Origin of the sequence: Streptococcus sp. FSL L8-0526 (assembly GCF_038007145.1) — a bacterium.
GTDB lineage: Bacteria > Bacillota > Bacilli > Lactobacillales > Streptococcaceae > Streptococcus > Streptococcus thermophilus.
The window spans coordinates 57,672-173,014 of the sequence record NZ_JBBOWP010000002.1; the positions used below are offsets into that span (position 1 = coordinate 57,672).

100 protein-coding genes, 6 tRNA genes, 3 rRNA genes, 22 pseudogenes and 1 other annotated feature (1 of these 132 only partly in view) are annotated in these 115,343 nt (G+C 39.3%); of the genes and pseudogenes, 101 read left to right on the forward strand and 30 right to left on the reverse strand.

The window, feature by feature from the left end; all coding sequences use genetic code 11:
• Positions 1–9 precede the first annotated feature (9 nt).
• Together tkt and NSQ85_RS07510 are read left to right on the forward strand one after the other, a co-directional pair.
• Positions 10–1,986 (forward strand): transketolase, encoded by a 1,977-nt coding sequence (tkt, locus tag NSQ85_RS07505; protein ID WP_340781604.1) that lies wholly within the window; start codon positions 10–12, stop codon positions 1,984–1,986.
• A 61-nt stretch (positions 1,987–2,047) separates the two neighbouring features.
• Positions 2,048–2,220, forward strand: a pseudogene (locus NSQ85_RS07510) (ascorbate 6-phosphate lactonase); the annotation flags it as partial.
• Positions 2,221–2,236: 16 nt separating this feature from the next.
• Here NSQ85_RS07510 and NSQ85_RS07515 read toward each other — a convergent pair.
• The 3 genes from NSQ85_RS07515 to rsmG all read right to left on the reverse strand — a co-directional run bounded on the left by NSQ85_RS07515 (position 2,237) and on the right by rsmG (position 5,095).
• Positions 2,237–2,908 carry a potassium channel family protein gene (locus NSQ85_RS07515; RefSeq protein ID WP_100284858.1) on the reverse strand — a complete coding sequence of 224 codons (672 nt, stop codon included), beginning with the start codon at positions 2,906–2,908 and terminating at the stop codon, positions 2,237–2,239.
• A 39-nt stretch (positions 2,909–2,947) separates the two neighbouring features.
• On the reverse strand, positions 2,948–4,312 hold the full coding sequence (locus tag NSQ85_RS07520; protein ID WP_100284859.1) for a TrkH family potassium uptake protein: 1,365 nt from the start codon (positions 4,310–4,312) through the stop codon (positions 2,948–2,950).
• Between the two features lie 69 nt (positions 4,313–4,381).
• Entirely contained in the window at positions 4,382–5,095 is a 714-nt protein-coding gene (gene rsmG / locus NSQ85_RS07525) for a 16S rRNA (guanine(527)-N(7))-methyltransferase RsmG (protein ID WP_100284860.1), read from the reverse strand.
• 296 nt (positions 5,096–5,391) lie between these two features.
• On the opposite strand from rsmG, the gene NSQ85_RS07530 reads away from it, so the two are divergent.
• From NSQ85_RS07530 to NSQ85_RS07575, 10 genes and pseudogenes are all read left to right on the forward strand, one after another.
• Positions 5,392–5,928 carry a DUF177 domain-containing protein gene (locus tag NSQ85_RS07530; protein ID WP_179974237.1) on the forward strand — a complete coding sequence of 179 codons (537 nt, stop codon included), beginning with the start codon at positions 5,392–5,394 and terminating at the stop codon, positions 5,926–5,928.
• Positions 5,929–6,083: 155 nt separating this feature from the next.
• The gene (locus NSQ85_RS07535) at positions 6,084–6,773 is read left to right on the forward strand and encodes a response regulator transcription factor (RefSeq protein WP_179974238.1); all 690 of its coding nucleotides are present in this window, start codon (positions 6,084–6,086) and stop codon (positions 6,771–6,773) included.
• Positions 6,770–8,287: pseudogene (locus tag NSQ85_RS07540) on the forward strand (HAMP domain-containing sensor histidine kinase). Before NSQ85_RS07535 ends, NSQ85_RS07540 begins: the two are co-directional and overlap by 4 nt.
• 121 nt (positions 8,288–8,408) lie before the next feature.
• A complete protein-coding gene (gene nrdR / locus NSQ85_RS07545) occupies positions 8,409–8,888 on the forward strand; it encodes a transcriptional regulator NrdR (protein WP_179972620.1) in 480 nt (159 codons plus the stop codon).
• Positions 8,885–10,060, forward strand: a complete 1,176-nt coding sequence (locus NSQ85_RS07550; protein WP_179972621.1) for a DnaD domain protein — start codon at positions 8,885–8,887, stop codon at positions 10,058–10,060. Before nrdR ends, NSQ85_RS07550 begins: the two co-directional genes overlap by 4 nt.
• A gap of 3 nt (positions 10,061–10,063) precedes the next feature.
• A complete protein-coding gene (gene dnaI, locus NSQ85_RS07555; protein ID WP_100284865.1) occupies positions 10,064–10,966 on the forward strand; it encodes a primosomal protein DnaI in 903 nt (300 codons plus the stop codon).
• A 105-nt stretch (positions 10,967–11,071) separates the two neighbouring features.
• On the forward strand, positions 11,072–12,382 hold the full coding sequence (gene der, locus NSQ85_RS07560) for a ribosome biogenesis GTPase Der (RefSeq protein ID WP_100284866.1): 1,311 nt from the start codon (positions 11,072–11,074) through the stop codon (positions 12,380–12,382).
• Between the two features lie 63 nt (positions 12,383–12,445).
• Positions 12,446–13,114, forward strand: a pseudogene (locus NSQ85_RS07565) (HI_0552 family protein).
• Between the two features lie 169 nt (positions 13,115–13,283).
• Positions 13,284–13,553: pseudogene (locus tag NSQ85_RS07570) on the forward strand (isochorismatase family protein); the annotation flags it as partial.
• A gap of 269 nt (positions 13,554–13,822) precedes the next feature.
• Positions 13,823–13,997, forward strand: a pseudogene (locus NSQ85_RS07575) (HlyD family efflux transporter periplasmic adaptor subunit); the annotation flags it as partial.
• Between the two features lie 223 nt (positions 13,998–14,220).
• Here NSQ85_RS07575 and NSQ85_RS07580 read toward each other — a convergent pair.
• Positions 14,221–15,396, reverse strand: a complete 1,176-nt coding sequence (locus NSQ85_RS07580) for an IS256-like element IS1191 family transposase (RefSeq protein ID WP_179972202.1) — start codon at positions 15,394–15,396, stop codon at positions 14,221–14,223.
• 190 nt (positions 15,397–15,586) lie between these two features.
• Between NSQ85_RS07580 and NSQ85_RS07585 the strand changes: the two genes are divergently transcribed.
• A protein-coding gene (locus tag NSQ85_RS07585; RefSeq protein WP_179970608.1) for an IS3 family transposase occupies positions 15,587–16,731 on the forward strand; the annotation gives its coding sequence in 2 pieces (ribosomal slippage) (positions 15,587–15,848 and positions 15,848–16,731; 1,146 coding nt in all).
• A gap of 359 nt (positions 16,732–17,090) precedes the next feature.
• Here the strand turns inward: NSQ85_RS07585 and serS are convergent.
• The 5 genes from serS to NSQ85_RS07610 all read right to left on the reverse strand — a co-directional run bounded on the left by serS (position 17,091) and on the right by NSQ85_RS07610 (position 21,835).
• On the reverse strand, positions 17,091–18,368 hold the full coding sequence (gene serS / locus NSQ85_RS07590) for a serine--tRNA ligase (protein ID WP_179974239.1): 1,278 nt from the start codon (positions 18,366–18,368) through the stop codon (positions 17,091–17,093).
• A gap of 209 nt (positions 18,369–18,577) precedes the next feature.
• Positions 18,578–18,952, reverse strand: a complete 375-nt coding sequence (locus NSQ85_RS07595) for a DUF956 family protein (protein WP_002946516.1) — start codon at positions 18,950–18,952, stop codon at positions 18,578–18,580.
• A 78-nt stretch (positions 18,953–19,030) separates the two neighbouring features.
• Entirely contained in the window at positions 19,031–19,945 is a 915-nt protein-coding gene (locus tag NSQ85_RS07600; RefSeq protein WP_179974240.1) for a PTS system mannose/fructose/sorbose family transporter subunit IID, read from the reverse strand.
• 14 nt (positions 19,946–19,959) lie between these two features.
• Positions 19,960–20,775 carry a PTS mannose/fructose/sorbose transporter subunit IIC gene (locus NSQ85_RS07605; protein ID WP_179974241.1) on the reverse strand — a complete coding sequence of 272 codons (816 nt, stop codon included), beginning with the start codon at positions 20,773–20,775 and terminating at the stop codon, positions 19,960–19,962.
• 67 nt (positions 20,776–20,842) lie between these two features.
• On the reverse strand, positions 20,843–21,835 hold the full coding sequence (locus NSQ85_RS07610; RefSeq protein ID WP_179974242.1) for a PTS sugar transporter subunit IIB: 993 nt from the start codon (positions 21,833–21,835) through the stop codon (positions 20,843–20,845).
• A 284-nt stretch (positions 21,836–22,119) separates the two neighbouring features.
• Here NSQ85_RS07610 and NSQ85_RS07615 point away from each other — a divergent pair.
• Positions 22,120–23,196, forward strand: a pseudogene (locus NSQ85_RS07615) (IS3 family transposase); the annotation flags it as partial.
• 395 nt (positions 23,197–23,591) lie between these two features.
• Complete coding sequence (locus NSQ85_RS07620) at positions 23,592–24,323, forward strand: cyclase family protein (RefSeq protein ID WP_011225491.1); 732 nt, start codon at positions 23,592–23,594, stop codon at positions 24,321–24,323.
• Between the two features lie 44 nt (positions 24,324–24,367).
• Here NSQ85_RS07620 and NSQ85_RS07625 read toward each other — a convergent pair whose 3' ends face one another.
• Positions 24,368–25,180, reverse strand: a complete 813-nt coding sequence (locus NSQ85_RS07625) for a Cof-type HAD-IIB family hydrolase (RefSeq protein WP_179972626.1) — start codon at positions 25,178–25,180, stop codon at positions 24,368–24,370.
• A 171-nt stretch (positions 25,181–25,351) separates the two neighbouring features.
• Between NSQ85_RS07625 and NSQ85_RS07630 the strand changes: the two are divergent.
• The 13 genes and pseudogenes from NSQ85_RS07630 to NSQ85_RS07685 form a co-directional block, all read left to right on the forward strand.
• Positions 25,352–26,575 (forward strand): annotated as a pseudogene (locus NSQ85_RS07630) (NCS2 family permease); the annotation flags it as partial.
• Positions 26,576–26,899: 324 nt separating this feature from the next.
• Complete coding sequence (gene tsaE, locus NSQ85_RS07635) at positions 26,900–27,343, forward strand: tRNA (adenosine(37)-N6)-threonylcarbamoyltransferase complex ATPase subunit type 1 TsaE (RefSeq protein WP_002949675.1); 444 nt, start codon at positions 26,900–26,902, stop codon at positions 27,341–27,343.
• Positions 27,336–27,857: a GNAT family N-acetyltransferase gene (locus NSQ85_RS07640; protein ID WP_179974244.1), complete on the forward strand. Its 522-nt coding sequence runs from the start codon at positions 27,336–27,338 to the stop codon at positions 27,855–27,857. Before tsaE ends, NSQ85_RS07640 begins: the two co-directional genes overlap by 8 nt.
• A gap of 8 nt (positions 27,858–27,865) precedes the next feature.
• Positions 27,866–29,095, forward strand: coding sequence for a glycopolymer--peptidoglycan transferase LytR (lytR, locus tag NSQ85_RS07645; protein WP_179974245.1), 1,230 nt, complete (start codon positions 27,866–27,868; stop codon positions 29,093–29,095).
• Between the two features lie 142 nt (positions 29,096–29,237).
• Positions 29,238–29,711 (forward strand): ribosome maturation factor RimP, encoded by a 474-nt coding sequence (rimP, locus tag NSQ85_RS07650; RefSeq protein ID WP_179972630.1) that lies wholly within the window; start codon positions 29,238–29,240, stop codon positions 29,709–29,711.
• A 65-nt stretch (positions 29,712–29,776) separates the two neighbouring features.
• Positions 29,777–30,964 carry a transcription termination factor NusA gene (gene nusA / locus NSQ85_RS07655; protein WP_179972980.1) on the forward strand — a complete coding sequence of 396 codons (1,188 nt, stop codon included), beginning with the start codon at positions 29,777–29,779 and terminating at the stop codon, positions 30,962–30,964.
• Between the two features lie 20 nt (positions 30,965–30,984).
• Positions 30,985–31,281: an RNase P modulator RnpM gene (rnpM, locus tag NSQ85_RS07660; RefSeq protein WP_179974246.1), complete on the forward strand. Its 297-nt coding sequence runs from the start codon at positions 30,985–30,987 to the stop codon at positions 31,279–31,281.
• Positions 31,274–31,576, forward strand: coding sequence for a YlxQ-related RNA-binding protein (locus NSQ85_RS07665; RefSeq protein WP_002947460.1), 303 nt, complete (start codon positions 31,274–31,276; stop codon positions 31,574–31,576). Before rnpM ends, NSQ85_RS07665 begins: the two co-directional genes overlap by 8 nt.
• An 18-nt stretch (positions 31,577–31,594) precedes the next feature.
• A pseudogene (locus NSQ85_RS10730) lies at positions 31,595–31,687 on the forward strand (translation initiation factor IF-2 N-terminal domain-containing protein); the annotation flags it as partial.
• Between the two features lie 507 nt (positions 31,688–32,194).
• A pseudogene (infB, locus tag NSQ85_RS07670) lies at positions 32,195–34,426 on the forward strand (translation initiation factor IF-2); the annotation flags it as partial.
• Between the two features lie 93 nt (positions 34,427–34,519).
• Positions 34,520–34,873 carry a 30S ribosome-binding factor RbfA gene (rbfA, locus tag NSQ85_RS07675; protein ID WP_100262551.1) on the forward strand — a complete coding sequence of 118 codons (354 nt, stop codon included), beginning with the start codon at positions 34,520–34,522 and terminating at the stop codon, positions 34,871–34,873.
• A gap of 94 nt (positions 34,874–34,967) precedes the next feature.
• A pseudogene (locus NSQ85_RS07680) lies at positions 34,968–35,453 on the forward strand (LOG family protein).
• Between the two features lie 350 nt (positions 35,454–35,803).
• Positions 35,804–37,036 (forward strand): lipid II:glycine glycyltransferase FemX, encoded by a 1,233-nt coding sequence (locus NSQ85_RS07685; protein WP_179974517.1) that lies wholly within the window; start codon positions 35,804–35,806, stop codon positions 37,034–37,036.
• Positions 37,037–37,105: 69 nt separating this feature from the next.
• Here NSQ85_RS07685 and NSQ85_RS07690 read toward each other — a convergent pair whose 3' ends face one another.
• On the reverse strand, positions 37,106–38,551 hold the full coding sequence (locus NSQ85_RS07690; RefSeq protein ID WP_084828498.1) for a UDP-N-acetylmuramoyl-L-alanyl-D-glutamate--L-lysine ligase: 1,446 nt from the start codon (positions 38,549–38,551) through the stop codon (positions 37,106–37,108).
• A 94-nt stretch (positions 38,552–38,645) separates the two neighbouring features.
• Between NSQ85_RS07690 and NSQ85_RS07695 the strand changes: the two genes are divergently transcribed.
• The 16 genes and pseudogenes from NSQ85_RS07695 (at position 38,646) to NSQ85_RS07770 (ending at position 51,810) form a co-directional block, all read left to right on the forward strand.
• The gene (locus NSQ85_RS07695) at positions 38,646–40,277 is read left to right on the forward strand and encodes a putative polysaccharide biosynthesis protein (RefSeq protein WP_179974248.1); all 1,632 of its coding nucleotides are present in this window, start codon (positions 38,646–38,648) and stop codon (positions 40,275–40,277) included.
• A 41-nt stretch (positions 40,278–40,318) separates the two neighbouring features.
• Positions 40,319–40,961: pseudogene (locus NSQ85_RS07700) on the forward strand (cation transporting ATPase C-terminal domain-containing protein); the annotation flags it as partial.
• Positions 40,962–41,226: 265 nt separating this feature from the next.
• On the forward strand, positions 41,227–42,321 hold the full coding sequence (locus tag NSQ85_RS07705) for a cystathionine gamma-synthase (protein WP_179974249.1): 1,095 nt from the start codon (positions 41,227–41,229) through the stop codon (positions 42,319–42,321).
• Between the two features lie 10 nt (positions 42,322–42,331).
• Complete coding sequence (locus NSQ85_RS07710) at positions 42,332–43,495, forward strand: MalY/PatB family protein (RefSeq protein ID WP_179974250.1); 1,164 nt, start codon at positions 42,332–42,334, stop codon at positions 43,493–43,495.
• Positions 43,496–43,570: 75 nt separating this feature from the next.
• Complete coding sequence (locus NSQ85_RS07715) at positions 43,571–43,738, forward strand: levansucrase (protein WP_179972636.1); 168 nt, start codon at positions 43,571–43,573, stop codon at positions 43,736–43,738.
• Positions 43,739–43,779: 41 nt separating this feature from the next.
• Positions 43,780–44,055 (forward strand): hypothetical protein, encoded by a 276-nt coding sequence (locus NSQ85_RS07720; protein ID WP_179972637.1) that lies wholly within the window; start codon positions 43,780–43,782, stop codon positions 44,053–44,055.
• Positions 44,056–44,186: 131 nt separating this feature from the next.
• Positions 44,187–44,816 carry a uracil phosphoribosyltransferase gene (gene upp, locus NSQ85_RS07725; protein WP_179972638.1) on the forward strand — a complete coding sequence of 210 codons (630 nt, stop codon included), beginning with the start codon at positions 44,187–44,189 and terminating at the stop codon, positions 44,814–44,816.
• 140 nt (positions 44,817–44,956) lie between these two features.
• Entirely contained in the window at positions 44,957–45,547 is a 591-nt protein-coding gene (locus tag NSQ85_RS07730) for an ATP-dependent Clp protease proteolytic subunit (protein ID WP_179972639.1), read from the forward strand.
• Between the two features lie 86 nt (positions 45,548–45,633).
• The gene (locus NSQ85_RS07735; protein WP_179974251.1) at positions 45,634–46,083 is read left to right on the forward strand and encodes a YlbF family regulator; all 450 of its coding nucleotides are present in this window, start codon (positions 45,634–45,636) and stop codon (positions 46,081–46,083) included.
• The gene (locus tag NSQ85_RS07740) at positions 46,076–46,360 is read left to right on the forward strand and encodes a YlbG family protein (RefSeq protein WP_179972641.1); all 285 of its coding nucleotides are present in this window, start codon (positions 46,076–46,078) and stop codon (positions 46,358–46,360) included. The genes NSQ85_RS07735 and NSQ85_RS07740 overlap by 8 nt, the downstream gene beginning before the upstream one ends.
• Before the next feature lie 149 nt (positions 46,361–46,509).
• Complete coding sequence (locus NSQ85_RS07745; RefSeq protein ID WP_179972642.1) at positions 46,510–47,685, forward strand: ABC transporter substrate-binding protein; 1,176 nt, start codon at positions 46,510–46,512, stop codon at positions 47,683–47,685.
• A 43-nt stretch (positions 47,686–47,728) separates the two neighbouring features.
• A complete protein-coding gene (locus NSQ85_RS07750; protein ID WP_100285109.1) occupies positions 47,729–48,613 on the forward strand; it encodes a branched-chain amino acid ABC transporter permease in 885 nt (294 codons plus the stop codon).
• 3 nt (positions 48,614–48,616) lie between these two features.
• Positions 48,617–49,567, forward strand: coding sequence for a branched-chain amino acid ABC transporter permease (locus NSQ85_RS07755; RefSeq protein ID WP_340781622.1), 951 nt, complete (start codon positions 48,617–48,619; stop codon positions 49,565–49,567).
• Positions 49,568–49,569: 2 nt separating this feature from the next.
• The gene (locus NSQ85_RS07760) at positions 49,570–50,334 is read left to right on the forward strand and encodes an ABC transporter ATP-binding protein (RefSeq protein ID WP_002949740.1); all 765 of its coding nucleotides are present in this window, start codon (positions 49,570–49,572) and stop codon (positions 50,332–50,334) included.
• Entirely contained in the window at positions 50,334–51,044 is a 711-nt protein-coding gene (locus tag NSQ85_RS07765) for an ABC transporter ATP-binding protein (protein ID WP_014607989.1), read from the forward strand. Before NSQ85_RS07760 ends, NSQ85_RS07765 begins: the two co-directional genes overlap by 1 nt.
• Positions 51,045–51,179: 135 nt before the next feature.
• A pseudogene (locus NSQ85_RS07770) lies at positions 51,180–51,810 on the forward strand (CBS domain-containing protein).
• A 117-nt stretch (positions 51,811–51,927) separates the two neighbouring features.
• Here the strand turns inward: NSQ85_RS07770 and cysK are convergent.
• A complete protein-coding gene (gene cysK, locus NSQ85_RS07775; RefSeq protein WP_179974252.1) occupies positions 51,928–52,854 on the reverse strand; it encodes a cysteine synthase A in 927 nt (308 codons plus the stop codon).
• Positions 52,855–52,955: 101 nt separating this feature from the next.
• Positions 52,956–53,582 carry a YigZ family protein gene (locus NSQ85_RS07780; protein WP_002949745.1) on the reverse strand — a complete coding sequence of 209 codons (627 nt, stop codon included), beginning with the start codon at positions 53,580–53,582 and terminating at the stop codon, positions 52,956–52,958.
• A gap of 54 nt (positions 53,583–53,636) precedes the next feature.
• Here NSQ85_RS07780 and NSQ85_RS07785 point away from each other — a divergent pair.
• The 14 genes and pseudogenes from NSQ85_RS07785 (at position 53,637) to NSQ85_RS07850 (ending at position 63,845) form a co-directional block, all read left to right on the forward strand.
• Positions 53,637–55,006 (forward strand): annotated as a pseudogene (locus NSQ85_RS07785) (DEAD/DEAH box helicase).
• Positions 54,987–55,649: a ComF family protein gene (locus NSQ85_RS07790; RefSeq protein ID WP_179974254.1), complete on the forward strand. Its 663-nt coding sequence runs from the start codon at positions 54,987–54,989 to the stop codon at positions 55,647–55,649. Before NSQ85_RS07785 ends, NSQ85_RS07790 begins: the two are co-directional and overlap by 20 nt.
• A gap of 78 nt (positions 55,650–55,727) precedes the next feature.
• On the forward strand, positions 55,728–56,285 hold the full coding sequence (gene hpf, locus NSQ85_RS07795) for a ribosome hibernation-promoting factor, HPF/YfiA family (protein ID WP_179974255.1): 558 nt from the start codon (positions 55,728–55,730) through the stop codon (positions 56,283–56,285).
• A gap of 404 nt (positions 56,286–56,689) precedes the next feature.
• Positions 56,690–58,237, forward strand: a 16S ribosomal RNA gene (locus NSQ85_RS07800).
• A 54-nt stretch (positions 58,238–58,291) separates the two neighbouring features.
• A tRNA-Ala gene (locus NSQ85_RS07805) sits at positions 58,292–58,364 on the forward strand.
• A 147-nt stretch (positions 58,365–58,511) separates the two neighbouring features.
• Positions 58,512–61,411 (forward strand): 23S ribosomal RNA (locus NSQ85_RS07810).
• An 83-nt stretch (positions 61,412–61,494) separates the two neighbouring features.
• A 5S ribosomal RNA gene (gene rrf / locus NSQ85_RS07815) occupies positions 61,495–61,610 on the forward strand.
• Together the 16S, 23S and 5S rRNA genes with 6 tRNA genes alongside form the textbook arrangement of a ribosomal RNA operon.
• A gap of 5 nt (positions 61,611–61,615) precedes the next feature.
• Positions 61,616–61,688, forward strand: a tRNA-Val gene (locus tag NSQ85_RS07820).
• A 2-nt stretch (positions 61,689–61,690) separates the two neighbouring features.
• Positions 61,691–61,763: transfer RNA gene (locus NSQ85_RS07825), tRNA-Asp, on the forward strand.
• A 19-nt stretch (positions 61,764–61,782) separates the two neighbouring features.
• Positions 61,783–61,855, forward strand: a tRNA-Lys gene (locus NSQ85_RS07830).
• A gap of 101 nt (positions 61,856–61,956) precedes the next feature.
• Positions 61,957–62,029, forward strand: a tRNA-Thr gene (locus tag NSQ85_RS07835).
• 7 nt (positions 62,030–62,036) lie between these two features.
• Positions 62,037–62,108 (forward strand) — tRNA-Glu (locus NSQ85_RS07840).
• Between the two features lie 90 nt (positions 62,109–62,198).
• A complete protein-coding gene (locus tag NSQ85_RS07845; protein WP_179972647.1) occupies positions 62,199–63,131 on the forward strand; it encodes a manganese-dependent inorganic pyrophosphatase in 933 nt (310 codons plus the stop codon).
• Positions 63,132–63,185: 54 nt separating this feature from the next.
• Positions 63,186–63,845 (forward strand): DUF1803 domain-containing protein, encoded by a 660-nt coding sequence (locus NSQ85_RS07850; protein ID WP_179972981.1) that lies wholly within the window; start codon positions 63,186–63,188, stop codon positions 63,843–63,845.
• A 29-nt stretch (positions 63,846–63,874) separates the two neighbouring features.
• Here the strand turns inward: NSQ85_RS07850 and ntdP are convergent, their stop codons facing one another.
• A complete protein-coding gene (ntdP, locus tag NSQ85_RS07855; RefSeq protein ID WP_002949762.1) occupies positions 63,875–64,408 on the reverse strand; it encodes a nucleoside tri-diphosphate phosphatase in 534 nt (177 codons plus the stop codon).
• Between the two features lie 72 nt (positions 64,409–64,480).
• A complete protein-coding gene (gene recX, locus NSQ85_RS07860; protein ID WP_179974256.1) occupies positions 64,481–65,257 on the reverse strand; it encodes a recombination regulator RecX in 777 nt (258 codons plus the stop codon).
• A gap of 34 nt (positions 65,258–65,291) precedes the next feature.
• Here recX and rlmD point away from each other — a divergent pair, with 34 nt between their 5' ends.
• Both rlmD and asnA read left to right on the forward strand, forming a co-directional pair.
• Positions 65,292–66,656 carry a 23S rRNA (uracil(1939)-C(5))-methyltransferase RlmD gene (gene rlmD, locus NSQ85_RS07865; protein ID WP_179974257.1) on the forward strand — a complete coding sequence of 455 codons (1,365 nt, stop codon included), beginning with the start codon at positions 65,292–65,294 and terminating at the stop codon, positions 66,654–66,656.
• A gap of 99 nt (positions 66,657–66,755) precedes the next feature.
• A complete protein-coding gene (gene asnA / locus NSQ85_RS07870; protein WP_179974258.1) occupies positions 66,756–67,748 on the forward strand; it encodes an aspartate--ammonia ligase in 993 nt (330 codons plus the stop codon).
• Between the two features lie 153 nt (positions 67,749–67,901).
• Here asnA and NSQ85_RS07875 read toward each other — a convergent pair whose 3' ends face one another.
• Complete coding sequence (locus tag NSQ85_RS07875; RefSeq protein ID WP_179974259.1) at positions 67,902–69,260, reverse strand: aspartate kinase; 1,359 nt, start codon at positions 69,258–69,260, stop codon at positions 67,902–67,904.
• Positions 69,261–69,391: 131 nt separating this feature from the next.
• Here NSQ85_RS07875 and NSQ85_RS07880 point away from each other — a divergent pair, with 131 nt between their 5' ends.
• From NSQ85_RS07880 to NSQ85_RS07945, 14 genes are all read left to right on the forward strand, one after another.
• Positions 69,392–70,030, forward strand: coding sequence for an HAD family hydrolase (locus NSQ85_RS07880; protein WP_179972652.1), 639 nt, complete (start codon positions 69,392–69,394; stop codon positions 70,028–70,030).
• A 212-nt stretch (positions 70,031–70,242) separates the two neighbouring features.
• Positions 70,243–71,034, forward strand: coding sequence for an enoyl-CoA hydratase (locus tag NSQ85_RS07885; protein WP_179974260.1), 792 nt, complete (start codon positions 70,243–70,245; stop codon positions 71,032–71,034).
• A gap of 103 nt (positions 71,035–71,137) precedes the next feature.
• Positions 71,138–71,572: a fatty acid biosynthesis transcriptional regulator FabT gene (gene fabT / locus NSQ85_RS07890; RefSeq protein WP_014727328.1), complete on the forward strand. Its 435-nt coding sequence runs from the start codon at positions 71,138–71,140 to the stop codon at positions 71,570–71,572.
• Positions 71,572–72,534, forward strand: coding sequence for a beta-ketoacyl-ACP synthase III (locus NSQ85_RS07895; protein ID WP_002949773.1), 963 nt, complete (start codon positions 71,572–71,574; stop codon positions 72,532–72,534). The genes fabT and NSQ85_RS07895 overlap by 1 nt, the downstream gene beginning before the upstream one ends.
• A gap of 63 nt (positions 72,535–72,597) precedes the next feature.
• On the forward strand, positions 72,598–72,822 hold the full coding sequence (locus NSQ85_RS07900; RefSeq protein ID WP_002949775.1) for an acyl carrier protein: 225 nt from the start codon (positions 72,598–72,600) through the stop codon (positions 72,820–72,822).
• A gap of 106 nt (positions 72,823–72,928) precedes the next feature.
• The gene (gene fabK, locus NSQ85_RS07905; protein ID WP_179972654.1) at positions 72,929–73,894 is read left to right on the forward strand and encodes an enoyl-[acyl-carrier-protein] reductase FabK; all 966 of its coding nucleotides are present in this window, start codon (positions 72,929–72,931) and stop codon (positions 73,892–73,894) included.
• 22 nt (positions 73,895–73,916) lie between these two features.
• The gene (gene fabD / locus NSQ85_RS07910) at positions 73,917–74,837 is read left to right on the forward strand and encodes an ACP S-malonyltransferase (RefSeq protein ID WP_179972655.1); all 921 of its coding nucleotides are present in this window, start codon (positions 73,917–73,919) and stop codon (positions 74,835–74,837) included.
• Between the two features lie 12 nt (positions 74,838–74,849).
• A complete protein-coding gene (gene fabG / locus NSQ85_RS07915) occupies positions 74,850–75,584 on the forward strand; it encodes a 3-oxoacyl-[acyl-carrier-protein] reductase (protein WP_179972656.1) in 735 nt (244 codons plus the stop codon).
• Between the two features lie 60 nt (positions 75,585–75,644).
• Positions 75,645–76,877: a beta-ketoacyl-ACP synthase II gene (fabF, locus tag NSQ85_RS07920; protein WP_179974261.1), complete on the forward strand. Its 1,233-nt coding sequence runs from the start codon at positions 75,645–75,647 to the stop codon at positions 76,875–76,877.
• Positions 76,878–76,880: 3 nt separating this feature from the next.
• Positions 76,881–77,366 (forward strand): acetyl-CoA carboxylase biotin carboxyl carrier protein, encoded by a 486-nt coding sequence (gene accB / locus NSQ85_RS07925; protein WP_179974262.1) that lies wholly within the window; start codon positions 76,881–76,883, stop codon positions 77,364–77,366.
• Positions 77,363–77,788, forward strand: coding sequence for a 3-hydroxyacyl-ACP dehydratase FabZ (fabZ, locus tag NSQ85_RS07930; RefSeq protein ID WP_179972659.1), 426 nt, complete (start codon positions 77,363–77,365; stop codon positions 77,786–77,788). Before accB ends, fabZ begins: the two co-directional genes overlap by 4 nt.
• 119 nt (positions 77,789–77,907) lie before the next feature.
• A complete protein-coding gene (locus tag NSQ85_RS07935; protein WP_179974263.1) occupies positions 77,908–79,278 on the forward strand; it encodes an acetyl-CoA carboxylase biotin carboxylase subunit in 1,371 nt (456 codons plus the stop codon).
• 5 nt (positions 79,279–79,283) lie between these two features.
• Positions 79,284–80,150, forward strand: a complete 867-nt coding sequence (gene accD, locus NSQ85_RS07940) for an acetyl-CoA carboxylase, carboxyltransferase subunit beta (protein WP_179972661.1) — start codon at positions 79,284–79,286, stop codon at positions 80,148–80,150.
• Positions 80,147–80,917: an acetyl-CoA carboxylase carboxyl transferase subunit alpha gene (locus NSQ85_RS07945; protein ID WP_340781633.1), complete on the forward strand. Its 771-nt coding sequence runs from the start codon at positions 80,147–80,149 to the stop codon at positions 80,915–80,917. The genes accD and NSQ85_RS07945 overlap by 4 nt, the downstream gene beginning before the upstream one ends.
• A gap of 30 nt (positions 80,918–80,947) precedes the next feature.
• On the opposite strand, the gene NSQ85_RS07950 is transcribed toward NSQ85_RS07945, so the two are convergent.
• On the reverse strand, positions 80,948–81,430 hold the full coding sequence (locus tag NSQ85_RS07950; RefSeq protein ID WP_002885585.1) for an S-ribosylhomocysteine lyase: 483 nt from the start codon (positions 81,428–81,430) through the stop codon (positions 80,948–80,950).
• A 61-nt stretch (positions 81,431–81,491) separates the two neighbouring features.
• Between NSQ85_RS07950 and NSQ85_RS07955 the strand changes: the two are divergent.
• Together NSQ85_RS07955 and NSQ85_RS07960 are read left to right on the forward strand one after the other, a co-directional pair.
• Positions 81,492–81,881: pseudogene (locus tag NSQ85_RS07955) on the forward strand (restriction endonuclease subunit S); the annotation flags it as partial.
• Positions 81,882–81,957: 76 nt separating this feature from the next.
• A pseudogene (locus NSQ85_RS07960) lies at positions 81,958–82,637 on the forward strand (IS6 family transposase).
• A gap of 336 nt (positions 82,638–82,973) precedes the next feature.
• Here NSQ85_RS07960 and NSQ85_RS07965 read toward each other — a convergent pair.
• The 5 genes from NSQ85_RS07965 to NSQ85_RS07985 all read right to left on the reverse strand — a co-directional run bounded on the left by NSQ85_RS07965 (position 82,974) and on the right by NSQ85_RS07985 (position 86,381).
• Complete coding sequence (locus NSQ85_RS07965) at positions 82,974–83,348, reverse strand: PH domain-containing protein (protein ID WP_101415541.1); 375 nt, start codon at positions 83,346–83,348, stop codon at positions 82,974–82,976.
• Between the two features lie 41 nt (positions 83,349–83,389).
• Positions 83,390–84,457, reverse strand: a complete 1,068-nt coding sequence (locus NSQ85_RS07970) for a hypothetical protein (protein ID WP_179974264.1) — start codon at positions 84,455–84,457, stop codon at positions 83,390–83,392.
• Positions 84,458–84,505: 48 nt separating this feature from the next.
• A complete protein-coding gene (locus tag NSQ85_RS07975) occupies positions 84,506–84,751 on the reverse strand; it encodes a hypothetical protein (RefSeq protein ID WP_101415543.1) in 246 nt (81 codons plus the stop codon).
• Between the two features lie 187 nt (positions 84,752–84,938).
• Complete coding sequence (locus tag NSQ85_RS07980; protein WP_101415544.1) at positions 84,939–85,160, reverse strand: AbrB/MazE/SpoVT family DNA-binding domain-containing protein; 222 nt, start codon at positions 85,158–85,160, stop codon at positions 84,939–84,941.
• Positions 85,161–85,269: 109 nt separating this feature from the next.
• A protein-coding gene (locus NSQ85_RS07985; protein WP_179974266.1) for an IS3 family transposase occupies positions 85,270–86,381 on the reverse strand; the annotation gives its coding sequence in 2 pieces (ribosomal slippage) (positions 85,270–86,165 and positions 86,165–86,381; 1,113 coding nt in all).
• A gap of 71 nt (positions 86,382–86,452) precedes the next feature.
• Here NSQ85_RS07985 and NSQ85_RS10735 point away from each other — a divergent pair.
• Together NSQ85_RS10735 and NSQ85_RS07990 are read left to right on the forward strand one after the other, a co-directional pair.
• Positions 86,453–86,596, forward strand: coding sequence for a competence regulator inhibitor paratox (locus NSQ85_RS10735; RefSeq protein ID WP_445009713.1), 144 nt, complete (start codon positions 86,453–86,455; stop codon positions 86,594–86,596).
• 279 nt (positions 86,597–86,875) lie between these two features.
• Entirely contained in the window at positions 86,876–88,483 is a 1,608-nt protein-coding gene (locus NSQ85_RS07990; RefSeq protein WP_179974267.1) for a ribonuclease Y, read from the forward strand.
• 33 nt (positions 88,484–88,516) lie between these two features.
• Here NSQ85_RS07990 and NSQ85_RS10740 read toward each other — a convergent pair.
• Positions 88,517–88,645 (reverse strand): annotated as a pseudogene (locus NSQ85_RS10740) (ISL3 family transposase); the annotation flags it as partial.
• Between NSQ85_RS10740 and NSQ85_RS10745 the strand changes: the two are divergent.
• Positions 88,631–88,735: pseudogene (locus tag NSQ85_RS10745) on the forward strand (YiiX/YebB-like N1pC/P60 family cysteine hydrolase); the annotation flags it as partial. The pseudogenes NSQ85_RS10740 and NSQ85_RS10745 overlap by 15 nt on opposite strands.
• Positions 88,728–89,385, forward strand: a pseudogene (locus NSQ85_RS07995) (DUF1803 domain-containing protein). The pseudogenes NSQ85_RS10745 and NSQ85_RS07995, both read left to right, overlap by 8 nt.
• Before the next feature lie 74 nt (positions 89,386–89,459).
• Here the strand turns inward: NSQ85_RS07995 and NSQ85_RS08000 are convergent.
• From NSQ85_RS08000 to NSQ85_RS08020, 5 genes and pseudogenes are all read right to left on the reverse strand, one after another.
• On the reverse strand, positions 89,460–90,461 hold the full coding sequence (locus NSQ85_RS08000) for a FecCD family ABC transporter permease (RefSeq protein ID WP_179972663.1): 1,002 nt from the start codon (positions 90,459–90,461) through the stop codon (positions 89,460–89,462).
• Positions 90,458–91,480 carry a FecCD family ABC transporter permease gene (locus tag NSQ85_RS08005; protein ID WP_179972664.1) on the reverse strand — a complete coding sequence of 341 codons (1,023 nt, stop codon included), beginning with the start codon at positions 91,478–91,480 and terminating at the stop codon, positions 90,458–90,460. Before NSQ85_RS08005 ends, NSQ85_RS08000 begins: the two co-directional genes overlap by 4 nt.
• Positions 91,481–91,557: 77 nt before the next feature.
• Positions 91,558–92,490 carry an ABC transporter substrate-binding protein gene (locus NSQ85_RS08010; protein WP_179974268.1) on the reverse strand — a complete coding sequence of 311 codons (933 nt, stop codon included), beginning with the start codon at positions 92,488–92,490 and terminating at the stop codon, positions 91,558–91,560.
• A 21-nt stretch (positions 92,491–92,511) separates the two neighbouring features.
• Positions 92,512–93,294 (reverse strand): ABC transporter ATP-binding protein, encoded by a 783-nt coding sequence (locus NSQ85_RS08015; protein WP_179974269.1) that lies wholly within the window; start codon positions 93,292–93,294, stop codon positions 92,512–92,514.
• A 191-nt stretch (positions 93,295–93,485) separates the two neighbouring features.
• Positions 93,486–93,623, reverse strand: a pseudogene (locus NSQ85_RS08020) (UDP-N-acetylmuramoyl-L-alanyl-D-glutamate--lysine ligase); the annotation flags it as partial.
• Positions 93,624–93,658: 35 nt separating this feature from the next.
• On the opposite strand from NSQ85_RS08020, the pseudogene gshAB reads away from it, so the two are divergent.
• From gshAB to gorA, 9 genes and pseudogenes are all read left to right on the forward strand, one after another.
• Positions 93,659–94,903, forward strand: a pseudogene (gene gshAB / locus NSQ85_RS08025) (bifunctional glutamate--cysteine ligase GshA/glutathione synthetase GshB); the annotation flags it as partial.
• Between the two features lie 185 nt (positions 94,904–95,088).
• Positions 95,089–95,919: a hypothetical protein gene (locus tag NSQ85_RS08030; RefSeq protein WP_179974270.1), complete on the forward strand. Its 831-nt coding sequence runs from the start codon at positions 95,089–95,091 to the stop codon at positions 95,917–95,919.
• Positions 95,920–95,948: 29 nt separating this feature from the next.
• Positions 95,949–97,226, forward strand: a complete 1,278-nt coding sequence (locus NSQ85_RS08035) for a toxic anion resistance protein (RefSeq protein WP_340781639.1) — start codon at positions 95,949–95,951, stop codon at positions 97,224–97,226.
• A 214-nt stretch (positions 97,227–97,440) separates the two neighbouring features.
• Positions 97,441–98,166 (forward strand): annotated as a pseudogene (gene hslO / locus NSQ85_RS08040) (Hsp33 family molecular chaperone HslO).
• A pseudogene (locus tag NSQ85_RS08045) lies at positions 98,159–98,809 on the forward strand (tRNA dihydrouridine synthase); the annotation flags it as partial. The pseudogenes hslO and NSQ85_RS08045, both read left to right, overlap by 8 nt.
• 256 nt (positions 98,810–99,065) lie before the next feature.
• The gene (locus tag NSQ85_RS08050; protein WP_179974272.1) at positions 99,066–99,812 is read left to right on the forward strand and encodes a DeoR/GlpR family DNA-binding transcription regulator; all 747 of its coding nucleotides are present in this window, start codon (positions 99,066–99,068) and stop codon (positions 99,810–99,812) included.
• Complete coding sequence (gene pfkB, locus NSQ85_RS08055) at positions 99,809–100,720, forward strand: 1-phosphofructokinase (protein WP_179972669.1); 912 nt, start codon at positions 99,809–99,811, stop codon at positions 100,718–100,720. Before NSQ85_RS08050 ends, pfkB begins: the two co-directional genes overlap by 4 nt.
• On the forward strand, positions 100,717–102,693 hold the full coding sequence (locus tag NSQ85_RS08060) for a PTS fructose transporter subunit IIABC (protein WP_179974273.1): 1,977 nt from the start codon (positions 100,717–100,719) through the stop codon (positions 102,691–102,693). The genes pfkB and NSQ85_RS08060 overlap by 4 nt, the downstream gene beginning before the upstream one ends.
• A gap of 148 nt (positions 102,694–102,841) precedes the next feature.
• Positions 102,842–104,194: a glutathione-disulfide reductase gene (gorA, locus tag NSQ85_RS08065; RefSeq protein ID WP_179974274.1), complete on the forward strand. Its 1,353-nt coding sequence runs from the start codon at positions 102,842–102,844 to the stop codon at positions 104,192–104,194.
• A gap of 139 nt (positions 104,195–104,333) precedes the next feature.
• On the opposite strand, the gene NSQ85_RS08070 is transcribed toward gorA, so the two are convergent.
• Both NSQ85_RS08070 and NSQ85_RS08075 read right to left on the reverse strand, forming a co-directional pair.
• Positions 104,334–105,578, reverse strand: a complete 1,245-nt coding sequence (locus NSQ85_RS08070) for a bifunctional folylpolyglutamate synthase/dihydrofolate synthase (RefSeq protein ID WP_179973209.1) — start codon at positions 105,576–105,578, stop codon at positions 104,334–104,336.
• Between the two features lie 45 nt (positions 105,579–105,623).
• Positions 105,624–106,196 carry a DUF6556 family protein gene (locus NSQ85_RS08075; protein WP_179974275.1) on the reverse strand — a complete coding sequence of 191 codons (573 nt, stop codon included), beginning with the start codon at positions 106,194–106,196 and terminating at the stop codon, positions 105,624–105,626.
• A 108-nt stretch (positions 106,197–106,304) separates the two neighbouring features.
• Here NSQ85_RS08075 and NSQ85_RS08080 point away from each other — a divergent pair, with 108 nt between their 5' ends.
• The 12 genes from NSQ85_RS08080 to dapB all read left to right on the forward strand — a co-directional run.
• Positions 106,305–107,450, forward strand: coding sequence for a cysteine desulfurase family protein (locus NSQ85_RS08080; RefSeq protein ID WP_179974276.1), 1,146 nt, complete (start codon positions 106,305–106,307; stop codon positions 107,448–107,450).
• A gap of 54 nt (positions 107,451–107,504) precedes the next feature.
• A complete protein-coding gene (thiI, locus tag NSQ85_RS08085) occupies positions 107,505–108,728 on the forward strand; it encodes a tRNA uracil 4-sulfurtransferase ThiI (RefSeq protein ID WP_111679271.1) in 1,224 nt (407 codons plus the stop codon).
• 105 nt (positions 108,729–108,833) lie between these two features.
• On the forward strand, positions 108,834–110,345 hold the full coding sequence (gene gtfA, locus NSQ85_RS08090) for an accessory Sec system glycosyltransferase GtfA (RefSeq protein WP_179974277.1): 1,512 nt from the start codon (positions 108,834–108,836) through the stop codon (positions 110,343–110,345).
• Positions 110,338–111,657 (forward strand): accessory Sec system glycosylation chaperone GtfB, encoded by a 1,320-nt coding sequence (gene gtfB, locus NSQ85_RS08095; RefSeq protein WP_179974278.1) that lies wholly within the window; start codon positions 110,338–110,340, stop codon positions 111,655–111,657. Before gtfA ends, gtfB begins: the two co-directional genes overlap by 8 nt.
• A gap of 4 nt (positions 111,658–111,661) precedes the next feature.
• The gene (locus NSQ85_RS08100; protein WP_232086207.1) at positions 111,662–112,027 is read left to right on the forward strand and encodes a GNAT family N-acetyltransferase; all 366 of its coding nucleotides are present in this window, start codon (positions 111,662–111,664) and stop codon (positions 112,025–112,027) included.
• Positions 111,988–112,197 (forward strand): hypothetical protein, encoded by a 210-nt coding sequence (locus NSQ85_RS08105; protein ID WP_232086206.1) that lies wholly within the window; start codon positions 111,988–111,990, stop codon positions 112,195–112,197. The genes NSQ85_RS08100 and NSQ85_RS08105 overlap by 40 nt, the downstream gene beginning before the upstream one ends.
• 112 nt (positions 112,198–112,309) lie before the next feature.
• Positions 112,310–112,385: a sequence feature (ribosomal protein L21 leader region), on the forward strand.
• Between the two features lie 40 nt (positions 112,386–112,425).
• Positions 112,426–112,740, forward strand: a complete 315-nt coding sequence (rplU, locus tag NSQ85_RS08110) for a 50S ribosomal protein L21 (RefSeq protein ID WP_179974279.1) — start codon at positions 112,426–112,428, stop codon at positions 112,738–112,740.
• 36 nt (positions 112,741–112,776) lie between these two features.
• Entirely contained in the window at positions 112,777–113,067 is a 291-nt protein-coding gene (rpmA, locus tag NSQ85_RS08115; protein ID WP_179974280.1) for a 50S ribosomal protein L27, read from the forward strand.
• 58 nt (positions 113,068–113,125) lie between these two features.
• Positions 113,126–113,821: a GNAT family N-acetyltransferase gene (locus tag NSQ85_RS08120; protein WP_179974281.1), complete on the forward strand. Its 696-nt coding sequence runs from the start codon at positions 113,126–113,128 to the stop codon at positions 113,819–113,821.
• A gap of 199 nt (positions 113,822–114,020) precedes the next feature.
• On the forward strand, positions 114,021–114,395 hold the full coding sequence (locus tag NSQ85_RS08125) for a DUF1149 family protein (RefSeq protein ID WP_179974282.1): 375 nt from the start codon (positions 114,021–114,023) through the stop codon (positions 114,393–114,395).
• Between the two features lies 1 nt (position 114,396).
• Complete coding sequence (locus NSQ85_RS08130) at positions 114,397–115,239, forward strand: DegV family protein (protein ID WP_179973207.1); 843 nt, start codon at positions 114,397–114,399, stop codon at positions 115,237–115,239.
• Between the two features lie 60 nt (positions 115,240–115,299).
• On the forward strand, positions 115,300–115,343 hold the 5' portion of the coding sequence (dapB, locus tag NSQ85_RS08135) for a 4-hydroxy-tetrahydrodipicolinate reductase (RefSeq protein ID WP_179972680.1). Its footprint extends 724 nt past the window's final position; the window shows 44 of its 768 coding nt (coding positions 1–44); the start codon lies at positions 115,300–115,302; the stop codon falls past the right edge of the window.

Here is a 115,343-nt window from a genome sequence, read left to right on the forward strand (position 1 = left end):
GAGGAAATTATGTCTAACCTTTCAGTAAATGCTATCCGTTTTCTAGGGGTAGATGCGATTAACCAAGCTAACTCTGGCCACCCTGGTGTGGTAATGGGTGCAGCACCAATGGGTTACACTTTGTTTACTAAGCAAATGCATGTCAATCCTGAAGTTCCAAATTGGATTAATCGTGACCGTTTTGTTTTGTCAGCAGGTCATGGTTCAATGCTTCTTTATGCGCTCCTCCATTTGTCAGGATTTAAAGATTTGAGTATTGAAGAGCTTAAACAATTCCGTCAATGGGGTTCTAAGACACCTGGTCACCCAGAATTTGGTCATACAGTTGGTGTAGATGCTACGTCAGGTCCACTTGGGCAAGGTATTGCTATGGCTGTTGGTATGGCACAAGCTGAACGTTTCTTGGCTTCTCGATACAACAAGGAAGGCTTCCCAATCTTTGACCATTATACTTATGTTATTGCGGGGGATGGTTGCTTTATGGAAGGCGTTTCGGCCGAAGCATCATCTTACGCTGGTCTTCAAAAATTGGATAAATTGATTGTATTGTACGATTCAAATGATATCAATCTTGACGGTGAAACTAAAGATTCATTTACTGAAGATGTACGTGCACGTTATGAAGCTTATGGTTGGAACACTGAATTTGTTCAAAATGGAACAGATATTGAAGCTATCAACGCTGCTATTGAAAGTGCAAAAGCAAGTGGTAAACCATCTTTGATTGAGGTTAAGACTGTCATTGGTCATGGTGCTCCTAATAAACAAGGAACTAACGGTGTTCACGGTGCTCCTCTTGGACCAGATGAAACAGCAGCTGCAAGAGAAAACTTGGGTTGGAACTATGCTCCATTTGAAATTCCAAAAGAAGTTTATGCTGATTTCAAGGAAAATACAGTTGATCGTGGTCGTCAGGCCTATGACACTTGGGTTGCTTTGGTAGATGAGTACAAACAATCTTACCCAGAACTTGGTTCTGAACTTGCACGCATTATTGAAGGTAAGGATGCAGTTGAATTCCAATCTTCAGACTTCCCAGCTGTTGAAAATGGTTATTCACAAGCAACTCGTAATTCAAGTCAAGATGCTTTGAATGTTATTGCTGATAAAGTGCCAACATTCCTAGGTGGTTCTGCGGATTTGGCCCACTCAAATATGACTTACATTAAATCTGAAGGTCTACAAGATGATGCACATCGTCTTAACCGTAACATTCAATTTGGTGTACGTGAGTTTGCGATGGGAGCAATCTTGAATGGTATGTCTCTCCATGGTGGACTTCGTGTTTACGGTGGTACCTTCTTCGTATTCTCAGACTATGTAAAAGCAGCAGTTCGTTTGTCTGCACTTCAAGGACTTCCAGTTACTTATGTCTTTACTCACGACTCTATTGCAGTCGGTGAAGATGGACCGACCCATGAACCAATCGAACATTTAGCTGGACTTCGTGCTATTCCAAACCTTAATGTTTATCGTCCAGCAGACGCGCGTGAGACACAAGCTGCATGGTATCAAGCTGTAACTTCTAAATCAACACCTACGGCGCTTGTTTTGACACGTCAAAACTTGACTGTTGAAGAAGGAACAGATTTTGATAAAGTTTCAAGAGGTGCTTATGTTGTTCATGAAACAGCAGCAGATTTTGATACTATTCTCCTTGCTTCTGGTTCAGAAGTAAATCTTGCGGTAGCATCAGCAAAAGCTTTGGAATCAGAAGGTTACAAAGTTCGTGTTGTGAGTGTTCCATCAACAGATGTCTTTGATGCACAAGATCAAGCCTACAAAGAGGAAGTTCTTCCAAATGCAGTTCGTCGTCGTGTAGCAATCGAAATGGCAGCAAGTCTACCATGGTATAAATATGTTGGTTTAGACGGTGCTGTGATTGGAATTGATACATTTGGTGCCTCAGCTCCAGCTGCTAAAATTATTGAAGAATATGGCTTTACAGTAGAAAATATCGTTGAAACAGTAAAAGGTATGAACTAAGATAGTTTGAATTCTTAGAAACATTAAAAAACATTGGTTATAAGGACCAATGTTTTTTTACGTGTCTAATGAAGAAAGGGCACCTAGGGCTGTTAAGGATGTACTTGAGACACTGGGTGGCCTAATCTATCATGGTGAAGACTGTCTCATTTCTCTAACTGCTTTGCAAAACATGGTAAGGACTTTGATATTGAAGTAGCTATCAATAACTATCTAGGTATTCAAGAAATGTTAGTCTATCTAAGTCAATTTATTTCAAATATCCTAAATAATCGAATTTTTCTAGTGTTCGATTGTCGGAGACTACTAGAATAGTTCCTTCGTTAGGGAGTCTATCCATTGGGTCAAAGTAAGTGTTTAACCTACCATTTTCCTCATTTCTAAAACCAATAACATTGATGTTATAAGTTTGTCTTAGATTTAAAGTATGCAACGACTTTCCAGCCCATTCATTAGGAATTTTCAACTCAATTAAAGCCACGTCATCCTCTAAATGAAAAATTCTTGAAATGTTACAGCGGAGTATATTTGAAGCCAAGTCTTTTGCTGTGCTACGCTCAGGAGTGATGACCAAATTGGCCCCCATTCCGTAAAGGACTTCCTCATAATTGTTATTTGTAGCTTTGGCGATAATATTTGTAATGCCGAGTTTTTTACAATGTAGGAGCGCCAGTGCAGAAGACTCTAAGTGTTCTCCAGTTGCAATAATGACTGTATCGCAAGTATCGATACCAGCGGAACGTAGAAAGTCAATGTCAGTAATGTCACCAACAGCGGCCTTAGTTACTTGATCAGCAAGGGATTCAATTGTTCTAGAGTTGTTGTCCAAGGCAATCACATCTTGTCCAAAAGAGGAGAGTTCTGTTGCAAGTGTTTGTCCAAAGATTCCCAAACCAAGGACACCAATAATTTGTGTTTTCATATAAAATCCTTTCAGAGTATTGTCAATTAATAAAATAGTTTAGCCGATTGAAATATCAGTAGGGGCATAAGAGACATGTTTTTCTTTTTTTGTCATCAAGCTCAAGAGAACAGTAATAGGTCCGACACGGCCAATGAACATCAGAGCCATGATAACAAGACGTCCCATGGTGTTAAGACTAGAAGTCAGATCCATAGACACCCCAACGGTAGCAATAGCTGACACACTCTCAAAAAGTAGAGCTAGTGGTGACAGAGTAGGGTTAGTCTGAAGCAAAATAACATAGCCGACTAAGAGCATGATTAGGTAAAATAGGATAACAGTGAATGCTTGCATAACAGTTTTATTAGAGATAATACGATTTCGGAAAACAACTCTGGAGTTACCAGAAAGCACCGACTTGAAAAGAAGAAACATGATGGAGGCGGTGGTTACCTTGATACCACCGGCAGTTCCTCCAGGACCACCTCCAATAAACATCTGAATCATAAAAAGAAGGTTTGAAGTAAAATTAGCATTGGTGTAGGAAATAGTCGCAAAACCGGCGGTACGCATGGTTACAGTCTGAAAGAAACTTACCAAAAGTTGCTGCCAGACATTGAGAGTACCGATAGTTTTAGAGTTATCCATTTCCAGAAACCAAGCAAGTAGGGTTCCGCCTAAGAGGAGACAGCTTGTACTTATAAGCACAAGACGACTTTGATTACTGAAAGGTCTACTTGCTAATTTCCAGTTTCTAGGGCGATCTTTAATATAGCGTCTAATCATTTGAATTAAATCAATCCAAACTGCAAAACCTAAGCCTCCAGACATAATAAGAAAAGCCACAGAGAGGTTGATAGTTGGATTGGTCGCATAATCTTGTAAACTGTTAGTTCCTAGGTTATCAAAGCCAGCGTTACAAAAAGCAGAGACAGCTAGAAAGAGACTGTTAAAAATGCCATGACCAAGTCCAAAGCGAGGAATAAAATCAGTCATAATTACTAGTGCCGCTAAAGCTTCAATAGAAAAAGTTATTTTATATACATTGAAAAGATAAGCTTTCAAATCTTTTTGGTTATCCCTACTAAGTGCGGATTGAAGGAGATCTTGATCACTTAATCCTAATTTATTTTTAAGAGTATAGGTACTAAAGGCTATAAGAGAGACTAGTCCAAGTCCTCCCGTCTGTATAAGGAGAATAGAGATAATCTGACCAAAGCCATTGTAAGCCTTGCTGACAGGAACAACCGAAAGCCCAGTTACACAGACCATTGACACAGCATTGAAGAGATGATCTAGGTAGCTTGTTTCTGGACTATTAGCATAATGGCTTATGGGAAGACTAAGTAAAATACTCCCCACTATAATGACAAAGGCAAAGCTGAGTACAAGCTTTTGCGTGACTGAAAGACGATTTATCAATGAGAACCTCCGAGTTATCATAAGGAGAAATAAGAATCCAAGGAGTAAGAAAGCATTCTTGGATAAACGTTATAGTGGTTTCTTATTAGGAATCCCAGCACGACGTGGGTACTTGTTTGGGGTTTCTTTTTTCTTATCGACAATAGTAATATTACGACCATCACCATTTGGCAGCTTGTAGTTTTCGTTGAGAGTAGGTTTAGCAAAAAGAACGTTCAAAGCATTTCTAGCATCGACTAGCTCTTGGTCAGCTGCGGCAGCCTTAAGTGCAATAAGTTGACCTCCGACCTTTAAGAAAGGAATAGTTAATTCTGAGAGAACTTGCATACGTGCAACGGCACGGGCAGTAACAATATCAAATTGAGCACGGAAGGTCTTATCTTGTCCAAAATCTTCAGCACGTCCGTGATAGAAGTGGACACCGCTAAGTTCAAGTTCATCAGACAAGAAGTTAAGGAAAGTGATGCGTTTATTAAGAGAATCAATGATTGTCACATCAAGATTAGGACAAAGAATTTTAATAGGGAGACTTGGAAATCCAGCTCCAGCACCGATATCCAGAAGTCGAATACTTTGATTTTTAATATGCCCTTGAAGAACAGGAGCCAAAGAATCATAGAAATGTTTGAGGAAAACCTCATCTTTGTCTGTAATTGCAGTAAGGTTAATTTTCTCATTCCATTCTACCAAAAGCTCAAAGTAGCGTTGGAATTGGTCTTTTTGTTTTTGGCTAAGATCGAACCCTAGTTCTTTCAAAGCCATGTAAAAATCTTCAGGTGTCATTTTACAATCCTTTTATCTAGTTTCAATGCCCCTATTTTACCATAATTAATCTCTTTCATCTAATGGGAAAGATTGTTTAAGATTAGGTAAGAACCAGTTTTTAATAAGCTACTAAAAACCTCCTAAGTTTAAAATTATGTAATATTAAAGCTGTTATTTTTTTTTAAAAATCTGATATAATGTTAATTAAGTCTAAAATCATAATTACTCGCTTTAATGAAAAGTGAATATAGGGGATTATGGTCTTATGGATTGAAAATAGATTCCTATGGGAAAATTTAATTTGAGGATTGAAAATGATTTATCTTTCAGAAGTTAGAAAGTCTCCAGAAGGGCTAGCCTTTAATGAAGCACCTTCTTTGTTGGAGTCAATTAAAGAACGCTATGACCAAGTTTTAAATCTTGAACACCTTCAAGCAAGTGGTCAAGTAGTCTATGATAATGGCTTATATCTCTTAGATTATCAACTTAGCTATGATATTACTTTGCCATCTAGTCGTTCACTTGAGCCTGCGACACTTGAGTTTAATTACCTAGTCTCGGAAACCTTTATAAAAGAGGCAGATGCTGCTCTTCAAAAGGAATTAGTCGAGGAAAATCTAGTTCTTATCTTGAATGACGATACTATTGACCTTAATGAGAGTATTTTAGATAATATTCTTCTTAATATTCCTTTGAGAGTGCTGACACCTGAAGAGGAATCAGGACAAATTTCGCTCTCAGGTAATGACTGGGAAGTCTTGTCAGAAGAGGATTTTGCAGCTCTTAAACAAGAGAAGGAAGAGGCAAGTAATCCTTTTGCTCGATTGAATGGACTATTTGATGACAATTAATTCAAAAACAAACTAAAAATGTTTGACAATTTTAAAAATCTGTATTATTCTGTCATTATAAGCTAATTTTCGGATGTATTCATTGGCTAAACCTAAATACTTTTTGAGGAAATGGAAGCCAAAAAATTTTTTATAAAAGAGGGTAAATACTTATTATGAGCAAACGCATTTTGATTGTTGAAGATGAGAGAAACCTTGCTCGTTTTGTCTCTCTTGAACTTCAACACGAAGGATACGACGTTGTGACAGCGGACAACGGACGCGAAGGACTTGAAATGGCACTTGAGAAAGATTTCGATCTTATTCTCTTGGACCTTATGTTGCCTGAGATGGACGGTTTCGAAGTGACACGTCGTCTCCAACAAGAAAAAGATACTTATATTATGATGATGACAGCTCGCGACTCAATCATGGATATTGTTGCTGGTTTGGATCGTGGAGCTGATGACTATATTATAAAACCATTTGCGATTGAAGAACTGTTGGCACGTATTCGTGCAACCTTCCGTCGCCAAGATATTGAAGCTACTAAGAAGGCACCAGCTAAAGCGTCAACCTATCGCGATTTAAAATTGGATGTTCAAAACCGTGCAGTTGTTCGCGGTGATGAGGTAATTCCATTGACAAAACGTGAGTTTGATTTGTTGAACACACTTTTAAATAATATGAACCAAGTAATGACCCGTGAGGAACTCTTGCTTCAAGTCTGGAAATATGATGATGTAATTGAAACAAACGTTGTAGATGTTTATATTCGTTACTTACGTGGGAAAATCGACATTCCAGGTAAGGAATCATACATTCAAACAGTACGAGGGATGGGTTACGTTATCCGTGAAAAATGAGTAAATTATTTGGTAAAGTAACCATTAGAAAAAAGTTGACCATGACAATTGCTGTGGTCTTCTTTCTTGTATTGTCGATGTTCACTCTGGTTGTTGTATTTTAAGCCAATACGCTTCTTTTGCAACGTGAACGTCAAAATGTAAATAATACAATCTCAAAAGTTGTTACTTATATCGAAAAGGACTGGGACTCTGATGAAGAGTTGAGTCCAGAACCGCTTTTAGCGGCCCTCTATTCACCGAAAAATATCTATTCATCAATCATTAATGGAGTGCTTTCTGAAAAGCGTTCCTTAGATGGTCAAGTTGCGGTTTCTAATAAATTATATTCTAACCAGTCTGTCTATGTTTATGACAAAAAGGGAACTTTTATCTTTACTTCTGAGGAGGATACAGACTCACCTCCAGGCATGTCTGAGGTCAATAAACTGAAGTTGGTTTCCTATAAAGGTAAACGTGGTTTCTTACTACAAGTTCCAATCTATGGCAAGGATAAGAATACCATTGTTGGGTATGCTCAAGTTTTCCATGATTTGGAATTCTACTATGCGTTAAAAGAGCGTCTAATTTTCCTATTGATATTCCTTGAAGTAGGAATGACGGTCTTAGTTATTGCAGTAACTATAGTTGTTTTGACATCTATTCTTCGTCCGATGAGGCAGTTACACGAAACGATGGGTATTATTATCGATTCGCCAAGTGATTTGGAGCTTCGATCTAAGATTGGGAGTCATGATGAGATTGGTGCTTTGGCGCTTAACTTTAACTGTATGATGGATAAAATTCAAGAAAATAATCAGATGCAGATGCGTTTCTTGAGTGACGTCAGTCACGAATTACGTACTCCTATTGCAGTTATTAAGGGACATATGGACCTCTTGCAACGTTGGGGTAAAAATGATCCTGAAATCCTTGAAGAAAGTCTTGAAGCTGCAAGTCACGAAGCCAACCGTATGACGATTATGATTAACGATATGTTGGATTCTATTCGTGTTAAAGGGTCATTTGACAATCATAGAAATGATACATGTGATTTGAATTCTTCAATCCGTACGGTTATTGGGAATTTCCGTGTCCTACATGACGACTACCAATTCTACCTCAATGATTCTGAGAGTTTAGATCGTCCAGCACAGATTTACAGCCAGCACTTTGAACAGGTTATTACTATTTTGATTGATAATGCGGTCAAGTATTCGCCTGTTAATAAGGAAATCCAGATTACTATCAAGGCTCTGGAAGATGAGATGCTGGTACAGGTACAGGATAATGGTGAGGGTATCTCTAAAGAAGATATTGAACATATCTTTGAACGCTTCTATCGTTCAGATAAGGCGCGTAATCGTACGACAACCCAATCTGGTGTGGGTATTGGTTTATCAATCCTCTATCAAATTGTGGAAGCTTATCGATGCCATATCGATGTCAGTTCAGAACTTGGTGTGGGTACACGTTTTGACCTCTACATTCCTTTTGCAGACTCAGAAACTACGACACCTCAACTTGAAGGTTAAGTCAATTTACAAGAGATTTATACTAACGCTCAATCATGAGCACGTCTCCTTAAGGGCGTGCTTTTTATGTGTTTTTATGGTAAAATAGAGTACTGAATTTCGAAGATTGGTGGTGAAGTGCATGCGTTGTCCAAAATGTCAACATAATAAATCTAATGTTATCGATAGCCGTCAGGCAGAGGATGGAAATACTATTCGTCGTCGTCGAGAGTGTGATGCTTGTCATACCCGTTTTACTACATTTGAGCGTGTGGAAGAAGTTCCACTTTTAGTTGTCAAAAAAGACGGTACTCGTGAACAATTCTCTCGCGATAAGATTTTCAACGGTATCTTGATGAGTGCTCAGAAGCGTCCAGTTTCAAGTGAGGATATTGAAAATGCCATCACCCGTATAGAGCAAAACATTCGCCGTAACCATGATGGAGAGGTTGATAGTGAGATCATTGGGAATTTAGTCATGAAAGAACTAGCAGATCTTGATGAAATTACCTATGTCCGTTTTGCTAGTGTCTACCGTTCTTTCAAAGATGTTGATGAGATTGAAGAATTGCTTCAAGAAATCACCAAGACTGTCCGTGCGAAAAAAGAGTCTAAAAAATGAGACCTATTGAAGAATTTGTCTATGTTGGCAATCAGGTTATCGTTCCCGATCAGGCAAGTTTGATGCGTTGTTATTATCCCATTATTGGGGGTGAGGGATACGCACTCTATCAGTATTTTATGGCTTTCTATGATAATGGTAATCATCGTCATAAATTTGCTACTATTCTGAATCATCTTAACTTTGGTATGCAGCCTCTTCAGGAATCCCTGGCGGTCCTGACAGCGGTAGACTTGTTGGCTTTCTATAATTCTCCTCAGGGAATTTATGTTGTGGAGCTTAAGTCTCCCCTATCTATCGAGCAGTTTCTAAAACATGCGGTTTATAGTTCACTTCTAGAGCAAAAAATTGGTGAGCCAGCAGTGGATGCTTTAAAACCGAAGAGTTTACATGGTTTACAAGACTTATCTAAACGTTTTTCGGATGTTTTTACTGATGAGCGTTTGGCTCAAAAGTCTGTTTCTGAAATTAAGCCTAAAAATTCATTTGATTTAATCAGTTTCAGGAATCGTATGCAGGCTGATGGACTTGTATTTACAGATGAAAAGACAGATGTTCCAGAAATTTATAAATTGTCTGAAACCTATGACATGAATTGGTATGATACCTATCTCTTGTCAAAAAAGACAGCCGTGAACCACCAGATTATTGTTAAGCGTATGAAAGTGCAATTAGAGCAAGATCAAGCTCAAAAATTGGGTGGTGATTCTGCATTGACGGAGACAGAGAAAAAGATTCTTAAAGCTGTTAAATCTGGAAAACCTGTTGATTACTTACAGAGTGCTAAGGGTCCAGGCGGGACTGTGACTAATTCTGAGAAAAAAATTCTCACAGACTTGGCACAAAGAGGCTTTATGGATGAGGTCATTAATCTCATGGTTGCCTACAGTTTGGGACGGACACGTTCAACAAATGTGCATCGAGAGTATATCTCTAAACTTGCCAACGATTTTGCCTTTAAGAAGATTGTTACTGCTGAACAAGGGCTTTTGGCTTTGCGTAGTGGTTACGACAAAAAATCACAGCGGGCAAAAGATGATTCTAAGAAGAAAACAAATGTACCTAGCTGGAGTGATCCTGATTACGATAATCAAACCAGTCAGGCCGACCAAGCCAAGTTAGACGAAATTAGACACCGTGCTTTGGCTAAACTAGAAAAAGGAAAGGAGTAGCCTATGGAAAGAGTTGGACAAACCTTGAACCGAACAGGACATCATGGGTCTGGTAATGCAACAGATCTGACCAAGCAAATCTTGGCGGATCCAAGAGTGGCTGGCTTTATTCAAGAACATGGCTTAAGCCAGGACGAAATCAAGCGTAGTCTTTCAAAGTTTAATCAATTCTTGGTGGAATGCCGTAAGGTCAAAGAAGGTGATGCCAGCTACATTGCCAAAGGGTATGAGCCGATTCTGACCATGAATGAAGGCTACGCTGACGTAACCTATAAGGAAACGCGTCAGCTTAAGGAGCAACAAGAACAACAGGCTATTTCTAAGCGGATTAACTTGGTGAGTTTGCCTCAGTCCTATCGCAAGATTACCTTTGCTGATATTGCACTAGATGATGTAGCTCGTGTTGATACCTTTGAGACACTTGTTGATTTTGTAGCTAATTACCCTAGTCCAGACCAGAAAGGCCTCTATATCTACGGAGATATGGGGGTTGGGAAATCATTCATGTTGGCTGCTATGGCCCATGAACTTTCAGAGACCAAGAAGGTTGCTACGACCATTATTCATTATCCATCTTTTACTATCGATGTTAAAAATGGGATCAAGGACGGCTCTGTGAAGGAACAAATTGATGCTGTCAAAGAAGCAGAAGTTCTAGTTTTAGATGATATTGGTGCAGAGCAATTCTCTTCTTGGATTAGGGACGATGTTTTGCAAGTCATTCTCCAGTATCGCATGATTGAGGAGCTGCCGACCTTCTTCACATCCAACTATAGTTTTGCAGACTTAGAAGCTAAGCTATCAAATGGACGTCAGGGAGACGAGACTTGGCAGGCCAAACGTGTGATGGAACGTATTCGTTTTCTAGCTAAAGAGGTTCACTTGAAAGGTGTTAATCGCCGTTAAGGTGATTCTAATAATGATAAAGAACAAGCGTGTTTGCTTTCCTTGGTGGAAGTTAGATTGCTAAATGAAGAAAGGAATCCCTAATTTAATCAGGGACTTAAATATATGACATTACCTACAGTTGCTATCGTGGGTCGCCCAAATGTTGGGAAGTCGACCCTATTTAACCGAATTGCGGGTGAACGTATCTCTATCGTCGAAGACGTTGAAGGGGTAACACGTGACCGTATTTATACCTCTGCTGAGTGGCTTAATCGTCAGTTTAGCTTGATTGATACAGGTGGTATCGATGATATCGATGCCCCATTCATGGAACAGATTAAGCACCAAGCTGGCATTGCCATGGCTGAAGCAGATGTTATTGTCTTTGTCGTTTCAGGTAAGGAAGGTGTGACAGATGCGGATGAGTACGTTGCCCGTATTCTCTATAAGACCAACAAGCCAGTTATCTTGGCGGTAAATAAAGTGGATAATCCTGAAATGCGTGCAGATATTTATGATTTCTATTCTCTTGGGCTTGGTGATCCATATCCAGTTTCATCTGTTCATGGTATTGGTACGGGGGACGTTCTCGATGCTATCGTTGAAAATCTTCCAACAGAAGTCGAAGAAGAAAATCCAGATATCATCCGTTTTAGTTTGATTGGGCGTCCAAACGTCGGAAAATCAAGTTTGATTAACGCCATTTTAGGCGAGGACCGAGTGATTACGAGTCCTATTGCTGGTACGACTCGTGATGCTATTGACACAAACTTTGTGGACAGTGAAGGTCAAGAGTATACTATGATTGACACCGCTGGTATGCGTAAATCTGGTAAGATATATGAAAATACAGAAAAATACTCTGTTATGCGTTCTATGCGTGCCATTGGTCGTTCTGATGTTGTCCTTATGGTTATCAATGCCGAAGAAGGTATCCGTGAGTATGACAAGCGTATTGCTGGTTTTGCCCATGAAGCTGGTAAAGGGATTATCATCGTAGTTAACAAATGGGATACGATAAAGAAGGACAACCACACCGTTGCCAACTGGGAAGCGGATATCCGTGATCAGTTCCAATTCTTGAGCTATGCCCCAATTATCTTTGTATCGGCTGAGACGAAACAACGTCTTAACAAGTTACCAGAGATGATCAAACGCATCAGTGAGAGTCAAAACCGTCGTATTTCATCGGCTGTCTTGAATGATGTTATCATGGATGCCATCGCCATCAACCCAACACCAACTGACAAAGGGAAACGCCTTAAGATTTTCTACGGGACGCAAGTTTCGGTTAAACCACCAACATTTGTTATCTTTGTCAATGAAGAAGAGCTTATGCACTTCTCATATATGCGTTTCTTGGAAAATCAAATTCGTCAGGCCTTTGGTTTTGAGGGAACACCAATCCACTTAATTGCTCGTAAACGTAAATAAAAAAGAGACCAACCAGAATAGAATCTTTACGGGTTGGTCTTTTAGTATTGTAAGGAGAAAACGATGTTAGAAAATGTTCAAACTTATTTATCCAAACAAGGAGTTAAGTATATCAAACCTGAAAAGGCGGAGCCACATCAGGTTTGATATGGAAGCTCTCAACACTTTGGGACAAGCTGCTCGTAAGGAAATACAGTTCTTATCAAAAGTTCTAGAGGAGCGTCTAGACCCCATGAAAATGGATCGTGTCAGCAATTGGGCTAATCGAGCACAAGTATGCCGTCCACATTTATGGTGCTATTACAGAGCTCCTGAGGATCAGTTTAGATGATGTTGCTATGGTGATTCGACTATACGGTCAAGCTGAAGATTGGGGAATATCAGTTGAAGTGAGTTTTGTCGAACGGAAAAAATCTGATACTACTCTAGCGAAGCAATATAAGGTCCTAGACTTACCGATTACTTTTCCACTTTACTATCTTGCTCAAGAAGATGGTGTCAGTCATCGTGTGGAAGGGACTTGAAGCGAATCGTCAGATGCTTAAAGAAGCAGTCAAAGCTGGTCGTGTTTGAAAGGTCTTGGTTAAATATGATGTCCCTGTGATGGATAGCTTGACTAGGGATGACTTACTAGATCAACTAATGTTAGGCTTTCAACTGATAACTCCTTATTATGATAGTTGTCAGGATGCAAATAAGTTGTTGGAAGATTGGTGTAAAAGAGGAGAGTAAAAATGCAAGGATTATTAATGATTGATGTGCAAAGGGCCTTTGATAATAGTTCATGGGGAGAACGTAATAACCCTTAGCTTGAATTGAATTCCCAAAGATTACTTAATTTTTTAGAGAAAGGGGATGGCCAGTACTTCATGTTCAACATGTATCCACGAATACTCAATCACATTTTCACGAATCTCAAGGTCAAGATTTTAAAGATGGCTTTCAACCATACCCAAGTGAACCTGTTTTCCAAAAGATAGTTAATAGTGCTTTCATTGGGACGAATTTAGAGAGCTATTTAAGAGATAAAAGAATTGATAAGTTAGTTATTGCAGGCTTACCCTTGCCACACTGTGTATCTACCACAACTCGCATGGCGGCTAATTTAGGGTTTAAGACGTCACTTATCTTATTTCAGATGCAACGTCCAGTTTTGTCCTACCCAATTTAAAAGTTGGTTGAAGGTTTGACCTTACTTTCTCAATTCATATATTTGAACTTTATCTTCATAACTTAATTTCATAATAAAAACACCCCAAAAGTTAGATTTTTTCTGTCTAACTTTTGGGGTGCAGTTCATACGGTTCATTACTTTTTTAGGTATCCCAGAAAAATTTTATTACATTTCCATTTTTTTCAAAGAATTTATGCTTGTGGTAAAATCTTTGAAAAAGTTTGAAAGAATGAATTGTAAGTGCTGAAATATTACTGTTCGAAAGAATAAAAGGAAAAATTACTACCGTAAGATCTTCATCAACCGCAACTAAAAAAGGAAGTCTTTATAAAAGCACAACTTGTAAAATTAGGTATGATGAGCAAAACTGTAACAGTTGTTGCTGAAAAAACTTATTTTAACTATTTTAAAGATAAGCTGTTATATAAGATGACACCTTGATTAGTAAAAATGTAAATAATTAGCGGTGGCGGTCCATTTTGGAACTCCTAATAAGTATATTTATAGGAATTAAAATAAGAGGGGGAAATAATATATCAGTTAGGTTACTATGCATTCTTCTTTATGCTAATACTACCGATTATAGCTATAAAGAGTAAAAGTGGTGAGATAAAGAGATACTGTCAATAATTATGTGTAAACACTCAAGTAGAGTTGAAGAATGTTAATCAAATAAGCTTTCAAGTGTGTCAGCACATTGGCCAAACCCTTTATGGATGCGTTGATTTTGCTTGAAATTATAATCTTCAAACAGGGTAACTAAATAACGTCCCAGAGCCTCCTCGTTAGGAAAAAGAATCTTCTTTTTCGTTTGACGTTTGATCTCTTTGTTAAGAGACTCAATGAGGTTTGTCGAATAAATGCTATGCCAAATCTGGTAGGGAAACTGATAAAAAGTTAAAAGATTATCCGTATTCTCCAGACTTTCCATGACTTTCCTATACTTTGGTTTCCATTCGGAGATAAAGTTCTCTAAAGCTTGCACTGCCATTTCTAAATTTTCAGCACGATAAATCGTTTTAAATTGCTCCAGAATAACCGCTCTATCTGCTCGTTTCACTTTACTAGCTAGATTTCGACTAATATGAATTAAGCAACGTTGTTGTTTAGCTAATGGGTAAGCCTGATTGATAATCTCTTCAAGCCCCTTGAAGCCATCGGTCACTACAAGAGAAACCTGTTGGATTCCTTGGTTTTGAAGCTTGTCTAACAGGGTGGACCAAGAAGCATTGTTTTCATTTGGGGCGATTTCATATCCAAGAACAGCCTTCTGTCCTTCTGGTGTAATGCCAAGTGCGATATGAATACATTCTTTACTAACGGTTCCACGTCTTAATGGAAGATAGGTTCCGTCAAGAAATAAAACAGAGTAATTGGCTTCTAAGCTTCGCTCATGAAAAGTAGCGACATTCTCCTGAGTTGCTTTTGAGATATTAGAAATTGTGGCAGGACTATAGTGATGACCATACATTCGCTCGATGATATCACTAATTTCTCGAGTCGTTACACCGGTTTGATAGAGTTTGATAACCATCTCTTCCAAGTGGTCATCTCGACGTCCATAAGCGGGAAGCAAAGCTGGACTAAAGTTCCCATTACGATCTCTAGGAATACTCAACTGAACAGTCCCATATTTGGTTTCGAATTTCCGTGCATAGCTTCCGTTACGACTATTCCCAGAATTATAGCCTAATTTATCGTAAGGTTCATACCCTAAAAAGGCTGATAACTCTGCTTGAAGCAGATCATTCATAGCTGTTTCAAGAGAAGTACGGAAAAATTCATCAATATCTTGCTTTTGGGCTAGGAAGTTAAGTAGTTCTGTGGTAAACTGAGTCATAGGAATAAATCTCTTTCTAGTAATGTTTTGCAACTCTACTATAACGGATTTATTCCTTTTTGTGTTTACACAACTTATTTTACACTACCCTTCTATTTTCTAAATGATAATGATATGACCTGATATAATTAAGTTGTAACACCTGTGTATAGTTTGGTAAAATACATACATAATCCAAGGAGATGTTACAATGACAAACAATCGTTACGAGCCTGAGCTCAAACAAAAGGTTCTTCGCCTCTATCTGGAAGAGGGACGAACCAAGAAAAGCCTGACCGAAGAATATAATCTTGGACAAGGCACGCTGACATACTGGTTACAGCAATACCGCAAAGAATGCGATAACAGCCCAACAAAACGGGAAGAATCTGATTCATACGAAGTTGCAAAAAAGCTACGCAAAGAAATTGAAGAACTCAAAAAGGAAAATGATTTTTTAAAAAAAGCGGCAGCATTCTTTGCGAAGGAAATCGATTAGCTCAGTACCAGTTCATCCAGAAATATCAACAGACATTTGGGGTCAGATGGCTTCTTAGAAGAATGAACATCTGTCCAAATGCTTACTATAATTATCTTAAAAACAAAAAACATGCTTATCGTCAGGAAAAGGCAGAGATTCAACGTAAAATTGTTGAAATCTACCACCGCGAAAATGGAGTTCCTGGATACCGAATGATGAACGATTATCTTAAGGGTATCGGAAGCATTCGTTCAGATCTAACAATACATCATTTTATGAATGAATTGGGCTTACGTTCCATCACACGTCGAAAGAAACCAAACTATGTAAAAGGAACTGCCAATAAAATCTTTCCAAACCTTCTGAATAGGGAATTTGATGTAAAAGAACCCAATAAAATATGGTGTACTGATTTTACATATTTAACTCGTCCAGATGGAACAATGCGTTACAATTGCACGATTATAGACCTTTGCGGTCGTGAAGTGGTTGCATCATTAAACAGCAGTCATATCGATACTGAATTGGCAAAGGAAACCTTGAAAATCGCACTAGAACGTCGAAAACCAGCAAAAGGAATTATCCTGCATTCTGATCAAGGGCGTCAATTTACTGCAAAAGAATTCAATAAATTTTGTGATAAAAACTATGTCCAACAAAGTATGAGCAAAGCAGGCTGTCCATATGACAATGCCGTTATGGAAAGATTCTACAATACGCTCAAACACGAATTCTATTATCTCTACATGTTTGATTCAAATGACATTCTTGACCAAAAGCTCTATGAATTCGTTTATGGGAAATATAATCACGTAAGACCACATCGTGCAAACGGTGGACTTACACCTTATGCTGCACGATGTCGTGCAGCGTAAGAAATTTTATACACTAGTGTTACAAAAATGCTTGACTAGGTCAATACATAAGTAGTAAAACTATATAAGTTTATATTTGTTTTACTAGCGTTTTTATCAGATATAATAATCTGAAATGTAAAGGGTTATATCTCCAAAAATATACGAGGAACTTGACTAATCATATTAGAGTCAGGTTCTTTTTTGAATGAGAACTTTAAATTAGCACCCAAAGGTATCCCTTTTGTAATATCAGCACCACAAGGTTAACTTGGTCTCTCCTGAGCTAGAAAGTGGACGAAAAGTTCAGTTTACTACTGCATCATTGGTATAAAGTAAAATAAAAATGAGGTTGGAACAATTGTCTCAACCTCATTTATTTATTTTGGTGAAATCACTTTAGCACCACCCATGTAAGGACGAAGAACTTCAGGGATAGTTACTGAACCATCTTCGTTTTGGTAGTTTTCAAGGATAGCGGCTACTGTGCGTCCAACAGCAAGTCCTGAACCGTTGAGAGTGTGAAGAAGTTTTACTTTGTCATCAGCTTCGTCACGGTAACGGATTTGTGCACGACGAGCTTGGAAATCTTCTGTATTTGAACATGAGGAAATTTCGCGGTAAGTGTTTTGTGCTGGAATCCAAACTTCTAAGTCGTAAGTTTTCGCAGCTGAGAATCCCATGTCGCCAGTACACAAAGTGATGACACGGTATGGCAAGTTAAGTTTTTGAAGGATGTTTTCAGCATTAACTACCATTTTTTCCAATTCATCATAAGAGTCTTCAGGTTTTGAGAATTTGACCATTTCGACCTTGTGGAATTGGTGAAGACGAATCAAACCACGTGTGTCACGACCTGCTGAACCAGCTTCTGAACGGAATGAAGGGCTCATGGCTGTGAAGTAGATTGGCAATTCTTTACCGTCAAGGATCTCACCTCGGTAGTAGTTGGTCAAAGGAACTTCGGCTGTTGGGATAAGGACGTAGTCAGTGCCATCAAGTTCGAAAGTGTCTTCTTTGAATTTTGGATATTGACCAGTACCAAACATAGAGTCGTGGTTAACCATGTAAGGTGTGATCATTTCAGTGTAACCTTCTTTAGCGTGCTCATCCAACATGAAGTTGTAGATTGCACGTTCCAATCTTGCTCCTAGACCTTTGTAGAAAAGGAAACGAGAACCTGTAACTTTTGCACCACGTTCCCAGTCAAGAATACCAAGATCTTCCCCTAAATCCCAGTGAGCTTTAACTTCAAAATCAAAGTCACGAGGTGTTCCCCAACGACGAACTTCTACGTTTTCATCTTCGTCAGCACCTACTGGAACAGAATCATGTGGTGTGTTTGGAAGTGTCACAATGATAGCGTTAAGCTTTTCATCAATAGCAGCAAGTTCGGCATCAATTTCCTTAATCTCTGCAGAAACTTTTTGCATGGCTTCAATTTGTTCTGAAGCATCTTCTTTGTTACGCTTAGCTTGAGCAATATCATCTGAAGCGATATTACGTTGAGCTTTGAGTTCTTCAGATTTGATAAGAAGCTCACGGCGTTTAACATCAAGCTCTTTTAGTTCATTTAAAGTCTCAGCAACGACACCACGTGTAGCCAATTTTTCGGAAAGGGCATTAAAGTCGTTACGAATACGTTTTACATCTAACATAAGTTCCTCCAAAAAAATAAAACACCCATTAAAAGTGTTGGAGTGACATGGGCCACGGTTCCATCCAACTTCACAGGAGTGCACTTGTTTATGTTTTTAATTATTAGAAACGGTAGAATTTCGTAGGTCAACCCTACCTGCTCACAGCAACCGCAGGCTTTCTGGAAAGGTCTAGCTATTACTTATCCGTCCTTTACATTATACAAAAATTATGATTTTTTGGCAAATAAACCTTTGATACGAGCACCTATGGTTTGGATGAGAGTAGGTAGTTTAACAACTTTTTCATTGCCAAGATGTTCCCTAGCAATCTTTAGAATCTTCCCAGAATCTTTTGAGGCAAAGAGGAATTTGCTCTTGTCTGTTAGAATCTCAAAGTGACGACTAACCCTCTTTCCTGATACGTTTGCACCAATTTGAGTGATGCTGGTCCAAGGGATTTGAATATATTGCTCGACATTGACATCTGGGTAGAATTCAAGAGCCATATCTCCGATTAGAAATTTACCGACCTTTCCTCCGATAGCCATGTAGGAAACACCCGTTGTATGTAATTCAACTGTTTTGTTCAATGATTGTGCCATATCTATCTTTCTTTTTGATTGTAGTATTTTTATTATAACATAAGAAAAGAGTTCAGCTTTGCTAAACTCTTGCTCTTTTTACATGATTCCGAAGAAGCTTGCAACAATACCAACTATAAAGAGTCCGATGATGATTGTGATTGGTGAAACTTTCTTCTTGAGCAACCACATACATGCAAAAGTAAGGAGAAGTCCCGTCAAACCTGGAATTAATGAATCCAATTGTTTTTGTAGGGTATCAACTTGAATCTTATCAAAGCTAAGCTTATCGTTGACTACTTGACTAAGGATAGTTTTTAGTTGGTCACCAGTAACATATCCTTTTGGCCATTCAATATAAGCACCTTTAGGCAAAACTTTACCTGGAAGCTTTACAGTGAAGACGACAGATACCGAACGTTCAACGAGGACGGCCAAGATGAACATACTAAGTATTGATGCCCCTTTAGTAATATCTTTCAAGATACCACCAGACATGTCTTTAGTGATTTCTGAACCTGCTTTGTAACCAAGTTCTTGAGTGTACCACAAGAAGGCCATGCGGATAAGGTTCCAACCAATGAAGAAGATAAGTGGACCAGCAATGTTACCAGCTTGTGCCAATGATGCACCAAGGGCAGCAAGAATTGGACGAATTGTGAACCAGAAGACAGGGTCACCGATACCGGCAAGTGGACCCATCATACCGATTTTAACCCCTTGGATAGCCGCATCTTCGATTTCAGTACCATTAGCCTTTTCTTCTTCAAGAGCTAAGGTAACCCCCATGATAGGAGCAGCTACGTAAGGGTGAGTGTTGAAGAATTCCAAGTGACGTTTAAGAGCTGCGGCTTGGTCCTCTTTGTTAGTATAAAGTTTTTTGATAGCAGGAATGAGTGAGTAAGCCCAACCCAAGTTTTGCATACGTTCATAGTTCCATGAACCTTGCAAGAATTGTGAGCGCCACCAAACCTTTTTACGATCCGTTTGAGATAATTGAATTTTTTCAGCCATGAGAGCACCCCTTCCTAGTAGTCTTCCAAGATATCGCCGATTGGGTCGCCTGAACCAGATGAAGTTCCGCCACCATTTCCGCCACCTTGTTTAGAAAGGTTGAGGTAGATGAAGACGATGGCAACACCAATGGCACCAAGAGCGATAAGTGTCAATTGGCTAATTGCTGCCAAAGCAAAACCGATGGCGAAGAATGGCCAAACTTCACGAGTAGCCATCATATTGATAATCATGGCATAACCAACGGCTACGACCATACCATCACCGACGACCATACCATGGGTAAGCCAGTCAGGCATCAAGCCAAGGGCATGTTGAACAGATTGGGCTGGGATGGCAAGAAGAAGGGCTGCTGGCACAGCAATACGCAAACCTTGAAGAAGGAGAGCGAGGTAGTGTGCACGTTCAACACCAGCGATGTTTCCGTGTTCTGCAGCTTTATCTGCAGCATGAACAAAGGCAATAGATGCTGTACGAACAGGCATAGTTAGGAAGAGACCTGCAACTGCAAGCAGGATAGCTATTGCAATCGCAACACCGATACCTTCAGCTGTAAATTTACCACCTTTAACCAAAATGATGGCAGCGGCAACAGATGCAAGGGCAACGTCAGGAGCTACGGCAGCACCGATGTTTGCCCAAGCAAGGGTAATCATTTGAAGAGAACCACCAAGCATGATACCTGCAGTGAGGTTACCTGTGGCAGCACCGATGAGGGTACATGCAACAAGTGGTTGGTGGAATTGGAATTGGTCAAGGATACCTTCAAGACCAGCAAGGAAGGCAACAGCTACGACCAAAATCGCAGAAATAATTGACATATCTGACATGGTTATAATTCCTTTTCTATTGAGTTGTCGTTAGTTGAGTTTACCAACTAATTTATCCGAATGAAGATTATTGAATGTTAGCTTTCTTGATAAGTTCAAACAAGTCTTTCTTAGAATCGTTTGGAACCTTACGGACGTCAAATTCAACGCCAAGGTCACGTAATTTTTCAAAACAAGCAACATCATCTTTATCCATAGACAAAACGTTGTTAACCATTGTTTTACCAGTTGAGTGAGCCATAGAACCAACGTTAAGTACTTTTATTGGCACGCCACCTTCGACAGCACGAAGTACGTCTTGAACAGTTTCGAACAAGACAAGCGCATGTGTATTTCCAAAACGTGGGTCTTTAGAAGCATCAATTAATTTTTGAATCGGAACAACGTTTACTTTAATACCATTTGGTGCAGCCTGTTTGATCAATTCCTTACGAAGCTCATCTTTGGCAACGTTATCCGAAGCAACAATAATACGGTCTGCTTTAGAATAAGGTACCCAGCTAGTTACTACTTGACCGTGCAAGAGACGGGAGTCCAAACGTGCCAAGTTAATCTTGAGTTTACCATCTCCGATGACTGTTCCTTCAGGGATAGCTCCTTGAGGTGCTGCAGCTTCTACAGGAGCTGCAGTTGTTTCCTCAGCAGGATTTAGCTCCTCTGGAAGTGCCTTGATACCACCCTTAGCTTCCTTGATGATATTAGCAGCAACTTGCTCTACAGTAGCGTTAGCATCCATCATACGTTCAGTGTATGCTTGGATTAGCATTGGCAAGTTAAGTCCGGTGATGATAGCAATCTTGCGATCTGGATTTTCCTTAGCGATTCGACTAGCTTGGTTAAATGGTGAACCACTCCAAAGGTCAGCCAAAACAAGAATTTCATCATCAACATCGAATTGTGCAATGGCGTTGTTGAAGTGAGCGTACAAATCATCAGGACCTTCACTTGGCATGAAAGTCACAACTTGAACTTTCTCTTGGTCCCCAAAAATCATAGAGCCTGATTGGTGGATTCCTTCAGCGAACTTACCATGGCTGGCAATAATAATACCGATACCCATTCATGTTCTCCTCCTTATAAATTATTTTTTCTTAAGCTTAAAAAGACTATCTCCGATTTTTTTAAGACGCTAAAAAAGCGTCTTAAAATCTTTTTAAACATAAAAAATCAAGAACGATTATATTATAAAACGCTTTCAATAAAATGTCAATAGCTAGTGAAATAAAAAATCAAAATAAGTCATTTTCTACCAAAAAATGAATTTAATATTATAAAAAAAGATTGCCTAATGAACTGCACCCCAAAAGTTAGACAGAAAAATCTAACTTTTGGGGTGTTTTTATTATGAAATTAACTTATGAAGATAAAGTTCAAATATATGAATTGAGAAAGCAAGGAGAAAGCTTTATACGACTTTCAAATCAATTTGGGGTGAACATTTCTGGTCTAAAATATATGGTGAAATTAATTGACCGTTATGGAATAAACATCATCAAAAAGGGAAAGAATCGTTACAATTCACCAGAATAAAAACAAGAAATGATTGATAAAGTTCTACTTGAAGGTCGTTCTCAACAAAGTGTTTACCTGGACTAGGTCTTCTCAAATCAAGGATTGCTTAACAATTGAATAGCACAATACGAGAAAAAATGGGTATACTCTTCTTTAGAAAACAAGAGGGAGACCGCCTAAAATGGGACGTAAACTAAAGAAGAAATCCTAAGAGATGATAGAGTTAGAACGTCTTCAAGCAGACAATGAGTACCTGAGAGCGGAGAATGCTATTCTAAAAAAGTTGAGAGAACTCCGATTGAGGGACGAAAAGGAGCAAGAAGAAAAACAGAAATTGTTCAAGGATTGGTAACAGAGTTTCCTTTAGATATCCTTCTAAACATTATCAAACTTGCTCGTTCAACCTATTATTACCACTTAAAGCAACTGAGTCAAGTAGATAAAAATCAAGCTATCAAAGTGGAAATACAAGCCATTTATGATGAACATAAGGGAAATTACGGATATCGTCGAATTCATTTGGAATTAAGAAATCGTGGTTATGTAGTGAACCAGAAGAAGGTCCAACGTCTGATGAAGCTCCTTGGTTTAAGTTCCCAAATTCGTCGTAAACGCAAGTATTCTTCATACCGAGGAGAAGTTGTCAAGAAAGTAGATAACCTTATTCAACGTCAATTTGAAAGCTCTAAACCAATGGAAAAGTGCTACACAGATGTGACATAGTTTGCAATTCCAGCAAGCAGCCAAAAGCTCTATTTATCACCAGCATTAGATGGCTTCAATAGTGAAATCGTCGCTTATAATCTTTCTAGGTCGCCGAATTTAGTACAAGTGAAAGCTATTCTAGAACAAGCCTTTACAGAGGAGTATTACGAAAACACAATTTTCCATAGTGACCATGGCTGGCAATAATAATACCGATACCCATTCGTGTTCTCCTCCTTTTATATATTTCTTCTTAGGAATAGAAAAATGATTATTGATATTATCATTCATGACATGAAAATGACAACAATATTTTTTTAGCCCCTCGAAAATTAGAACAATCTAATTATAAAGCGTTATCATTGGTTTGTCAATAGTTTCGTAACAAAAGTATCATAAAATTGAAAAAAACATCAAATTCTTGCAAATATACTTTCTTTTCAGATAAAAGAATTTAGATATAGCTTAAAGCTATATCTAAATAGAGAAAATGGGATTAAGGGGAAATCAGATAAATGCTTGTAATGCGTAGTTACAACTGCTATAATTGCTTCAATTAACTATTTAAGGTTAAATCTATAAGAAAAGAGGGCTTCCTTATGTCAGATTTACTAAGTATTTATAATGAATTGCAATCCAAAAAATGGGTCGACTTGACCCACAAAATTAATGCGGAAAGTCCACATTTTCCAGCCCTCCCTGCTTTGAAACAAGAAGACCTTTTTACCTTAAAAGATGGTTTCCATGTTCAAAAATTTACAGTGGTTGGTCAATACGGAACTCATATTGATGCACCTATTCACTTTGTCGAAGGAGGTCGCTGGCTAGATGAGATTGCCCTCAAGGATCTCCTTTTGCCACTCTATGTTATCGACAAGTCTAAAGAAGTCTCTGAGAATCCAAACTTTATCTTGAGCAAACAAGATATCTTAGACTTTGAAGCAGAGCATGGAAAAATTACAGAAGGAGCCTTTGTTGCTTTTCGTAGTGATTGGTCGAAGCGTTGGCCAGATCAAGATGCCATGCGCAACCTTGATGAGAATGGTGTTCAGCAAAGTCCTGGTTGGAGCCACGAAGCTTTGGAATTCTTAATCCATGAGCGTCATGTCAAGGCAGTGGGGCATGAGACTTTTGACACAGATGCCGGTATTCCAGCAGCAGAACATGGTTTGGTTAACGAATACTACCTCTTGGAACAAGACATTTATCAGGTAGAAGTCTTGAATCAATTGGATCAAGTTCCAGCTGTTGGTGCTTTGATTTCAATTGCATTTCCACACTGGGATAAGGCGACAGGTTCCCCAGTGCGTGCAGTGGCTATTTTACCTTAATCAGAAGAAAAGACACCGAAGAAATTTTCGGTGTCTTTTTCTGTTTATAAAAGTAGTTCCTGAAGTTTGCGAGCAACGCCGTCTTCCTCATTAGTCCATTCAATTTGTTCGTTAGCATGGGGGAGAAGGACAGAGCTAGCATTCTTCATGGCATAACCAGTCTTGGCAAGTTCCAACATCTCTGTATCATTGTGTTCGTCCCCAAAGGCAATCAAATCATCTGGAGATTTCCTAAAGACTTTGAGTAGGTAGTTCAGGGCGTAGGCCTTGTTAATACCTTTATGTGAAAACTCCAAGATATTAAGTGGCCCACCCCAAGAATCAACCTCAATTTCTTCTTTGAAATCTTTCTTAATATCGCTGGCTAGTTGGTACTTGTCCTCATGATGGGTCTGCATAAGGAGAGCGTTAGGATTGCGTGTGATTTTATCTGGCTCTAAACGCATAGCCTCATTGATTTTATCAACTCCAAAGAGTTGTGGTTGAATACGCTCTGGGTGCTCCATAGTGATATAAAAGTTCTTGCGGTATTGACTAGCAAGAAAATCCATCTCTAACTCATCGTGTCGTTGTAAGAGGCTAACTAGGTATTTTTTGTCCAATTTGACCGAGTGCTCGTAAGCCCATTCTCGGTCTGGGAGATTAGTCAAGGAGCCATTAAAGGTAATTAGCGGTGTCTCTAAGCCTAATGTTTTGTAATGATCAATAGCCATACTGTATGGACGACCGGTAGCGATAACGACTTGATGACCTTTGTTTTGTACATCTTCAATAATTGTTTTTGTAAATTCTGAAATAGTTCCATCTGGTCGCAAAAGCGTTCCATCGAGATCTAGTGCAATCAATTTTTTTGTCATGTTTCTATTATAACAGAAATCAGTTCTTTGTTGGGGTTTGGCCTATATCTATGGTAGAATGTTCGGTTTTTAGTGATAAAACTATCAAAAAATAAACCTTGCACCATAAAATGATTTCATGTAGAATAGAGATGTTGCATTCTACGTGAGAATGTTCCGATATCATTCGGATACGCTAACCTACCTTATGCTCAAGCACCTGGTATGGGACTAAACGCCTTCTTTACCTATACAGTAGTCTTCTCACTAGGCTACACTTGGCAAGAGGCTTTGGCTATGGTCTTCCTATGTGGGGTTATTTCTTTGATTATCACAGTAACTAGAGTACGTAAGATGATCATTGAATCTATTCCGACAGCGCTCAAGTCTGCCATTTCAGCAGGTATTGGTATTTTCCTTGCCTATGTAGGGATTAAAAATGCAGGTTTCTTGAAATTCTCAATTAACCCTCATACTTACACGGTTGCTGGTAAAGGTGCTGATATGGCCAATGCTTCCATTACAGCTTCATCGGCTGCTACACCAGGTTTGGTAGCCTTCAATAATCCTACGGTTATTGTAGGTTTGATTGGTCTTGTGATTGCTATTATCTTTATTGTTAAAGGTATTCGTGGGGGTGTTCTTCTTTCAATCCTCGCAACAACAATCATTGCTATTTTTGCAGGTATTGTTGATCTTGGTGCAATCGACTGGCATGCAGCTAGCTTGTCATCGTCATTTAAAGACCTTGGTAAGGTCTTTGGTGCAGCACTTGGCTCTAAGGGCTTAGGATCACTTTTCTCAGATATTTCTCGTTTGCCAGGTGTCTTTATGGCTATTCTTGCCTTCTCATTGACTGATATCTTCGATACTATCGGTACTTTGATTGGTACTGGTGAGAAGGTTGGTATCATCGCTTCAACAGGTGATAACAATGAATCAAAAGCTCTTGACCGCGCTCTTTACTCTGACCTTGTTGGTACAAGTATCGGTGCTATTGCCGGGACTTCCAACGTTACGACTTACGTTGAATCTGCAGCAGGTATCGGTGCTGGTGGACGTACTGGTTTGACAGCTCTTGTGGTTGCAGTACTCTTTGCCATTTCAAGTTTCTTTAGCCCACTTGTGTCAATCGTTCCTAGTGCAGCAACAGCACCTATCCTTATCATTGTAGGTATCATGATGCTGTCTAACCTTAAGGCTGTGGATTGGGAAGACTTGTCTGAAGCAATTCCTGCCTTTTTCACTTCTATTTTTATGGGATTCTCATATAGCATTACCTACGGTATTGCAGCTGGTTTCCTTACTTACACTTTGGTCAAAATTATCAAAGGTCAAGCAAAAGATGTTCATCTTGTCATGTGGATTTTGGATATCTTGTTTATCCTTAACTTCATTAACATGGCTGTGATCTAATTATTTATAAGCAAAAAAGTCTGTCCTTTTGTCAGGCTTTTTTAGTTTTTTACGAGTGATGATTTGAGGTTTACTTTCATGACTGTTTTAAGTTAATATTTAAATTTTGTTAGAAATATTAACTTTATGGAGGTTTAATTTAATGTAAGAAAGTATTAAATTAAGACAGGGTGTTATATCTAAATTATTCTTGATGTAAGAAAGTATTAAATTAAGACAGGGTGTTATATCTAAATTATTCTTGCTATCTTGGTATTTATAAGCTTTTATGGATTTTTACAGTAGACTATAGTCCAGATTTTTATTTTTTGATATAATGAAAACATGATTTACAGTCAAAATGAAGAGGAATTGATTAGTATAGGCCAAAAGTTAGGTCGATTGCTCAATTCTGGAGATATAATTGTTCTATCAGGTGATCTGGGAGCTGGTAAAACCACTTTAACTAAGGGAATTGCTAAAGGTTTGGATGTTTCACAGATGATCAAGAGCCCAACCTACACTATTGTTAGAGAATATGAGGGGCGTTTGCCGCTATATCATTTAGATGTCTATCGTATTGGTGATGATCCAGATTCTATTGACTTAGATGATTTTCTATACGGTGACGGTGTGACGATTATCGAGTGGGGAGAACTCTTAGATGAAAGTCTCCTGGGAGACTATCTCTTGATTTCGATAACTCATCATGGTGATGGACGTCAGCTGCTTCTGGAATCTTTTGGTCCTAGAAGTAAAGAAATCCAGGAGGAGATGGTAAATGGCTGAGTACGAATTAGTCATTGAGGAAGCTCAGAGAGAGGATTCCGTATCCTTAGCACATTTACTAGAGACGGTAACTCTAGAGTCGGATTTTTTGGCTCAGGATGATAGGAGCTCTGTACTGAATGGCGAACAGTTAGCCTCTTATATTGATAGCCGTCAGAGTGTCCCAAATGAGATTTGCTTAGTCGCAAAATTGGGTCATGAGGTTATTGGTGTTTGTAATGTTACTTCTAATCAAAACACGAAGACCAGTCACATCGGTGATGTTTTCATTGCGGTTGTTAAACCCTATTGGGGCAATGGTATTGGTCAGTTTCTTATGGGAACAATGATTGACTGGGCAGTCAATACACCTGCTATCCGTCGCTTAGAGTTGACTGTTCAAGCACGTAATGAACGGGCGGTACATCTCTATCAAAAATTTGGATTTGATATTGAAGGCACTAAGAAACGTGGTGCCAGAACTAAAAATGGAGAATTTCTAGATGTTTACATGATGGCTAAACTCATAGATTAGGAAAAAACATGAAACTTGGACGAAAAATTTTATTGATGTTGTCGGCAATTCTTGCAACCACAGTAGTAGCTGCTGGTATTTATCTAACGACAACTTATAATTATGCTACAGGAGAATTGTCAAAAACCTTTAGAGCTTCAAAGGTAACGTCAGGGAATAGTAAGGCTATTCAACAGACAAAGCCTATAACTATTCTTTTGATGGGGGTGGATACAGGATCCGAAGGACGTAAGGAAACCTGGGAAGGAAATTCTGATACTATGATTTTGGTAACAGTGAATCCTAAAACTAAGAGAACCACCATGACCAGTTTGGAACGTGACCTTTTGACAGATGTTGAGGGATTGGGTGAAGCAAAACTAAACTCAGCCTATGCTGAGGGTGGGGCTGACTTAGCTATTTCAACCATTCAAAAGGTTTTAGATATTGATATTGACTACTATGCGCTGATTAATATGCAGGGTATGATTGATTTGGTGGATGCCGTTGGTGGTATCGAGGTAACGAACCATTTTGATTTCCCAATTTCGATTGCAGAAAACGAACCAGAATTTCAGGCGAAAGTAGAGCCTGGAACCCATAAAATCAATGGAGAACAGGCCTTAGTGTATTCACGTATGCGTTATGATGATCCCGAAGGTGATTACGGTCGTCAAAAACGTCAACGTGAGGTTATTCAAAAGATTGTGGCTAAGCTCTTGAAGATGGACTCGATAGGTTCTTATAAGAAAATTTTGTCTGCTGTCAGTTCGAATGTACAAACCAGTATCAATCTTGGTGATAGCACAACTCTGCTTGGTTTGATGGGTTATAGTGAGGCTCTTAAAAATATCAAGTCTTACCAGTTGGCTGGTTCGGATGCAATGATCAATGGTGGAAGCTACCAAGTAGCCTCAACTGAGGATATTCTTAAGGTCCAAAACCGTATTAAGAAGGAAGTTGGCAAGAAGGGAGTTTCTGAATCTAAACTTAAGACTAGTCTGGTACTCAATGATTTTGGGACTTCTAGCTATGCTTCAGATGATTTCGTTAACGAAGTATCTGGAGGTTATGAGGCTGGATCATATGAGGCAACAGGTGGTGGATCAGTAAGTACCTACTATGGAGATACTACCTACAGCAACAGCTACACTGAGAATACTGGTAATTATGTTCAGGACCAAACCACAACAGCCCCCACAATTAATTATAATGGTTCAGGTGTAACTACTTATAGTTTGGTTCCAGCAGCACAATAGAACTGTTGAGAGATTCCCAGCCTTTTGGCTGTCATATGATTTTATTACTTGCAATAGTTTTTAAGCTATGTTATAATGTGAGGAAATAACGAAAGAGAGGCGGAGTAGAAACTTCGTCTCTTGTGTATGTAAGGAGGTCATAATGTCGCAAAAAATTATTGATCTCGTGACGGCTGTCGTAGCTCCAGCAATTCCTGAACCCTACGAATTGGTCGATATCGAGTATGAAAAGATTGGCAGTGACTATATTTTGTCCGTTTTGATTGATAAGCCAGGTGGAATTACTGTAGAAGATACTGCAGACCTGACTGAAATTATCAGCCCTCTCTTGGATACTATTCAGCCTGACCCTTTCCCGGATCAATACATGTTGGAAGTGTCTAGCCCTGGATTAGAGCGTCCCTTGAAGACTAAAGAAGCTTTGAAGAATGCTGTTGGTCAGTATATTAATGTTAGTCTTTACAAGGCTATTGATAAAATCAAGATTTTCCAAGGCGACTTGTTGGCCTTCGATGGCGAAACTCTAACAATTGATCATCTTGATAAGACTCGCCATAAGACTGTTGAGATTCCCTATCAAACAGTTGCTAAAGCTCGTTTGGCAGTCAAACTCTAAAACTCTTAGTGTAAATAAAGAAAGGATGCCAGTTTTGGCCCTTAATGGCTAAAACAACAAAGAATATGAGCAAAGAAATGCTAGAAGCCTTCCGTGTCTTGGAAGAAGAGAAACACATTAACAAGGAAGACATCATCGATGCTGTGGTTGAATCACTTAAATCAGCTTACAAGCGTCGTTATGGTCAGTCTGAATCAGCAGTTGTTGAATTCAATGAAAAAACAGGTGATTTTCAAGTTTTTACCGTTCGTGAAGTTGTAGACGAAGTCTTCGATAGTCGTTTGGAAATCAGCTTGAAGGATGCGCTTGCTATTAGTTCAGCTTACGAACTTGGTGACAAGATTCGCTTTGAAGAGTCAGTCGACGAATTTGGTCGTGTCGCAGCTCAATCTGCTAAACAAACGATTATGGAAAAAATGCGTAAGCAAATGCGTGAGATTACTTATAATGAGTATAAGCAACATGAAGGTGAAATCATGCAAGGAACAGTTGAACGCTTTGATCAACGTTTCATTTATGTTAATCTTGGAACGCTCGAAGCTCAATTATCACGTCAAGACCAAATTCCTGGTGAAAGTTTTAAGTCACACGACGTCATCGATGTTTATGTTTATAAAGTTGAAAACAATCCTAAAGGTGTTAACGTCTTTGTGAGCCGTAGCCATCCAGAATTCATCAAACGCATCATGGAACAAGAAATTCCGGAAGTATTTGATGGAACTGTAGAAATCATGAGCGTTTCCCGTGAAGCAGGTGATCGTACTAAGATTGCTGTTCGCAGCCATAATCCGAATGTTGATGCTATTGGTACTATCGTCGGTCGTGGTGGAAGCAACATCAAGAAAGTTGTCAGCCGTTTCCACCCAACACGTTTGGATCCTAAGACAGGTATTGAGGTTCCTGTTGAGGAAAATATTGATGTTATTCAATGGGTGGAAGATCCAGCTGAATTTATCTACAATGCTATTGCACCAGCTGAAGTGGATTATGTTCTCTTCGACGAAGATGATAGCAAACGTGCGACAGTAGTTGTACCAGATAACAAATTGTCTCTTGCAATTGGTCGTCGTGGACAAAACGTTCGTTTGGCAGCGCATTTGACTGGCTACCGTATTGATATCAAGTCAGCTTCTGAATATGAAGCACTAGAAGCTGAAAAAGCTGAGGCTGAAGTAGATGAAGTTGTCGAAAAAATCGTTGCAGAAGCTACACCTGTAGATGTAACAACGGAAGAAGCACCAGAAGCAGAATAAGAAGAAAATAGAGGTGTTTGATGGCTAAAACACGAAAAATACCTTTACGAAAATCAGTTGTCTCAGGAGAAATCATCGATAAACGTGATTTGCTCCGCATTGTGAAAACTAAAGATGGTGAAATTTTCATCGATTCAACAGGAAAGAAAAATGGGCGAGGCGCCTACATTAAATTGGATAATGAGGAAGCCCTACAAGCTAAAAAGAAACAAGTTTTCAACCATAGTTTTTCCATGGATGTTCCCGAAAGTTTTTACGATGAACTCATTGCTTATGTGGATCACAAGGTCAAAAGAAGAGAATTAGGTCTTGAATAACACAGAAAAATTGTCAAATATGTTGGGACTAGCACAAAGAGCTGGGAAGCTTATTTCTGGTGAAGAACTTGTTATCAAGGCAGTTCAATCAGGGCAGGCGAGACTAGTTTTTCTTGCCAATGATGCTGGTAGTAACGTGACTAAAAAGACGACTGATAAATGTAACTACTATAATATAGAAGTCTCCACAGTGTTTAACGCACTGGAATTAAGCATGGCTATTGGTAAACCAAGAAAAACGGTTGCTGTAGTAGATGCTGGATTTTCAAAGAAAATGAGGACTCTTATGGAATAAAGAATAGGAGGACATCACGTGTCAAAGAAACGATTATATGAAATTGCAAAAGAGGTTGGTGTAGAAAGCAAGGTTATTGTTGCGAAAGCTCAGGAACTAGGCCTTTCTGTTAAGAGCCACTCCTCATCAGTTGAAGAAGCAGATGCTAATCGTATTACTTCAAGTTTAAAAGTGGGTACAGCCAAGGCTGAAAGTAAGCCAGCACCTAAAGCGACACCAACCCCTAAAGTGGAGAAGGTAGAGCCTAAGGTTGATAAGGCATCTGTTGCAAAATCAGCTCCTGCTAAAGAAACATCAAAGGCTGAAGTCAAAGAAGCCTCTGTGGCTCTGAAAAAACCGAAAAGCCGTAATTTTAAGGCCGAACGAGAAGCACGTGCCAAGGCAGAAGCAGAACGTCGTAAAAACGGTGGGGGACGAGATAACCGTAACCGAAATCAACAAGGAAACGATCAAGGTAAGCGTCACAATAATGATCGTCGCAATCAAAAAGGAAATGGTCAAGGGGACCATAACAAAGGAAATCGCGATAACAGTACTAATCATGACCGTAATTTCCAAGGGAAGCTGCGTAATGATCAGAATCAAAATAACCGTAGAGATAATGCTCGAAATAATCAGGCAGGTCCGCGCATTGACTTAAAAGCGCGTGCAGCAGCCTTGAAGGCAGAGCAAAACGCAGAGTATTCACGTCAAAGTGAAACACGTTTCCGTGAAGAAAAAGCTGCAGAGCAACGTCGTGCAAAAGAACAGGAAAAGGCAAGAAAAGAAAAACAACAAGCTGAAGTAGCTGTTCAAAAGACCGGTCCTGAAACTAAGCCAGCTCCAAAATCAGCACCAGTGGCTCCCCAATCAGCTCCAACTGCACAAGCACAAGATACACGTCGTAAAAAAGCACGTCCAGATAAATCACGTGATAATCGTCGCGTGAGTGAAGATGGACCAAAGCAAACTAGAAATAATAAGTGGAATAATCAAAACCAAGTGAGAAATCAACGAAATAGTAACTGGAATAAAAACAAAAATAAAAAAGGTAAAAATAACCGTGGTAATTCAGCTCCGAAACCAGTAACAGAGCGTAAATTCCATGAATTACCAAAAGAATTTGAATACACAGAAGGTATGACGGTTGCAGAAATCGCAAAACGTATTAAACGTGAGCCAGCTGAAATCGTTAAGAAACTCTTCATGATGGGTGTTATGGCAACTCAAAACCAATCTCTTGACGGCGATACAATTGAGTTGTTGATGGTTGGCTATGGTATTGAGGCAACCAAAAAAGAAGAGGTCGATAATGCTGATATCGAACGTTTCTTTGTTGATGAAGATTACCTCAATAAAGATGCTATGGTAGAGCGCGCACCAGTTGTTACTATCATGGGACACGTTGACCACGGTAAAACAACCCTTCTTGATACTCTTCGTAATTCTCGTGTTGCTACAGGTGAAGCAGGTGGTATCACACAGCACATTGGTGCCTACCAAATTGAAGAGGGTGGTAAAAAGATTACCTTCCTTGATACCCCTGGACACGCGGCCTTTACATCTATGCGTGCTCGCGGTGCCTCTGTTACAGATATTACTGTCTTGATTGTAGCTGCGGATGATGGTGTTATGCCACAAACGATTGAAGCCATCAACCACTCTAAAGCTGCGGGTGTTCCAATCATTGTTGCGATTAACAAGATTGATAAACCAGATGCGAACCCAGAACGTGTTATCGGTGAATTAGCAGAGCATGGCGTTATCTCAACAGCTTGGGGTGGTGATAGCGAATTCGTTGAGATTTCAGCGAAATATGGCCAAAATATTGAAGAATTACTTGAAACTATTCTTCTTGTAGCAGAAGTTGAAGAACTTAAGGCTGATCCTACAGTTCGTGCCATCGGCACTGTTATCGAAGCTCGCTTGGATAAAGGTAAAGGTGCGGTTGCTACCCTTCTTGTACAACAAGGTACTTTGAATGTTCAAGATCCAATCGTTGTTGGTAACACCTTCGGACGTGTTCGTGCTATGACCAATGACCTTGGTCGTCGCATTAAGACTGCAGGACCGTCAGCACCAGTTTCAATTACTGGTTTGAATGAAGCACCAATGGCTGGCGACCATTTTGCGGTTTATGAAGATGAAAAGGCAGCTCGTGCTGCAGGCGAAGAGCGCGCAAAACGTGCTCTTATGAAACAACGTCAACAAACACACCGTGTTAGTCTTGATAACCTCTTTGATACTCTTAAAGCTGGTGAAATGAAAACTGTTAATGTTATTATCAAGGCTGACGTACAAGGTTCAGTTGAAGCCTTGGCATCATCTCTTCTTAAGATTGATGTTGAGGGGGTTCGTGTAAATGTTGTTCACTCAGCAGTAGGTGCTATTAACGAATCTGATATTACGCTTGCCGAAGCCTCAGATGCTGTTGTTATCGGATTTAACGTTCGTCCTACACCACAGGCGCGTCAACAAGCGGAAACTGATGAAGTTGAAATTCGCCTTCATAGCATCATCTATAAGGTTATCGAAGAAATCGAAGATGCCATGAAAGGGATGCTTGATCCTGAATTTGAAGAAAAAATCATTGGTGAAGCAGTTATCCGTGAAACCTTCAAAGTTTCTAAAGTCGGAACAATTGGTGGATTCACGGTTACTAATGGTAAAATCACTCGTGATTCAAGTGCCCGTGTCATTCGTGATGGTGTCGTTATTTTTGATGGTAAATTGGCAAGCTTGAAACACTATAAAGATGACGTTAAAGAAGTCGGAAACGCTCAAGAGGGTGGTTTGACGATTGAAAACTATAACGATATTAAAGTTGATGACGTTATCGAAGCTTACATCATGGAAGAAATCAAACGGTAATCACGTCATATTTCTAAGGAAGCTTATTTAGGGGACAAAGCTGGGTCATCTGGCCTGGCTTTTGTTCCATTATAAAAAAGAAAGGATAAGATTATGGGAAATTCATTTCGTGTAGATCGTGTTGGAATGGAAATCAAACGTGAAGTCAACGAAATTCTTCAAAAGAAGGTTCGTGATCCACGTGTTCAAAATGTAACCATCACGGATGTTCAAATGCTTGGTGACTTGTCGGCGGCTAAGGTTTTCTATACCATTCACTCTACTTTAGCGTCAGACAACCAAAAAGCGCAAACTGGTCTTGAAAAAGCGACAGGTACCATTAAGCGAGAACTTGGTAAAAATCTGACTATGTATAAGATTCCAGATTTGACCTTTATAAAGGATGAGTCTATCGAATACGGTAATAAAATTGATGAGATGCTTCGTAATTTGGAGCGTAAAGACTAAGCGAAAACTCCTGTCAGTTAAGGCAGGAATTTTTGCGTTATAATAGAATAAGAAGAGAACTTCGATGAAAGTAACAGTCTATTTGGGAGCTAATATGGGTGACAATTATAGCTTTAAAGAAGCAACGATTGCCTTGGGGAGATGGATTGCTAAAAATGGTCATATCCTAGTTTATGGTGGCAGTAAGATGGGACTTATGGGAGTTCTGGGTGATACGGTTTTGGAATATGGAAGTCAGGCTCACGGTATCATGCCACAGTTTCTCAAAGATAGGGAAATTGCTTATGAGGGATTGACCTCAATGACTATAGTAGAAACGATGGCAGAGCGCAAGACTGCCATGTTAGAGCAAGGTGAGCTATTTATCGCCCTTCCAGGAAGTCTTGGAACCCTTGAAGAAACCTCATAAGCTTTTGCTGCTGCTTGTGTGGGTATGCTGGATAAACCCTGTGTTTTCTTTAATCTCAACGGCTATTACGATGCCATGAAGGCCATGTTAGATACCATGGTTTCTCATGATTTTTTAGAGGCTGAAACGGCTGCAAAATTTCTCTTTACGGATGATTTTTCTGAAATTTAGGCCTTTGTTCATTCTTATACCTCACCTCAATTGCGACGTTATAGGTAAGTATCAATGAAGAAAGGTTCTTCCACATTCAAGTGGAAGGACTTTTTATAATCAAATGAAAAGTCGTGTAGGTTTCAGAAAATATCGCAAAATTCTTAACAAAAGTGGTAATTTTGTATATAATGATGTTTATATTTTTAATAATTCAACTAGATAATTCAACTAGTTTTCCTCATCATCTGTGAGTAATGTTCATGATCAACCAATACCCCTCTTGGTTTGGAAAAAATTTCCATCATTAAAAGTATTTAATGATTTAGGGAAATGCGGGATATAGGATGAAACAGAAAGGGATGATAGTAATGTCTATTTTGGTTAAAAGTGTTAGTTTTGATGATTATCGAAACACACAGCTAAATGAAAAGTGTGCTAATTTTCTGCAGTCTGCTGAGATGGCTAAGCTTCAGGAAAGTCAAGACCATATAGAAAAGGTAGAAGCTCTGGTTTTTGAAAGAGATGGCTTAAGGGTAGCACAAGCAATAGTCGTTTATAAGAAAAGCTTTCGTGTATTTAAAAAGGCCCTCTTGTTACATGGGCCCCTGTTAGATTACCACTCTCTTGCTGGTTTGACAGAGCTACTCGAAGCTTTAATACTTTATTTAAGAAAGAAAAGTATTGCCACACTTTCTATACACCCTTATCTGACAAATCTTATTAGAAATGAAAAACTTGAAAATATTGAAGTAGATAAGGCCAGTGATGTGCTAGAGGTATTTGAAACATTAGGTTTTGAACACTCTCTAGATTCGGAACAATCTCTTGTGGTTAACCAGATGTTCGTGAAATCAATAGAAAGTTTTGCTAGTTCTGATGAAATCCTTGCTGGCTTTTCTCCATCATTGAAGCGAGACCTCAAAAAATTCACTGCTCTGAATGTCAAGACTGAAGAACTTGATGAGCATCAACTTGACCAGTTCTACGATATTTTAAGTCGAACAGCAGAGCGAAAGGGATTTTCTGTTCATCCGCTAGTTTATTTTCAAAATCTAAAAAAATGTTTTGGCAAATCTGCCAAGTTTATGTTAGCTTATTTGGATTGTCCAGCTTATCTAGCTTATCTTGATGAGAATATTCAGTCTTTTGAAGCCAAAATTCAGGATTTAAAAGAAGGTCCTCAGAAAAAACGTACCAAGGGTCAAATAGCAGATGCGGAGGATCAATTGAGAAGCTACTATAAGCGGTTAGAACAATTCAAGTCTTACCAAATCAAGACTGACAAATTACCGCTTTCAGCTTATCTTTTCATGGATTATGGTCCAGAAATTGTCAGCTTTTACGGGGGTAATGATGAAGCCTACCTTAATTTCGGTGGAGCGGTTTTGCTTCATTGGGAGATGCTAAAATATGCTAAAAGTAAGTCTAAAAAGCGTTTTAACTTTTACGGTACTATTGAAACTGAGGCAGCTAGTTCTGGCAAAGGAAACTTTAATTTTAAGCGTCAGTTTGGCGGACAATTAGAGACGCTTGTTGGTTCATTTGATAAGACCCTCAATCCCTTCTATGATGTTTTTAAGAAGATACTAGGTAAAGACTAGTGTTTCGATAGCAAAAAAAGCCAATTGAGATGAAAATCATCATCTCAATTGGCTTTTTGAGTTATTTGTTTACAAATATTTCTTAGCGACTTCAATATCACCAGCATAATCAGTGCGTTTACCATTCACAATTTGAAAGGCATCAGCTCCCTTACCGGCGATAACAAGGGCATCGCTTGATCCTGTGGTTTCAGACATGGCTGTTTTGATGGCTTCCTCTCGATCGACAATGATACGAATCTTACGATTGATATGACTAGCAATTTCTTGACAGATGGTAAGGGGGTCTTCCTTGTTAGGGTCATCAGTAGACAAGATAACATTTATTTCGGGGTAAGTGTTGAGGACGTGACCAAAGTCTTGACGACGGCTCTCGCCCTTATTCCCAGGAGCTCCTAGAATTAAAGTAATCTTACCTTTTTGGTGGTCAGTTACGACTTGCAAGAGCTTGTCTAGGCTGTCACCATTGTGAGCATAGTCGACGAATACCTTAGCACCATTTGCCTGAGTGAGAATTTCCATACGGCCTGGAACAGAGGTTTGAGCAATTCCTTTTTTAATATCTTCAAGACTGGCTCCAAGACGTAGGCAGGCTAAACCAGCAGCCATGGCGTTATCCTGATTAAAGTCACCAATGAGTTGGATATCGTAATCACCAGCTAGTTTACCTTTGGCTTTAAAGCTAAAACCTGAGCTATGTTTAACGGTATTTTCAGAGTTCTTACCATAGAAGTCGTGGTCTTTATCAGCGACTTCTTCAGCAACAAAATCGAAGTGATTCATACCACTATTGACAATAACTGCTTGACTATTTTTCAAGAGGAGACGCTTGTGGTAGAAGTAGTCTTCAAAGGTTGGGTGTTCAATAGGTCCGATGTGGTCTGGACTGATGTTAAGAAAGACACCTACATCAAAGGTCAAACCATAGACACGCTTGGTTAGATAGGCCTGACTTGAAACTTCCATAATCAGGTGGGTCATGCCGTTAGATACAGCTTCAGCCATCATATGGAAAAGGTCCAAACTTTCAGGTGTAGTTAAGTTAGATTTGAAGAAGGTTTTTCCGTCCAGTGTCGTGTTCATGGTTGAGAGCAAGGCGGGCTTATGACTTTGCTTAAGTATGTTAAAGGCAAAGTAAGACGCTGTTGTCTTCCCTTTTGTACCAGTAAAGGCTAGTAGTTTTAGTTTGTCTTGAGGGTATTGGTAGAAGGCCTGAGCAACGAGACTCATGGCTTGCTTGATATCTGAAACGAGAATTGCAGGGATTCCTACTTGGTAATCTTTTTCAGCCACGTAGAAGCCTAATCCAGCCTGGACAGCACTCTCCAAAAACTCAAGTTTGAAGCCAGCTCCCTTGGCAAAAAATAGGGTAGATGGTGTGATATCACGACTGTCGTAAGAAAGGTGATCAAAAGTCACCCCAGTCCATGAATAGTAGTAGTGCTCTTGGTTGATAATATCTCTAAAATTATGGTCCTTTTTGAGAACCTCTAGAACTTGTTCAATAGTAATCATAGTTCCTATTTTAGCCTTAATGTTCTTGTTTTACAAGTCAAAGCCAAAAGTTTATAATTAACTAGATTGTATTTTATTATCTAGAAAGAGAATTATGACTGAAACTAAAACTGACACGCAGCAGCAGCAAATGCTAAGAGGGACGGCATGGATGACAGCATCCAATATTATCAGTCGTCTCTTAGGGGCACTCTATATTATTCCTTGGTATGCTTGGATGGGCAAACAGGGTGACCAAGCCAACGCTCTCTTTGGTCAGGGGTATAATATTTATGCCCTTTTCCTTTTGATTTCGACAGCAGGGATTCCAGTCGCCATTGCCAAGCAGGTATCAAAATATAACACACTTGGAAAGATGGAAACGAGTTTCTTCTTACTCAAACGTATTTTGTATTATATGATTGGGCTTGGACTAATTTTTGGTGTTTTCATGTATTTTGCTTCTCCGTGGATGTCATATCTTTCTGGGGGAGACGAAGACCTAGTTCGAGTAATGCGCAGCCTTTCTTGGGCGGTTGTCATTTTTCCATCGATGTCTGTTTTACGAGGCTTTTTCCAGGGCTTTAACAACATGAAGCCTTATGCCCTAAGTCAGATTGCGGAGCAGATTATCCGTGTCATTTGGATGCTGTTGGCGACTTTCTTCATCATGAAAATTGGTACAGGTGACTATGTGACTGCAGTTGTCCAATCGACTTTTGCCGCTTTCATCGGTATGTTAGCTAGTTATGGGGTACTTTTCTTCTATCTTTGGAAAGAAGGCAAGCTCAAGAGCCTTTTTGGTAAGCAGGCCGTTCGTCCTGATATCAATCCAACTGCAATTGTTATTGAGACATTTAAGGAAGCCATTCCCTTCATTATTACTGGATCAGCGGTTCAACTTTTCCAGTTGATTGATCAATGGACTTTTATCCGTACTATGGAGAAGTTTACAAGCTATAGTAATAGTCAGCTTCAGGTTATCTATGCTTATTTGTCTTCAAACCCAAGTAAGATTACTATGATTTTGATTGCTGTTGCTATTTCTATTGCTGGGGTAGGCATCCCACTTCTGACAGAAAATATGGTTAAAAAGGACCTTGAGGGAGCAGCCAAACTCATTATTAATAATCTCCAGTTACTTTTGCTCTTTATTGTACCAGCCATTGCGGGTTCTGTGATTTTGGCCAAACCATTATACACTATCTTTTATGGAGCACCAGACAGTCAGGCTCTTTTGCTCTTTGTAGCTAGTTTGATTCAAGTAATTTTCTTAGCTTTGTATAGTGTTTTAGCACCAATGCTTCAGGCTATCTTTGAGACCCGTAAAGCTATCAATTATTTTGCGATTGGGGTGCTGATTAAGGCCATTCTACAGCTACCGTTGATTATTTTCTTAGGAGCCCTCGGTCCGGTTATTTCAACAGCCATCGGGTTAGGAGTTCCTATTGCTTTGATGTATAATCGCCTTCACACAGTTACTCACTTTAGTCGTAAGACAGTCTTTAGAAAAGCTCTACTCATTTGTATTCTTACAATGCTCATGGTTATTCCAGTTGCTGTTTTCTATTGGTTATTCCAATTTGTCCTATCTCCAACAAGTCGTATGGGTAGTGTGATTTACCTACTTATTGGAGGAGGTCTAGGCGTTTTGGTCTATGGAGTGCTTGCTCTTGTGACACATATGGCTGATCAATTGATTGGGGCACGAGCAGATAGATTACGAGATAAATTACATATTAAATAGTATTTGAAACCAAGTCATGTGGCTTGGTTTTTCTTTTCAACTTCTTGTTCTCTTTGGGGCGTATTCCTCTTCCTTTAACCGTTATTCAATCCTAGCTATTGACTTAGGAACAGATATGGTACCTGCTTTGGGATTGGGGGTTGAACCACCTGAAGAAGGAGTGATGGACAAGCAACCAAGACGTTTATCGGACCACTTACTCAATCGCCAAGGCTGCTTAAATCTTTTGTCTGGTATGGATTGATTGAAGCAGCCTTGGCTATGGGTGCTTTCTTCCTTAATTATTGGGTAAATTAAGGAAATTTGAACCATCTGGCTATCTAAGGGCCCCTCTACCGGGAGGAGACCACCATGACTTTTGGAGTTATTATTTTTACTCAGATTGGTATGGTTATGAATAGTCGTAAGGGCAGGGGCTCTATATTCCAAGTTAAACATTTTGCTAATAGGATTATTAGCCTAGGGATTGTTCTAGAAATTGTTCTCTTTATTATCCTGTCCTATGTACCTCTTTTCCACACGCTATTTAACACAGCCCCAATTGGCCTTGATGATTGGCTCTATTTACTTGCTTGTCCATTTGTTATTATGACTTTGGAAGAAATCAGATATCGCTTATCAGATATCGCTTATTTGATAAAAAGTAAGTCAGTGGTTTACCTTAGATTGAAGAAAAAATTTTGATCTATGTCTTTCTTAGGAGAGTAAGGACATTAGTCATCTCAAAAATCCTGGAACTTTTAAATTTCAGGCTTTTTCGGTGTCTGAAAAGTCACTTTTAATCATCTCAGAAAGTTTGTCTGTTCAATATTTTGAGGTTATAGTAATAAACTATATCTAACTATCAAGAATTCGTATGATGAACTTTCCATTCTTTTCAGAAAATAGTGATAAAATAGAGGGCATAGATATGGAGAATATCCATTTTATCATGTAGAGAGGGTGCAATATGACACAAGATTATCAATTAGAAACTATTCTGGCACATGTAGGAATCAATTCTGATGAAGCAACAGGAGCTTTAGTTTCACCGATTCATTTTTCAACAACTTACCAACATCCAGAATTCGGACAGTCTACTGGTTTTGACTATACACGAACTAAAAATCCAACGCGTGCAACAGTGGAAAAAACGCTAGCAGCTATTGAAAAAGCGGATTATGCTATTGCGACAAGTTCAGGGATGAGCGCTATTGTTTTGGCCTTTGAAATTTTCCCTGTAGGTAGCAAGGTTGTCGCTGCCCGTGACCTTTATGGAGGTTCTTTCCGTTGGTTCAACGATAAAGAAAAAGAAGGACGTTTCTTCTTTGAATACACCAATACAGAAGATGAGATGATTGCGGCTATTGCAGAAGATACTGATATTGTCTACATTGAAACACCGACAAACCCACTTATGATTGAGTTTGATATTGAGAAAGTAGCTCAGACTGCCCATGAAAAGGGTGCGGTGGTTATTGTTGATAATACTTTCTATAGCCCAATCTACCAAACCCCGATTACTCAAGGTGCTGATATCGTTGTACATTCAGCTACTAAATACCTATCAGGGCATAATGATGTTTTAGCTGGTGTTGTTGTGACTAGCAATCCAGAATTCTACGATAAACTTTATTATAACCTCAATACGACTGGCCCAAACTTGTCCCCATTTGATAGCTATATGCTCATGCGTGGACTTAAGACCCTAAAACTTCGTATGGAGGCATCAACGGCTAATGCTAAAGAAGTTGTGGCGTTCTTAGAAAAGTCCCCAGCTGTTAAAGAGGTTCTCTACCCAGGTAAGGGTGGGATGATTTCCTTCAAAGTGGCTAACCAAGATAAGATTCCAACTATTATCAATATTCTTAAGGTCTTTACCTTTGCGGAGAGTCTGGGTGGTGTTGAAAGTTTGATTACTTACCCAACAACACAAACTCACGCAGATATTCCAAGTGAAGTACGTGCTTCGTATGGATTAACGGATGACTTGCTTCGTCTTTCAATTGGTATTGAAGCAGCTGAGGATTTGATTGCTGACTTGGAAAATGCCCTCAGTCTTTAAGGAGTTATCTATGACACGTTATGATTTTACAACACAACCAAATCGCTTAAATCAAAACACTATGAAATGGCACGAAGCTGAAAGTGATCCTGAACTACTTGAGTTTTGGATTGCTGATATGGACTTCTTACCTGTTCCTGAAATTAGAGATGCGGTGATTAACTATGCTGAAACGCATATCTTTGGTTACCCTTATCCAAGTGATGAGCTCTACCAATCCATCATAGATTGGGAAAAAAATCAACATGGCTATTCAGTTGATAAGGCGAGTATTGTCCTTATTGAAGGGGTTGTCCCAGCTATTTCAACAGCTATTCAGGCCTTTACCAAAGAAGACGATGCTGTTCTTATCAACACACCAGTTTATCCGCCTTTTGCTCGTTCTGTTCGCTTGAATAATCGCAAGTTGATTGAGAATAGTCTTGTTAATGCTAACGGGCATTTTGAAATTGATTTTGAGCAATTGGAATGTGATATCGTAGACAATGATGTAAAACTCTATGTCTTCTGTAGTCCACATAATCCAGGTGGTCGTGTCTGGACTAAGGAAGAATTGACCAAGGTAGCAGAACTTTGCCAGAAACATGGTGTTCTCTTGGTATCTGATGAAATCCATCAAGACTTGGCCTTATATGGGAATAAGCATATCTCTCTAAATACTATTTCAAACGCTTATAAGGATTTTACCTTGGTGCTTAGTTCGGCGACTAAAACCTTTAATATTGCTGGTACCAAAAACAGTTTCACCATTATTGAAAATGAAGACTTGCGTAAATCCTTTAAACAAAAACAATTGGCTAATAATCAACACGAAATTCCAACTATTGGTTTGCTTACAACACAAGCTGCCTTTACCTACGGTCAACCTTGGTTAGAGGAATTGAAGACAGTTTTTGAAACTAATATTGACCTTTTAACTAAGGAACTTAGTGAAAAGACTAATATCGAAGTTATGAAACCTGAGGGTACTTATTTGGTCTGGCTTGATTTTTCAGCCTATGATCAAGATCACAATGAACTTGGACGTTTGCTTAAAGAAGAAGCGAAGGTAGTGCTAAATAACGGTATTACTTTTGGTTCCGAAGGAGAAAAACATTTCCGATTTAACGTAGCTACGCCAACTAAAGTTGTTGCTGAAGGTGTGAAACGTTTGGTTTCTGTCTTTGGAAAATAAGAAAAGTGATGCAAATGGCATCACTTTAAATTTGAGGCAGACTCTTCTTTTGAGAATTTACTTAGACGATATCAGATGTCTGAGACCTTCTTCGAAGTTCCAGTAAATCCAACAGATGGAAACCATTCTACTGATGATAAGACTTCTAAATCAGCAGATAATAATCAGCCATCACCTGATAAAGAAGATAGAGCAGAAACACCGACGAATACAGGTCTTCCAATTCGTAGATCGCTCAGCTAATGATAATAAATCAGCAGATGATTAATCAGGTAAAGGTTCCTGTGAAACCTTCAACAGAGGGTTCTGTCGGTGACCGTCGTCAAGTATCTCAATCTACAGAGATTGCGACAACAGTACCAGAAGCTATTGTTTCAATTGGACCATCTATTCTAGTGAATGCTATTGAAGAAAAGGTAGTTACTGATACAGAAACTCCAAAATCAGCTAAGTCTGATGAGACAAGTAAAGATAATCACATTAAAGTTGCTGTCAACTGTCAATCTTGGCAGCCATCTTTGCGGCTATTGGTAGCTAAGCACTTCTTGGCTATGCTTTAGTAACAGGTAAGATTCATCTGTCTAAAAAAAATAAAATTGGATCCTTTCCAAAAACGTTTGCAAGTAAAGCAAGCGTTTTTCTTGTGTTTTTGATATAATAGAGTGAATATAAAGCAAAGGAAGAAACTATTATGGGTAAATTTCAAGTTATTTCACATCCATTGATTCAACATAAACTCTCAATCTTACGCCGTGAGGATACGTCTACCAAGGACTTCCGTGAGTTGGTTAATGAAATCGCTATGCTTATGGGTTATGAAGTATCGCGTGATCTTCCTCTTGAAGAGGTTGAAATTCAAACACCAATTATAAAAACAGTTCAAAAACAACTTTCTGGTAAAAAATTGGCAATTATTCCAATCCTTCGTGCGGGTATTGGTATGGTAGATGGTTTCCTTAGCCTCGTACCTGCAGCAAAAGTTGGTCATATTGGTATATACCGTGATGAAGAAACACTTGAGCCAGTTGAGTACTTGGTTAAATTGCCAGAAGATATTGATCAACGTCAGATTTTTGTAATGGATCCAATGCTTGCAACTGGTGGTTCAGCAATTTTGGCGGTGGATTCACTTAAAAAACGTGGAGCAGCTAATATCAAATTTGTATGTTTAGTTGCCGCACCAGAAGGTGTAAAAAAATTGCAAGATGCTCATCCAGATATTGATATATACACAGCATCTTTGGATGAGAGACTTAATGAGAATGGTTATATTGTTCCAGGTCTTGGAGATGCAGGTGACCGTCTGTTTGGTACAAAATAAGTTGAAAAGGGGAATTTTCCTTTTTTTTTTGCTTGTTTAGCACTCTTTTTAAATGAGTGCTAAGGAATATGCTTTTTATTTGACCTAATTTGACTAAAATCATATAATAACATCAAGACAATATTAAAAGGAGAATTCATATGATTCCGGTAGTTATTGAACAAACATCACGTGGTGAACGTTCTTATGACATTTACTCACGTTTGCTCAAGGATCGTATTATCATGTTAACAGGTCCTATAGAAGATAATATGGCAAACTCAATTATCGCTCAACTCTTGTTCTTGGATGCTCAAGACAATACAAAAGATATCTATCTGTATGTTAATACACCTGGTGGGTCAGTTTCAGCAGGCCTTGCCATTGTTGATACAATGAACTTCATCAAGTCTGATGTTCAAACCATCGTTATGGGGATGGCAGCATCAATGGGTACAATTATCGCTTCAAGCGGTACCAAAGGTAAACGTTTCATGTTGCCAAATGCAGAATACATGATTCACCAACCAATGGGTGGTACTGGTGGTGGTACTCAACAAACAGATTTGGCTATCGCTGCTGAACACTTGCTCAAGACTCGTAATAACTTGGAGCAAATCTTGGCTGATAATTCTGGTCAGCCTATTGAAAAGGTTCATGTTGATGCTGAACGTGATAATTGGATGAGTGCCCAAGAAACACTTGAATATGGCTTCATTGATGAAATCATGACCAACAACCAATTAAAATAAGTCTAGCTTATCTAAGATAAAAGTCAGATGCTAATCGGTTTATATAAGAACCGTTTCATCTGACTTTTTGTGTTATAATAGGAAACATGTTAATAATCAATGAGGAGCTACTTGCTATTGATCAAGCAATAGACAGTCTTATTTTACATTTTTTAAGATTGCCAGAAGTAGAGAATTACCGTTTAAAACAGCAGGGATTTAAAAATGCCAGAAAACTTCAAGAGCTACTCTTGGAGTTTCAGGAATTAAAGGAAAGTTATGATAAAGCTAAGGGGTATGAGGCTTTTAGAGCAGATGTGAGAGACTTGAAACGTCAGGTTTTACGAATGAAGCGCCAAATTGATCTAAACGAGGTGGTTATAGGCTATCGTCAGGCGGAGTTCGATTTGCAGATAATACTAGCTTCACTTGGAGAGGAGGTTGCTCAAGCTATTTCAAATCAGATTTTCATTGATACCGGCCTACCTCTTGCCCCTCATAAACCTCATCATAAAAAGGGTGGCATTAACATAAAGGAGGAGATGGGTCGTGATTAAGCGCCAAGGTATTATTGTTTATTTATACTATAATAGAGACTTACGTAAAATTGCCAAGTTTGGTGATGTTGTCTATCATTCTTATAAGATGCGTTATGTGCACCTTTATGTAGATCAAGACAGGGTTGAGGATATCTTGACAGAGCTTGAGGAAATGAAGGCAGTCAAAAAAGTTCTCCCTTCTTATTATTCTGATATTGATATGGATTTTGTAGGTAGCCTGGAACGTTACGACACCTCGGTCCCTGAACATTTAAAAAACTTTTCTCCTAGCTAAAGAGAAAAGTTTTTTTTTAAAACGTTAGTTTAAAAGCAATGTAATCGATTACCAGGGATAGAACATAGTTGTATATGATTGACAATTTTCTGATAATTCTGTAACCTATAAGGTGGACTTTTTTTAAGAAAATATTAAGGAGAAATCTTATGTATAAAAAGATCACACTTATTGTGCTAGCCTTTTTTGCCTCCATTTTTTTGGTTGCCTGTGGCAAGTCACCTGATGTGACTGCTAATGCCAAAGGTACTAAGATTGGGGATACAATCAAAATTGGTGTTAACATGGAGTTGACAGGTGCTGTTGCGGCCTATGGTAAGTCAGAGCAGAATGGTATTAAGTTGGCTGTTGATGAAATTAACAAAGCAGGTGGCGTTGACGGCAAAAAGCTAGAGCTCGTCACAAAAGATAATAAATCTGAAAATGCTGAGGCTTCAACATCTTCAACGAACTTGGCTATTCAGAGTAATGTAAATGCTATCGTTGGTCCAGCGACATCAGGTGCTGTTGCTGCTGCTAGCCTCGTGTCACAAAAAACAGGGGTTCCTTTGATCACACCTTCTGGTACACAGGATGACCTTACGGTAGATGCTAACGGAGTTAAGAAATTTGTTTTTCGTGCAAGCTTTAAAGATAGCTACCAAGGTGAAGTTTTGGCGGCTTATTCTTACAATAATTTGAATGCTAAGAAAGTAGTTCTCTACTATGATAATGCTTCGGATTATGCCAAGGGAATTGCGGATGAATTCAAGCGTAAATATAAAGGTCAAATCGTTACTGAAGCTACCTTTACTTCAGGTGACAAGGACTATCAGTCAGCTTTGACTAAATTTAAAGACCTAGATTATGATGCGGTTGTAATGCCTGGTTACTATACTGAGACTGGTATTATTACAAAACAAGCACGTGACCTTGGAATTGATAAACCAATTTTAGGACCTGACGGATTCAGTGATGAGAAATTTACTGAGCTTGCAGGTAAAAAGAATGCTTCAAATGTCTACTATGTATCAGGATATTCAACAAATGTTGCTCTTTCTGACAAGGCATCTGGTTTCATTAAAGAATATGAGAAAGCTTACAAAATTGAACCAAATATGTTTGCGGCTCTAGCCTACGATTCTGTTTATATGATTGCAGAATCATCGAAAGGTGCAAAAACATCAGTAGATATTGCTGATAACTTAGCAAATCTGAAAAACTTTGTTGGGGTTACTGGTAAAATGACAATTGACAAGGATCATAACCCTATTAAAACAGCTCTTATGGTTAAAAGAGATAATGGTGAAGAGGTTTCAGCGGAAGCCGTTGAAATTGAAAAATAAGCTCTTATCTTTACTAAAAATAAACTAGAAAGTTTGGTTATATATGTTTTTTGAACAACTTCCCCAACAACTAGTCAATGGTATCATCTTGGGTAGTATCTATGCACTACTTGCCCTTGGTTATACTATGGTTTATGGGATTATCAAATTGATTAACTTTGCCCATGGAGACATCTACATGATGGGTGCCTTCGTTGGTTACTATGCGATTAACAGCTTGAAGATGAATTTCTGGATTGCCCTTATGTTTTCCATGATTGTATGTGCCATTTTAGGGGTTGTTATCGAGTTCTTGGCTTATCGCCCACTCCGTAATTCGACACGTATTTCTGCCTTGATTACGGCCATTGGTGTGTCATTCTTTCTTGAGTACATCATGGTTTACTTTGTAGGTGCAGATACACGCTCATTCCCACAATCAATCAAGGTGCATACTTATCATCTTGGTTCAATCTCTGTTACAAATGTGCAATTGCTCATTTTGGTAGTTGCTCTTGTGCTTATGGTTGCTCTTCAATTGATTGTTAAGAAGACTAAGATGGGTAAAGCTATGCGTGCTGTGTCTGTTGATAGCGATGCAGCGGAGTTGATGGGTATTAGTGTTAATAATACGATTAGCTTCACTTTTGCTCTTGGATCATCACTTGCAGGGGCAGCCGGTGTCCTCATTGGTCTTTACTATAACTCAATTGAACCTTTTATGGGATTGACTCCAGGTATTAAAGCTTTTGTTGCCGCTGTTCTTGGTGGTATCGGTATTATTCCTGGTGCAGCACTCGGTGGTTTTGTTATTGGTATTTTGGAAACTTTGTCAACTGCAATTGGTTTATCAAGCTACCGTGATGCCATCGTTTATGGTGTCTTGATAGTTATCCTCTTGCTTCGTCCGGCGGGTATTCTAGGTAAAAATGTGAAAGAGAAGGTGTAAGACATGAAGAAAAATCTAAAAGTAAACCTTATTTGGTTTGGTCTTATCATTGGACTCTTCCTTATCTTGAAAGGTCTTGAACTTTCAGGTATCATGAATCTTTACTACATCCAAATCTTGATGGGGATTGGGATTTCAATCCTTATGGGACTTGGTACTAACTTAGTTCTTGGTTTCTCCGGACAATTTACACTTGGACAAGCCGGTTTCATGGCAATCGGTGCGTACTCATCAGCTATCATCACTGGCATGATGCCAACTTATGATGGTTTCTATCTCTCCATGGTTGTAGGTGTCATCATCGCAGCTGTCGTTGCCCTTATTTTTGGTATACCTACCCTTCGTTTGAAAGGTGACTATCTTGCCATTGCAACTCTTGGTATGGCTGAAATCATCCGTATCATTATCATTAATGGTGGTGAATTGACCAATGGTGCCGCTGGTTTGACTGGAATTCTTCCTTATACAAGCTGGCCTGTCATCTATTTCTTTGTGGTTATTATTACAATCTTGGTACTCAATTTCTTGCGTTCAGCAACTGGTCGCCAAGCAATCACTCTTCGTGAAGATGAAATTGCTGCAGAGTCAATAGGTGTCAATGTTACAAAACTGAAAGTTATTATATTCGTTATCGGTGCCATGATTTCAGCGATTGCTGGTTCACTTTATGTCAGCTATATCGGGACTGTTGTGCCAAAAGACTTCACAATCATGAAATCAATTGATTACCTTATCATTGCCGTTCTTGGAGGTCTTGGATCAATTACAGGTACTATCATTGCTGCTGTTGTTCTTGGTATTATCAATATGTTCCTCCAAAACGTTTCAAACCTTCGTATGATTATTTACGCATTGGCTTTGATTCTTGTAATGCTCTTCCGTCCAGGTGGGCTTCTTGGAACAAAAGAACTCTATCTCTCAAAATTCTTCAATAAATCTAAGGAGGGCAAATAAAAATGGCACTTCTTGAAGTTAAAAATTTAACTAAAAACTTTGGTGGTTTGACTGCTGTTGGTGATGTTTCAATGGAACTCAATGAAGGTGAGTTGGTTGGGCTAATAGGGCCAAACGGTGCTGGTAAAACAACCTTGTTCAACCTTTTGACTGGTGTCTATGAGCCGAGTGAAGGGACTGTAACGCTTGATGGTATAGTTCTCAACGGTAAAGCACCTTACAAGATTGCGTCACTCGGTTTGTCACGTACTTTCCAAAATATCCGCCTTTTCAAAGACATGACTGTACTTGAAAATGTTCTTGTTGGTTTATCAAATAAGCAACCTTCAAATTTCTTTGCATCTCTTTTGCGTTTGCCTAAGTACTATTCAAGTGAGGAAGAGTTGAAAGACAAAGCTATGAAGCTCTTGGCTATCTTTAACTTGGATGGTGAGGCAGATACGCTTGCGAAAAACTTGGCTTATGGACAACAACGTCACTTGGAGATTGTTCGTGCGCTTGCAACGGAACCTAAAATTCTTTTCCTTGATGAACCAGCTGCGGGTATGAACCCACAAGAAACAGCTGAGTTGACTGCTCATATTCGTCAAATTCAAAAAGATTTCGGTATTACAATTATCTTGATTGAGCACGATATGAGTTTGGTCATGGATGTCACTGAGCGTATCTATGTTTTAGAATATGGACGCTTGATTGCAGAAGGAACCCCTGATGAAATTAAGAATAACAAGCGTGTTATCGAAGCTTACTTGGGAGGTGAAGCATAATGGCTATGTTAAAAGTTGAAAATCTCTCAATTAAATATGGATCTATCGAAGCTGTTAAAAATGTTAGCTTTGAAGTTAATGAAGGTGAAGTTGTAACTCTTATCGGAGCCAATGGAGCAGGTAAAACATCTATTCTTCGTACAATCTCGGGTCTTGTTCGTCCAACTGAAGGAACGATTTCTTACCTTGGAAATGAAATTCACAAAACACCAGCTCGAAAGATTGTTGCAGAAGGTTTGGCTCAAGTGCCTGAAGGACGTCACGTCTTTGCAGGATTAACTGTAATGGAAAATCTTGAAATGGGCGCTTTCCTTCATACAAATAAAGAAGAAAATGCAGCTCTATTGAAAAAAGTCTTCCAACGTTTCCCACGTCTAGAAGAACGTAAGAATCAAGACGCTGCAACACTTTCTGGTGGTGAGCAACAGATGCTAGCGATGGGTCGTGCCCTAATGAGTCGTCCGAAACTTTTGCTTTTGGATGAACCTTCAATGGGGCTTGCTCCAATCTTTATTCAAGAAATCTTTGATATTATTGAAGACATCAAGGCGCAAGGAACTACAGTTCTTTTGATTGAACAAAATGCCAATAAGGCATTATCAATTGCGGATCGTGGTTACGTTCTTGAAACTGGAAAAGTGGTTCTTTCAGGTACTGGTAAAGAACTTCTTGCATCAGACGAAGTTCGTAAAGCCTATCTTGGAGGATAAGAAAAAGCGCCCAAGGGCGTTTTTTCTATAGTCTCAGACTGATTGTAAGGTACTAATTTTTCAGCAAAATAATGTAATCGGTTACAACTAGTGTGGTATAATACAAGTAAGAGATCATTCGGATGAAAATGAAACATAGCAGTAAAAGATTTTATGACAAAACGTGTGGTTTACGTCTCACCAGAAACAACAGTTGTAACAGCTGCAGACATTATACGTGACAAAGGTTTGCGTCGTTTGCCAGTAATTGAACACGACAAACTGGTTGGTCTTATTACAGAAGGTACAATGGCGGAGGCTTCACCATCAAAAGCAACAAGTTTATCAATTTATGAAATGAACTATCTCCTTAACAAGACAAAAGTCGGAGATATCATGATTAAAAATGTCCTTACTGTTTCCAAATATGCTAACCTTGAGGACGCTACCTACATCATGCTTCAAAACAAGGTTGGAGTTCTTCCAGTGGTAGATAATGACCAAATTTCTGGAATTATTACAGATAAAGATGTATTCCGTGCTTTTTTGAAAATCTCAGGATATGGTCAAGCCGGAATCCGTATTGGACTTGAAGTGCCAGATAATCCACGTGTTTTGGAAAAAAATTGCTAACCTCATTTCTAGTGAAAATCTCAACATTGAACGTACAATTGTTGCATCAAAAACTGATACCATGCTTTGCGTCGAACTACAAGTTGAAGGGGATGTAGAACCAGGGTTTACAGTTGCTGAAATTGCTGAAACAGAAGCAAAAGAATTAGACTAATAAGAAAAGGAGTCAAGACTAAACGAGTTTATTTCGGTGTTCTACTCCCATAGATCAGTATATTAGCAACGGGTTGTTTTTCTATTGGAACGATCAGAAGCTGGCTATAAGTTTTTGTTAGTTTTGGAAATCATAAAGTGTTGTAGAAAGGTAACGTTCACCATTATCAGGCAAAAGTGTCAATACTTTTTTACCTTCGCCGAGTTCAGCAGCAACTTTAAGAGCAGCAGCAATAGCAGCACCTGATGAGATACCAGCTAGGAAACCTTCCTCGCTACCTAATGTACGTGATGTTGAGATAGCCTCATCAGAGGGAATACGTATAACGCTATCATATGATTTTGTATTCAATGTGTCAGGGATAAAGCCAGTTGAGATACCTTGAATTTTGTGTGGTCCTGGTTTATCACCGTTCAAGACAGCAGATTCGTCAGCTTCAATACCATAAACTTTGATGTTTGGATTAGCAGCTTTCAGAGTTTTAGAAACACCCGAAATAGTACCACCGGTACCGATACCAGCTACGAATGCATCCAAACCATCTGCCCCAAAGTCTTCAAGAATCTCTTGACCAGTTGTATCAGCATGGGCAGCTGGATTTGAAGGGTTAGCAAATTGGAGTGGCACCCAACCATCGCGCTCAGCAGCAACTTCTTTAGCCTTAGCGATAGCACCTTTCATTCCTTCGCTACCAGGAGTCAAAACAAGTTCAGCACCGTAGGCTTGGATGATTTTACGACGTTCAACACTCATTGTGTCAGGCATTACGATGACTACCTTGTAACCTTTAGCAGCGCCAACCCAAGCAAGACCGATACCTGTATTACCAGAAGTTGGTTCAATAATAGTATTACCAGGTTTAATTATTCCAGCTTTTTCAGCATCTTCAATCATACGAAGAGCAATACGGTCTTTAACTGAAGAACCAGGATTAAATGCTTCGAGTTTAACATAAACATCTGCTGATCCTTCTGGGACAATAGAATTAAGTTTAATAATTGGTGTTCTTCCAACAAGTTCGGTAATTGAATTGTAAATTGTCATATTCAAAATCCTCTTAATCTTTAATTGATGGTTTTAAGTATACGACGGTAGACCTAACTTGTAAAATACATCTTCTTTATCACTGTGATAATGTTTGACTATCAGATAGGAATCTCAACAATTTTCTTACCGGATTTTTTATAATTTACTTTTCCTTGATAGAATTCAGTAAGCTCTTGACCAAGTCTTTCAATCTCAGACTCTTCAACAAACAAGGTTGTAGAAACATCGGATAGGAAAGTTGTATCAAATTCTTGTATCCCTTCTTTTTCAAGGAAATTGGAGAAGACTTGATATTGAGAGTAGGTCAACTCTACGGTTAGCCCAGTTAATTCCTTGACATCAACTCGACCAATTTCTTCGATTGCATGGGCAACACTACCTGAGTAAGCGCGAATAAGGCCACCAGCACCTAACTTGATCCCACCAAAATAGCGAGTCACAACTGCTACGACATTGGTAAGTCCTTGTTTTTCTAGAACGGTGAGCATGGGCACCCCAGCAGTTCCAGAAGGTTCACCGTCATCACTAGAACGCTTAATTTGACCATCTTCTCCGACAATCATTGCAGAGCAAGAGTGATTGGCCTTGTGATGCTCTTTCTTAATCTGAGCGATATATTCCCTTCCTTCTTCTTCATTGCTAATGCGTTTCAAGTGACAAATAAAACGAGATTTTTTAATTTCTTCTTCAATGATTCCATCGTTGGCAATTGTTTTGTAATCCATAAAAAAATTTTATCATAAAAAGGTGAATTCAAACATATTTTCGAATAGAAAGATATGATACCTAAAGAATATTATGGACGACTATTTACGAAAGAACAGTTACCAGTGGATTATCTCTCAGAGGCTGTAAAATTAGAAAGTATGATAAAGGTTGATAAAAAACTTAGATGTAAAAGATGTTATAGTCGAATAGAGGAAGATTGGCAATTACCGAATGGTCAGTATTATTGTAGAGCGTGTATTGTCTTTGGTCGAAACCAAGAAGGAAAAGAACTCTATTACTTTCCCTCAGAAAAATCAGAAGTAGATTTTCCTGTCTTGAAATGGTCAGGAAAACTGACTCCTTATCAAAATGAGGTCTCGGAGAAGCTTTTAAAGACTTATAAAAATCAAAAAAACAGTCTTGTTCATGCAGTGACTGGTGCTGGTAAGACAGAGATGATTTATAATATTGTTGCCTATGTTCTTGAAAATAAAAATCATGTCGTCATCGCAAGTCCCCGAATTGATGTTTGTCGAGAATTGTTTCTACGCATGCAAAAAGATTTTACTTGTAGTATTTCTCTGCTTCATGCAGATAGTAAACCATATGATGGTAGTCCGCTCGTTATAGCTACCACTCATCAATTACTAAAATTTTATCATAGCTTTGACTTGATTATTGTTGACGAAGTTGATGCCTTTCCCTTTGTAGGGAATGTCATGTATTATTGTTGACGAAGTTGATGCCTTTCCCTTTGTAGGGAATGTCATGTTAAATCATGCTGTTAAACAGGCAACGACGGAAACAGGCCGGTATATTTACTTAACAGCAACTTCTACATTAGCTTTAGAAGAGCAAGTGCGCCTTGGAGCTATAGAAAAGCATCACCTTACTAGACGTTTCCACGGAAATCCTTTAGTCCTTCCTCGTTTCTTTTGGCAAGGAAGGTTACAAAAGTCGTTGACGAGCGAGAAACTTCCAAGCCCTCTAATTCACCAGATTAAGAAGCAGCGTAAATCAAATTTTCCTCTATTAATATTTTTTCCCAATATAGCATTAGGTGAAAAGTTTAGTATTACCCTAAAAAAATATCTCCCTACTGAAAACATAGCCTTTGTTTCATCAAAAAGCGAGGAGCGTTCAACCATCGTAGAGAAATTCCGAAAAAAAGAACTGTCAATCTTAGTGACGACAACTATTCTCGAACGTGGTGTTACCTTTCCACAAGTAGATGTTTTTGTTTGTATGGCAAATCATCACTTATATACTAGTTCGAGTCTTATTCAGATTGGTGGTAGGGTGGGGCGTTCGCCCGAGAGACCTACAGGGAAACTCTATTTCTTTCATGAAGGATTATCTAAGTCAATGTTGCAATGTCGGAAAGAAATAAAAGCAATGAATAAAAAAAGGAGGGTTTGAAAATGAAGTGTCTACTATGTAATGAATGGATTGAACCAGTAGCTCAATTAAATGATTTAATTATGTTTAAACAAAGAAGAGAGTATTCTTGTGAAAATTGTAAAGCTCAATTTAAAAAACTTGGGAAGGCGAGATGTTCAAATTGTTATAAAATAATAGATGGAAATAGTTGCTTTGATTGCAAAATTTGGACGAAAAAAGGCTATATTCCAAAACATTTTGCCATTTATCGTTATGAAGAAAACATGAAAGAGTATTTTAGTCGCTATAAATTTATGGGAGACTATTGTCTTAGAAAAATATTTCAACAAGAAATTAAAGCCAATTTAAAGTCTTTTTTAAAGAAAGGATATATCTTAGTACCTGTCCCCTTGTCGGAAGAACGCCAGGAAGAGAGAGGATTCAATCAAGTTAAAGGATTACTAGAGGGAATCCCCTATAAAAACATTTTTGAAAAAAGAGAGATCGAGAAGCAATCCTCGAGAACACGCGAAAAGCGGTTAGGTCAAGATAATCCTTTCAGTTTGAAGAAAGGTATTAAGCTACCAAGTAAGATCATCATAATCGATGATATTTACACAACAGGATCTACCCTGTATCAAATGGTCAAACTATTAGATGATTTAGATGTCAAAGAAGTTTTGACATTTTCCTTAGCAAGATAATAAAAAACCTTGCAAATTTTCATGAAAAGAATATAATAAAGATGAAGAAAACGCTAACAAGCGAGAAAGAGGTCTTCTATGATTAAATATAGTATCCGTGGCGAAAACATCGAAGTAACTGAAGCACTTCGTGACTATGTTGAAAGTAAACTTAGCAAAATTGAAAAATACTTCCACGAAGAACAAGAACTACATGCACGTGTAAATCTTAAGGTTTATCGCGAAAAGACAGCTAAAACAGCTAAAGTAGAAGTTACTATCCCTACAGGTTCTGTAATACTACGTGCAGAAGATGTTTCACAAGATATGTATGGTTCTATTGACTTAGTGGTCGATAAGATTGCAAGACAAATCCGTAAAAATAAAACAAAAATTGCACGTAAGCATCGTGAGAAAGTTGCAACCGGTGAAATGTTCTCGACTAAATTCAATAAAGAAGAAGCTGAAGAAGCACCAGCTGTTGAAGTTGTGAGAACTAAAAATATTGAGTTGAAACCAATGGATGTTGAAGAAGCAATTCTACAAATGGAGTTGTTGGGACACGATTTCTTTATCTATACTGATAGCGAAGATCATACAACTAACGTACTATATAAGCGTGAAGATGGTAACTATGGTTTGATTGAGGCAAAATAATAAGCAGGTTTATACCCTGCTTATTATTTTTTTAAAACCTCTTGACAGCTATCCAAAAGGGTGCTAAGATATAAAAGTTGTCTTAAGTGATTTGTCTCTAACTCGTAAAAGTTCTAAAACTTTTAAAAAAGCTATTGACAAGTTTAAGAAGGGATGATAATATAAAAAAGCTGTTTCGCGAGAGACGGCCAGCACGAAGAAGAGAAAAAAACTTCAAAAAAAGTGTTGACAAGCTATTCTATCTTTGCTAGAATATAGAAGTTGTCTCAAGAGAGGCAAAGACCTTTGAGAACTGAATAAGAAACCAAGTGCAGGGTTATGATAGAAGAATTATAACCTGTCAATTTACAAGAATAAATCGTCAGACGACGGTAATGAGTTAACGCTCGAACAATTATTAAAGTATTAATGAGAGTTTGATCCTGGCTCAGGACGAACGCTGGCGGCGTGCCTAATACATGCAAGTAGAACGCTGAAGAGAGGAGCTTGCTCTTCTTGGATGAGTTGCGAACGGGTGAGTAACGCGTAGGTAACCTGCCTTGTAGCGGGGGATAACTATTGGAAACGATAGCTAATACCGCATAACAATGGATGACACATGTCATTTATTTGAAAGGGGCAATTGCTCCACTACAAGATGGACCTGCGTTGTATTAGCTAGTAGGTGAGGTAATGGCTCACCTAGGCGACGATACATAGCCGACCTGAGAGGGTGATCGGCCACACTGGGACTGAGACACGGCCCAGACTCCTACGGGAGGCAGCAGTAGGGAATCTTCGGCAATGGGGGCAACCCTGACCGAGCAACGCCGCGTGAGTGAAGAAGGTTTTCGGATCGTAAAGCTCTGTTGTAAGTCAAGAACGGGTGTGAGAGTGGAAAGTTCACACTGTGACGGTAGCTTACCAGAAAGGGACGGCTAACTACGTGCCAGCAGCCGCGGTAATACGTAGGTCCCGAGCGTTGTCCGGATTTATTGGGCGTAAAGCGAGCGCAGGCGGTTTGATAAGTCTGAAGTTAAAGGCTGTGGCTCAACCATAGTTCGCTTTGGAAACTGTCAAACTTGAGTGCAGAAGGGGAGAGTGGAATTCCATGTGTAGCGGTGAAATGCGTAGATATATGGAGGAACACCGGTGGCGAAAGCGGCTCTCTGGTCTGTAACTGACGCTGAGGCTCGAAAGCGTGGGGAGCGAACAGGATTAGATACCCTGGTAGTCCACGCCGTAAACGATGAGTGCTAGGTGTTGGATCCTTTCCGGGATTCAGTGCCGTAGCTAACGCATTAAGCACTCCGCCTGGGGAGTACGACCGCAAGGTTGAAACTCAAAGGAATTGACGGGGGCCCGCACAAGCGGTGGAGCATGTGGTTTAATTCGAAGCAACGCGAAGAACCTTACCAGGTCTTGACATCCCGATGCTATTTCTAGAGATAGAAAGTTACTTCGGTACATCGGTGACAGGTGGTGCATGGTTGTCGTCAGCTCGTGTCGTGAGATGTTGGGTTAAGTCCCGCAACGAGCGCAACCCTTATTGTTAGTTGCCATCATTCAGTTGGGCACTCTAGCGAGACTGCCGGTAATAAACCGGAGGAAGGTGGGGATGACGTCAAATCATCATGCCCCTTATGACCTGGGCTACACACGTGCTACAATGGTTGGTACAACGAGTTGCGAGTCGGTGACGGCGAGCTAATCTCTTAAAGCCAATCTCAGTTCGGATTGTAGGCTGCAACTCGCCTACATGAAGTCGGAATCGCTAGTAATCGCGGATCAGCACGCCGCGGTGAATACGTTCCCGGGCCTTGTACACACCGCCCGTCACACCACGAGAGTTTGTAACACCCGAAGTCGGTGAGGTAACCTTTTGGAGCCAGCCGCCTAAGGTGGGACAGATGATTGGGGTGAAGTCGTAACAAGGTAGCCGTATCGGAAGGTGCGGCTGGATCACCTCCTTTCTAAGGAAAAACGGAATGTACTTGAGTTTCTTATTTAGTTTTGAGAGGTCTTGTGGGGCCTTAGCTCAGCTGGGAGAGCGCCTGCTTTGCACGCAGGAGGTCAGCGGTTCGATCCCGCTAGGCTCCATTGAATCGAAAGATTCAAGTATTGTCCATTGAAAATTGAATATCTATATCAAATTCCATATGTAAGTAATTACATATAGATAGTAACAAGAAAATAAACCGAAACGCTGTGAATATTTAATGAGTTAGGTCGAAAGGCCAAAAATAAGGTTAAGTTAATAAGGGCGCACGGTGGATGCCTTGGCACTAGAAGCCGATGAAGGACGTGACTAACGACGAAATGCTTTGGGGAGCTGTAAGTGAGCAATGATCCAGAGATGTCCGAATGGGGAAACCCGGCAGGTAATGCCTGTCACTCATTACTGTTAAGGTAATGTAGAGGAAGACGCAGTGAACTGAAACATCTAAGTAGCTGTAGGAAGAGAAAGCAAAAGCGATTGCCTTAGTAGCGGCGAGCGAAACGGCAAGAGGGCAAACCGAAGAGTTTACTCTTCGGGGTTGTAGGACTGCAACGTGGACTTAAAGATTATAGAAGAACTACCTGGGAAGGTAGGCCAAAGAGAGTAATAGCCTCGTATTCGAAATAGTCTTTATACCTAGCAGTATCCTGAGTACGGCGAGACACGAGAAATCTCGTTGGAATCTGGGAGGACCATCTCCCAACCCTAAATACTCTCTAGTGACCGATAGTGAACCAGTACCGTGAGGGAAAGGTGAAAAGCACCCCGGGAGGGGAGTGAAATAGAACCTGAAACCGTGTGCCTACAACAAGTTCGAGCCCGTTAATGGGTGAGAGCGTGCCTTTTGTAGAATGAACCGGCGAGTTACGATATGATGCGAGGTTAAGTTGAAGAGACGGAGCCGTAGGGAAACCGAGTCTTAATAGGGCGCATTAGTATCATGTCGTAGACCCGAAACCATGTGACCTACCCATGAGCAGGTTGAAGGTGAGGTAAAACTCACTGGAGGACCGAACCAGTGCACGTTGAAAAGTGCTTGGATGACTTGTGGGTAGCGGAGAAATTCCAAACGAACTTGGAGATAGCTGGTTCTCTCCGAAATAGCTTTAGGGCTAGCGTCGATGTTAAGTCTCTTGGAGGTAGAGCACTGTTTGGGTGAGGGGTCCATCCCGGATTACCAATCTCAGATAAACTCCGAATGCCAATGAGATATAATCGGCAGTCAGACTGCGAGTGCTAAGATCCGTAGTCGAAAGGGAAACAGCCCAGACCACCAGCTAAGGTCCCAAAATATATGTTAAGTGGAAAAGGATGTGGGGTTGCACAGACAACTAGGATGTTAGCTTAGAAGCAGCTATTCATTCAAAGAGTGCGTAATAGCTCACTAGTCGAGTGACCCTGCGCCGAAAATGTACCGGGGCTAAAACATATTACCGAAGCTGTGGATACCTTTATAGGTATGGTAGGAGAGCGTTCTATGTGCGAAGAAGGTGTACCGTGAGGAGTGCTGGAGCGCATAGAAGTGAGAATGCCGGTATGAGTAGCGAAAGACAGGTGAGAATCCTGTCCACCGTAAGACTAAGGTTTCCAGGGGAAGGCTCGTCCGCCCTGGGTTAGTCGGGACCTAAGGAGAGACCGAAAGGTGTATCCGATGGACAACAGGTTGATATTCCTGTACTAGAGTATATAGTGATGGAGGGACGCAGTAGGCTAACTAAACCAGACGATTGGAAGTGTCTGGCCAAGCAGTGAGGTGTGATATGAGTCAAATGCTTATATCTTTAACATTGAGCTGTGATGGGGAGCGAAGTTTAGTAGCGAAGTTAGTGATGTCACACTGCCGAGAAAAGCTTCTAGCGTTAATTATACTCTACCCGTACCGCAAACCGACACAGGTAGTCGAGGCGAGTAGCCTCAGGTGAGCGAGAGAACTCTCGTTAAGGAACTCGGCAAAATGGCCCCGTAACTTCGGGAGAAGGGGCGCTGACTGATGGTCAGCCGCAGTGAAAAGGCCCAAGCAACTGTTTATCAAAAACACAGCTCTCTGCTAAATCGTAAGATGATGTATAGGGGGTGACGCCTGCCCGGTGCTGGAAGGTTAAGAGGAGTGCTTAGCGTAAGCGAAGGCATGAATTGAAGCCCCAGTAAACGGCGGCCGTAACTATAACGGTCCTAAGGTAGCGAAATTCCTTGTCGGGTAAGTTCCGACCCGCACGAAAGGCGTAATGATTTGGGCACTGTCTCAACGAGAGACTCGGTGAAATTTTAGTACCTGTGAAGATGCAGGTTACCCGCGACAGGACGGAAAGACCCCATGGAGCTTTACTGCAGTTTGATATTGAGTATCTGTACCACATGTACAGGATAGGTAGGAGCCTATGACCTCGGGACGCCAGTTTCGAGTGAGGCGTTGTTGGGATACTACCCTTGTGTTATGGCTACTCTAACCCAGATAGGTTATCCCTATCGGGGACAGTGTCTGACGGGCAGTTTGACTGGGGCGGTCGCCTCCTAAAAGGTAACGGAGGCGCCCAAAGGTTCCCTCAGAATGGTTGGAAATCATTCGCAGAGTGTAAAGGTATAAGGGAGCTTGACTGCGAGAGCTACAACTCGAGCAGGGACGAAAGTCGGGCTTAGTGATCCGGTGGTTCCGTATGGAAGGGCCATCGCTCAACGGATAAAAGCTACCCTGGGGATAACAGGCTTATCTCCCCCAAGAGTTCACATCGACGGGGAGGTTTGGCACCTCGATGTCGGCTCGTCGCATCCTGGGGCTGTAGTCGGTCCCAAGGGTTGGGCTGTTCGCCCATTAAAGCGGCACGCGAGCTGGGTTCAGAACGTCGTGAGACAGTTCGGTCCCTATCCGTCGCGGGCGTAGGAAATTTGAGAGGATCTGCTCCTAGTACGAGAGGACCGGAGTGGACTTACCGCTGGTGTACCAGTTGTTCTGCCAAGAGCATCGCTGGGTAGCTATGTAGGGAAGGGATAAACGCTGAAAGCATCTAAGTGTGAAGCCCACCTCAAGATGAGATTTCCCATGATTTTATATCAGTAAGAGCCCTGAGAGATGATCAGGTTGATAGGTTAGAAGTGGAAGTGTGGTGACACATGTAGCGGACTAATACTAATAGCTCGAGGACTTATCCAACGAAAGTAACTGAGATATATTGACAACGATTTGGTTTCTTGATACAGTATAGATATTCAATTTTGAGTTGAGAATACTCAGAGTTAAGTGACGATAGCCTAGGAGATACACCTGTTCCCATGCCGAACACAGAAGTTAAGCCCTAGTACGCCTGATGTAGTTGGGGGTTTCCCCCTGTTAGATACGGTAGTCGCTTAGCAAAAAGGGAGTTTAGCTCAGCTGGGAGAGCATCTGCCTTACAAGCAGAGGGTCAGCGGTTCGATCCCGTTAACTCCCATAGGTCCCGTGGTGTAGCGGTTATCACGTCGCCCTGTCACGGCGAAGATCGCGGGTTCGATTCCCGTCGGGACCGTTCAAGTTGAAATATTTGAGACTCGTTAGCTCAGTTGGTAGAGCAATTGACTTTTAATCAATGGGTCACTGGTTCGAGCCCAGTACGAGTCATATATGCGGGTGTGGCGGAATTGGCAGACGCACCAGATTTAGGATCTGGCGCTTAACAGCGTGGGGGTTCAAGTCATGTAGCCGGCATTAGAAAAAAGTTAGCCGGCTTAGCTCAGTTGGTAGAGCATCTGATTTGTAATCAGAGGGTCGCGTGTTCAAGTCATGTAGCCGGCATTAAAATGGTCCGTTGGTCAAGGGGTTAAGACACCGCCTTTTCACGGCGGTAACACGGGTTCGAATCCCGTACGGACTATATTTGAGTAACTTAGGTTACTCTTTTTATTTTGTTTCTTTTTCTTATATGTTATAATATTATATAGTAAAATTTTTTTGAGGTAAATTTATGTCTAAAATTTTTGTGTTTGGTCACCAAAATCCTGATTCTGATGCTATTGGTTCGTCTTATGGATACGCTTATTTGAAACGTCAACTTGGTGTTGATGCTGAAGCTGTTGCTTTGGGTACTCCAAATGAAGAGACTGCTTTTGTACTTGACTATTTTTCTGTAAATGCTCCTCGTGTTGTTGAGTCAGCACAGTCTGAGGGGGTAAATCAAGTTATTCTTACTGATCATAATGAGTTTCAACAATCTATTTCAGATATTAAGGATGTAGAAGTTATTGAAGTAGTGGATCACCACCGTGTGGCTAACTTTGAGACGGCTAATCCATTAATGATGCGTTTAGAACCTGTAGGTTCAGCTTCTTCGATTGTTTATCGTATGTTTAAAGAAAATAATGTTGAACTTCCTAAAGATGTAGCTGGTTTGCTCTTGTCAGGTTTGATTTCTGATACTCTCTTACTTAAATCGCCAACGACACATGCTTCAGATTTTACAGTAGCTGAAGAACTTGCTCAACTTGCTGGAGTTAATTTAGAAGAATATGGTCTTGCCATGCTTAAGGCTGGTACTAATCTTTCTTCTAAATCAGCTGAAGAACTCATTAATATTGATGCAAAAACATTTGAATTGAATGGGAATCAAGTTCGCATTGCTCAGGTGAATACTGTTGATATTTCTGATGTTCTTTCACGTCAAGCGGAAATTGAAGAAGCTATTAATAGCTCAATTAAAAGTAACGGGTACTCTGACTTTGTGTTAATGATTACTGATATTCTTAACTCAAATTCTGAAATTCTCGCACTCGGATCAAATACTGATAAAGTTGAAAAAGCTTTTAACTTTGTTTTAGAAAATAACCATGCTTTCCTTAAAGGAGCAGTTTCTCGTAAGAAGCAAGTTGTTCCTAAATTGACTGAAAGCTTCAATGTGTAAAAAAGGCTCTGTAGGCCTTTTTTTAGTATGCCGATTAATGATATAATACTCATTATGATAATACAATTTAACCCAAATAAATTAAGTAATCAACCTTTTTTTATGGAATTGGTGAATTATCTATATCACTATCAGCCTGTAACTTTGAGAGAAATAAAAAATCAGTTTCCATTACAAAAGAATATAGATAAATTGATTGAGGAGTTTGTTAAAGTTGGTTATATTGAGAGGTCTGAGAAACGTTACCGTTTATTAATTTCTTTAGTTTCTGATCCTTCTACAATTGATTTATACCAGCATTTCTTTATTGAAAGTGATTCTCCTTCTTATCAAGAACTATTAGAGCGTAGATTTGTTACTGAGATGACTAATTCAACTAATGAAGTGGTTATTATTGAACACACAAGTATCTCGAGAAACGATCTTACGATTTCAAATTATTTTTATAAGTTAAGAGATAATCTTTCATTAACGGAAGAACAAAACAGATTATATAACTTATTAGGTGATCTTAATCCTGAATATTTCTTAAAGCATGTCACAACATTTCTTTTAAAATTTGCAAGAAGGGAGTACGCTCTTCAAAAGAGGAGGAATATTTTTGTTGATGCTTTAGAACTATTAGGATATCTTGTTCAAGTAGAAGATGGGCGTTATATTCTAAATATGGATTTAGACTCCGAAGCATTAGTTTTTTGTGCAAAAAAAGACTAGTTTTATTACTAGTTTTTTTTATGACAACTTTAACGATTCCTTAGTTCAAGATAACGTTTGTACCAGATGTTAACATAAGATTGTGAAAATGGCCCTTTACCATTGTTAATCCAATCTACTAAGATTTTAACATGTTCCTTTAAGATATAGTCAATATCAGGAGAGTAATGCATTTCTTTTTTATGTATTTCATACTCATCTACATCTAGCAATTTTTTCTCACCATCAGCGAAAACTTTGACATCTAAGTCATAGTCAATATATTTTAGCGCTTCTTGGTCCAAAACATATGGACTGGCTAAATTGCAGTAGTAGGAAATGCCGTTATCCCTGATCATGGCTATAATATTAAACCAGTATTTTTTGTGGAAATAAACAATAGCAGGTTCACGAGTTACCCATCGTCTTCCATCTGCTTCAGTAACGAGGGTGTGATCATTAACGCCAATAACAGCATTCTCAGTTGTCTTTAGTACCATAGTATCGCGCCAAGTACGGTGCAATCTACCATCATGCTTATAACTTTGAATTGTGATAAAGTCGCCTTCTTTTGGTAATTTCATGGCGTCCTCTTTCTACAATAGCGGTTATCTTCATTATTGTATCATAATTTTGAGAAAAAAGGGGGGAAATTCTTAGAAATATTCTCTTAGAGCGGAGGCTATAGCATCAAAGTCATAACCTTTTCGGAACAAAGATTGTGTGAGGTGTTGCTTAAGTTCATAACCGTCGTATTTTTTACTAAATTTTTGATATTGCTTTTCTATTTCCTTATAAAGGAGAGCTTGTTCATTTTCTTCATCGGCTTCTAGTTCTAGTTGGTTAATAGCGTTCTTACTTTCTTGGAATGAAAAGCCTTTATTAATGAGGTTTTGAATCAATTTATCCTTTAGAGATTTGGTTGGTAATTTTCCCTGATATTTTCGTAATAATTTTGAAGCTACTTTAATTGCTACTTCCGAGAAATCAAATTGGGTTAATACCTCGTCAATGACTTGTTTCTCACAGCCTTTTTGTAGCCATTTTTGCTTCAAGAAATAGTCACCTTTATCTCCTGAATTTAAATTCTGTTGAGCTAGGCTTTCTAGGAGTTTATAATCATCAATCCAATGGTCTTTCTTTAGATTATCAATGATTTGGGGAATTATATGTGGATTTATTTCATGTTTAAAAAGATAGTCTCTTACTTCTTTTTCAGTACGTTGTTTAAAGGAAATAAAATAGAGGGCCAGATTTTTACCATGTGAGAACTGTGCAAAGTTCTTAATATCCTCTAGCTGATCTTTACTAAGTGCCATTTCTTTTGTTAACATGTACTTGACGATGGTGTCTTCTGTAACATAGAGACTCTCTTTTTTATCTATCTCAACGAGATAGAGCCTTTTTTTCTTCTCAATTTTTGTTATTTTCATAGTTATTATTATATCAAAATGTTAGAATGGTATTATGAATTTACAAGTGAAACAACGTATCCCGCTTAAAATTAAACGCATGGGGATCAATGGTGAGGGTATTGGTTTTTATAAAAAAACACTGGTTTTTGTTCCTGGAGCTTTGAAGGGAGAAGAGGTGTTTTGTCAGATTGTTTCGGTTAGGAGAAACTTTGTTCAGGCAAAACTATTAAAAATTAATAAAGCTTCCAAGTTTCGTGTTGAGCCTGAATGTGGTGTCTATGAAAAGTGTGGTGGCTGCCAGTTGATGCATCTTCGTTATGATAAACAATTAGAGTTTAAAACGGACCTGTTAGGACAAGCTTTGAAAAAGTTCAAACCGGCTAATTTTGAGTCTTACGAGATTCGTCCAACAATAGGAATGAAGCAACCACAACATTATCGTGCTAAACTACAATTTCAAATACGCTCTTTTGGTGGCTCAGTTAAGGCTGGCTTATTTGCGGAAGGAAGTCATCGACTAATCAATATTGATGATTGTTTGGTTCAAGATGAGTTAACGCAAGCGATTATGAATGAGGTTACAAATTTGCTAGATAAATACAAGATACCGATTTATAATGAGCGCAAAATTTCCGGGATTCGCACAGTTATGATACGACGTGCTTTCGGGTCTAATCAGGTCCAGCTAATTTTTGTAACATCTAATCCTGTTTCTTTGACTAAGTTGGTGAAGGAGTTAACTTTAAGTTATCCTGAAATTGTAACAGTTGCTGTCAATTATAACTATTCGAAATCCAGTGAGATTTATGGCCAAGAGACGAAAATTATCTGGGGTCAAGATACAATCCAAGAAGAGGTTCTAGACTATAACTTCGCACTTTCTCCTCGTGCCTTCTACCAGTTGAATCCTAAGCAAACTGAAGTGCTCTATGGTCAGGCAGTTGAAGCTTTGGAAGTGGATAAGTCTGAACACCTTATTGATGCTTATTGTGGTGTTGGTACTATTGGACTTGCATTTGCAAAAAAAGTAAGCACCATTCGGGGGATGGATATTATTCCGGAAGCTATCGAAGATGCTAGAAAAAATGCTGAGTCACTTGGACTGGATAATGCTCACTATGAGGTAGGAAAAGCTGAAGATATTATTCCTCGCTGGTATAAGGAAGGGTATCGAGCGGATGCTCTTATTGTAGATCCACCGAGAACGGGTTTGGATAGTAAGTTACTTAAAACTATACTGGAATATACTCCCAAAAAAATGGTATATGTCTCATGTAATGTATCTACTTTGGCAAGAGATTTAGTTTCTTTAGCTAAGGTATATGATGTGAACTATATTCAGTCAGTAGATATGTTTCCTCACACTGCTCGGACAGAAGCAGTTGTAAAGCTGACTAAGAAATGTAATAAAAGTTAACATGATAAACAAAAAAAATTCAAAATTATTGGAAAATTTCTTTATTTTTCTAAAAAATAGGAGTATAATGGGACTATTGATTTTTTAAAGGAGGAGCGTATGAAGAAGAGCTTCATTAATCAACAAAAGGAAATTTCTTTTGTAAAAAATACTTTCACACGGTATTTAATTGATAAACTTGACCTCGTTGAAGTGCAAGGGCCTATTTTGAGTAAGGTCGGGGATGGTATGCAGGATAATTTAAATGGTATTGAAAATCCTGTAACTGTTAATGTACTTCAGATTCCTGACGCAACATACGAAGTTGTTCACTCATTAGCAAAATGGAAGCGCCATACTTTGGCTCGTTTTGGTTTTAATGAAGGTGAAGGGCTCATGGTTAATATGAAGGCTCTTCGTCCAGATGAAGACTCATTGGATGCAACGCACTCCGTTTATGTTGACCAATGGGATTGGGAAAAGGTTATTCCTGATGGACATCGTAATATTGCGTATTTGAAGGAAACCGTCGAGACAATCTACAAAGTTATTCGTTTGACTGAGCTTGCTGTTGAGGCACGTTACGATATTGAAGCCGTCTTACCTAAGAAAATTACCTTCATCCATTCAGAAGAGCTTGTTGAGAAGTACCCTGATTTGACACCGAAAGAGCGTGAAGATGCTATAACCAAAGAATATGGTGCTGTATTCTTGATTGGTATTGGTGGTGTTCTTCCTGACGGGAAGCCCCATGATGGTCGTGCACCTGACTATGATGACTGGACAACTGAGTCTGAGAAGGGTTATCATGGTTTGAATGGAGATATTTTGGTTTGGAATGAGCAATTAGGACATGCTTTTGAGTTATCATCAATGGGGATTCGTGTTGATGAAGATGCACTTAAACGTCAGGTTGAAATTACTGGTGACCAAGATCGTTTGAAATTGGATTGGCACCAAGCCTTGTTACATGGCAAATTCCCACTAACAATTGGTGGTGGTATTGGTCAATCACGTATGGCTATGTTCTTGCTACGTAAAAAACATATAGGTGAGGTTCAAACTTCAGTTTGGCCAGATGCCGTTCGTGAAACTTACGAAAATATCTTGTAAAAAGAGTACTAACGAAAGTTAGTGCTTTTTGATTTGGAATAAATTGTGCATTATTGATTAGAAAATTTATTATTAGACTAGGTTTCGTGAGAGTTGACTATATTTTCATTATAAAGAAAAACCTATCCCTTGTAGGAGATAGGTTATAAAATTTTAGTTGTTGCTACGGAAAAATGCGTCATAGAGCGCTCTAACGGCTTCTTTCTCTTGTTCAGTTTCAATTACAAACATTACAGAAACTTCACTTGATCCCTGAGAAATCATTTCAAGGTTAATGTTCTTTTCAGAGAGTGCTTTGGCTGCTGTCGCTGTAACACCGATGTGGTCTCTCATATTTTCACCAACAATCACTAGGATAGAAAGGCCATGTTCAATTTCAACTTCATCAACACCAAGTTCACGCGTCAAATAAGAGAGGATTTCTTGTTCTTTGATTGGGGTAAGTTCACGTTCTCGAATAATGATTGAAAGGTCATCAATTCCAGAAGGCATGTGTTCCCAACGGATGTTTAAATCTTCCAAGATTTGTAGCACCTTACGTCCGAAACCTACCTCGCGGTTCATGAGGTATTTACTCATATTGATGCTGACAAACTTGTCATCGCTAGCAATACCAACAACTGGAACAGTTGCTCCCTGGTGTTCAAGAATAATACGTGTGCCTGGGTGGTCCGGATTATTGGTGTTTTTGATAACTAATGGAATCTTACCACGATATGCTGGGAGGAGAGCTTCATCATGAAGAACCGAGAATCCAGCATATGCCAACTCACGCATTTCTTTGTAAGTCAACTCTGGAATAGAGTGCGGTTCATGTACTACACCTGGGTGGGCTGCAAAAATACCATCTACATCTGTAAAGTTTTCATATAGGTCAGCTTTAACACCTGCCGCTACGATAGAGCCTGTGATATCAGAGCCTCCTCGTGAGAATGTACAGATTTGATTATCAGAGGTGACCCCAAAGAATCCAGGAATAATCAGAACCTCATCTGATTCACGAAGTTCTTCTAACTTATCATATGAACCCGGAAGAATACGAGCGTTGCCTGGCTCACTTGAGACCAAGATACCAGCTTCGCGAGGATGAACGTAGCGTGCTTCAATATCGTTATTGCGGAAATATTCAGCAATTAATTTTGCATTATTGTCCTCTCCAGCAGCTAGGAAGGTATCATGGAGGAAATCATTATCCTCGATGGGAAGCGTAGCGAGGTCAGTAATAGCTTTGGCAATTTTTACCATCTCTTTTGATTTGAAACCTAGTTCATCAACTATAGCTTGGTAGCGGTTAATAATCCATTCTTGGTCAGCTTTAACATCAGCACCCTTTATATAGTGTTTGTAGTATTTAATTAGGGCATCTGTAACTTTGGTATCCTCATCGTTACGTTTACCAGGGGCAGAGACAACGACAAAGCGGCGTTCAGGGTCAGATTTTACAATGTTTAAGACTTTTTCTAATTGTGTTGCTGAAGCGAGTGAGCTTCCGCCAAATTTGATGACTTTCATAGTTACTCCAAAAAAATTATAAATTACTCTACAATTATAGCAAAATTCTGACAATTTGTCACATTATTTTTAAAAGTGAGTAAGATTTAGTCTGATTATGATACAATAAAGGAAGAAAAGGAGGATGTCCCGTGGTAGAGGCAATTATTTTTGATATGGATGGTGTCCTTTTTGACACTGAAAAATATTATTATGATCGACGGGCAAGTTTTTTAGGCCAAAAGGGTATTTCAATAGATCATTTGCCCCCGTCTTTCTTTATAGGTGGAAATACTAAGCAGGTTTGGGAAAATATCCTTAGAGATGATTATGATAAGTGGGATGTGTCAACTTTACAAGAAGAGTACAATACTTATAAACAAAATAATCCCTTACCCTATAAAGAATTAATTTTTCCTGATGTTTTAAAGGTTTTAAATGAAGTGAAATCTCAAGGGTTGAAAATAGGCTTAGCCTCTAGCTCAGTGAAAGCAGATATCTTTAGAGCTTTGGAGGAAAATCGTTTGCAAGGTTACTTTGATATTGTTCTCTCAGGAGAGGAATTCAAAGAGAGTAAACCCAATCCAGAGATTTATTTGACAGCGTTAAAGCAATTAAACGTGCAAGCAAGTCGTGCTCTTATCATTGAAGATAGTGAAAAAGGAATTGCCGCTGGGGTAGCTGCAGATGTAGAGGTCTGGGCAATTAGAGATAATCGGTTTGGTATGGATCAAAGTGCTGCAAAAGGTTTATTGGATAGTCTTACAGATATTTTAGACTTAATAAAATAGAAAACAACACCGAGCTTGTCTCCTCGGTGTTTTGATGTATCAAATTAAAAAAATATAAGTTTATGTTGATCTTTAGGTGGACTATGGTATACTAGGAAATAAAGACTTATGGTTTGATTATCAAATTATCTATATATCAAATAAAATTGTGATAAAAAATTAAATAACATGCGGTTTTGATATAGTAACTAGTTATCGGAAGGAGTGCTAAAATGGCTTACGAAACAATTCTTTATAGTGTTGAAGAGGAAGTGGCAACATTAACTCTCAATCGCCCTGAAGTGCAAAATGGATTTAACATTCAAGTTTGTGATGAGATTATGGCTGCAATCGAGGAAGCAGGGGAAGATGCATCTGTGAAGTTCTTGGTTATCAATGCTAAGGGAAAAGTCTTTTCTGTTGGTGGAGATCTTGATCAAATGAAAAAAGCTGTTGCTGTGGATGATGTACAATCTTTGGTTCGTATTGCTGAGCAAGTGAATGAAATTTCTTTTGCTCTTAAAAAATTGCCTAAGCCAGTCATCATGGTTGTTGATGGGCCCTGTGCAGGTGCCGCTGCTAACTTAGCAGTTGCAGCAGATTTCACAATTGCATCTGAAAAAGCTAAATTTATTCAAGCTTTTGTAGGTGTTGGTTTGGCTCCTGATGCTGGTGGTCTGTACCTTTTGACTCGTTCAATCGGTATTAATCGTGCTACTCAAATTACCATGACAGGAGAGCTTGTGTCAGCTGAGAAAGCTTTAGATTGGGGAATTGCTTACAAAGTAGTCGATTCAGAAAAACTTGAGAAAACAGTGAGTCAATTGATTAAGAAATTAAATCGTTCTTCAGTTAATTCATTCAAAGCAATTAAAGAAATGGTTTGGGAATCTGAATTTGCAGGTTGGGAAAAATACGCTAAGCTAGAGCTTGATTTGCAGAAATCTCTTGCATTTACAGAGGACTTTAAAGAAGGTGTACGTGCTTATAGTGAACGTCGCCGCCCTAAATTCCAAGGAAAATAAACTTGTTTTCAGAAATTAAAACTAAAGCTTTCAAATTGGACTTGCTAAATTAGTTTGAGTCTGATATAATTTGATAATCAAATCTTATTGAAAGGAGTCTGGTGTGGATTACGATAAAATTAATGGCTATCTTGTTGATATTTTTAATAACGTCGTTATTATCGAAGAAGCAAGTTTGAAAAATTCAAAGTTTAATGATATTTCCCTCAAGGAAATGCATACCATTGATGTTATTGGTACACATCCAGATACGACACCAAGTGCAGTTGCTAGAGAGCTTATGTTAACCCTTGGTACTGTAACAACTTCTCTCAATAAACTTGAAAAGAAAGGATATATTATTCGTACGCGATCATCTGTTGATCGTCGTGTGGTCCATCTATCACTTTCTAAAAAAGGTCGTCTGGTATATCGTCTTCACCGTGCTTTCCATAAATCAATGGTGATGCGGATTACAGAAGGCTTTAACGACGAGGAATTAAAGGTTATGAGCAAAGGTTTGGAAAATCTCCATGCCTTTCTTGAGGAGTTGAAATAATGGCATTTGCAAAAATTAGTCAGGTTGCCCATTATGCACCTGCTCAGGTCGTGACCAACGATGACCTATCTAAAATTATGGATACCAGTGATGAGTGGATTCGCTCACGTACAGGGATTCAAGAACGTCGCATTTCATTAAATGAGAATACAAGTGATTTAGCTACCAATGTTGCTTATCAGCTGTTGGAAAAGTCGGGATTATCTCCTGAAGAGCTAGACTTTGTTTTAGTTGCAACGATTTCTCCTGATAACTCAATGCCGTCAGTGGCAGCACGTGTTCAAGGAACAATTGGAGCAGTTAATGCCTTCGCTTTTGATATTACTGCGGCATGCAGTGGTTTTGTCTTTGCTTTGGCAACCGCAGAAAAATTGATAAAGTCAGGAGCTTACAAAAAAGGTTTAGTTATTGGTGCTGAAGTTCTTTCAAAAACTTTAGACTGGTCTGATCGTGCAACAGCAGTTCTTTTTGGAGATGGGGCTGGCGGTGTTTTATTAGAAGAATCTGAAGAAGAACACTTTTTTGGTGAATCTTTAAATACCGACGGTAGCAAGGGCGGTCTTGAGTCGGGAGCTTCTGCAGTTATTTCGCCTTATTCTGATGGTACTGAGCAGCCTAATCCCTATATGCAAATGGATGGTAAAGCAATCTTTGATTTTGCTGTGAAGACTGTTTCGAAGAGTATTAAAGCATTGGTTGAAGAAAAAGGTGAACCTGATTACTTCCTTCTTCATCAAGCTAATATTCGTATTTTGGATACTATGGCTAAGAAAATTGATGTTAGTCGTGATAAATTTCTGGCTAACATGATGTCTTATGGTAATACCAGTGCAGCAAGTATTCCAATCTTACTTTCTGAGAATGTGGCGAATGAGACTCTTAAATTAGGCAGTGATCAAACAATTCTTCTCTCAGGTTTTGGTGGGGGTTTGACATGGGGCAGTCTAATTGTTAAAATCTAGTTATATAAATTATGCACCAGCATAGATTATAAGAAATATATTTATCTTAAAGGAGAAAATAAAATGGCAGTATTTGAAAAAGTACAAGAAATCATTGTTGAAGAACTTGGGAAAGATCCAGAAGAAGTAAAAGTAGAAACTACTTTTGACGAACTTGATGCTGATTCACTTGATGTATTCCAAGTTATCTCAGAAATCGAAGATGAATTCGATATTCAAATCGAAACTGAAGAAGGTCTTAACACGGTTGGTGACCTTGTTGCTTACGTAGAAGAGAAAACTAAATAAGCAGGGCATAGAGAATATTCTTATTAGGAATATTCTCATTTGTTTATAAAATTACTTTGATTATTAAACTATTTATTTGATTAGAAAATCGAAAAAAAGGTGAAAAATGAAACCTCGTATTACAGAACTGTTAGGAATTAAATATCCAATCTTCCAAGGTGGTATGGCCTGGGTTGCTGATGGTGACTTGGCTGGAGCTGTTTCAAATGCTGGTGGACTCGGAATTATTGGTGGCGGTAATGCCCCTAAAGAAGTGGTAAAAGCTAATATTGACAGAGTGAAACAAATCACTGACAAGCCATTCGGTGTTAATATTATGCTTTTGTCGCCATATGTTGACGATATTGTTGACCTTGTTATTGAAGAAGGTGTAAAAGTTGTTACAACTGGTGCAGGCAACCCAGGTAAATATATGGAACGTTTCCACGAAGCCGGTATCACAGTTATTCCAGTTATCCCATCAGTTGCACTTGCTAAACGTATGGAAAAACTTGGAGCGGATGCTGTTGTTGCAGAAGGTATGGAAGCTGGTGGTCACATCGGTAAATTGACAACTATGGCTCTTGTTCGACAAGTTGCAGATGCGGTATCTATCCCGGTTATTGGGGCTGGTGGTGTTGCTGATGGACGTGGTATGGCTGCTGTTCTAATGCTTGGAGCAGAAGCTGTGCAGGTTGGTACGCGTTTCGCTGTTGCCAAGGAATCTAACGCTCACCAAAACTTCAAGGATAAGATTTTGAAGGCTAAAGATATCGATACTGTGATTTCCGCTTCTGTTGTAGGACACCCTGTTCGTGCCATTAAGAATAAGTTGGCTACAGAGTACAATCAGGCTGAAAAAGATTTCTTAGCTGGTAAGAAAACTCAAGAGGAAATTGAAGAGCTTGGTGCAGGTGCACTTCGTAATGCCGTTGTTGATGGAGATGTGGAGTATGGTTCAGTTATGGCTGGACAAATTGCAGGTCTTGTTCGTAAAGAAGAAACGTGTGCAGAAATCTTGGAAGATTTGTACACAGGTGCTGAAAAGGTAATTAAAGAAGAAGCTGCTCGTTGGGCAGATGTAAACGTCTAAAAACATCGAAAGGATTATGATAGTGACAAAACGTGCTTTCTTATTTACTGGTCAAGGAGCTCAGAAATTGGGTATGGCAAGTGATTTGTATGCGGCATATCCCGTTGTCAAAGAAACATTTGATACGGCTAGTCGTATTTTAGGTTATGATTTGCGTGAATTGATCGATTCTAACGAAGAAAAACTTAATCAAACACGCTATACTCAACCAGCTATTTTGACAACGTCAGTTGCTATTTATCGTCTCTTGGCAGAAAATGGTATCGCTCCTGATATTGTTGCTGGACTTTCTCTTGGAGAATATTCTGCCCTGGTTGCAGCTGGTGCCCTTTCATTTGAAGATGCAGTAGCCTTGGTTGCTAAACGTGGGGAATTCATGGAAACTGCAGCTCCAGCTGGAAGTGGAAAAATGGTTGCTGTCATGAACACGGATCCAAATTTGATTGAAGAGATTTGTCAAGAAGCTTCTGAAAAGGGTGTAGTAACGCCTGCCAACTATAATACTCCAGCACAAATTGTAATTGGTGGTGAGGTTGTGGCTGTTGATTATGCTGTAGAATTACTTAAAGAAGCAGGTGCAAAACGCTTGATTCCTCTTAATGTATCAGGCCCATTCCATACAGCTTTACTTGAATCAGCTAGTCAAAAATTGGCAGCAGAACTAGAAAAAGTGTCATTCAATGACTTTGTCCTCCCACTGGTAGGTAATACTGAGGCTCAAATTATGAAGTCAGAAGACCTTAAAGCTCTTTTGGCTCGTCAGGTGATGGAACCTGTACGTTTTTATGATTCGATTGCCACTATCCAAGATTTTGGTGTAGATGAAGTGATTGAGATTGGGCCAGGAAAAATCTTGTCAGGTTTCTTGAAGAAAATTGATAAAACCTTACCAACTCAAAATGTTGAAGATCAAGCTAGTCTTGAAGCCCTTCTTAATGCTTAAAACGAGGTAAACATGGAACTTAAAAATAAAAATGTTTTTGTAACAGGTTCAACACGTGGTATTGGATTAGCTATAGCACATCAATTTGCTAGTCTTGGTGCCAACGTTGTCCTAAATGGACGTTCTGAAATTTCTGAGGACTTGCTTGCGCAATTTGTGGACTATGGTGTAACTGTTGTTGGTATCTCAGGTGATATTTCTAATGGTGAGGATTCTAAACGTATGGTAGCAGAAGCCATTGAAAAACTTGGAAGTGTTGATGTACTAGTTAATAATGCTGGTATCACCAACGATAAGTTGATGTTGAAGATGACTGAAGAAGATTTTGAACGCGTCTTGAAAATCAACTTGACTGGTGCTTTCAATATGACACAAGCAGTCTTGAAACCAATGTCTAAGGCTCGTCAAGGTGCCATTATCAATATGTCATCTGTTGTAGGTCTTATGGGAAATGTTGGTCAAGCTAATTATTCGGCTTCAAAAGCTGGTTTGATTGGTTTCACTAAATCAGTAGCTCGTGAAGTTGCAGCTCGTGGTGTTCGTGTTAATGCTATTGCTCCTGGTTTCATTGAGTCTGATATGACTGATGCAATCCCAGAGAAAATGAAAGACGCTATGATTGCTCATGTACCAATGAAACGTATTGGTCAGGCAAAAGAAGTGGCAGAAGTTGCGGCTTTCTTGGCAGGGCAAGAGTATCTTACAGGTCAAACAATCGCTATTGATGGTGGTATGACCATGCAATAATTGATTTTCATTATCAAAAAATCATATACTAAAATATCCATCCGAAAAAGGAGAATATACATGTCTACAAATCGTGTTGTTGTTACAGGTTACGGTGTAACCTCACCAATCGGTAATACACCAGAAGAATTTTGGAACAGTCTTCATGACGGTAAGATTGGTATTAAGCCAATCACCAAGTTTGATGCTTCTGAAATCCCAGTCTTTAACGCTGGTGAAATCCAAGATTTCCCATTCGACAAGTATTTTGTGAAAAAAGATACTAACCGTATGGACACTTATTCACTTTATGCGATTTATGCTGCTATGGAAGCACTTGAAAATTCAGGACTTAATATGGAAGAAGTAAATCGTGATCGCGTTGGTGTTATCGTGTCATCTGGTATCGGTGGTTTACAAGAACTTGAAGATCAAATTATCCGCATGCATGAACGTGGTATGAAACGCATCAAGCCAATGTTTATTCCTAAAGCTCTCTCAAACATGGGTGCAGGGAATATTGCTCTTAAGATTGGTGCTCAAGGGGTATGTAAATCAGTGACAACTGCCTGTGCCTCTGCCAATGATGCTATCGGTGAAGCCTTCCGCGAAATTAAATTTGGATTTCACGATGTTGTCTTGGCTGGTGGTGCGGAAGCTTCAATCACTAAAATTGGTATTGGAGGTTTTAACGCTCTTACAGCCCTTTCAACAACAGAAGATCCAGAACGTTCTTCAATTCCATTTGATAAAGACCGTAATGGTTTTGTTATGGGTGAAGGTGCTGGGGTTCTTGTTATTGAAAGCTTGGAGCATGCGCAAAAACGTGGTGCCAACATCTTGGCTGAGATTGTTGGTTACGGATCAAACTGTGATGCCTATCATATGACAACGCCAACTCCAGATGGTTCAGGAGCTGCTAAAGCAATTAAATTGGCTATCAATGAAGCTGGTATCAAGCCTGAAGATGTTGACTATGTCAATGCTCACGGTACTTCAACACCAGCCAACGAAAAAGGTGAAAGTGCTGCTATTGTGTCTGTACTTGGTAAAGATGTTCCAGTTTCATCTACTAAATCATTTACAGGTCACCTGCTTGGTGCTGCTGGTGCTGTTGAAGCTATTGCAACAATTGAAGCTATTCGTCACAGCTTTGTACCAAAAACTGCTGGTACAAAAGAATTGTCTGACTACATTGAAGCTAATGTTGTTTACGGTGAAGGTAAAGAAGCTGATATTGAGTATGCAATCTCAAATACCTTTGGTTTTGGTGGACACAACGCTGTTCTTGCCTTTAAACGTTGGGAGGGCTAATTTATGAATATTTCTGAAATTAAAGATTTGTTGACTCAATTTGATGCCTCAACTTTGCGTGAATTCTCATATAAAAACAATGGAGAAGAGTTGAACTTGAGTAAAAATCAAACAAGTTCAGTAACTACTTCCCCAGTAGCTCCTACAGGTGAAGTGGTTGCGTCAGCTCCTCAGGCTCCAGTTGCTCCAGTAGCAGCACCCGCTACTGTTGAAACACCAGTCGAAGAAGCCTCTGTACCAGCTCAAGCTGCTGAAGGAGAAGTAGTTGAAAGTCCACTTGTAGGAGTTGCTTACTTGTCACCATCTCCTGAAAAACCAGCCTTTGTTTCTGTTGGTGATACAGTTAAGAAAGGCCAAACGCTTCTTATTGTTGAAGCTATGAAGGTCATGAATGAAGTGCCTGCACCTAAAGATGGTGTTATCACTGAAATTTTGGTAGCAAATGAAGAAGTCGTTGATTACGGAAAAGGATTGGTACGCATCAAATGACAATTGATATTAATGCTATTCGTGAGGCTTTGCCACACCGTTACCCAATGCTTTTGGTTGACCGTGTTTTAGAAGTTTCAGAAGACGAAATTACAGCTATTAAAAATGTTACGATCAATGAGCCTTTCTTTAATGGGCATTTCCCACAATACCCAGTTATGCCAGGTGTCCTCATCATGGAAGCTCTTGCGCAAACTGCTGGTGTTCTTGAATTGTCAAAACCTGAAAATAAAGGTAAGTTAGTCTTTTACGCGGGTATGGATAAGGTTAAATTTAAAAAACAGGTTGTCCCAGGGGACCAACTTGTTATGACAGCTAAGTTTGTTAAACGTCGTGGAACAATTGCTGTTGTTGAGGCTAAAGCGGAAGTCGGTGGTAAACTTGCTGCATCAGGGACTTTGACTTTTGCTATTGGAAGCTAATGTTTTGTGAAAATCCTTCTGGCGACAGTCGGAAAGGATTTTTCTTTAGACATTGGTCTATCACATGGAAAGGAAATCTACACAGACTATCATAAAGATGTGTGATGTTATCTTGTTTTATGTTTAAAAAAATATTGATTGCCAATCGTGGTGAAATTGCAGTTCGTATTATCCGTGCAGCGCGTGAATTGGGAATCCAAACGGTCGCTATCTATTCTGAGGCGGATAAGGATTCTCTCCATACTATGCTTGCTGATGAAGCTATCTGTATTGGTCCGGCAAAATCAACTGATTCTTATTTGAATATGAACCGTGTCTTGTCAGCAGCTATTGTAACTGAGGCTCAAGCTATTCATCCAGGGTTTGGTTTCTTGAGTGAAAACTCTAAATTTGCTACTCTCTGTGAGGAAATGAACATCAAGTTTATTGGTCCTTCAGGTGAGATTATGGACAAAATGGGTGATAAAATCAATGCTCGCGCTGAAATGATTAGGGCTAATGTCCCTGTAATCCCTGGTTCAGATGGTGAAGTCTTTACGGCTGAAGAGGCTTTAGAAGTTGCCAATCGTCTAGGTTATCCAGTGATGCTTAAGGCTTCTGCAGGTGGTGGCGGTAAAGGAATTCGTAAGGTCAACACTAAAGAAGAGTTGGTTCCTGCCTTCGAATCTGCGTCACAGGAAGCTAAAGTATCCTTTGGTAATGGGGCAATGTATATTGAGAAAGTTATTTACCCAGCTCGTCATATTGAGATTCAAATTTTGGGAGATAGCTATGGTAATATTGTTCACCTAGGTGAGCGTGACTGTTCTCTTCAACGTAATAACCAAAAGGTCTTGGAAGAATCACCTTCTGTTGCCATTGGTAAGACACTTCGTCATGAAATTGGGTCTGCGGCTGTCCGTGCTGCTAAGGCTGTTAATTATGAAAATGCGGGTACTATCGAGTTTCTTCTTGATGAAAAATCAGGTCAGTTTTACTTTATGGAAATGAATACTCGTGTTCAAGTTGAGCACCCAGTTACTGAATTTGTAAGTGGTGTGGATATTGTTAAAGAACAAATCCGTATTGCTGCAGGTGAAAAATTATCTGTGTCTCAAGATGATATTGAAATCAAGGGACATGCCATTGAGTGTCGTATCAATGCGGAAAATCCTAAGTTCAACTTTGCACCAAGCCCAGGGAAAATTAGCAATCTCTACCTACCTAGTGGTGGTGTTGGTCTTCGTGTGGACAGTGCTGTCTATCCAGGCTATACCATTCCACCTTACTATGATTCAATGATTGCAAAAATCATTGTTCATGGAGAAAATCGATTTGAGGCACTCATGAAGATGCAACGTGCTCTTTACGAGCTTGAAATCGATGGAGTTGTGACAAATGCTGACTTCCAGTTAGATTTGATTTCAGACCGTAGCATTATCGCTGGAGATTATGACACATCATTCTTGATGGAAACTTTCCTACCAGAATATCAGAATCGTGAGGAATAGGGTTTATGGGATTATTTGATCGAAAAGAAAAGTATATCCGTATCAATCCTAACCGTTATGTACGTAATGGGGTTTATCACCATGTGCCAGAAGTACCAGATGATCTTTTTGCCAAATGTCCTGGCTGTAAACAAGCTATTTATCAAAAGGACTTGGGACAAGCTAAAATCTGTCCAAACTGTTCTTATGCCTTCCGTATTTCCGCAAAAGAACGTCTTGATTTAACGGTTGACGAGGGATCTTTCCAAGAATTATTTACAGGTATTAAAACTGAAAATCCATTAAATTTCCCAGGTTATATGGAGAAGCTAGCTGCCACCAAGGAAAAAACAGGTCTTGATGAAGCAGTTGTGACGGGTGTTGCAACTATAAAGGGACAAAAAACAGCCTTGGCTATCATGGATTCCAACTTTATCATGGCTTCAATGGGAACCGTTGTTGGTGAAAAAATCACAAAACTCTTTGAGTATGCGATTTTGGAAAAACTTCCAGTAGTTATTTTTACAGCTTCTGGTGGTGCCCGTATGCAAGAGGGAATCATGAGTTTGATGCAAATGGCTAAGATATCAGCAGCAGTAAAACGTCATTCAAACGCTGGCTTGCTGTACTTGACCGTCTTGACAGATCCAACCACTGGCGGGGTTACAGCAAGTTTTGCCATGCAAGGCGATATCATCTTGGCTGAGCCACAAACTTTGATTGGCTTTGCAGGTCGTCGTGTCATTGAAAATACAGTTCGTGAAACTTTGCCAGATGATTTCCAAAAGGCCGAGTTCCTTCAGGAACATGGTTTTGTTGATGCCATTGTCAAACGTACAGAGTTGGCTGATACTATTGCCACGCTCTTATCATTCCATGGAGGTGTTCAATGAGCGACGTAGCACGTATTTTAAAAGAAGCACGTGATCAAGGCCGTTTAACGGCTTTGGACTTTGCTAAAGAAATCTTTGATGATTTCATCGAACTTCATGGTGACCGTAATTTCCGTGATGATGGTGCCGTTATCGGTGGTATTGGTCGCTTAAATGGCCAAGCCGTTACAGTAGTGGGTATCCAAAAAGGTAAAAACCTACAAGATAATCTCAATCGTAACTTTGGTCAACCTCATCCGGAGGGCTATCGTAAGGCTCTTCGCCTTATGAAACAGGCTGAAAAGTTTGGTCGTCCAGTTGTTACCTTTATCAATACTGCAGGTGCTTATCCTGGTGTCGGAGCAGAGGAACGTGGACAGGGTGAGGCTATTGCTCGTAACCTTATGGAAATGAGCGACCTTAAGGTGCCAATTATTGCCATCATCATTGGTGAAGGTGGTTCTGGAGGTGCCCTTGCCTTGGCAGTAGCTGATAAGGTTTGGATGCTTGAAAATACCATCTATTCTATCTTGAGTCCTGAAGGGTTTGCAACTATTCTCTGGAAAGATGGTTCACGTTCAGAAGAGGCAGCAGAGTTGATGAAGATTAGATCAGGCGAGTTACTCAATATGGGAATCGTTGACAAGGTTATTCCAGAACGTGGCTATTTTACTAGGGAAATTATTGAAGCGATTAAGACAGCCATCGTAGACGAGTTGGCAGAATTAAGCCAATTATCAACAGAAGACTTACTTGAAGCGCGTTATCAACGTTTTAGAAAATATTAAAAAACATTGGGAATTATATCCCAATGTTTTTTAGACGGTATGACGTTCGAAGGCTTGGTCTGAGATGCCTTGTTCAAGGATAAGTTTAGCCCATTCCTTAGCTGAATGAAGGCTGTGATCCTTATAGTTACCACAAGATTCAATAGTAGTTCCTGGAACATCTTCCCAAGTAATTTCGTTTGCAATAGCTTCAAGACTAGATTTGATAACTTTGGCAATTTCCGTAGGATCTTGTTTTCCCCACATGATCATATGGAAACCTGTACGGCAACCAAATGGTGAGCAATCAATAAGGCCATCGATACGTTGACGGATCAGTTTAGCGAGTAGGTGTTCGATAGTATGAAGACCACCTGTATCAATACTATTTTCATTAGGTTGAATCAAACGGATATCAAAGTTTGTGATGATATCTCCTTTAGGTCCAACTTCCTCTGAAATAAGACGGACATAAGGTGCTTTTACAATGGTGTGATCAAGTTCAAAACTTTCAACAGTAACGTCTTTTGGCATGGTAATACCTCCCTATTCTATAGAGTTATGATACCACAAAATCAGTTTAAAGTTCTAGTATTTATTTGAGGAATATAAATTAAAATATCCATATCCAGAAATAGGGGATATTTTAATATCTGCTTCTGGAAGCATAGGTAGAACTGTTGTATATCAAGGGGAATATGAATATTTTCAAGATAGCAATATAGTTTGGTTAAAGCATGATAATCGCTTGGATAATAAGTTTTTAAAGCAGTTTTATTCGACTGTTAAGTGGCAAGGATTAGAAGGAAGTACGATTAAACGGCTATATAATAAAAACATTTTAGATACAGATATTAGTTATCCATAGTACCACTGACAAAATAAAATAGGGATGTTCTTTGAACAATTAGACAACACTATCACTCTTCATCAGCGTAAGTTAGATTTGTTGAAAGAACAGAAAAAAGGCTTTTTACAAAAGATGGTTTTGTTGCAAAGTTTCCCCTCAGATCCATTATAGGGTAAATTGAGTTTAATAGGAACTAGGAGGAGTAATGAAGATGAACCATTTTAAAGGCAAACAATTTCAGAAAGATGTGATTATTGTCGCTGTAGGCTACTATCTTCGGTACAACCTGAGTTATCGTGACGTCCAAGAAATTCTATACAACCATGGTATTAACGTGTCTCACACCACTGTCTATCGTTGGGTACAGGAATATGGGAAACTACTTTACAACATTTGGAAGAGGAAAAACAAACAGTCCATTGATTCGTGGAAAATGGACGAGACCTATATTAAATCAAAGGAAAATGGCATTATCTTTATCGCGCCATTGATGCAGATGGTCTCACTCTGGATATATGGTTACGGAAAAAGCGAGATACACAAGCAGCTTACGCCTTTCTCAAGAGATTAGTTAAATAGTTCGATGAACCAAGAGTTCTGGTGACCGATAAAGCTCCCTCTATTGCCAGTGTCTTCAAAAAATTACAGGCACACGGGTTTTACCAGCGAACAGAACATCGCACGGTGAAATATCTAAATAACCTCATTGAATAAGATCATCGTCCTATCAAGAGACGAAACAAATTTTATCGAAGCTTACGAACAGCCTCAACCACGATTACAGGCATGGAAGCCATTCGAGGATTATATAAGAAGAACCGAAAAGAAGGCACTCTCTTCGGGTCTTCAGTCTGCACGGAAATGAAGATATTATTAGGAATACCTGCATAAACTATAGCTAGTGTTAGACTAGTATTGTTCATTTTGGAACTTTGCAACAGAACCCTCTATAATCTCTACAGTAGTTTTACCCACTACATAAATCATAGAGCCATATAATAAAGGAGCTAGGCGAGGACAACTAAAAAAGCACCTTGCTGGTGCTAGTTTCTTGCCTGCTAAACTCGTAAATTGATTGATACCCTAACGGGTATTTTTTGCTTTCCTTTTTGCTAACTTTTGGGGTAAGCAAACGGCAACTTATGGGGGTATGAATTACTAAAATAGCTCACAAAATCGCTTTGTTATCACTCTAATAAAACCTATGAAAAAGGTTTCGGTATTTATTTATAAAACTCTTTGAGATATAATTTTTGCAATTTCAGACACATTTGCACGACTTGAGAATTCTAATTTTACTTTTCCCAAACTCGAGAACCATAATTCCAATTCGCTGTCTAAGTCAAAAGTACCAGCTGTTTCAATAGAAAAAGTTTGAATTTTAGAATAAGGAAGAGATGTGAAATCTTTTTTCTTACCGGTAATACCTTGGACATTAATAGCGATAATACGATGAGTTGTAAATACGACTCCATCACGTATCCCTTTATATGTTCCTAAGATAGACTCGCCTTTTACAAGAATCGGTGAGATATTGTTAACGAAAGCATCATCATTTGTAGGTTTTAATTTAATAAAAGCAGCATTATTAAAATCAATCATTTTTATTTTTCCTTAAATATTCGGTGGGGTTATTATATTTTTTATTTTAAATTAGAATTAAATTTGACTTTAGAAGGATCCATAATTGAACGGTTTTCTCCGATTTCTACACCTGAAATATAATAATGAAATTGAGGATTATCTACTCCTTTGGAATGAGCTATTTTAACTAGGCTTTCGTTTAAAGTTTGAACTAGACTCTTTATTTCCATATTTGAATAAGATGCAAAAACAATATTCAAATTAACATTAGCAGCTGGGTAACTATAACCTCTGTCTATACTGTCAATGGCATTAGTACCCAAACTCGTATTTACAGTTTGGGCCGCAGAAGACAGGGCATCATAATAATCGTTCTCTTTTATGCTATCCTTTTGTTCTTTTGTTGTTCCACCACTTAATATTTTAGAAGTCTTAACTACTGGCATTAGAACTTTGTATCCATTTAAGTCTACATTCTTGATATTAACTACAAAGTCCACTTGTGTTCCATCAGTCCATCTTTCTGCATCATGTTCATCAGCATATAAAGACATACCAGCAATTGATGCTTGTTCTGGGGCTTTTACATACACTGTATAGTTTCCAGATGAATCAGTACTCCAATTATCTGAACGCATCATTTCTCCAACAAAATGATATTTTTCTCCAGATTTTAAAGTTCCATTATTTATTTTTTCAACAAGCTTATCTGGGGTTGTTTCAATAGGTTTTGAAGCAACTGAGGTTTCTTTTTTAGTAGTATCCTTTTTCTGTGAAGCCTGTTTTTCTTTTTTTGAACTACTAGAGGTAATGGATTGGCTAGTTTTTGTTACTTTGGGTGTTGTTTCTGATTTAGAATCTGTATTTGTTGTATCCGGAGTAACTATACAGCCAATAATCGAAATGAAAATCAGTGATGTAGCAAGTATGAAAGATGTTTTTGGTTTGAATTTTGTATACTGTCCTCTTATTTTAGATTTTACAACTGAATATAAAGCATAACCATACATTATCAAGCCTGAGATGAGGGTTATTGGCCACAATATAAATAGTAAGCTTATACATGTTATAAAAACTAGAATTTTAAACCATTTTGTGTTTTTCCATAAATCTTTTATTTTTTCCATAAAACATCTCCTTGCCCTTTTAACGTGGTTAGCGCACGTATTTTTACTTTAAAAATTATATCCAAGGGCAATATCTATTTCTTCTTGTGCGATACCTATGTTTTCGAATGTAGCTTCTATATTTAAAAATTCACATATTTTATGTGGAGACGCCCAAGTGCGGTCATACTGATTTTCTTCCACATATCTTGGTGCAATATTTCTAAACACATATCTATTGGCTAGAGCTTCGTTACGAGTATGAGCGATCGCTTTCAATCTGTTATTAACTATTGCCAGTGCTTTTCCAGACACAAGATGACCTATTTCGTGTAAAGCGATAAATTCTATACAATCGCAGTGAATTGCTAAGTTTAGTACTATTGTTCCATTCGGATATAATGAACATTTTGGAATATATGAGCCTTCCTCAGTATATCTTTTTCAATCCATATTACCTCAATCCCTGTATTTTTGATAATATCTGCAGCGGTCAGATACCTCATTTATCCACCAATTCTTTCAAAAGTTCATCGTATTGGTTCATTGCTTTTTCTAGTTCTTTATCAAAATTAAATTTTGGCTCAGCTTTGCGAATGATGACATTGTTTCCTAAAGTAACGAATTCGATTTCTTCTCTGATTTCTGCTCCAAAGGTCTCTTTAATTTGATGTGGAATTATAATAACCGTACTATTTCCTGTTTTTCTTAAGATAACATTCATGGCTCTACTCCTTTTGTATATACATTATAAAATGAACTTACAAAAAAGTAAAATATGACGTAAAGTCAAGTTTTTAGAGTAACAAACGTAGAATTTTAATCTATTTATTTTAAGCACTTACCTTTTCAAATTGATTAGGTGTAAGATACCCTAAACTTTGATGGATTCGTTTTGAATTATAAAAGGCTTCGATGTACCAGAAAATACTCTGATAGTCTTCTTCAAAGTTCTTATATTTAAATTGATACACCCACTCTCTTTTTAAATGTCCATGCCAAGATTCAAGACTGGCATTATGATAAGGGTATCCCCTTCGACTGAAAGAGTGAGCCATCCCATAATACTTAAGCAACTCTTCATACTCTAGACTCGTATACTGGCTTCCTTGGTCAGAATGAAGAATAACAGCTTCTGGATAGTCTTGTGATGTAATGGCCTTATTTAAAGTTCTTTGCACTAATTCTACAGTCATTTGCTTGCCCAAATCCCAAGCAATGACTTTTTTAGTATAACGATCTATAATGGTTGAGAGATAAGCCCATCCTTGTTGAGTAGGAATATAAGTAATGTCGGTTGACCAAACCTTATTTTTCTTTGTAGGTTCAGTCTGTATGAGATTTTTTCGATTGATGTGATCACTTAGTGAGTATCCAGGCTTAAATTTCTTAATGACCACAGACTTGAGTTGAAGTTGCTTCATTAGCTTCTGTACCAGTTTTAACCCGACTTTTTCCCCTTGTTTAAGTAGAAGATGATGAATTTTAGGAGCACCATAGATTCCTCGGTTAGCATTGAAGAGTTGAGAAATTTTGAGTGACAGGTATTGTCTCCTTAATTGAGTTTTAGATGGATGTCGGTTAATCTGTTCATAATAACTTGATTCAGGAACATCAAGGAGTTGACAGCTTAGTCTGACATTGAGTGCTAAAGTTTGTATGGTTTGAACTATATCCGCAGCACTCACTTCTTTTTCTCGGCGAATATGGTCAATACTTTTTTTAAGATGTCTCGTTCTTCCTTAACTTTAGCCAGTTGTCTTTTTAATTCTAGAAAATCAGCTTTAGAGACGGAGATTTCATTAGATTTAGAGTAGAGGTCTATCCATTTATAAATTGTTGCAGGGGCCACGTCGTATTCTTTAGACAGCTGGGTGACGGATTGACCAGAATGATAGAAGGCGATAAGGGTTTCTTTAAATTCTTTTGAGTAGCGTTTTTTCATGTTTTTGTCCTTTGTCTAAATTATACAATAGTGACTCTAAGATTTAAGGATAACATCAGGACAATGGTTTTATAAAAGGTGATACCGTCCAGATTGTCCGAAAGAATGGTAAAATCCATGACTATGTTTTAGACGGTGAACGAGTTGAGCCACACGAAACATTGAGTTTAGAAAAAGTATCGGATATAATAAAGGAGCTAGGCGAGGACAACTAAAAAAAGCACCTTGCTGGTGCTAGTTTCTTGCCTGCTAAACTCGTAAAGTGATTGATACCCTAACGGGTATTTTTTGCTTTCCTTTTTGCTTACTTTCGAGGTAAGAAAACGGCAACTTATGGGGTATGAATTACTAAAATAGCTCACAAAATCGCTTTGTTCTCACTCTAATAAAACCTATGAAAAAGGTCTAGGTATTTATTTGAGTAATTGATGCAAATATGATACACTAGAAGGCGGTTTTCTTTAGGAAAACCTTAGAAAAGTTGAGGTAAAGACATGATAAACATGATAATTTTAGTTGTCTTTGCACTCATTGGTTTAGTCGTTGGATATTTAGCAATTTCTATCAAACTTAGCAAAGCTAAGGAACAAGCAGAAACTATCTTGCTAAAGGCAGAACAAGACGCTGTGAATCTTCGTAGTCAGGCAGAACATGATGCAGATCATCTACGTGTAACTGCTGAACGCGAAAGTAAGGCTCAACGTAAAGAGTTCTTGTTAGAGGCAAAAGAGGAAGCTAGAAAATATCGAGAAGATATTGAAGAAGAATTCAAATCTGAACGTCAAGAGCTTAAACAAATGGAGAATCGTTTAACAGAACGTGCAACCAGCCTTGATCGTAAGGATGAAAATCTATCAAGTAAAGAACTCGCCCTCGAGAAAAAAGAGCAGAGTCTTGCTGACAAATCTAAACATCTTAATGAGCGTGAAGAGAATGTAACTCAGTTGGAGGCTGAGAAGCAAGCTGAACTTGAACGTATTGGTCAAATGACCATTGCAGAGGCGCGTGAGGTAATCTTAACAGAGACTGAGAATAATCTTACTCATGAGATTGCAACACGTATCAAAGATGCAGAAGCACAGATCAAAGATACTGTTGATAAGAAGGCCAAAAACTTGTTGGCGCAAGCTATGCAACGTTTGTCTGGGGATTATGTTACTGAACAAACCGTAACCACTGTTCACCTCCCAGATGATAATATGAAAGGTCGTATCATTGGCCGTGAGGGGCGTAACATTCGTACCCTTGAAAGCTTAACAGGTATTGATGTTATCATCGATGATACTCCAGAAGTGGTTGTTCTTTCTGGTTTTGATCCAGTTCGTCGTGAGATTGCTCGCATGACTCTCGAAGCCTTAATTAAGGATGGACGTATCCATCCAGCTCGTATTGAGGAGTTGGTTGAGAAGAGTCGTAAGGAAATGGATAACCGTATCCGCGAATATGGTGAAGAGGCAGCTTACGAAATTGGGGCTATGAATCTCCACCCTGACCTAATCAAGATTATGGGACGATTGCAGTTCCGTACTTCATATGGTCAAAACGTACTTCGTCACTCAGTTGAAGTTGGTAAACTAGCAGGTATTATGGCCAGTGAATTGGGTGAGAATGTGGCTCTAGCTCGTCGTGCTGGTTTTCTTCATGATATGGGGAAAGCTATTGACAAAGAGGTCGAAGGTAGTCACGTTGAGATTGGTACTGAGTTTGCCCGTAAGTATAAAGAGCATCCAGTCGTGGTTAATGCCATTGCCAGCCACCATGGAGATGTGGAACCTGAGAGTGTGATTGCAGTTATTGTAGCTGCAGCAGATGCTTTGAGTTCGGCTCGCCCAGGAGCTCGTAATGAATCCGTTGAGAATTATGTCAAACGCCTTCGTGATTTGGAAGAGATTGCATCAAGCTTTGACGGTGTTCAAACAAGCTTCGCCCTTCAAGCTGGTCGTGAAATCCGTATTATGGTTCATCCAAATAAAATCTCAGATGATGAAGTTACGATCTTGTCTCACAAGATACGTGAACAAATTGAGAAAAACTTGGATTACCCAGGAAATATTAAGGTTACAGTCATTCGTGAATTCCGTGCGGTTGACTATGCCAAATAAGAGGCTCTTTGTCAACTGTAGTGGGTAGCAAAGTTAAGCCCTAGCGAGAACAAATGATGTTCTCGCTTTTTTGCTGTTCAAAGCGATGTAAATGCGTTTTTTAAAGTTGTCAAATTTCCTGTAACCAAAAGCATTTCGTTTAATATCTTTGATGAGCTTGGAGTGGCTGTTCCGCTAAATCAATCTGGAACTAACCCTAGTCAATTGGCACAGTCCGAGCATTTGCAATATTTAGGAGAATTACATGATTAACATTTTTAATCCAGATAAATTAACCAGACAAGCTTTTTTTCAAGACTTGATTAATTTTCTTTATCAAACAGATGATGTGACCTCACGCCAAATCAAAGCAAATTTTCCAGAAGTTCCCAAAATTGACCGTTTGATTGAGGAATACGTGCAAGCAGGTTACATTATTCGTGACAATAAATGCTATACGATTGGTTTTGACTTGCTTGATAGACTAGAAAATGTTAGTTTAGACAGTCAACTTTTTGTAGATGACCAAAGTTCTATCTATGAGGACTTGACGGCTCTGACTTTTGAAACACGTTTGACAAATGAGGCTAATGATTTGGTGCTTGTTGAAAAAAACAAGTATCGCTCGTAGTGAGTTAACATTGTCAAATTATTTCTTCAAATTAGCAGATAATTTACCAATGTCTAAAGTGCAAGAACCTTTGTGTGACTTGCTTGGAGACGTCAATCCACAATTCGCTTTGAAATATATGACAACATTTTTGTTAAAATTTGGTCGTAAGGACGAAGTTGTCCAAAAACGCCCAGATATTTTTGTAGAAACGTTGGAAAAATTGGATTATATCCGAAAAAATGACCAAGGCAAGTACAAATTGAACATGCTTTTTGATAAAGAAAGCTTAATTTTTACCAGTAAAGCTTAAAAAACAGTCCAGCGGACTGTTTTTTTTTTTCACTCGCCTAGAAACAAGAAAGCGAGTTAGGTCCATTGGACAGTTCATGTTATTTTTATCATTAGATAGAGAAAATAAGGAGCTCCGATAATGGCAAGGATAAGTCCTGTTGAAATTCCTGTGCCGACTAAGAAAACACGTCCAATGGTATCAGTGATTAAAAAGATAATCATTCCGATTAACAGACTAGACGGAAGGCTGATGCGGTGGTCGCTTCCTAATAATTGGCGCGTGATGTGACCTGCAAGCAGACCGATAAATGTAATATTGCCCACAAGAACAACACTAAGCGCCGCCAAGGCAGTCGAGAGTATTAGTGTGTAGAGACGTTCTCGTTTTAGATTTAAACCTAAAGCAATAGCTGTTTCTTCGTTAAGGCTCATAATATTGAGCACATAACTTTGACTGTAAGTTAGTAGCCAAGTGACTAATAGCAACGGTGCTAAAATCATCAATGTCTGCCAATTGCTCCCACTTACTTTTCCGCTTAGCCATGAGACGATATAATCCGTCTTACTCGTATCAAGGTTAGCAATGATTGAAATCATGATACCTGAAAGCAAGCTAGAAATCCCAATACCTGTAATGATAAGGCGTGTCGGACTAATCGGCTGATTTTTCTGACGTGAAATAGAATAAATAGTACAAATGGTCAGAATACCACCTAACATGGCTAAAAATGGCATAAGCGCAATCATCATTGAATTGGTAACATCCAAAAGCCCAACCATAATTACAATCACGAGCCCAGCTCCTGCATTTATTCCTAAAATACCTGAATCGGCTAAGGGATTTTTAGTGAGTGTTTGAAGCAACATACTTGACATGGCAAGCGAACCGCCACCGAGCATACAAGCCAAAATGCGTGCCAGTCTGATTTGCGTGACAATGAAAAACATGGTTGCATCTGATTTTCCTAAAAAGACCTTGCAAACCTCTAGAAGTGAGGAATTAGCATATCCTAGAGATAAGGATAGCAGGAAAACAAGACATAACAGAGAAATGAGAACACTGAAATGACAAGCTACTTTCTTTCCAGATGTCATAAATTTTCCCCCTTTCTCACCAACCACAGAAAGCATGGTAAGCCAACGATACTAACAATCGCACTAACTGGCGTTTCTACTGGCGGATTGATTGTACGGCAAATCAAATCGACCCAAAGCATAAAAGTGCTCCCAGCAAATGCTATTAAAGGAAGGATAATCCGATAATCTTTCGCCACAAACATTTTGACAAAATGAGGAATGATAAGCCCGACAAATGCAATGCTGCCAACAAGAGCCACGGCGGCAGCCGATAAGATAACCACAATAGCAAGGAAAGTCGTGGTCATGGCAAAAGTTCGTTGCCCCAGAGCTTTAGCAACTGTTTCATCAAGACTTAGAATGGTTAATTGACGCGCAAAAAGCTGCGATAATAGCAAGCCAAGGATAATAAAAGGCGCAATAATTCCCAACATTTTCCAATTTATTTGTGCTAAGCCACCAGATTGCCAACCGATAACTGCTTTCGACAAATTAAAATACAGCGTTATTGCCTGACCAAGTGATGAAAATAGGGTTGAAATCATAGCACCTGCTAAAATGAGTCGAAGTTGTTGGTATCCTTTTCGAGGATGATAAGCTATTCCAAATACTAAAATAGCAGCTAAAATCGCACCAAACAGACAAATGATTAAAATCAAACTGTAATGCATGCTACCAAAAATGGCATAACCTACAATCAAGGCTAAACCAGCGCCAGCATTAATGCCAAGAAAACCAGGGTCAGCAATAGGATTACGAGTAACGCCTTGAATAATGCTACCAGCTTGTGCCATGGCAGCCCCAACTAAAATAGCAGCAATGGTTCTTGGAAGCCGCAAATCAAAAATCACATCTTGTAAGTTAGAATCAGTTAAAGGGTGTCTAAAAACACTCATTAATTGAGTATTAGAATAAGCTACTGCACCAAAGCGAAGGCTTAAATACCAACCAAGGATAAAAAGAAAACATAGGCTGAAAAAAAGAAGCCATGCTCTTAAACTTTTATTTTTTTGAAAAAGAAGGTACAGTTGTTTCATTGTCTTTCCCTTTCAGAGAAATCAGCGAAAACTACCTATCGTATGGATTGCAGGCAGTTCTTAGCTGGTAAGTGAGTTTAACTATTAGCTTGCTTGATTGCTGATACAAAAGCATCCAGCTGTTTATCAAGCGACATTGGGTCTGAAAAGTAGAAGAGGCTTTCATCAACTTCTAAAACGTGATTATTTTTCACAGCAGAAATATTGTTCCAAACATCGCTTTCTTTTAGGGAAGCTGCCGATTCTTTAGTGTCGTCACTAACATTAAGAACAACGTAGTCTCCGATATAATCTCCAAGAACTTCTTGTGAAATGCTCAACCAGCCAGTAGGGAAAACATCACCTTGGACCTTTTGTGGTGCAGCATAACCAAGCGAATCATAAATCAACTCACCACCACGTCCCCAGTTTTTACCATAAAGGTAGATACCTTTGTCGTAAAAATCCATAACCGTAAAAGTTGTTGTTGAATCAATGTATTGGCTCAGTTCTTCTTTAGCTTCAGCAGTTTTAGTTTTCCAGTTATCAAGCCATTCTTGTGCTTTATTTTCTTTATCAAAAACTTTTCCGAGATTAGTCATCATTTCCAAATAATCACTTTTACTGTATTCAATGACTAAAACAGGAGCAATTGCTTTCAAATTATCAAGATTTTTATCTGTTGAAAAAGCAATGATAAGGTCTGGTTTTTGGGCAGCAATAGCTTCGGTATCATCTGATGTTAATTGGACAGCGTCAGCTAATTTATCACCAAAAGCAGGGCTACTTTTTTCTAAATCAAGTGAATAACTTGAAACATTGACACCGAGTTCTAATAAATAACCTGTGTATGAGTAGGCAAAATTAATGACCTTTTTAGGATTTTTAGGAATATCTCCTTCATAAGAAAATCCAGTAATTTTAGGCATGCTAGATAACTCGGTATCATCTGAAGTCGATGATGTATTATGGCAAGCAACGAGTAAAAATGTTGCTAGAAAAGTCGTTAAAACGGCGAAAAACTTTTTCATGTCTATTCTCCTAATAAAAATCTATGTTAGCTGATAAGTCAGCAAAATAGGACGATTGTGGATGGGGTCTTGAACGATATGGGCTTCGATATTAAAAATATCACGCAAAATGTCTGCTGTCATGATGTCTTGAACCTTACCGTGATATTTAATCGTGCCAGCTTTCATGGCAATCAATTCGTCAGAAAAACGTGCTGATAAGTTCAAATCGTGCAAAACCATAATAATAGTTTTCTGGGTATCTTGGTTAAGTTTTTGGAGTAATTCCAAGATTTCCAGCTGGTGGTTCATATCTAGATAAGTTGTTGGCTCGTCTAAAAAAATAGTATCTGTATCTTGAGCTAAAGCCATAGCAATCCAAACACGTTGATGTTGACCACCTGAAAGCGAATCAACTTTTTCATTGGCAAATTCAACAACTTTGGTTATTTCCATTGCCCAGTTGATTTTTTCCTTGTCTGGGTCGCTCAAACTTCCCAAATAGTTTTGATATGGAAAGCGACTGTACGAGACAAGCTCATAAACTGAAATGCCTTCAGTCGCTTCAAGCATTTGAGGGAGCAGTGCTAACCTTTTGGCAATTTCTTTAGTTGGTAAATGAGCAATTGCTTCTCCGTCAATAAATACTTGACCAGCTTTAAGGGCATAAATGCGTGTTAAAGCTTTTAATAAAGTTGATTTACCACAACCATTGGCACCGATAATTGTCGTGATTTTTTGTTTTGCTATGGTGACAGATAAGTCATTGATAATCACTTTATCATCGTAAGCTACTGAGATATTTTCAGCGTAAATATCTGACATATCGACCTCCTTTCAAAATGATTTTAGGGGAATTTTTCTCCACAAAAACAAGTCCCTAAATCGAGAATTGTTTTCTTATTGTAACAAGAAAAAAGGCCTCCGAAAAGCTTTTTTTTTTTTTGAATATTTTTATGTTATTTAAAGATTCTTATTATTAATTAGAATCATTCAAAATAATACTTAGAATTGTTCTAATTAAGGTAGTTTTTGGGGATGTTCAAATCACCAGCATAAGCTGTGCGTTTACCGTTTACGATTTGATAAGCGTCAGCTCCTTTACCAGCGATAATAACGGCATCTGTCTCATTATTAGTTCGTGCCATAGCTTGTTGGTTACAGAAACTTTGACAACTTTAAAAAATGCAATATTGCTGACGCAAAAGCGCTTAATGACCGCATCGCTCTTAGCCACCCACTTGAGAAATTGCCACAAGAAGCACCTGCTGACCTCATCCTTTCTGCCATGCAAGCAGCCATTGAACGCTTTGATTTGCCAGAGCATTATCACACCCTACTCGAAAATGTCAAAGCACAGATTGAAAGCCCTGAATTGACCATTGGTGGACGTTTAGTGACAGAAATTGAACACCTCTCTTTGGAAACATTTGGGCAAGAAAAAGGGCAAGCCTATCACGACTATGCTTGGCACGCTCATTATGCCCTCAAAGGCTATGAGAATATGGAACTTTCCACTCAATTATTGCTTTTTGATGCCATTCAAAAAGGAGTAAACGTTAATATTCTGGATGAAAATGACCAGTTTCTCAAACTTTGGCATGGTGACCATGTTGAATACGTCAAAAATGCCAATATGACTGTCAAAGATAATTACATTACACCACTTGTCATGGAAAATAAAGTAGTCACGAAGAAATTACTAGCACAAGCAGGCTTCCCAGTCCCAGCTGGACAAGAATTAGCCGACAAAGATATCGCGCTCCGCTATTTTTCACAAGTCAAAGACAAGGATATCGTTGTTAAACCAAAATCGACTAACTACGCGGACTAGGCATCTCAATTTTCAAAGAACCTGCTGACCTTGCTTCATACAAAAGCGCTCTAAACATTGCCTTTGCTGAAGATGACACGATTTTAGTTGAAGAATTTATCTCTGAAACTGAATATTGCTTCTTCGTTCTTGATGGTAAATGCGAAGAGGTGCTTCTGCGAATTGCTGCTAACGTGGTTGGGAATGGTACACACACGATTGCGGAATTGGTTGACCTTAAAAATCAAAATCCACTCCGTGGCTACAATTACCGTTCACCACTTGAAATCATTGAACTAGGCGACATTGAACGCCTCATGTTAGAGCAATAAGGATACACACCAGATGACATTCTCCCTGAAGGTGTCAAGGTTAATTTACGCCGTAACTCTAACATTTCAACTGGCGGTGATTCAATTGACGTTACCGAAACCATGGACAAATCTTATCAACAACTAGCAGTTCAAATGACTAGCGCTATCAGTGCTTGGGTTTGTGGGGTAGATTTGATTATTCCTGACGAAAATCTCAATGCTAGTAAAGAAGAGCCAAACTGCTCGTGTATGTACATTGCTGAATTTCAATCCAGTAATGTACATACACACTTATTGCCACGTATGAAAAGAACAAGCATTGACACCAAAAATCCTAGCAAAACTCTTCCCAGAAATCTAAAAAAATTTTTGTCACACCTGTAAACAAAAAATCTGTCTCAAAGTACAGTCATTACTTGTCATCAAGCACCATTTTGCGATAGAATAGACAAAATAAATACAAAATTAGATAGAAATGGACTGACTAACATTATGCCACGTTATGGTAGATCTCCAAGAGGTGGAAACGGTATTTTCACCACTATTATCGGAGTTATTATTCTTATTGCTTTGCTTGAGAGACTTTTAGAAATCATTTTACCTATTGTTCTTATTGCAGGGATTGGGTATGGTGTTTATTATTTGGCAACCAAGAAGCAGACACGACTTGAAAAAATCAATACCGAACAACGTTTACAAGATTTAAAAGATAGTATTAGACTGGCTGACCGTCAAGTTAAACTTTTGGATAATTACCTTGATAAAAAAGATTACACGAAATATGTTGTCGTTGCACGCCAGCTATTGCCCAAAATCCGCAACATCAAAACTGAAGTCACTGACTTAAAATCTAAAATGGACCTCAAAATCTCTAAACGTATCCTTCAGAAAGCAAAGAGTGTCGAGGATGATATCTTGTTGCAACTGGAAAAATTGGACGTTTCACCAACAACACCACAAGCTTCAGGTGAAGAAAAAGAATTGCTTCAATATGCTCCCGAGTTGACCAAGCTTTACAACAACATTCAAAAAGATCACTTAACTATTCTGGAAAAGATTGAAAATGTGGATAACAAGGAAGAATTAACCGCCCTTCACGAAGCAGACATGGAACGTTTTCGAGATATTTTAGAGGGTTATCTCAAAATCAAAAAATCCCCAAAAGATTATTACAATGCCGAGGAACGTTTGTCACAGGCCAAAACAGCTATGGAAAAAATTGACTTGGCATTAGACGAAACCTTGAGAAAACTGAATGAAAGTGATTTAAAAGACTTTGATATTAGCCTTCGTATGATGGCTGACGATGATACAAACTTATAATGTTGCCTTGCACATAAAGGAGAATTCTAATGGATGATACTTTCAACTTTAATATTGATAAAATTGCTGAAAATGCGATTACAAAAACAGATAAAACAACTGAAATTATTGTTTCAAGGGACACTAGCTCAACAGGACAAGTCTCATTCTACGATAAATTGTCATCTGAACAACAATCAGCGATTACAGCTAAAGCACCTGCTTTGGTCGATAATTTCGTTGCTGACCAAAATGCTCTTCTTGATTTTGGAACATCAGCTGTTGAGGAAGTCAACACGACTGTCAATCGCATTTTGTCAGAGCAAAAGAAACTTGAAATTCCTCAAGTAGATGAATTGCTCAAAAACACCAACCGCGAACTAAATGGCTTTATCGCCAAATACAAAGATGCTAAACCTGCTGAGCTTGAAAAGAAACCAAATTTCTTGCAAAAACTTTTCAAACAAGGTAAAGACACTTTGCAAGAATTCTATTTTGATTCGCAAAATATTGAACAAAAAATGGATGGCATGGCTGCCGCTGTTGTCAAACAAGAAGAAACTTTAGCACGTAACATTGTTTCTGCTGAGATGCTTATTGAGGACAATAACAAATCTATCGAAAATCTTGTCGGTGTCATTGCTTTCATCGAAGCCGCTCAAATCGAAGGTGCCAACCGTGCTAGCCAATTGCAAAACGAAATTGCTACGCTTGATAGCACAACGCCTGAATACCAAACAAAATCAGACGAATTGGCACGCATGACCGAAGTTATCAATACATTGGAACAACAACACACCGAATACCTCAGTCGCCTTTATGTCGCTTGGACAACAACGCCACAAATGCGCAATATGGTTAAAGTGTCATCAGATATGCGTCAAAAACTTGGTATGCTACGTCGCAACACTATTCCGACAATGAAATTGTCAATTGCCCAACTCGGTATTCTACAACAATCGGTCAAATCTGGCGTAACTGCTGATGCTATTGTCAATGCTAATAACGCTGCGCTTCAAATGCTTGCTGAAACAAGCAAAGAAGCCATTCCAATGCTCGAACGCACAGCACAAAGCCCAACTGTTTCAATCCAATCCGTGACCGCACTTGCTAAAAGCCTCGTCGAACAAAATAACGGTATTATTGCTGCAATCGACAACGGTCGAAAACAGCGTGCTCAACTCGAAGCAGCCGTTGTCAAATCTGCTGAGACAATCAACGATTCTGTTAAAATTCGTGATCAAAAAATCGTTGAAGCTCTCCTCAACGAAGGTAAAGAAAGCCAAGAAAGGGTCGAAAAGAAAGACTTCACACCAGAAAACGACTAAGAGAATCGCCTAGTGTAATGCGAGCAACTCGCTATCAAACAACTGCAACATCATAAAAATTACCAACTGCGTTGCTCCTCACTTTCAGGAATAGGGCAGTTTTACTTTTCCAAACAAACTAATAGACTTAAAACCCTGATTTTCTCACAGATGATTACGTTTTTACTAACCACAATACTAGCCCATCAAATTTTCTTTGTGTTATAACGTTCTTATGGATAAACTTATAAAGTCAATTTCAAAATCTGGTTCTTTCCGTGCTTATGTGCTTGATAGCACTGAGACGGTTAGAACTGCACAAGAAAAACATCAAATACTTTCTAGCTCTAATGTTGCCCTTGGTAGAACACTTATTGCCAATTAAATCCTAGCTGCCAATCAGAAAGGAGACAGCAAAGTAACCGTCAAAGTTATTGGTGATAGCTCACTTGGTCACATTATCTCTGTGGCTGATACCAAAGGACATGTCAAAGGCTACATTCAAAATACTGGCGTTGATGTTAAGAAAACCGCTACTGGCGAAGTCATAGTTGGACCATTCATAGGCGCTGGTCAATTCGTTGTCATCACAGACTACGGTACAGGTAACCCTTAGACTTCTTCAACACCACTTGCCTCAGGTGAAATCGGTGAAGATTTGGCTTTTTATTTGACTGAATCTGAACAAACACCTTCTGCCGTTGGGCTTAACGTTCTTCTTGACGGCAATGATAAGGTCGAAGTCGCTGGTGGCTTTATGTTACAAGTCCTTGCTGAAGAAGAAATCGGCTTTAATTGTGATTGTTTACCTGAACGTTTTGAAGCCACTCTTGTCATTCTTGGAAAAGAAGAACTCAAAGCCATGAAAGACGAGGACCACGGTGCTGAAATCACTTGTCAATTCTGTGGTAAAACTTACAACTTCACCGAAAATGACTTGGAGGGATTAATCAATGACTAAACCCAACTCATCATTTATAATTGGTGATGTTGAAATTCCTCACCGTACGGTGCTAGCACCCATGGCAGGAGTGACAAACTCTGCCTTTCGTACGATTGCAAAAGAATTTGGAGCTGGCTTAGTTGTCATGGAGATGATTTCTGAAAAAGGTCTCCTCTACAATAACGAAAAAACTCTTCACATGCTTCACATTGATGAAAATGAGCATCCATTGTCAATCCAATTATTTGGTGGTGACGCAGACGGACTTAAACGCGCAGCTAAATTCATCCAAGAAAATACCAAAGCTGACATCGTTGACATCAATATGGGCTGCCCTGTGAATAAGGTTGTCAAAAATGAAGCAGGCGCAAAATGGCTCAAAGACTCTGATAAAATTTATCACATTATCAATGAAGTCACTTCTGTTCTCGATATTCCATTGACTGTCAAAATGCGTACTGGCTGGTCAGATAGTGAGCTTGCTGTTGAAAATGCACTTGCTGCCGAATCAGCTGGTATGTCTACCCTTGGTATGCATGGACGTACCCGTGAGCAAATGTACATTGGAACATGTGACCACGAGACACTTGCTCGTGTTTCAAAAGCCATTACCAAAATTCCATTTATTGGAAACGGTGGTGTCCGTAACATTCACGATAGCTTCTTAACAGGTTTTGCCCACTACAGAAATCATAGAGCCAAATAAGTTAAGAAAGCCAAAAGGCTTTTTTTATTTTGTAGTAAAAGTGAAAAGATTTGCCCTGTTAAAAATGTATGAACTTTCTTATCAAATTGCTTCATTTTGATAGGTTAGCGTTTTATAATGAAATATTTTGATTTTTTTTGACGCTTTTTTATTGACAGCTATTAAAAATTTAGTATAATAGATTTTGTAAACGATTACATAAGGAGAGATTATGCTAAAGTCTGAACGTAAGCAGATTATCTTGTCTCAGTTGAAACAAGATGGTTTTGTCACCTTGGAAAACCTGACAGTTTTATTAAGTGATACGTCTGAGTCGACAATTCGTCGTGACTTAGATGAGTTAGCGGCAGATGGCAAACTTAAACGTGTTCATGGTGGTGCTGAAAGTATTCATGGTCTAAAGGAAGAAATTGCCAATAGCCAAAAAGCTATCAGAAATGTTCAAGAAAAGGCTCAATTAGCTGGCTATGCTGCCGATTTGATTAAGGAAGATGATGTCGTTTTTCTTGAGGCTAGTACAACGAATGAACTTTTGATTCCACATTTGAGCAATCGTCAGGTGACGGTTGTGACTAATTCTATCCATCATGCTGTTAAGCTGGTAGATCTCGGTATTAGTACTAGGATTATTGGTGGTAAGGTTAAACATTCAACAGATGCCTCTATTGGAAGTACAGCTCTGGAACAAATCAGACAACTGAATTTTGATTGTGCTTTCATTGGTGCTAATGGAGTTGATGCCAATTATTTCACAACGCCAGATATGGAAGAGGCGGTTATTAAACGAACAGTAATAGCTAATGCACAAAAAGCCTATGTTCTAGCTGATGCCTCTAAACTTGGTCAGATTACCTATGCTAAGGTAGCCGAGGTTGAGAAAGTAACCATAATCACAAATGCTTCGGAAGAGGGGCTCCTTAAAGAATTAAAAGAGAAAACGAGGGTTATTGAAGTATGATTTATACTGTAACACTAAACCCATCAATCGACTTCATTGTTCGTATCGACAAGTTAGAGATTGGTGAAGTTAACCGTATGGAGAGTGATGATAAATTCGCTGGCGGTAAGGGGATTAATGTCAGCCGTATTCTACAACGTTTAGGAATTGACAATACTGCTACGGGCTTCATCGGAGGTTTTACAGGACGTTTTGTTACAGACAGTTTGGATGCTGAAGGTATTAAAACTAAGTTTGTAGCTGTCGACCAAGATACACGTATCAATGTTAAAATCAAGGCTGACCAAGAAACTGAAATTAACGGTACTGGACCTGTCATCAACGATTATCAGTTAGCTGAGCTTGAAGCCATCCTTTCAAGTGTAAGTGCTGACGATGTGGTTGTTTTTGCTGGATCTGCACCAAGAAATCTTGGAAACAGGGTCTATAACAAATTGATTCCACTGGTTCGTGAAACCGGGGCACAAGTGGTTTGTGACTTTGAAGGACAAACCTTGCTTCATTCATTGGTTTACCAACCGCTCTTGGTTAAGCCAAATAACCATGAACTTGAAGCCATTTTCAATGTTAAACTGAATGGTTTGGCTGATGTTGAAAAATATGCGCGTGAAATTCTTGCTAAGGGGGCGCAAAACGTTATAATTTCAATGGCAGGCGATGGAGCTCTGCTTGTCACACCAGAGGCTGCATACTTTGCCAAACCAATCAAGGGAACAGTGAAGAACTCTGTTGGTGCAGGTGACTCAATGGTTGCTGGTTTCACTGGTGAATTTGTCAAATCAGGGGACCCAATTGAGGCTCTCAAGTGGGGGGTAGCGTGTGGAACATCTACAGCTTTCTCAGATGATTTGGCGACAATTGAATTTATTAAAGAAACATACAATAAAGTAGAGGTAGAAAAACTATGAAAATTCAGGACTTACTGAACAAAAAAGTCATGTTGCTTGACCTTCAAGCAACTACAAAGGAAGCTGCTATTGATGAAATGATTAACAGCTTGGTTGATAATGGTGTCGTGACTGACTTTGATGCTTTTAAAGCAGGCATTATGGCTCGTGAAGCACAAACATCAACTGGTTTGGGTGATGGAATTGCTATACCACACAGTAAAAATGCTGCAGTAAAAGAAGCAACTGTACTTTTTGCTAAATCCAATAAAGGTGTGGATTACGAATCACTTGATGGTCAACCTGTCGACCTCTTCTTTATGATTGCAGCTCCAGAGGGGGCAAATGACATTCACTTGGCAGCCCTTGCTGAATTATCAAAATACCTCATGCAAGATGGTTTTGCAGACCGCTTGCGTCAGGTGACATCTGCGGATGAAGTAATTGAAGCGTTTAATATTGGCGAAGAAGAAGCACAAGCTGAGGAAGCTAAGAAAGCACAAGCCGTTAAAGAAGCAGCTTCAAGCGACAAACCACTTATTGTAGCAGTAACAGCTTGTACGACGGGTATTGCTCACACTTACATGGCTGAAGAATCATTGATTAAAACAGGTGAAAAAATGGGTGTCAATGTTCGTGTTGAAACTAACGGTGCCTCAGGTGTTGGAACACCATTGACCGCCGAAGAAATCAACAAGGCTGTTGGTGTTATCATTGCAGCGGACAAGGCAGTTGAAACAGCACGCTTTAATGGTAAGAAATTGATTTCTAAACCAGTTGCTGCAGCTATTCGTCAACCTCAAAAATTAATCCAAAACATCTTGGATGGTAAAGCTGAAGTTTTCCACGCTGACAATGCCGGAGCTGCTCAAGAATCAACAGAGAAATTGAGCCTTGGTGGTGCCTTCTATAAACACTTAATGAGTGGGGTATCACAAATGCTTCCATTCGTTATCGGTGGTGGTATCATGATTGCGCTTGCCTTCTTGCTTGACCAAATCATGGGTGTTCCTAAAGATCAATTGTCACAACTTGGTTCTTACCACGAAATTGCTGCTCAATTCAAAGCAATTGGTGGCGCTGCCTTTGGCTTTATGCTTCCAGTGCTTGCAGGTTACATTGCTTACTCTATCGCTGAAAAACCAGGTTTGGTTTCAGGTTTCGTAGCTGGTGCTATCGCTTCAAGTGGTGCAGCCTTTGGTGGAGTTCCGTTTGCTGCAGGTGGTAAAGCAACCCTTGCACTTGCTGGTGTATCTTCAGGTTTCCTTGGAGCTCTTGTTGGTGGTTTCCTTGCAGGTGGTGTTATCCTTGTTCTTCGCAAACTCTTGGCAGGTATTCCACGTGCTCTGGAAGGAATCCGATCTATCTTGCTCTTACCACTTCTTGGTGTATTTGCTACAGGTTTCTTGATGTTAGCAGTCAATATCCCAATGGCAGCAATCAACACTGGTCTTAACAACTTCTTGTCAGGATTATCAGGAAGCTCAGCAGTTCTCCTTGGTCTCCTTGTTGGAGGTATGATGGCAGTTGATATGGGTGGACCAGTCAACAAAGCAGCTTACGTCTTTGGTACAGGTACTCTTGCTGCATCAGTCACTTCAGGTGGTTCCGTTGTTATGGCTGCAGTTATGGCCGCTGGTATGGTTCCTCCATTGGCAGTCTTTGTAGCAACACTCTTGTTTAAGGATAAATTTACTGAAGAAGAACGCAACTCTGGTTTGACAAACATCGTTATGGGGCTCTCATTCATCACTGAAGGTGCAATCCCATTTGGTGCAGCTGACCCAGCACGCGCTATTCCAAGCTTTATCGTTGGTTCAGCTCTTACAGGTGCTCTTGTAGGTATGGCAGGGATTAAATTGATGGCACCACACGGAGGGATCTTCGTTATTGCCCTTACTTCAAATCCCCTCCTTTACCTTCTCTTCATCTTGATTGGTGCTGTGGTATCAGGTATCCTCTTTGGATTCCTCCGCAAACCACTTGATAAATAAGATATGACCAAACAATCTCGTTGTGACGGGATTGTTTTTTTGTGTCGTAGCAGATTTTTGTCAGGGTACCTATTTTATGATACAGTATAGGCTGAAATGGTTTATTTAGTAGCTAATGCTCTGTATAAAGAAATATAAGAGGTAAATTATGGCAAAAGAATACGATTATATTGTTATTGGTGGGGGCTCTGGTGGAATTGCTAGTGCCAATCGTGCTGCTATGCACGGAGCTAAGGTTATTCTCTTTGAAGGGAAAGAGGTCGGTGGTACTTGTGTCAATGTAGGTTGTGTGCCTAAAAAGGTCATGTGGTATGGTGCTCAGGTTGCTGAGACTCTTCACCGTTATGCGGGCGAGTATGGCTTTGATGTGACGATTAATAACTTTGATTTTGCGACGCTTAAGGCCAATCGTCAGGCTTATATCGATCGTATCCATGGTTCTTTTGAGCGCGGTTTTGATAGCAATGGTGTTGAACGTGTCTATGAGTATGCAAGATTTGTTGACCCTCATACGGTTGAAGTAGCGGGCGAGCTTTATACAGCACCACATATTCTAATTGCAACAGGTGGTCATCCCCTTTATCCAAATATTCCAGGCAGTGAATATGGAATTACCTCAGATGGTTTCTTTGAGCTAGATGAGGTGCCAAAACGTACAGCTGTTATTGGTGCTGGCTATATCGCAGTCGAAGTTGCCGGCGTTCTCAATGCTCTTGGCAGTGATACTCACCTATTTGTTCGTAAGGATCGCCCATTGCGCACCTTTGATAAAGACATTATCGATGTTTTAGTTGATGAGATGGCTAAGTCTGGCCCTACACTTCATATGCATGCTAATGCAACAGAGGTAGTGAAAAATGCAGACGATTCTCTGACTATTAGCTTTGACAATGAAGAAACTATTACAGTTGATTGCCTTATCTGGGCTGTCGGACGTGCAGCGAATACTTCTGGCTTTGGTCTTGAAAAGACAGGCGTTAAGTTGACTGAACGAGGTAACATTTATTCAGATGAGTTTGAAAATACATCTGTTCCTGGTATCTATGCTCTTGGAGATGTTACTGGTAAACTTAATTTGACTCCAGTTGCAGTGAAGGCTGGTCGACAATTGTCAGAGCGACTTTTCAATAATAAAGTTGATGCTAAGCTTGATTACACAAATGTAGCTACTGTGGTCTTTAGTCATCCGGTCATTGGTGCTATTGGGTTGACTGAGGAAAAGGCAATTGCTAAATATGGTACAGAGAATATCAAGGTCTATAAATCTAGTTTCACTCCAATGTATACGGCTCTTGGAGATAATCGTCAGCTGTCAACCATGAAATTAGTAACGCTAGGTGAGGATGAAAAAATCATCGGTCTTCACGGTATTGGGTATGGTGTCGATGAGATGATTCAAGGATTCTCTGTGGCTATTAAGATGGGAGCAACTAAGGCTGATTTTGATAATACGGTTGCCATTCATCCAACCGGTTCAGAAGAGTTTGTAACAATGAGATAAATAGGTGAAGTCTGTCTACTTGAATGGATAGACTTTTTTGTGGCTAAAATGGATAGACTTTTTTGTGGCTAAATGGTAACCTATATCTTTTGTGTCACTTTGGCTTGTCTTAACTAAAAAAAGGCCTTTAGGCCTTTTTTTAGTTGATTAGGTAGTCCCTGACTTCTGAAATAAAGTAAAGGGATCCAGTGACGACAAATAAATTATCAGAATTTGCAGACTCAGATTGGGTTAACCAGTCTCTGTAGTCAGTTGAGCGTTCTAAGTGTTGAGGGTAATCATCCAAGGGCAGTGCCTCAAAGAAATTGAAGGAGGTTACTGTTATATGATAGTCTTTAAGCTCATCAAGTAAGTCAGTCAAAGGTTTTCGTCTAAGTCCTGCAAAGAGGATGTGAATTCGACGGTTGGCAAAGTTATCTTTTAATACCTGTTTTAGGCTGGCAATTCCTTGAGGATTATGGGCACCATCTAGGTAAATGTTATTTCCAATCCACTCACTACGACCAGGCCAGTGTGTGTCACAAATACCATCTTGAATGCTTTGATTGGTAATCTTAGGAAATCTTTGAGTCAAGAGATGGGCAGCAGTGACAGCTAGGCCAGTATTATTTTCCTGATGTTTTCCTAGCATGGGGAGATTAAGATTTGGGCTCTCCCAATCGCTATAAATAACTCGAAGAGTTTGATTGCCTGTGAAAAGAAGCTGGATTTCTCGATCAATGTTTGCTATAGGAGCCTGAAGTTCCTGCGATTTTTGTTTGAAGAGATGTGAAACTTCTTCAGAAACGCGACCGAGTAATATAGGAGTGTTTTCTCGCATGACGCCCGCTTTATGTCTAGCAATATCTATTAGGCTATCGCCCAAAGTTTCAGTGTGATCAAAGCTAATTGAAGTGCAGATGACAAGCTCCGGCGAAAGCACATTGGTTGAATCAAGCTGTCCCCCAATCCCTGCTTCAATGATAGCAATATCAACCTGTTTAAGGTCGAAGTAGAGGAACATGAGTAAGGTGACCAATTCGAATTCCGTTGGTCGACCCAAATCAGTGTTATTTTCTAAATCATTGAGAAGAACTCGAGCTTTCTCAACAATGTTAATCAGATCCTTGTCCGGAATCTCTGTGCCGTTGATACTAATACGTTCGTTAAAGCGAGTAATATAAGGGGAGGTAAAGGTCCCGACCTGATAGCCTGATTTTGTTAGGATATTTTGTAGGTAGCTAGTCGTTGAGCCTTTACCATTGGTTCCGACAATATGGACTGTTGGATAGTGTATTTGGGGATTTCCAGCTTGTTTCAGGAGCCAGCGCATACGTTTAAGCTGGGGGCGACGTCCATTGCCTTTGAAGGAGTGGATGAAATTTAGAGTTTCTGTATAGTTCATAGGATTATAGAAAAAAGTCAGGGGTTTCCTAACCTTTTCTTTAGTTTAGTTGGAAACAGCGCCACCAGTTGTCGTATTACCAGTTGTATTTCCACCAGTTGTATTTCCACCAGTTGTCGTATTGCCCGTTGTATTTCCACCAGTTGTATTTCCACCAGTTGTTTTGTCTGCAGTGGCTGCGGATGAAGAAGTAGTTGTATTTCCACCAGTTGTTTTGTCTGCAGTGGCTGCGGATGAAGAAGTAGTTGTATTTCCACCAGTTGTTTTGTCTGCTGATGAAGAATAGGTGTTATTACCAGCTTGGCTGCTTGTCTCTGTTTCTGAGTCAGTTGCATTGCCATGGCTAGATGAAGCGACATTTGATTCTTGGGTCTTATTGTTGCCTTCTTTAATGACCACAGTTGACTGATTGGATGATGAATCAGAAGTGTCCTTTTTTTTAGATGATGTGAAATTCATGATAGTGATGGAAGCAACAATGATTGACAAGATTGTCCCGATAACAGTGAGTACTTTTTGGAAGACAGTGAAGCCTTTTGTAACGTGTTTGGTCACCTTTGGTGCAGATTTTTTTTCTTCTTTTGATGAATGGTTACGACGTGAGTAATTTTCAGACATGATTCTCTCCTTAAAAATATTTCGTACTCTCTATTATATGATTTTCTCTCAAAAAATGCTAAAAAAATTATGCTATAATAGGGAGTAACTATTATTTGAGGAAAAAACATGATTTATTTTGATAATTCAGCCACAACCATTCCCTATCCAGAGGCACTTAGAACCTATCAGGAAGTGTCCACGAAAATTTTTGGGAATCCATCCAGTTTACACCAATTAGGAACATCTGCGACTCGTATTTTGGAGGCTTCTCGTAAGCAAGTTGCGGACCTCATTGGAAAATCAGCCGATGAGATTTTCTTTACGTCTGGTGGGACCGAAGGAGACAATTGGGTTATCAAGGGTGTGGCCTTCGAAAAAGAGCCTTATGGCAAACATATCATCGTTTCCGATATTGAACACCCTGCGGTAAAAGAATCTGCTAAATGGCTTTCAGAGCATGGTTTTGAAGTGTCCTATATACCCGTTAATGCACAAGGTTTCGTAGATGTGGAAGCTCTTGCTAGACTATTACGCCCTGACACTATCTTGGTTTCGGTTATGGCCGTTAATAACGAAATCGGCTCAATCCAACCCATCCAAGAAATTTCAGCTCTTCTAGCTAATGAGCCTACCATATCTTTCCATGTGGATGCTGTTCAGGCTATTGGGAAGATTCCTGTATCAGCTTATTTAACAGACCGTGTTGACTTTGCAACTTTTTCTGGTCATAAGTTTCACGCCGTTCGAGGTGTAGGTTTTGTCTACAAGAAAGCTGGTAAAAAGATTACGCCGTTCTTAACAGGTGGTGGTCAAGAAAAAGACCTTCGTTCAACGACTGAAAATGTAGCAGGGATTGCGAGTATGGCTAAGGCCTTGCGCTTAGTCACTGATAAAGAGGAATTTTCTCTTCCCAAAATTGCTAAGATGAAAAAGATTATCTTTGATGAATTGGCTAAGTATGAGGACATTATTATTTTCTCAGGCGAGGGTGAAGACTTTGCTCCCAATATTTTGACCTTTGGAATTAAGGGAGTTCGTGGTGAGGTGGTTGTCCATGCTTTTGAAGAGTATCAAATCTATATTTCAACGACCTCGGCATGTTCATCCAAGGCAGGTAAGCCAGCGGGGACCCTCATTTCTATGGGTATTCCAACCAAGTTAGCCCAAACGGCTGTTCGTATCAGTCTTGATGATGATAATGATATAGGACAAGTAGAACAGTTTCTCACGATTTTCAAGCAGGTCTATGCTAAGACGCAAAAAGTAAGATAGCAAGATTTGATTGATAAAAAAAGAAAACTAAATTCAAGTATAAAAGGAAAAGGAATGGCATTAACGTATTCAGAAATTATGGTTCGCTACGGTGAATTGTCAACTAAGGGCAAAAACCGTATGCGTTTTATCAATAAACTTAGAAATAACATCAAAGATGTGTTATCTATCTATCCAGAAGTTAAAGTGACTTTTGATCGAGACCGTGGACACATCTATCTCAATGGCACAGACTACGAACCAGTCGCAGAGTCTTTGAAACAGATTTTCGGGATTCAGGCCTTTAGCCCTGTTTACAAATTTGAAAAAGATGTCGAAGTATTGAAAAAAGCTGTTCAAGACATTATGACTGGCCTCTATCGTGACGGCCTCACCTTTAAGGTGACAGCCAAACGTAGTGATCACGACTTTGTTTTAGATAGTCGCGAGCTCAACCTTACTTTAGGAAATGCTGTAATTGATGCATTTCCTGGCATTAAGGCACAGATGAAGGGGCCAGATGTTAATCTGAAGGTAGAAATTCGTGCTGAGGCCGCTTATATTTCTCATGAAGAAATTAAGGGAGCAGGTGGATTACCTGTAGGGACTGCTGGTAAAGGAATGCTCATGCTTTCAGGTGGGATTGATTCGCCTGTTGCAGGTTATTTAGCCCTTAAACGTGGTGTGGATATCGAGGCTGTTCACTTTGCAAGCCCACCTTATACAAGTCCTGGTGCACTTAAAAAGGCTCGAGACTTGACCCGTAAGTTGACCAAGTTTGGTGGTAATATTCAGTTCATAGAAGTACCATTTACTGAGATTCAAGAGGAAATCAAAGAAAAAGCACCAGAGGCTTATTTGATGACCCTGACACGTCGCTTTATGATGCGTATTACAGACCGAATTCGTGAAGAACGCGGTGGTCTCGTGATCATCAATGGTGAGAGTCTTGGACAGGTTGCCAGTCAGACTATGGAGTCTATGCAGGCTATCAATGCTGTAACCTGCACGCCCGTGATTCGCCCAGTTGTTACTATGGACAAGTTGGAAATCATTGATTTGGCACAAAAAATCGACACATTTGATATCTCCATCCAACCTTTTGAGGATTGCTGTACTATTTTTGCACCTGACCGTCCAAAAACTAATCCAAAAATCAAGAACGTTGAACGATATGAAGGTCGTATGGATGTTGAAAGATTAGTTGAACGTGCGGTTGCAGGAATCATGGTGACTGAAATCACACCTATTGAAGAAGCGCAAGACGAAGTGGATACACTTATTGAAGACTTACTTTAGTCTAAGAGTATATAGGGACAGTTTGTTATCGCCCAGGTATCATTAGAGTTAGCTATATCGGAAAAGAAATGTCGCTGTTGAACTTTTACCTAGAAAGGAAACTGCATGACTGTTTATAACATCAATTTAGGAATCGGTTGGGCATCAAGTGGTGTTGAGTATGCCCAGGCCTACCGTTCTACAATTTTTAAAAACACAGGTATTAAGGCTAAGTTTGTCTTTATGGATATGTTCTTGCAGGACAATCTTTCTGATTTGACCCGTAACATGGGATTTTCAGATGAAGATATCATCTGGCTTTACAGCTATTTTACAGACCTTAAGATTGCCCCAACGACCTATACTGTCAAGGATTTGGAAAAGGAAATTCCTTATGACATTACGCGTCGTGAGATTAATGGCAAAGTGGTTAAACTCTTTTGTACCAAGGAAGATATTTTTTACGCCGCTTATTTGCGTAAAGAGGGTGAAGATATTGTCCATCGTGTGGAAAAAGTATCGCGTGGCTGCCTAATTCGTAAAGACTTTTATTCATATACTAAGATGTTTACAGAGTACTACACACCGGTAGATAATAAGGCTCACCTCTATCAACGCCGTTTCTTCAATGAAGATGGCAGTATTGCTTACGATGAGATTGTTGATGGTAAGGATAGTGTCTTCCGTTTCCCAGATAAGATTTTGTCTTCCAAGCAGGAGTTTATTGCCTACTTTATGTCTCAACTAGGTCTAACCGATCAAGACATTGTCATTTTGGACCGTGCAACTGGTACAGGACAGGCTATTTTCCGTAATACTAAACCAGCTAAGCTTGGAGTTGTTGTCCATGCAGAGCACTTTAGTGAAAATGCTGTGACAGACAAGACTATTCTTTGGAATAACTTCTATGAGTACCAATTCAGCAATGCAGATAAGGTTGATTTCTTCATCACAGCGACAGAGTGTCAACGTAGCATTATGCTAGATCAGTTCAACAAATATACACCATTTAAACCTCATATCGTAACGATTCCTGTGGGAAGTGTGGATAAACTGAGAGAGCCTGAAGGAGAGCGTAAACCATTCTCAATCATCACAGCTTCACGTTTGGCCAATGAAAAGCACGTGGATTGGCTGGTTAAGGCTGTTGTCAAGGCTAAAGAAAGTCTGCCACAAGTTAACTTTGATATCTTTGGTACAGGTGCTGAAGAAGCTAAGATTAAGGCAATCATCGAGGAAAATCAAGCTCAGGATTACATCCATCTCAAAGGTCACCAGAATTTAATAGAAGTCTACAAGGATTACGAACTTTACCTATCTGGTTCTAAGAGTGAAGGTTTTGGCTTGACACTCCTAGAAGCTGTTGGTTCGGGTCTTGGTATGATTGGTTTTGATGTCCGTTATGGAAACCAAACGTTTATCAAGGATAATGAAAATGGTTACTTAATCCCTCGATTTGAAAAAGATGATGAGCCTGCTATTGTAGCAGCCTTAGCAGAGAAAATTGTAGCTTTCTTCAATCGTTCAGATTTAGATCATATTCATCAAGTCTCTTATGATATCGCTAAAGGCTTTTTGACAGAGGAAATCGAGCAGAAGTGGCTTAACTTAGTAAGGGAGATGACTGATCATGATTAATTTATTTGAAGACTATAGTCAAGGTAGTTGGGATCTCCATTACTCTCTGATTGTCGCTGGCTATGTGAATACAACAGTTTGTCTTTCAGATAATGGCTTTCTACCTAGCGATGTAACCTCACCTTACCTTTTTTTCACAGACTTTGATAAGGTTCAGGGTTCTGCACTTTACTTTAATCAAGTACCCGTGCCTGATTATTGGGAAATTTTAGGAACAAATAGCAACGCGGAAATCTTCCGTTTTGATAAGAAACGTGGCCATATTCACTATGCGCATCCGGCTCATCAGCGTCTAGTTAAAGCTGTGGATTGGTATGATGAGTCGGGTCGCTTGCGCGTGACTGATCACTACAATAACAAGGGGTATCGTTTCTCACAAACAACTTACAATATTAAGCAAGAAGCGACCATTACTAGTTATTTCACTCCAGACAACAAGGAAGTTATCGTCGTCAACCATTTGACCAAAGATGTTATCTTGAATTGGAAAGACAAGGTCTACATTTTCAAAAATAAATCAGAGTTTGTAGTTTTTTATCTTAAAGAAGCTGGTTATGATTTGCGGCGTATCCTTTATAACTCCTTATCAACACCTTTCTTGACAGCTATGAATCTTCCAAATACTGGTCAAGATGTCCTCTTCTGGCAAGAGCCTATCACTGACACTGTTCCTGGGAACATACGTCTCCTTCTTGATAGCAATCACCGTCAAACTAAGATTGTTGTGCAAAAATACAACGCTTACACAAATCTTCTAAAACTGATTAGTTCCGAGCAGGCTTCTCGTGTGTCTTTCCTTGGCTTCATGTATCCATTTGCCCGTCAGAATAATTTCCAAAATCAAGCACTTATCTTGACTAACTCAGATCAGATTGAACACTTGGAAAGCATTGTTAGGGAAGTACCTACCATGCACTACCATATTGGGGCAATCACTGAAATGTCAAGCCGCCTAATGGATTTCGCTAAATATAGTAATGTTAGCCTTTATCCGAATATTACAACGGAGCAGGTTAAGCGTCTCTATCAAGAGGCTGATTTCTATTTGGATATTAACCACCAAAATGAAATCCTGTCGGCGACACGTGCTGCCTTTGAAAATAACTTGCTTATCCTAACTTTTACGAACACAAGCCATGGTCCAGATTATACTGCACCAAGCAATATTTTCTCACCTATGAATGCTGGGCAATTTAAACAAACACTTAAAGAAGCCTTGGGGAACCCTGACTTCCATAGTCATTTGCTTGATCGTCAACGTGAGCATGCTCATGTGGCGACACCAGAAGATTATAAGAAGGTTATTGGTTAGGGAAATGACACTAGAGGTTCGTAACATCTGTCCTCTGACACCAACATTCAGGAAGGTCGCTTCACTTTATGAAGCGAATTTTCCTGTGGAGGAGAGACTCCCACTCCGGCAATTGTCTTGGAATAGTTTGAAAAATGGGCAATCATTCTTGGCTTATTTTGATCAGGAAGTTTTTATTGGCTTTACCTATGCAATCTATACTAATAACCTGGTCTACCTACTCTTTCTTGCTGTTGAGGAAAGTAAACAGTCGCAAGGTTATGGTAGTCAAATTTTAGCACAATTAGGGAAGAATCACGAAGACGACCATGTGTGCTTACGATTGAGCCTATGGATGAAGAGGATGCTTCTAACCTTACTCAACGACTAAAACGTTTGGCTTTTTATGAAAATAATGGCTATCAGTCTTTGAACCATTTCTATTTTGCAGGAACGGAGCGGTATCAGATTTTAATAACTGATAGGAGTCTTTCTTTAGATAAGATTGAGCAAGATTTGGCTAAGACTTTCCTAGGTAAGCATGGTATAAGAGTGGACTAGATGGCATATTAGGTGATTAAACTTAAATTGGCAGAATAAGGGTAATCAAAAAAACTTTTTCTCTTGTCATTATCGGGGAAAAATGATAGAATTGTAACGTTGACTAAATGCACGTCCTGTGCAACCGCACGACTACTGTTTTGTAAGTGGGTTCGTCCCCGCAGTACTAGGCGAGTCTTCACAGAGGGAAACCTCAGATACATTAAAAATTTTAATAGGAGGTGCATCATGAGCACATACGCAATCATCAAAACTGGTGGAAAACAAGTTAAAGTTGAAGTAGGTCAAGCAATCTACGTTGAAAAAATCAACGCTGAAGCTGGATCAGAAGTAACTTTTAACGAAGTTGTTCTTATCGGTGGTGATAAAACTGTAGTAGGTACTCCAGTTGTTGAGGGAGCTACTGTTGTCGGAACTATCGAAAAACAAGGTAAACAAAAGAAAGTTGTCACTTTCAAATACAAACCTAAAAAAGGTAGCCACCGTAAACAAGGTCACCGTCAACCTTATACAAAAGTTGCTATCAACGCTATCAACGCGTAAGCTAACGACTAATCACTAAGAAAGGACACAAATCTTATGTTGAAAACTCTTGAAAACTTGCAACTTTTCGCCCACAAAAAAGGTGGGGGTTCTACTTCCAATGGTCGTGATTCACAATCTAAACGTCTTGGAGCTAAAGCAGCTGATGGACAAACTGTATCAGGTGGATCAATCCTTTACCGTCAACGCGGTACACACGTCTACCCAGGTGTAAACGTAGGCCGTGGTGGTGATGATACACTCTTCGCTAAAGTTGAAGGTGTTGTACGTTTCGAACGTAAAGGTCGCGACAAAAAACAAGTATCTGTATACCCAGTTGCTAAATAATTCAGCTAAAGTCTGCACTTTTGTGTAGGCTTTTCTTATTTATGAAAGGAAGATACCTATGCCTTTAAATCAGTACCAACAAGAGGTCGGTCCAAGCTTAGTGGATGCCACTCCAGGAAAGATGCCAGACATCACTCTCTTGGATGGTCACTATTGTAGTGTTGAACATTTGACGGTAGCAGAACACTATGAAGATATTCTAGACTTCTACTTTACCAATCAGATTCTTTCAGAGTGGACATATATGTATGCGGATCCTTTTGAATCTGAAGAAGCAGTACGCCAGTGTTTGGAAGACTATGAGCAGTCTTCTAACCCTTATTTTTTTGCCATTAGGGATAAGGTTTCAGGGACGGTTCTGGGTACTTTCTCACTCATGGCTATTACACCCAAAAATCGTAGTGTAGAGATGGGACGGGTGATTTTGGCTCCTGCTATACAAAAAACTCGGGCAGCCACAGAAGCTCAATATCTGGTTATGAAATATGTCTTTGAAGGCCTCAATTATCGTCGTTATGAGTGGAAATGTGACAGTCTCAACCGTCCTTCTGTGACTGCAGCTCAGAGACTTGGTTTTACCTATGAAGGGCGTTTTCGTAATCATGCTATTTATAAGGGACGTAGTCGAGATACGGATTGGTTCTCGATTATTGATAGTGAGTGGCCAAGGCTTAAAGAACGATTTGAGAATTGGTTAGCTCCTGAGAATTTTGATGAACAGGGACAACAGAAACGTTCTCTGAGGGACTGTTAGATATTAATATAAGGGCTCTTTTCTGGTGAAGGAGCTCTGTTTTAGTAGCTTGACGGTCAAGTCAAAGTTTTTAGTTTGCTAGTGCTTATTAGTACTGTCAAAATCAGTTAAATACTCATTTTTCTGTCAATAATATTCCCATAATAAAATATATTTATGCTATAATAAAGAGTGATTTTATCAAGGAGAATAGTAACTAATGGATTTAATTCACGAAAAAGTATTTGTTAACCGTTACCACTATGATGTTCGTAACCATGAGTGGGAAAAAGAGAATGGTGTTCCTGAAACAAATGCTGAAGTAACGTTTCAGTTGCACCATAAAGATAAAGAAGCTAACAATACGTCGGTTGTAGCTGTTTTGCAATTTATGATTGTTCGTGATGAGTTTGTTATCTCAGGGATTATTTCTCAAATGAACCATATTCAAAACCGTATCGTCAATAACCCAAAAGATTTCTCACAAGAAGAAGCTGAGTATTTGGCAGCACCGCTATTGGATACACTTCAGCGTTTGACTTATGAAGTGACTGAAATCGCCTTGAATCGTCCAGGAATTAACTTGGAGTTCTAGGATGTCTTTAGCAGTTATTACGGATTCATCGGTTAATCTACCTACTGAAATTCAGGGGCATGCTGATGTTTATATTTTAGATATTCCGGTTATCATTGAGGAACAGCCTTTTGTTGAAGGAAAGAACTTGGATGTGAATCAGTTTTATGAGAAAATGGCAAACTCTGAGGAACTGTTCAAGACGTCACAACCTAATCTAGCCGACTTGGATAACCTTCTCATGGAGTTGGGGGAGCAAGGATATACCCATGTCATTGGGCTTTTCCTTTCTTCGGGTATTTCTGGTTTTTGGGCTAATAGTCAGTTTTTGATTGAAGATCATGCCAAGTTGAAGGTTGCTTTTCCCGATACTAAAATCACGGCAGCTCCTATGGGTGCTATGGTTAGAAACGTTTTGCATTGGTCAGAGCAAGGAATGTCATTCGAGAATATTTTGAAGAAGCTAGAGGAGCAAGTAGAGAACACGACGGCTTATATTCTTGTGGATGATCTTAATCACCTTGTTAAGGGTGGCTGCCTGTCGAATGGCTCAGCTATTTTGGGGAATATCTTATCTATCAAACCCATTTTACATTTTAATGCTGAAGGCAAAATCGTTGTTTTTGAAAAGGTACGTACAGAGAAGAAAGCTGTGAAACGCTTGGTTGCCCTAGCCGAAGACAATCGTGAAATGGAGCTTAGCATCCTTCATACCAATGCTCCTGAAAAGGCTGAGGCTTTTAAAAGTCAGCTGGAAGCTCAAGGGATTACTGTTTCATCGGTAGTATCCTTATGTGCTGTGATTGCGACGCACTTGGGCGAGGGAGCGCTAGTGCTAGGTCTAACACCTAAATTTACCAAATAAGTACGATCCATCTGGAATCAGGCTTGCCTATGAGAGAGATCAATAGAGAGGAAAAATAATATGTCTATTAAAGTTATTGTTGCCGGATTTAAAGGAAGAATGGG

Bases quoted from the DNA above. Each gene is read 5' to 3' on its own strand.
- tkt (WP_340781604.1), top strand. From the start codon at position 10: ATGTCTAACCTTTCAGTAAATGCTATCCGTTTTCTAGGGGTAGATGCG.
- NSQ85_RS07515 (WP_100284858.1), bottom strand. From the start codon at position 2,908: ATGAAAACACAAATTATTGGTGTCCTTGGTTTGGGAATCTTTGGACAA.
- rsmG (WP_100284860.1), bottom strand. From the start codon at position 5,095: ATGACACCTGAAGATTTTTACATGGCTTTGAAAGAACTAGGGTTCGAT.
- NSQ85_RS07530 (WP_179974237.1), top strand. From the start codon at position 5,392: ATGATTTATCTTTCAGAAGTTAGAAAGTCTCCAGAAGGGCTAGCCTTT.
- NSQ85_RS07535 (WP_179974238.1), top strand. From the start codon at position 6,084: ATGAGCAAACGCATTTTGATTGTTGAAGATGAGAGAAACCTTGCTCGT.
- nrdR (WP_179972620.1), top strand. From the start codon at position 8,409: ATGCGTTGTCCAAAATGTCAACATAATAAATCTAATGTTATCGATAGC.
- NSQ85_RS07550 (WP_179972621.1), top strand. From the start codon at position 8,885: ATGAGACCTATTGAAGAATTTGTCTATGTTGGCAATCAGGTTATCGTT.
- dnaI (WP_100284865.1), top strand. From the start codon at position 10,064: ATGGAAAGAGTTGGACAAACCTTGAACCGAACAGGACATCATGGGTCT.
- der (WP_100284866.1), top strand. From the start codon at position 11,072: ATGACATTACCTACAGTTGCTATCGTGGGTCGCCCAAATGTTGGGAAG.
- NSQ85_RS07580 (WP_179972202.1), bottom strand. From the start codon at position 15,396: ATGACTCAGTTTACCACAGAACTACTTAACTTCCTAGCCCAAAAGCAA.
- serS (WP_179974239.1), bottom strand. From the start codon at position 18,368: ATGTTAGATGTAAAACGTATTCGTAACGACTTTAATGCCCTTTCCGAA.
- NSQ85_RS07595 (WP_002946516.1), bottom strand. From the start codon at position 18,952: ATGGCACAATCATTGAACAAAACAGTTGAATTACATACAACGGGTGTT.
- NSQ85_RS07600 (WP_179974240.1), bottom strand. From the start codon at position 19,945: ATGGCTGAAAAAATTCAATTATCTCAAACGGATCGTAAAAAGGTTTGG.
- NSQ85_RS07605 (WP_179974241.1), bottom strand. From the start codon at position 20,775: ATGTCAGATATGTCAATTATTTCTGCGATTTTGGTCGTAGCTGTTGCC.
- NSQ85_RS07610 (WP_179974242.1), bottom strand. From the start codon at position 21,835: ATGGGTATCGGTATTATTATTGCCAGCCATGGTAAGTTCGCTGAAGGA.
- NSQ85_RS07620 (WP_011225491.1), top strand. From the start codon at position 23,592: ATGTCAGATTTACTAAGTATTTATAATGAATTGCAATCCAAAAAATGG.
- NSQ85_RS07625 (WP_179972626.1), bottom strand. From the start codon at position 25,180: ATGACAAAAAAATTGATTGCACTAGATCTCGATGGAACGCTTTTGCGA.
- tsaE (WP_002949675.1), top strand. From the start codon at position 26,900: ATGATTTACAGTCAAAATGAAGAGGAATTGATTAGTATAGGCCAAAAG.
- NSQ85_RS07640 (WP_179974244.1), top strand. From the start codon at position 27,336: ATGGCTGAGTACGAATTAGTCATTGAGGAAGCTCAGAGAGAGGATTCC.
- lytR (WP_179974245.1), top strand. From the start codon at position 27,866: ATGAAACTTGGACGAAAAATTTTATTGATGTTGTCGGCAATTCTTGCA.
- rimP (WP_179972630.1), top strand. From the start codon at position 29,238: ATGTCGCAAAAAATTATTGATCTCGTGACGGCTGTCGTAGCTCCAGCA.
- nusA (WP_179972980.1), top strand. From the start codon at position 29,777: ATGAGCAAAGAAATGCTAGAAGCCTTCCGTGTCTTGGAAGAAGAGAAA.
- rnpM (WP_179974246.1), top strand. From the start codon at position 30,985: ATGGCTAAAACACGAAAAATACCTTTACGAAAATCAGTTGTCTCAGGA.
- rbfA (WP_100262551.1), top strand. From the start codon at position 34,520: ATGGGAAATTCATTTCGTGTAGATCGTGTTGGAATGGAAATCAAACGT.
- NSQ85_RS07685 (WP_179974517.1), top strand. From the start codon at position 35,804: ATGTCTATTTTGGTTAAAAGTGTTAGTTTTGATGATTATCGAAACACA.
- NSQ85_RS07690 (WP_084828498.1), bottom strand. From the start codon at position 38,551: ATGATTACTATTGAACAAGTTCTAGAGGTTCTCAAAAAGGACCATAAT.
- NSQ85_RS07695 (WP_179974248.1), top strand. From the start codon at position 38,646: ATGACTGAAACTAAAACTGACACGCAGCAGCAGCAAATGCTAAGAGGG.
- NSQ85_RS07705 (WP_179974249.1), top strand. From the start codon at position 41,227: ATGACACAAGATTATCAATTAGAAACTATTCTGGCACATGTAGGAATC.
- NSQ85_RS07710 (WP_179974250.1), top strand. From the start codon at position 42,332: ATGACACGTTATGATTTTACAACACAACCAAATCGCTTAAATCAAAAC.
- NSQ85_RS07715 (WP_179972636.1), top strand. From the start codon at position 43,571: ATGTCTGAGACCTTCTTCGAAGTTCCAGTAAATCCAACAGATGGAAAC.
- upp (WP_179972638.1), top strand. From the start codon at position 44,187: ATGGGTAAATTTCAAGTTATTTCACATCCATTGATTCAACATAAACTC.
- NSQ85_RS07730 (WP_179972639.1), top strand. From the start codon at position 44,957: ATGATTCCGGTAGTTATTGAACAAACATCACGTGGTGAACGTTCTTAT.
- NSQ85_RS07735 (WP_179974251.1), top strand. From the start codon at position 45,634: ATGTTAATAATCAATGAGGAGCTACTTGCTATTGATCAAGCAATAGAC.
- NSQ85_RS07745 (WP_179972642.1), top strand. From the start codon at position 46,510: ATGTATAAAAAGATCACACTTATTGTGCTAGCCTTTTTTGCCTCCATT.
- NSQ85_RS07750 (WP_100285109.1), top strand. From the start codon at position 47,729: ATGTTTTTTGAACAACTTCCCCAACAACTAGTCAATGGTATCATCTTG.
- NSQ85_RS07755 (WP_340781622.1), top strand. From the start codon at position 48,617: ATGAAGAAAAATCTAAAAGTAAACCTTATTTGGTTTGGTCTTATCATT.
- NSQ85_RS07760 (WP_002949740.1), top strand. From the start codon at position 49,570: ATGGCACTTCTTGAAGTTAAAAATTTAACTAAAAACTTTGGTGGTTTG.
- NSQ85_RS07765 (WP_014607989.1), top strand. From the start codon at position 50,334: ATGGCTATGTTAAAAGTTGAAAATCTCTCAATTAAATATGGATCTATC.
- cysK (WP_179974252.1), bottom strand. From the start codon at position 52,854: ATGACAATTTACAATTCAATTACCGAACTTGTTGGAAGAACACCAATT.
- NSQ85_RS07780 (WP_002949745.1), bottom strand. From the start codon at position 53,582: ATGGATTACAAAACAATTGCCAACGATGGAATCATTGAAGAAGAAATT.
- NSQ85_RS07790 (WP_179974254.1), top strand. From the start codon at position 54,987: ATGAAGTGTCTACTATGTAATGAATGGATTGAACCAGTAGCTCAATTA.
- hpf (WP_179974255.1), top strand. From the start codon at position 55,728: ATGATTAAATATAGTATCCGTGGCGAAAACATCGAAGTAACTGAAGCA.
- NSQ85_RS07845 (WP_179972647.1), top strand. From the start codon at position 62,199: ATGTCTAAAATTTTTGTGTTTGGTCACCAAAATCCTGATTCTGATGCT.
- NSQ85_RS07850 (WP_179972981.1), top strand. From the start codon at position 63,186: ATGATAATACAATTTAACCCAAATAAATTAAGTAATCAACCTTTTTTT.
- ntdP (WP_002949762.1), bottom strand. From the start codon at position 64,408: ATGAAATTACCAAAAGAAGGCGACTTTATCACAATTCAAAGTTATAAG.
- recX (WP_179974256.1), bottom strand. From the start codon at position 65,257: ATGAAAATAACAAAAATTGAGAAGAAAAAAAGGCTCTATCTCGTTGAG.
- rlmD (WP_179974257.1), top strand. From the start codon at position 65,292: ATGAATTTACAAGTGAAACAACGTATCCCGCTTAAAATTAAACGCATG.
- asnA (WP_179974258.1), top strand. From the start codon at position 66,756: ATGAAGAAGAGCTTCATTAATCAACAAAAGGAAATTTCTTTTGTAAAA.
- NSQ85_RS07875 (WP_179974259.1), bottom strand. From the start codon at position 69,260: ATGAAAGTCATCAAATTTGGCGGAAGCTCACTCGCTTCAGCAACACAA.
- NSQ85_RS07885 (WP_179974260.1), top strand. From the start codon at position 70,243: ATGGCTTACGAAACAATTCTTTATAGTGTTGAAGAGGAAGTGGCAACA.
- NSQ85_RS07895 (WP_002949773.1), top strand. From the start codon at position 71,572: ATGGCATTTGCAAAAATTAGTCAGGTTGCCCATTATGCACCTGCTCAG.
- NSQ85_RS07900 (WP_002949775.1), top strand. From the start codon at position 72,598: ATGGCAGTATTTGAAAAAGTACAAGAAATCATTGTTGAAGAACTTGGG.
- fabK (WP_179972654.1), top strand. From the start codon at position 72,929: ATGAAACCTCGTATTACAGAACTGTTAGGAATTAAATATCCAATCTTC.
- fabG (WP_179972656.1), top strand. From the start codon at position 74,850: ATGGAACTTAAAAATAAAAATGTTTTTGTAACAGGTTCAACACGTGGT.
- fabF (WP_179974261.1), top strand. From the start codon at position 75,645: ATGTCTACAAATCGTGTTGTTGTTACAGGTTACGGTGTAACCTCACCA.
- accB (WP_179974262.1), top strand. From the start codon at position 76,881: ATGAATATTTCTGAAATTAAAGATTTGTTGACTCAATTTGATGCCTCA.
- fabZ (WP_179972659.1), top strand. From the start codon at position 77,363: ATGACAATTGATATTAATGCTATTCGTGAGGCTTTGCCACACCGTTAC.
- NSQ85_RS07935 (WP_179974263.1), top strand. From the start codon at position 77,908: ATGTTTAAAAAAATATTGATTGCCAATCGTGGTGAAATTGCAGTTCGT.
- accD (WP_179972661.1), top strand. From the start codon at position 79,284: ATGGGATTATTTGATCGAAAAGAAAAGTATATCCGTATCAATCCTAAC.
- NSQ85_RS07945 (WP_340781633.1), top strand. From the start codon at position 80,147: ATGAGCGACGTAGCACGTATTTTAAAAGAAGCACGTGATCAAGGCCGT.
- NSQ85_RS07950 (WP_002885585.1), bottom strand. From the start codon at position 81,430: ATGCCAAAAGACGTTACTGTTGAAAGTTTTGAACTTGATCACACCATT.
- NSQ85_RS07965 (WP_101415541.1), bottom strand. From the start codon at position 83,348: ATGATTGATTTTAATAATGCTGCTTTTATTAAATTAAAACCTACAAAT.
- NSQ85_RS07970 (WP_179974264.1), bottom strand. From the start codon at position 84,457: ATGGAAAAAATAAAAGATTTATGGAAAAACACAAAATGGTTTAAAATT.
- NSQ85_RS07980 (WP_101415544.1), bottom strand. From the start codon at position 85,160: ATGAATGTTATCTTAAGAAAAACAGGAAATAGTACGGTTATTATAATT.
- NSQ85_RS07990 (WP_179974267.1), top strand. From the start codon at position 86,876: ATGATAAACATGATAATTTTAGTTGTCTTTGCACTCATTGGTTTAGTC.
- NSQ85_RS08000 (WP_179972663.1), bottom strand. From the start codon at position 90,461: ATGACATCTGGAAAGAAAGTAGCTTGTCATTTCAGTGTTCTCATTTCT.
- NSQ85_RS08005 (WP_179972664.1), bottom strand. From the start codon at position 91,480: ATGAAACAACTGTACCTTCTTTTTCAAAAAAATAAAAGTTTAAGAGCA.
- NSQ85_RS08010 (WP_179974268.1), bottom strand. From the start codon at position 92,490: ATGAAAAAGTTTTTCGCCGTTTTAACGACTTTTCTAGCAACATTTTTA.
- NSQ85_RS08015 (WP_179974269.1), bottom strand. From the start codon at position 93,294: ATGTCAGATATTTACGCTGAAAATATCTCAGTAGCTTACGATGATAAA.
- NSQ85_RS08030 (WP_179974270.1), top strand. From the start codon at position 95,089: ATGCCACGTTATGGTAGATCTCCAAGAGGTGGAAACGGTATTTTCACC.
- NSQ85_RS08035 (WP_340781639.1), top strand. From the start codon at position 95,949: ATGGATGATACTTTCAACTTTAATATTGATAAAATTGCTGAAAATGCG.
- NSQ85_RS08050 (WP_179974272.1), top strand. From the start codon at position 99,066: ATGCTAAAGTCTGAACGTAAGCAGATTATCTTGTCTCAGTTGAAACAA.
- pfkB (WP_179972669.1), top strand. From the start codon at position 99,809: ATGATTTATACTGTAACACTAAACCCATCAATCGACTTCATTGTTCGT.
- NSQ85_RS08060 (WP_179974273.1), top strand. From the start codon at position 100,717: ATGAAAATTCAGGACTTACTGAACAAAAAAGTCATGTTGCTTGACCTT.
- gorA (WP_179974274.1), top strand. From the start codon at position 102,842: ATGGCAAAAGAATACGATTATATTGTTATTGGTGGGGGCTCTGGTGGA.
- NSQ85_RS08070 (WP_179973209.1), bottom strand. From the start codon at position 105,578: ATGAACTATACAGAAACTCTAAATTTCATCCACTCCTTCAAAGGCAAT.
- NSQ85_RS08075 (WP_179974275.1), bottom strand. From the start codon at position 106,196: ATGTCTGAAAATTACTCACGTCGTAACCATTCATCAAAAGAAGAAAAA.
- NSQ85_RS08080 (WP_179974276.1), top strand. From the start codon at position 106,305: ATGATTTATTTTGATAATTCAGCCACAACCATTCCCTATCCAGAGGCA.
- thiI (WP_111679271.1), top strand. From the start codon at position 107,505: ATGGCATTAACGTATTCAGAAATTATGGTTCGCTACGGTGAATTGTCA.
- gtfA (WP_179974277.1), top strand. From the start codon at position 108,834: ATGACTGTTTATAACATCAATTTAGGAATCGGTTGGGCATCAAGTGGT.
- gtfB (WP_179974278.1), top strand. From the start codon at position 110,338: ATGATTAATTTATTTGAAGACTATAGTCAAGGTAGTTGGGATCTCCAT.
- NSQ85_RS08100 (WP_232086207.1), top strand. From the start codon at position 111,662: ATGACACTAGAGGTTCGTAACATCTGTCCTCTGACACCAACATTCAGG.
- NSQ85_RS08105 (WP_232086206.1), top strand. From the start codon at position 111,988: ATGGATGAAGAGGATGCTTCTAACCTTACTCAACGACTAAAACGTTTG.
- rplU (WP_179974279.1), top strand. From the start codon at position 112,426: ATGAGCACATACGCAATCATCAAAACTGGTGGAAAACAAGTTAAAGTT.
- rpmA (WP_179974280.1), top strand. From the start codon at position 112,777: ATGTTGAAAACTCTTGAAAACTTGCAACTTTTCGCCCACAAAAAAGGT.
- NSQ85_RS08120 (WP_179974281.1), top strand. From the start codon at position 113,126: ATGCCTTTAAATCAGTACCAACAAGAGGTCGGTCCAAGCTTAGTGGAT.
- NSQ85_RS08125 (WP_179974282.1), top strand. From the start codon at position 114,021: ATGGATTTAATTCACGAAAAAGTATTTGTTAACCGTTACCACTATGAT.
- NSQ85_RS08130 (WP_179973207.1), top strand. From the start codon at position 114,397: ATGTCTTTAGCAGTTATTACGGATTCATCGGTTAATCTACCTACTGAA.